Source organism: Pseudoalteromonas sp. SG44-17 (assembly GCF_014164235.1).
GTDB lineage: Bacteria > Pseudomonadota > Gammaproteobacteria > Enterobacterales > Alteromonadaceae > Pseudoalteromonas > Pseudoalteromonas rhizosphaerae.
On the sequence record NZ_JACJEV010000002.1, the window covers coordinates 57,672 to 173,014 of the forward strand.

Annotated in this window: 93 protein-coding genes (2 of these 93 cut by a window edge); 45 read left to right on the forward strand and 48 right to left on the reverse strand. The window is 40.2% G+C overall.

Annotated features, from left to right (window positions below; genetic code table 11):
- Together H5182_RS01765 and H5182_RS01770 are read left to right on the forward strand one after the other, a co-directional pair.
- Nucleotides 1-310, forward strand: partial view of a sugar MFS transporter gene (locus H5182_RS01765; protein ID WP_182730808.1) — the end only. 941 nt of this gene lie to the left of the window's left edge; the window shows 310 of its 1,251 coding nt (coding positions 942-1,251); the start codon falls outside the window, past its left edge; its stop codon occupies nt 308-310.
- Nucleotides 307-1,803: a trehalase family glycosidase gene (locus H5182_RS01770; RefSeq protein WP_182759403.1), complete on the forward strand. Its 1,497-nt coding sequence runs from the start codon at nt 307-309 to the stop codon at nt 1,801-1,803. The genes H5182_RS01765 and H5182_RS01770 overlap by 4 nt, the downstream gene beginning before the upstream one ends.
- Nucleotides 1,804-2,185: 382 nt before the next feature.
- On the opposite strand, the gene H5182_RS01775 is transcribed toward H5182_RS01770, so the two are convergent.
- Nucleotides 2,186-2,989 (reverse strand): hypothetical protein, encoded by an 804-nt coding sequence (locus H5182_RS01775; protein ID WP_145234534.1) that lies wholly within the window; start codon nt 2,987-2,989, stop codon nt 2,186-2,188.
- A gap of 1,134 nt (nt 2,990-4,123) precedes the next feature.
- Here H5182_RS01775 and H5182_RS01780 point away from each other — a divergent pair.
- Nucleotides 4,124-4,816 (forward strand): response regulator transcription factor, encoded by a 693-nt coding sequence (locus H5182_RS01780; RefSeq protein WP_145234532.1) that lies wholly within the window; start codon nt 4,124-4,126, stop codon nt 4,814-4,816.
- Nucleotides 4,817-5,400: 584 nt separating this feature from the next.
- Here H5182_RS01780 and H5182_RS01790 read toward each other — a convergent pair.
- The 4 genes from H5182_RS01790 to H5182_RS01805 are packed head-to-tail and all read right to left on the reverse strand — an operon-like array spanning nt 5,401 to nt 8,554.
- A complete protein-coding gene (locus H5182_RS01790; RefSeq protein ID WP_145234530.1) occupies nt 5,401-6,174 on the reverse strand; it encodes a CsgG/HfaB family protein in 774 nt (257 codons plus the stop codon).
- A complete protein-coding gene (locus H5182_RS01795; protein WP_145234528.1) occupies nt 6,175-6,615 on the reverse strand; it encodes a curli assembly protein CsgF in 441 nt (146 codons plus the stop codon).
- The gene (locus H5182_RS01800) at nt 6,605-7,006 is read right to left on the reverse strand and encodes a curli production assembly/transport protein CsgE (protein ID WP_182759404.1); all 402 of its coding nucleotides are present in this window, start codon (nt 7,004-7,006) and stop codon (nt 6,605-6,607) included. Before H5182_RS01800 ends, H5182_RS01795 begins: the two co-directional genes overlap by 11 nt.
- A gap of 33 nt (nt 7,007-7,039) precedes the next feature.
- Nucleotides 7,040-8,554 (reverse strand): curlin, encoded by a 1,515-nt coding sequence (locus H5182_RS01805; protein ID WP_182759405.1) that lies wholly within the window; start codon nt 8,552-8,554, stop codon nt 7,040-7,042.
- Between the two features lie 591 nt (nt 8,555-9,145).
- On the opposite strand from H5182_RS01805, the gene H5182_RS01810 reads away from it, so the two are divergent.
- Both H5182_RS01810 and H5182_RS01815 read left to right on the forward strand, forming a co-directional pair.
- Nucleotides 9,146-11,647 carry a S8 family serine peptidase gene (locus tag H5182_RS01810; protein WP_182757475.1) on the forward strand — a complete coding sequence of 834 codons (2,502 nt, stop codon included), beginning with the start codon at nt 9,146-9,148 and terminating at the stop codon, nt 11,645-11,647.
- Nucleotides 11,648-11,891: 244 nt separating this feature from the next.
- Nucleotides 11,892-13,355 (forward strand): carbon starvation protein A, encoded by a 1,464-nt coding sequence (locus H5182_RS01815; protein WP_145234518.1) that lies wholly within the window; start codon nt 11,892-11,894, stop codon nt 13,353-13,355.
- Between the two features lie 131 nt (nt 13,356-13,486).
- Here H5182_RS01815 and H5182_RS01820 read toward each other — a convergent pair whose 3' ends face one another.
- Nucleotides 13,487-14,005: a TetR/AcrR family transcriptional regulator gene (locus tag H5182_RS01820; protein ID WP_182730804.1), complete on the reverse strand. Its 519-nt coding sequence runs from the start codon at nt 14,003-14,005 to the stop codon at nt 13,487-13,489.
- A gap of 179 nt (nt 14,006-14,184) precedes the next feature.
- On the opposite strand from H5182_RS01820, the gene H5182_RS01825 reads away from it, so the two are divergent.
- The 3 genes from H5182_RS01825 (at nt 14,185) to H5182_RS01835 (ending at nt 16,048) form a co-directional block, all read left to right on the forward strand.
- Nucleotides 14,185-14,805, forward strand: coding sequence for a glutathione S-transferase (locus H5182_RS01825; RefSeq protein ID WP_145234514.1), 621 nt, complete (start codon nt 14,185-14,187; stop codon nt 14,803-14,805).
- 27 nt (nt 14,806-14,832) lie between these two features.
- A complete protein-coding gene (locus H5182_RS01830; protein ID WP_145234512.1) occupies nt 14,833-15,525 on the forward strand; it encodes a cupin domain-containing protein in 693 nt (230 codons plus the stop codon).
- Nucleotides 15,526-15,646: 121 nt separating this feature from the next.
- The gene (locus tag H5182_RS01835) at nt 15,647-16,048 is read left to right on the forward strand and encodes an STAS/SEC14 domain-containing protein (RefSeq protein WP_182730802.1); all 402 of its coding nucleotides are present in this window, start codon (nt 15,647-15,649) and stop codon (nt 16,046-16,048) included.
- A gap of 198 nt (nt 16,049-16,246) precedes the next feature.
- Here H5182_RS01835 and H5182_RS01840 read toward each other — a convergent pair whose 3' ends face one another.
- The 3 genes from H5182_RS01840 to H5182_RS01850 all read right to left on the reverse strand — a co-directional run bounded on the left by H5182_RS01840 (nt 16,247) and on the right by H5182_RS01850 (nt 21,111).
- The gene (locus H5182_RS01840; RefSeq protein ID WP_182730801.1) at nt 16,247-17,191 is read right to left on the reverse strand and encodes a carbohydrate kinase; all 945 of its coding nucleotides are present in this window, start codon (nt 17,189-17,191) and stop codon (nt 16,247-16,249) included.
- Nucleotides 17,192-17,320: 129 nt separating this feature from the next.
- The gene (locus tag H5182_RS01845; RefSeq protein WP_182759406.1) at nt 17,321-19,714 is read right to left on the reverse strand and encodes a TonB-dependent receptor domain-containing protein; all 2,394 of its coding nucleotides are present in this window, start codon (nt 19,712-19,714) and stop codon (nt 17,321-17,323) included.
- A 167-nt stretch (nt 19,715-19,881) separates the two neighbouring features.
- Nucleotides 19,882-21,111 carry a sugar MFS transporter gene (locus H5182_RS01850; RefSeq protein ID WP_149981806.1) on the reverse strand — a complete coding sequence of 410 codons (1,230 nt, stop codon included), beginning with the start codon at nt 21,109-21,111 and terminating at the stop codon, nt 19,882-19,884.
- Nucleotides 21,112-21,287: 176 nt separating this feature from the next.
- Between H5182_RS01850 and gtfA the strand changes: the two genes are divergently transcribed.
- Nucleotides 21,288-22,760 (forward strand): sucrose phosphorylase, encoded by a 1,473-nt coding sequence (gene gtfA / locus H5182_RS01855; protein WP_145234502.1) that lies wholly within the window; start codon nt 21,288-21,290, stop codon nt 22,758-22,760.
- A 25-nt stretch (nt 22,761-22,785) separates the two neighbouring features.
- Here the strand turns inward: gtfA and H5182_RS01860 are convergent, their stop codons facing one another.
- The gene (locus H5182_RS01860) at nt 22,786-23,817 is read right to left on the reverse strand and encodes a LacI family DNA-binding transcriptional regulator (protein ID WP_145234500.1); all 1,032 of its coding nucleotides are present in this window, start codon (nt 23,815-23,817) and stop codon (nt 22,786-22,788) included.
- Nucleotides 23,818-24,240: 423 nt separating this feature from the next.
- Here H5182_RS01860 and H5182_RS01865 point away from each other — a divergent pair, with 423 nt between their 5' ends.
- Nucleotides 24,241-27,015 carry a collagenase gene (locus tag H5182_RS01865; RefSeq protein WP_182759407.1) on the forward strand — a complete coding sequence of 925 codons (2,775 nt, stop codon included), beginning with the start codon at nt 24,241-24,243 and terminating at the stop codon, nt 27,013-27,015.
- Nucleotides 27,016-27,103: 88 nt separating this feature from the next.
- Here the strand turns inward: H5182_RS01865 and H5182_RS01870 are convergent, their stop codons facing one another.
- The 4 genes from H5182_RS01870 to H5182_RS01885 are packed head-to-tail and all read right to left on the reverse strand — an operon-like array spanning nt 27,104 to nt 31,487.
- On the reverse strand, nt 27,104-28,120 hold the full coding sequence (locus H5182_RS01870) for an ABC transporter ATP-binding protein (protein ID WP_182759408.1): 1,017 nt from the start codon (nt 28,118-28,120) through the stop codon (nt 27,104-27,106).
- A 14-nt stretch (nt 28,121-28,134) separates the two neighbouring features.
- The gene (locus H5182_RS01875; protein WP_182759409.1) at nt 28,135-29,634 is read right to left on the reverse strand and encodes an iron ABC transporter permease; all 1,500 of its coding nucleotides are present in this window, start codon (nt 29,632-29,634) and stop codon (nt 28,135-28,137) included.
- The gene (locus H5182_RS01880) at nt 29,634-30,674 is read right to left on the reverse strand and encodes an extracellular solute-binding protein (RefSeq protein WP_145234493.1); all 1,041 of its coding nucleotides are present in this window, start codon (nt 30,672-30,674) and stop codon (nt 29,634-29,636) included. Before H5182_RS01880 ends, H5182_RS01875 begins: the two co-directional genes overlap by 1 nt.
- Nucleotides 30,675-31,487 (reverse strand): hypothetical protein, encoded by an 813-nt coding sequence (locus tag H5182_RS01885; protein WP_145234491.1) that lies wholly within the window; start codon nt 31,485-31,487, stop codon nt 30,675-30,677. It lies immediately after the preceding gene.
- 823 nt (nt 31,488-32,310) lie between these two features.
- Here H5182_RS01885 and H5182_RS01890 point away from each other — a divergent pair.
- Together H5182_RS01890 and ppiC are read left to right on the forward strand one after the other, a co-directional pair.
- Nucleotides 32,311-32,736: a thiol-disulfide oxidoreductase DCC family protein gene (locus tag H5182_RS01890; protein WP_182730795.1), complete on the forward strand. Its 426-nt coding sequence runs from the start codon at nt 32,311-32,313 to the stop codon at nt 32,734-32,736.
- Nucleotides 32,737-32,789: 53 nt separating this feature from the next.
- Nucleotides 32,790-33,068 (forward strand): peptidylprolyl isomerase PpiC, encoded by a 279-nt coding sequence (gene ppiC / locus H5182_RS01895; RefSeq protein ID WP_182730794.1) that lies wholly within the window; start codon nt 32,790-32,792, stop codon nt 33,066-33,068.
- 94 nt (nt 33,069-33,162) lie between these two features.
- Here the strand turns inward: ppiC and H5182_RS01900 are convergent, their stop codons facing one another.
- On the reverse strand, nt 33,163-34,575 hold the full coding sequence (locus H5182_RS01900) for a YfcC family protein (protein WP_182733956.1): 1,413 nt from the start codon (nt 34,573-34,575) through the stop codon (nt 33,163-33,165).
- A gap of 376 nt (nt 34,576-34,951) precedes the next feature.
- Between H5182_RS01900 and H5182_RS01905 the strand changes: the two genes are divergently transcribed.
- Together H5182_RS01905 and H5182_RS01910 are read left to right on the forward strand one after the other, a co-directional pair.
- Entirely contained in the window at nt 34,952-35,452 is a 501-nt protein-coding gene (locus tag H5182_RS01905; RefSeq protein ID WP_182759410.1) for an ATP-binding protein, read from the forward strand.
- A 47-nt stretch (nt 35,453-35,499) separates the two neighbouring features.
- A complete protein-coding gene (locus H5182_RS01910) occupies nt 35,500-36,240 on the forward strand; it encodes an SIMPL domain-containing protein (protein WP_182759411.1) in 741 nt (246 codons plus the stop codon).
- 80 nt (nt 36,241-36,320) lie between these two features.
- Here H5182_RS01910 and H5182_RS01915 read toward each other — a convergent pair whose 3' ends face one another.
- Both H5182_RS01915 and H5182_RS01920 read right to left on the reverse strand, forming a co-directional pair.
- Nucleotides 36,321-36,968: a DsbA family oxidoreductase gene (locus H5182_RS01915; protein WP_182759412.1), complete on the reverse strand. Its 648-nt coding sequence runs from the start codon at nt 36,966-36,968 to the stop codon at nt 36,321-36,323.
- A 126-nt stretch (nt 36,969-37,094) separates the two neighbouring features.
- Nucleotides 37,095-38,315 carry a Xaa-Pro peptidase family protein gene (locus H5182_RS01920; protein ID WP_182759413.1) on the reverse strand — a complete coding sequence of 407 codons (1,221 nt, stop codon included), beginning with the start codon at nt 38,313-38,315 and terminating at the stop codon, nt 37,095-37,097.
- A gap of 482 nt (nt 38,316-38,797) precedes the next feature.
- Between H5182_RS01920 and H5182_RS22240 the strand changes: the two genes are divergently transcribed.
- A complete protein-coding gene (locus H5182_RS22240; protein WP_257326910.1) occupies nt 38,798-38,989 on the forward strand; it encodes a hypothetical protein in 192 nt (63 codons plus the stop codon).
- 39 nt (nt 38,990-39,028) lie between these two features.
- Here the strand turns inward: H5182_RS22240 and H5182_RS01930 are convergent, their stop codons facing one another.
- Complete coding sequence (locus tag H5182_RS01930) at nt 39,029-39,880, reverse strand: GNAT family N-acetyltransferase (RefSeq protein WP_182759414.1); 852 nt, start codon at nt 39,878-39,880, stop codon at nt 39,029-39,031.
- A gap of 665 nt (nt 39,881-40,545) precedes the next feature.
- Here H5182_RS01930 and H5182_RS01935 point away from each other — a divergent pair.
- Nucleotides 40,546-41,631: a Xaa-Pro peptidase family protein gene (locus tag H5182_RS01935; protein ID WP_182730788.1), complete on the forward strand. Its 1,086-nt coding sequence runs from the start codon at nt 40,546-40,548 to the stop codon at nt 41,629-41,631.
- 249 nt (nt 41,632-41,880) lie between these two features.
- Here the strand turns inward: H5182_RS01935 and H5182_RS01940 are convergent, their stop codons facing one another.
- Nucleotides 41,881-42,855, reverse strand: coding sequence for a transposase (locus tag H5182_RS01940; protein WP_182759415.1), 975 nt, complete (start codon nt 42,853-42,855; stop codon nt 41,881-41,883).
- A 388-nt stretch (nt 42,856-43,243) separates the two neighbouring features.
- Between H5182_RS01940 and H5182_RS01945 the strand changes: the two genes are divergently transcribed.
- Nucleotides 43,244-44,053: a peptidase S8 gene (locus H5182_RS01945; protein WP_145234434.1), complete on the forward strand. Its 810-nt coding sequence runs from the start codon at nt 43,244-43,246 to the stop codon at nt 44,051-44,053.
- Between the two features lie 186 nt (nt 44,054-44,239).
- Here the strand turns inward: H5182_RS01945 and H5182_RS01950 are convergent, their stop codons facing one another.
- The 3 genes from H5182_RS01950 to H5182_RS01960 are packed head-to-tail and all read right to left on the reverse strand — an operon-like array spanning nt 44,240 to nt 45,963.
- Nucleotides 44,240-44,854, reverse strand: a complete 615-nt coding sequence (locus H5182_RS01950) for a flavin reductase family protein (protein ID WP_145234432.1) — start codon at nt 44,852-44,854, stop codon at nt 44,240-44,242.
- A gap of 9 nt (nt 44,855-44,863) precedes the next feature.
- A complete protein-coding gene (locus H5182_RS01955) occupies nt 44,864-45,598 on the reverse strand; it encodes an SDR family NAD(P)-dependent oxidoreductase (RefSeq protein ID WP_182733969.1) in 735 nt (244 codons plus the stop codon).
- Nucleotides 45,598-45,963 (reverse strand): thiol-disulfide oxidoreductase DCC family protein, encoded by a 366-nt coding sequence (locus H5182_RS01960; RefSeq protein ID WP_182730785.1) that lies wholly within the window; start codon nt 45,961-45,963, stop codon nt 45,598-45,600. The genes H5182_RS01955 and H5182_RS01960 overlap by 1 nt, the downstream gene beginning before the upstream one ends.
- 220 nt (nt 45,964-46,183) lie before the next feature.
- On the opposite strand from H5182_RS01960, the gene ppc reads away from it, so the two are divergent.
- The 3 genes from ppc to cdd all read left to right on the forward strand — a co-directional run bounded on the left by ppc (nt 46,184) and on the right by cdd (nt 50,584).
- Nucleotides 46,184-48,829: a phosphoenolpyruvate carboxylase gene (ppc, locus tag H5182_RS01965; protein WP_182717606.1), complete on the forward strand. Its 2,646-nt coding sequence runs from the start codon at nt 46,184-46,186 to the stop codon at nt 48,827-48,829.
- Between the two features lie 396 nt (nt 48,830-49,225).
- A complete protein-coding gene (locus H5182_RS01970) occupies nt 49,226-49,603 on the forward strand; it encodes a hypothetical protein (RefSeq protein ID WP_182759416.1) in 378 nt (125 codons plus the stop codon).
- Between the two features lie 48 nt (nt 49,604-49,651).
- On the forward strand, nt 49,652-50,584 hold the full coding sequence (gene cdd / locus H5182_RS01975; RefSeq protein WP_182730784.1) for a cytidine deaminase: 933 nt from the start codon (nt 49,652-49,654) through the stop codon (nt 50,582-50,584).
- Here cdd and udp read toward each other — a convergent pair.
- A complete protein-coding gene (udp, locus tag H5182_RS01980) occupies nt 50,565-51,320 on the reverse strand; it encodes a uridine phosphorylase (RefSeq protein WP_149979966.1) in 756 nt (251 codons plus the stop codon). The genes cdd and udp overlap by 20 nt on opposite strands.
- Nucleotides 51,321-51,749: 429 nt before the next feature.
- Here udp and H5182_RS01985 point away from each other — a divergent pair, with 429 nt between their 5' ends.
- The 3 genes from H5182_RS01985 (at nt 51,750) to H5182_RS01995 (ending at nt 55,109) form a co-directional block, all read left to right on the forward strand.
- Nucleotides 51,750-52,862, forward strand: a complete 1,113-nt coding sequence (locus H5182_RS01985; RefSeq protein ID WP_182759417.1) for an arginase family protein — start codon at nt 51,750-51,752, stop codon at nt 52,860-52,862.
- A gap of 124 nt (nt 52,863-52,986) precedes the next feature.
- Nucleotides 52,987-53,679: an ABC transporter substrate-binding protein gene (locus H5182_RS01990; protein WP_145234415.1), complete on the forward strand. Its 693-nt coding sequence runs from the start codon at nt 52,987-52,989 to the stop codon at nt 53,677-53,679.
- A gap of 131 nt (nt 53,680-53,810) precedes the next feature.
- Nucleotides 53,811-55,109: a hemolysin family protein gene (locus tag H5182_RS01995; RefSeq protein ID WP_182759418.1), complete on the forward strand. Its 1,299-nt coding sequence runs from the start codon at nt 53,811-53,813 to the stop codon at nt 55,107-55,109.
- A gap of 26 nt (nt 55,110-55,135) precedes the next feature.
- Here the strand turns inward: H5182_RS01995 and iadA are convergent, their stop codons facing one another.
- The 3 genes from iadA to H5182_RS02010 all read right to left on the reverse strand — a co-directional run bounded on the left by iadA (nt 55,136) and on the right by H5182_RS02010 (nt 60,809).
- The gene (iadA, locus tag H5182_RS02000; protein WP_182730782.1) at nt 55,136-56,302 is read right to left on the reverse strand and encodes a beta-aspartyl-peptidase; all 1,167 of its coding nucleotides are present in this window, start codon (nt 56,300-56,302) and stop codon (nt 55,136-55,138) included.
- A 12-nt stretch (nt 56,303-56,314) separates the two neighbouring features.
- Nucleotides 56,315-57,721 carry a putative basic amino acid antiporter YfcC gene (gene yfcC, locus H5182_RS02005; RefSeq protein WP_182759419.1) on the reverse strand — a complete coding sequence of 469 codons (1,407 nt, stop codon included), beginning with the start codon at nt 57,719-57,721 and terminating at the stop codon, nt 56,315-56,317.
- Nucleotides 57,722-57,884: 163 nt separating this feature from the next.
- Complete coding sequence (locus tag H5182_RS02010) at nt 57,885-60,809, reverse strand: TonB-dependent receptor domain-containing protein (RefSeq protein WP_182759420.1); 2,925 nt, start codon at nt 60,807-60,809, stop codon at nt 57,885-57,887.
- 339 nt (nt 60,810-61,148) lie between these two features.
- Between H5182_RS02010 and H5182_RS02015 the strand changes: the two genes are divergently transcribed.
- From H5182_RS02015 to H5182_RS02035, 5 genes are all read left to right on the forward strand, one after another.
- Entirely contained in the window at nt 61,149-62,849 is a 1,701-nt protein-coding gene (locus H5182_RS02015; RefSeq protein WP_182759421.1) for a cyanophycinase, read from the forward strand.
- 409 nt (nt 62,850-63,258) lie between these two features.
- Complete coding sequence (locus tag H5182_RS02020) at nt 63,259-64,416, forward strand: efflux RND transporter periplasmic adaptor subunit (RefSeq protein WP_182730778.1); 1,158 nt, start codon at nt 63,259-63,261, stop codon at nt 64,414-64,416.
- Nucleotides 64,417-64,428: 12 nt separating this feature from the next.
- Nucleotides 64,429-67,560, forward strand: a complete 3,132-nt coding sequence (locus H5182_RS02025) for an efflux RND transporter permease subunit (protein ID WP_182757454.1) — start codon at nt 64,429-64,431, stop codon at nt 67,558-67,560.
- A complete protein-coding gene (locus tag H5182_RS02030; RefSeq protein WP_182759422.1) occupies nt 67,560-68,969 on the forward strand; it encodes an efflux transporter outer membrane subunit in 1,410 nt (469 codons plus the stop codon). The genes H5182_RS02025 and H5182_RS02030 overlap by 1 nt, the downstream gene beginning before the upstream one ends.
- Nucleotides 68,970-69,106: 137 nt before the next feature.
- The gene (locus tag H5182_RS02035) at nt 69,107-69,721 is read left to right on the forward strand and encodes a TetR/AcrR family transcriptional regulator (RefSeq protein ID WP_182730775.1); all 615 of its coding nucleotides are present in this window, start codon (nt 69,107-69,109) and stop codon (nt 69,719-69,721) included.
- Nucleotides 69,722-69,813: 92 nt separating this feature from the next.
- On the opposite strand, the gene H5182_RS02040 is transcribed toward H5182_RS02035, so the two are convergent.
- The 7 genes from H5182_RS02040 to H5182_RS02070 all read right to left on the reverse strand — a co-directional run bounded on the left by H5182_RS02040 (nt 69,814) and on the right by H5182_RS02070 (nt 76,235).
- Nucleotides 69,814-70,401, reverse strand: a complete 588-nt coding sequence (locus tag H5182_RS02040) for a GNAT family N-acetyltransferase (RefSeq protein WP_182733975.1) — start codon at nt 70,399-70,401, stop codon at nt 69,814-69,816.
- Nucleotides 70,402-70,541: 140 nt separating this feature from the next.
- Nucleotides 70,542-71,660 (reverse strand): HupE/UreJ family protein, encoded by a 1,119-nt coding sequence (locus H5182_RS02045; RefSeq protein WP_182730773.1) that lies wholly within the window; start codon nt 71,658-71,660, stop codon nt 70,542-70,544.
- On the reverse strand, nt 71,657-72,664 hold the full coding sequence (locus H5182_RS02050; protein WP_182759423.1) for a hypothetical protein: 1,008 nt from the start codon (nt 72,662-72,664) through the stop codon (nt 71,657-71,659). Before H5182_RS02050 ends, H5182_RS02045 begins: the two co-directional genes overlap by 4 nt.
- Before the next feature lie 51 nt (nt 72,665-72,715).
- Complete coding sequence (locus H5182_RS02055; RefSeq protein ID WP_145234389.1) at nt 72,716-73,231, reverse strand: Ig-like domain-containing protein; 516 nt, start codon at nt 73,229-73,231, stop codon at nt 72,716-72,718.
- 11 nt (nt 73,232-73,242) lie between these two features.
- Nucleotides 73,243-74,835 (reverse strand): DUF4331 domain-containing protein, encoded by a 1,593-nt coding sequence (locus H5182_RS02060; RefSeq protein ID WP_145234387.1) that lies wholly within the window; start codon nt 74,833-74,835, stop codon nt 73,243-73,245.
- A 177-nt stretch (nt 74,836-75,012) separates the two neighbouring features.
- A complete protein-coding gene (locus H5182_RS02065) occupies nt 75,013-75,699 on the reverse strand; it encodes an anti-sigma factor domain-containing protein (RefSeq protein WP_145234383.1) in 687 nt (228 codons plus the stop codon).
- Nucleotides 75,696-76,235: a sigma-70 family RNA polymerase sigma factor gene (locus H5182_RS02070; RefSeq protein ID WP_182730842.1), complete on the reverse strand. Its 540-nt coding sequence runs from the start codon at nt 76,233-76,235 to the stop codon at nt 75,696-75,698. The genes H5182_RS02065 and H5182_RS02070 overlap by 4 nt, the downstream gene beginning before the upstream one ends.
- A 362-nt stretch (nt 76,236-76,597) precedes the next feature.
- Here H5182_RS02070 and H5182_RS02075 point away from each other — a divergent pair, with 362 nt between their 5' ends.
- Nucleotides 76,598-77,599 (forward strand): branched-chain amino acid aminotransferase, encoded by a 1,002-nt coding sequence (locus tag H5182_RS02075; RefSeq protein WP_149979978.1) that lies wholly within the window; start codon nt 76,598-76,600, stop codon nt 77,597-77,599.
- Between the two features lie 274 nt (nt 77,600-77,873).
- Entirely contained in the window at nt 77,874-79,499 is a 1,626-nt protein-coding gene (locus H5182_RS02080) for a diacylglycerol kinase family protein (RefSeq protein WP_145234378.1), read from the forward strand.
- 42 nt (nt 79,500-79,541) lie between these two features.
- Here H5182_RS02080 and H5182_RS02085 read toward each other — a convergent pair whose 3' ends face one another.
- The gene (locus H5182_RS02085; protein ID WP_145234376.1) at nt 79,542-79,808 is read right to left on the reverse strand and encodes a VF530 family DNA-binding protein; all 267 of its coding nucleotides are present in this window, start codon (nt 79,806-79,808) and stop codon (nt 79,542-79,544) included.
- Nucleotides 79,809-79,873: 65 nt separating this feature from the next.
- A complete protein-coding gene (locus H5182_RS02090) occupies nt 79,874-80,176 on the reverse strand; it encodes a DUF1496 domain-containing protein (RefSeq protein WP_182730768.1) in 303 nt (100 codons plus the stop codon).
- A 181-nt stretch (nt 80,177-80,357) separates the two neighbouring features.
- Here H5182_RS02090 and H5182_RS02095 point away from each other — a divergent pair, with 181 nt between their 5' ends.
- Nucleotides 80,358-80,591, forward strand: coding sequence for a TIGR02647 family protein (locus tag H5182_RS02095; RefSeq protein ID WP_145234371.1), 234 nt, complete (start codon nt 80,358-80,360; stop codon nt 80,589-80,591).
- A 6-nt stretch (nt 80,592-80,597) separates the two neighbouring features.
- On the opposite strand, the gene maiA is transcribed toward H5182_RS02095, so the two are convergent.
- Nucleotides 80,598-81,227, reverse strand: coding sequence for a maleylacetoacetate isomerase (gene maiA / locus H5182_RS02100; protein WP_182717586.1), 630 nt, complete (start codon nt 81,225-81,227; stop codon nt 80,598-80,600).
- A 7-nt stretch (nt 81,228-81,234) separates the two neighbouring features.
- A complete protein-coding gene (gene hmgA, locus H5182_RS02105; RefSeq protein ID WP_182733980.1) occupies nt 81,235-82,536 on the reverse strand; it encodes a homogentisate 1,2-dioxygenase in 1,302 nt (433 codons plus the stop codon).
- Nucleotides 82,537-82,665: 129 nt separating this feature from the next.
- On the opposite strand from hmgA, the gene H5182_RS02110 reads away from it, so the two are divergent.
- Complete coding sequence (locus tag H5182_RS02110) at nt 82,666-83,097, forward strand: MarR family winged helix-turn-helix transcriptional regulator (RefSeq protein WP_149979983.1); 432 nt, start codon at nt 82,666-82,668, stop codon at nt 83,095-83,097.
- A gap of 63 nt (nt 83,098-83,160) precedes the next feature.
- On the opposite strand, the gene H5182_RS02115 is transcribed toward H5182_RS02110, so the two are convergent.
- The 3 genes from H5182_RS02115 to H5182_RS02125 form a co-directional block, all read right to left on the reverse strand.
- The gene (locus H5182_RS02115; RefSeq protein WP_145234362.1) at nt 83,161-86,238 is read right to left on the reverse strand and encodes a carboxypeptidase regulatory-like domain-containing protein; all 3,078 of its coding nucleotides are present in this window, start codon (nt 86,236-86,238) and stop codon (nt 83,161-83,163) included.
- Between the two features lie 275 nt (nt 86,239-86,513).
- Nucleotides 86,514-89,690 (reverse strand): TonB-dependent receptor, encoded by a 3,177-nt coding sequence (locus H5182_RS02120; protein ID WP_182733981.1) that lies wholly within the window; start codon nt 89,688-89,690, stop codon nt 86,514-86,516.
- Between the two features lie 31 nt (nt 89,691-89,721).
- The gene (locus H5182_RS02125; RefSeq protein ID WP_182730766.1) at nt 89,722-90,585 is read right to left on the reverse strand and encodes a S1/P1 nuclease; all 864 of its coding nucleotides are present in this window, start codon (nt 90,583-90,585) and stop codon (nt 89,722-89,724) included.
- Nucleotides 90,586-90,806: 221 nt separating this feature from the next.
- On the opposite strand from H5182_RS02125, the gene H5182_RS02130 reads away from it, so the two are divergent.
- Both H5182_RS02130 and H5182_RS02135 read left to right on the forward strand, forming a co-directional pair.
- Nucleotides 90,807-91,703, forward strand: coding sequence for a PhnD/SsuA/transferrin family substrate-binding protein (locus H5182_RS02130; protein WP_182759424.1), 897 nt, complete (start codon nt 90,807-90,809; stop codon nt 91,701-91,703).
- Nucleotides 91,696-92,643, forward strand: a complete 948-nt coding sequence (locus tag H5182_RS02135) for a hypothetical protein (RefSeq protein ID WP_182759484.1) — start codon at nt 91,696-91,698, stop codon at nt 92,641-92,643. Before H5182_RS02130 ends, H5182_RS02135 begins: the two co-directional genes overlap by 8 nt.
- Nucleotides 92,644-92,721: 78 nt before the next feature.
- On the opposite strand, the gene ushA is transcribed toward H5182_RS02135, so the two are convergent.
- Both ushA and H5182_RS02145 read right to left on the reverse strand, forming a co-directional pair.
- Nucleotides 92,722-94,356 (reverse strand): bifunctional UDP-sugar hydrolase/5'-nucleotidase UshA, encoded by a 1,635-nt coding sequence (gene ushA, locus H5182_RS02140; protein WP_182733985.1) that lies wholly within the window; start codon nt 94,354-94,356, stop codon nt 92,722-92,724.
- A 77-nt stretch (nt 94,357-94,433) separates the two neighbouring features.
- Entirely contained in the window at nt 94,434-94,631 is a 198-nt protein-coding gene (locus H5182_RS02145; protein ID WP_145234351.1) for a hypothetical protein, read from the reverse strand.
- 263 nt (nt 94,632-94,894) lie between these two features.
- Here H5182_RS02145 and H5182_RS02150 point away from each other — a divergent pair, with 263 nt between their 5' ends.
- Nucleotides 94,895-95,638 carry a peptidylprolyl isomerase gene (locus H5182_RS02150; protein WP_182730763.1) on the forward strand — a complete coding sequence of 248 codons (744 nt, stop codon included), beginning with the start codon at nt 94,895-94,897 and terminating at the stop codon, nt 95,636-95,638.
- Nucleotides 95,639-95,688: 50 nt separating this feature from the next.
- Here H5182_RS02150 and H5182_RS02155 read toward each other — a convergent pair whose 3' ends face one another.
- On the reverse strand, nt 95,689-96,108 hold the full coding sequence (locus tag H5182_RS02155) for an MAPEG family protein (RefSeq protein WP_149979989.1): 420 nt from the start codon (nt 96,106-96,108) through the stop codon (nt 95,689-95,691).
- Between the two features lie 154 nt (nt 96,109-96,262).
- On the opposite strand from H5182_RS02155, the gene H5182_RS02160 reads away from it, so the two are divergent.
- From H5182_RS02160 to H5182_RS02180, 5 genes are all read left to right on the forward strand, one after another.
- A complete protein-coding gene (locus H5182_RS02160; protein ID WP_182759425.1) occupies nt 96,263-99,142 on the forward strand; it encodes an insulinase family protein in 2,880 nt (959 codons plus the stop codon).
- Between the two features lie 131 nt (nt 99,143-99,273).
- Entirely contained in the window at nt 99,274-99,792 is a 519-nt protein-coding gene (locus H5182_RS02165) for an RNA polymerase sigma factor (RefSeq protein WP_182759426.1), read from the forward strand.
- A 12-nt stretch (nt 99,793-99,804) separates the two neighbouring features.
- Nucleotides 99,805-100,194 carry a DUF6768 family protein gene (locus tag H5182_RS02170; protein WP_182733991.1) on the forward strand — a complete coding sequence of 130 codons (390 nt, stop codon included), beginning with the start codon at nt 99,805-99,807 and terminating at the stop codon, nt 100,192-100,194.
- 30 nt (nt 100,195-100,224) lie between these two features.
- The gene (locus H5182_RS02175; protein WP_182759427.1) at nt 100,225-100,815 is read left to right on the forward strand and encodes a DUF1287 domain-containing protein; all 591 of its coding nucleotides are present in this window, start codon (nt 100,225-100,227) and stop codon (nt 100,813-100,815) included.
- A gap of 25 nt (nt 100,816-100,840) precedes the next feature.
- Nucleotides 100,841-101,245 (forward strand): DUF1801 domain-containing protein, encoded by a 405-nt coding sequence (locus tag H5182_RS02180; protein ID WP_182759428.1) that lies wholly within the window; start codon nt 100,841-100,843, stop codon nt 101,243-101,245.
- Between the two features lie 80 nt (nt 101,246-101,325).
- Here the strand turns inward: H5182_RS02180 and H5182_RS02185 are convergent, their stop codons facing one another.
- Nucleotides 101,326-103,506: an OsmC domain/YcaO domain-containing protein gene (locus H5182_RS02185; protein WP_182730759.1), complete on the reverse strand. Its 2,181-nt coding sequence runs from the start codon at nt 103,504-103,506 to the stop codon at nt 101,326-101,328.
- A 446-nt stretch (nt 103,507-103,952) separates the two neighbouring features.
- On the opposite strand from H5182_RS02185, the gene H5182_RS02190 reads away from it, so the two are divergent.
- Nucleotides 103,953-105,032, forward strand: a complete 1,080-nt coding sequence (locus H5182_RS02190; protein ID WP_392352553.1) for a porin — start codon at nt 103,953-103,955, stop codon at nt 105,030-105,032.
- 10 nt (nt 105,033-105,042) lie between these two features.
- Nucleotides 105,043-105,459 carry a phosphate ABC transporter substrate-binding protein gene (locus H5182_RS02195; protein WP_310736407.1) on the forward strand — a complete coding sequence of 139 codons (417 nt, stop codon included), beginning with the start codon at nt 105,043-105,045 and terminating at the stop codon, nt 105,457-105,459.
- Between the two features lie 78 nt (nt 105,460-105,537).
- On the opposite strand, the gene H5182_RS02200 is transcribed toward H5182_RS02195, so the two are convergent.
- Together H5182_RS02200 and H5182_RS02205 are read right to left on the reverse strand one after the other, a co-directional pair.
- Nucleotides 105,538-106,920 (reverse strand): Na+/H+ antiporter NhaC family protein, encoded by a 1,383-nt coding sequence (locus tag H5182_RS02200; protein WP_145234337.1) that lies wholly within the window; start codon nt 106,918-106,920, stop codon nt 105,538-105,540.
- Between the two features lie 306 nt (nt 106,921-107,226).
- Nucleotides 107,227-108,129, reverse strand: coding sequence for an AraC family transcriptional regulator (locus H5182_RS02205; RefSeq protein ID WP_182733996.1), 903 nt, complete (start codon nt 108,127-108,129; stop codon nt 107,227-107,229).
- 189 nt (nt 108,130-108,318) lie between these two features.
- Between H5182_RS02205 and H5182_RS02210 the strand changes: the two genes are divergently transcribed.
- The 3 genes from H5182_RS02210 to H5182_RS02220 all read left to right on the forward strand — a co-directional run bounded on the left by H5182_RS02210 (nt 108,319) and on the right by H5182_RS02220 (nt 112,009).
- Nucleotides 108,319-109,839: an aldehyde dehydrogenase family protein gene (locus H5182_RS02210; protein ID WP_145234333.1), complete on the forward strand. Its 1,521-nt coding sequence runs from the start codon at nt 108,319-108,321 to the stop codon at nt 109,837-109,839.
- A gap of 697 nt (nt 109,840-110,536) precedes the next feature.
- Nucleotides 110,537-111,271 (forward strand): subclass B1 metallo-beta-lactamase, encoded by a 735-nt coding sequence (gene bla / locus H5182_RS02215; RefSeq protein WP_182730757.1) that lies wholly within the window; start codon nt 110,537-110,539, stop codon nt 111,269-111,271.
- A 540-nt stretch (nt 111,272-111,811) separates the two neighbouring features.
- Nucleotides 111,812-112,009 carry a CPXCG motif-containing cysteine-rich protein gene (locus H5182_RS02220; protein ID WP_145234329.1) on the forward strand — a complete coding sequence of 66 codons (198 nt, stop codon included), beginning with the start codon at nt 111,812-111,814 and terminating at the stop codon, nt 112,007-112,009.
- A gap of 147 nt (nt 112,010-112,156) precedes the next feature.
- Here H5182_RS02220 and katG read toward each other — a convergent pair whose 3' ends face one another.
- A complete protein-coding gene (gene katG / locus H5182_RS02225) occupies nt 112,157-114,424 on the reverse strand; it encodes a catalase/peroxidase HPI (RefSeq protein ID WP_182759429.1) in 2,268 nt (755 codons plus the stop codon).
- 315 nt (nt 114,425-114,739) lie between these two features.
- On the reverse strand, nt 114,740-115,343 hold the 3' end of the coding sequence (locus tag H5182_RS02230; RefSeq protein WP_149979997.1) for an L-cystine transporter. It continues 737 nt past the right edge of the window; 604 of the gene's 1,341 nt are visible here — the last part of the coding sequence; its start codon lies off the right edge, out of view; its stop codon occupies nt 114,740-114,742.

Consider the following 115,343-nt stretch of genomic DNA (forward strand, 5'->3'; position numbering starts at 1 on the left):
GCCTTTTGCAGCATACATGCTGCCGCTCATTGGCTTTTTTATGGCTCCTCTTTACCCATTACTTAACTCTGTGATGCTCAGTGCGTTAGCCGCTCACCAGCAGGCAGCTATGACCGGACTTATCGTGGTTTTTTCAGCATTAGGCGGCACCACTGGTTCAGTAATTACCGGCTTCATCTTTGATAAATTTAGTGGCCAACATGCCTTTTATCTTACCTTGATCCCAATTAGCTTGTTGTTGATCAGTGTAACTTTATTTAAAAAAATGACAGTAAACTTAGGCGCAGTGCCAGAAAAAGGAACGATATGAACTTTGTAAATAGCCAATTATTTTTAGATGTGCAACTGGCGGCTATATTTAGTGACAGTAAAACTTTTGCTGATGCGATTGCTAATGATAGTTGGCAGTTAGCATGCGACCTTTACTTACGCGTTAAACCACTTACTACACCACAGTTAACAGAATTTGTAGCACAGCATTTTACGTTTGAATCAACGGAGCTCCCAACTCAGCAAAGCAACAGCGATAGTGTGCAAAGCTATATTGCCAATTTATGGCCGTATTTGCATCGCAATGCAGACACAGCTAAAGCCAGCTCTTTATTACCACTTAAACACAGCTACATAGTACCGGGTGGGCGCTTTCAAGAAATATATTATTGGGATAGTTATTTTACTGCGTTAGGTTTGCAAGATATTGGCGATATAGACAGTATCGAAGCCATGCTTGCTAATTTTATTGATCTGCAAAATCGTAATGGTTGTATTCCCAATGGCAACCGCAGTTACTATAGTTCTCGCTCGCAGCCTCCTATTCTAGCGCTGATAGTTGATTTAATTTGGCAAGCAAAATACTGTAAAAATAGTGACTTTGCATGGTTAACTGATTGCGTTGTTGCCCTTGAGCAAGAATATACATTTTGGATGCAGGGGGCAGAGCTACTGAGTGAGCAAATATCAAGCCATAAGCGTGTAGTAAAAATGGCAAATGGTGCATTACTTAACCGTTACTGGGATGATCAAGCAACACCACGGCCAGAATCACTGCGTGAAGATTTGCATGATGCCTCATTACTTCCTGAACAGCAAAGAGCTAATTACTATAGAAATATTAGAGCTGCGTGCGAGTCTGGTTGGGATTTTAGTAGTCGCTGGCTGGGTAATAATAAGCTTACCAGTATTCAAACCACGGATATTATTCCTGTGGACCTCAATAGTTTACTTTATTACCTTGAAAAACAGCTGGGTCATTACTTTGCGGTATTAAACAATACAAATAAGCAACAGTATTTTGAGCAACAAGCAGCTCAAAGACGTGCGGCAATTAATCAGTATTTATTCAGTACTGATATGGGGTTTTTTGTTGATTTTAATTATCAAAGCCAGCAACAATCTACAGTGCTGTCGCTTGCCGCCACCGTCCCATTGTTTGTCAATTGTGCTAGCGAAGAGCAGGCGGTGTTGGTTAAAAATAAGCTTATGAGTGACTTTTTAAAACCAGGCGGATTAGTAACAACCCTCAATGAGACTTCCCAGCAATGGGATAGCCCTAATGGCTGGGCACCACTGCAGTGGTTTGCTGTACACGGATTTCACCAGTATGGCTTTGTTGCAGATGCAAACACCATCATGAGCAATTGGTTACAGATGATAGAAAACAGTTTTAAAACCGACCACTGTCTACTCGAAAAATACAATGTTTATGAGCCTGAAAATAGAGCTGGAGGTGGCGAGTACAAAGTGCAGCAAGGCTTTGGTTGGACCAATGGAGTGACTTCTCGATTTTATCATTTAATAAAATAACGTAATAGCCAAGGATTGGCTTTAAAATTGTTTAGTCGTTATGCATCAGACATCTAAATTTTCATTCTTTTGATAAATCAGATGCAATATAGATGCAATATAACCCCCATCTCTGTTATTAGCATTGAAGATAGGTGTCATTATAAGTTTGTTCCTTATACTGAACATGGAATAGCGGTTTAAAGGAGAGAGTAATCGTCTGCTAATACACTCCTACAAAACAGCTAAGAGTGATTGTTATCAGCCAATTAAGCAAAGATATTTAGCGATGTTGCTGCTCTCTTTTTAGCGTGAAATAAAAGCTTTTCATGAGTATATACATGGTTACGGCCAGCTATATTCATACTTTTAAATAGTATAAAAGCATGATATAGCTAAGGTTTTAAAAATTACAGGGGATATTGTCAATAATCGCTTGTGATGCTACCTGGCCAAATAATGCTTGTGTTATTGCATCTCCTGGTAAGGTATCGCTAAACGTTAATAAATCGGCTGACTTCCCTGTTATGGTTTCATACAACACCAATGAGGAAAGCAACTTACCTAACATTGTTGCATGATTCCCGTCAGCCTGATGAATGGTTAACTCAGGCGATATTTCGAAGGCTTGATTCCATGCTAACCCTACAGGGGCCACACAACTATGTTGCTCTTTAGCAATATCTACATGAATACCGTGTACGTAAATTGCATCTTGTGGCTTTCCTGCCAGTGGATGTTCAGGAAAAAGAATTGGCGTGGCACCTATCGCTTTTGCTCGTTGTATCCAAGTTACAGTGGCATCGATAGGATAAAATTCCGACTGGCTTTGAGAGTATTTTTGCCCTTGTAAAATAACATGGGTCCATTGTTTATTTTGTATTGTTTCAATAATGCTTTCGTTATTAACGATCGTGTCGAGAAATGCTCCATTGCGAGTGTCAATATTTACCGTTTTATTGGCGTCACCATGAGAAAATATTTCTGTTAGTAAAGATTCAATACCGGCTACATGGCTATTACCAATAATTAGAATATTATAATTACTTAATTCTCTGTTATTGGGGATTGGTAAATTATCCGTTGATTTTATTGGCTCACTAGTGCCATTTCCAGCAGGGATGGCTGCTTCTGATGTGGAAGTCGACCCCCCACACGCACACAGCATAAGTATTGCAGAATAAATAATTAGGTTTTTTCTCATCATTCCCTCGATAGTTAATAGTTATTTTTTTAGTGTGAAATTTGGCTTGATGTATCCTATTTTTTTGCCACTTTATTTAAATTTATTATAAAACTCGTCAGTTATGGTTGTCATTTTGCAATTCAATGTGGTGTTTTTTCGCTTCATTATAAACAATGCATAAATTTGTACTCATCAAATCAACAGCAAAGATAAAATTATATCGCTGTTAAAATCATTTGATACGGTGTTCCAATTACCTGCAGTGCCTTTAGAAATAGTTTAAAACAATGCGTTAAAGTCTAAATCTTTTTGTTGAACATTTTCATCATTAGCAACACCGTAAAAACGATGGTGCACTGCATATAGTCACATTCCATTTACATTACCACCAAGTTTGAAGCAAATAAAGTAAATATCTACTCCTTGGCTACCGACATTTAATAAACAGATACTGAAACGTCTTGTTGTAGGGCCGTTGGCATGTGGCTCTTACTTTCGCGTTAAACTACTCACAAGAGCGAAATTAACAGAATTAGTAACGTAGCATTTTTACATTCGTATCAACGAAGCTTCCAGCTAAGCAAAGGATCACCGAGGCCAGAATCATTGCGTGAAGATTTAAAGTATGCCTAATTACATCCTGAGCACCAACGAGCTAGTTACTATAGAAATATTAGAACCGCGTGTGATTATGGTTGAGATTTTAGTCGTCGCTGGCTTTGTAATAATAAGCTTATGAGTGACTTTTTAAAACTAGGAAGATTACTTCCCTCAATGAGACTTCCCTGCAATGGGATAGCCACAAATGCTCACTGGTGCTAGAAAGTACTTTTAATACTGACCACTATCTACTCTAAAAAAGTACAGTTTTTATTGGGCTTTAAATAGGCTAGAGCTGGCGAGTACAAAGTGCAGCAAGGCTTTGGTTTATAACCTCACGATTTTATTATTTAATCAAACTATAAGTTAATAATAAAGTATTGATTTAAATCATTTTTATAACTAAAATGGATTAGTTGAAAGGTGCTTGATAGTCAAGCATCTAGACGTCTAAATTTTTTATTCTCTTTATAAATCAATAGATTTGAGTGAAATAGGTTGAACATTGGAGTTGTTTTAGGTATTGTAAACAAAATGTTTCAAGGACGAGATGCAATGATTCAACCAACCTCAGTATTTATCAAAACCGTTTTTAAAATGCCTGTCCGTTCGCAGTGTTATCCATACTTAATTAAAACGTTAGATGCATTTTTTAGTAAAGTAAAAATGGACGACAGTCTACCCCATAATGACAACCGCAATGAGTTTGATCTTTTCTTAATTGATAGCAGCGGCTGCAATTGGCAAAACTTAATACCAGCAGACTTATTAGCCTTAGCCAAAGTGAAACCTGTGATTGTGTTTAATGCGCATTCTGACGCTATTTGTGAAAAAAACTTGTTACTTAATAATTTTAAGGGAGTCTTTTATAACAATGACCTTCCTGAGGACGTATTTACCGGATTAATGCGGATCATTAATGATGAGCTCTGGTTCAGTCGCAAGATTATTTCTTCTACATTTAATGAAGTGCTCGCGATGGTAAGTCATTATGATCATCAACCTAGCAGTGATGCTGGTAGTGAACATCAAGTGTTAAAAAGCCTGACTAAACGAGAAAAATCAGTGGTTTATTTACTTGCGCAAGGTGCGAATAACCATAGTATCGCAGAGCGGTTAAATATCAGTGATCACACCGTAAAAACACACCTTTATAGCGCATTTAAAAAAACAAATTCACGAAATCGTATTGAGCTATCTAATTGGGCACAGCGATATATGGCGGTACGATTACCGTTGCATGACTAACAGATCAACCATAATATGCACCCAATTATAACCAGTAGGATGGAGCATCAGTAACTGCATATTTTGTGATATTGTTTCAGGTAAAGCACCTTGTGACCCTGTTTGGGAGGATGAAAGCATTTAGTATTTCTGACTATCTATCCAAATACAAAAGGAGCAACTGTGGTTATTCCTAAGCAGCACCTTAGTCGTTATGCTTTTGCGCAATCTGATGAAGTACTTGCAAAGCTGATTGTAGCCACTAAAAAGTTGCTCTTATTTTAGACTCTGCGCTAGAGGGAGGGGAGAACAGGTATGTTTTTGAAATTTATATTCTCACTATTGTGAAAGAGCCGACGACAGTGAGCTCGCTGCTTTTGCCAAACAGATCAGAGAGTACGCATAACCTTTGTTTATATAATACTCAATCGGTAATTGCAGCCCTAATACTCTTCATACATTACGTTGGTTTTTGATTGGTGCTATATCGGTGCTGGTACACAGATATAACACCTGTTATTGCTATTTTTGTATCTCATGGTTAGCTATAGAATAAGCTAACCAGAAATCAGAATCGTTATGCCAGCGTTGATAGACGTTAATTATCAACTACGCTTTGTTGCCCATATGCCTTTATCAATGCCTTTGATGACTAGATCACTGAGGGCTTTTTCAATTGCTTGGGTTACGCAAATACTCATCGGTTCGTTATCACTAAAACCCGCTTCGGCTTCGGCTAAACGTTTATAACTAACATAACGGAAAAACCCTGCGCGCATTTCTTGGCTGAGCACTTTTTTGCTGGTGGCTACGGACAATAATACTTGCCCAGTACGAACGTCTACGGCACGTAAGTAAATAGAGATAGCATCTTCGCGGTAGAGTTCTGACGCGCCGATGCCAAAATATTCCATGCCAAAACCACCGGTTTTTACATTGGTGTCGTAGCTAATTATACCGCCTTCTAAAATGATTTTAGCGGTGGTCAGTGGTGGTAATTCAACAGCATTTGGCTGTTCGGCTTGGGCGGCACGAATAATTTTTCTTTCAGTCAGAATATTTTGCAAACCTTCACGTTCAACCGGAATAAACCAATCAGATTCGTGTAGCGCTTGTATTAAGATGGAATTAGCCCCTTGAGTGACGGCGGTTGAAAATGAACTAACATTGCCTTGCGGTTTATATTGGCCCGTTTGATCACGAAAAGAATATACCGATACGGCGATACTGCCAGCAGGTGTTGGTAACTGTTGAAGTGCTTTAAAGGTTTCAGTGGGGGTTAAACTTGCGGCCAACTGTTGCGAAGGTGGGATCAAATTGCCCATGCTACTGCATGCGGATAATGCCAGGGTAAGTACTGCAATAAATAGCGCTTTCATTTAGCTAAACCTCGGTACTTCAATGACCACGACACTGTTGTCAGTGGTGTTGGTTATTCGCACTGTAATTGAATCTACGGTACTGGTGATCACTTGAATTTCGTAATCACCACTTAAAAAAATTGAATCTTGGTTAAAAATACTTTCATCTATATCTTCACCAAAGGCAATATCAGTGATCTCTCTTACCATGCGGTTTAAGTAGGTACGTTCTAGAGAATCTTGAAATTTCTCAGCGTAGCTTTGTTCAATTATTGGTGCTTTATGTTTATTTTGCGCTTGCGCTTTATTTAATAGCATACTGGCATTGAGTGGACTACCTCCGAAACTTGGATTAATGGGGGTATACACAAGCTCTGTTGCAGATACCGATAAGGGGAGTAATATCATTATAGTTGTTGTTATATATTTTCTTGAGTCGGGGGCCATTTTACCATCCATTTTTTGCCATATCGGGCGAAGCTTTATGTAAATTAGAGCGCGCCATCGCATCCATAACACTGTATAAAGCGTGTTCTACACGCTCATCAATAGGCTCCAAGCGACGCCCTAAATAGGTTACATATACAATTTGATTATTCATTACTAAGGTCAGTTTTGTGCCAGCCCGAGGAAGTACGGTCTCTTTTATTTCTATATTAAAACCAGCGGTTGAGGGTAGGTCGCGCCAAAGGTTTGAAAATTCAAAATAAAACTGGTGACCAAAGCGACTAATGCTGCGATCGAGCACTAGGCCATCTATTTCTAATTCGTCAGCGCCTTGAGATAAGTGGCTAAAGGTAGTTAAAAAAAGCAGGCTTAGCGCGGTAATAAGCGTTCTAACTAATATCATGTTTAATATGGGGGGACGTGCCCCCCAATATCCTTATTCTTGGGTCACAGTTGCTGTGTTGTAATCGCCCACTTGGGTGATCACGACTGAAGTGTTAGAAGCGGTAATAGCACCTTCAACTAAGTTGCCATTGCCTACTTGTGTGACTGTGAAGTTGATGTTGTCACCACCAACGATAAATGCACCCGTATCGATACCTGCTACCATATTCATATCGCCTTGCTGCGAAATATCAATAGAATGGTTGCTGCCTTCCATAACTAAATCAATCGCATTCAGATCGCCACTTTGGCTAAAATCAACGCTATTGTTATTACTATTTAGCACACTTGCAAAGGTTAATGTTGCTTCATTTGTGCTGCCTAATTGACTGATATTAATGTCATTATCGTTTGAATTAAGCGATGTGTCAGGGTACGAAGATTGAATTAAAGCGGTATTCATGTCACCGGCTTGAGCTAAATCAACGTCGTTGCCTTGACCATTAAAATTAGCGATGTGAGCGCTGTTTTCGTTACCAATTTGAACGCTTGAGAATTCATTGTCAGCGCCAATTGTGCCCAAGTAGGTCTCGTTCATTGAGCCATTTTGCATAACAGTGAGTTCATTGTTATCACCTAATACATCAGCCCCAACTTGATTATTATCTTGTTGTTGATCAACCGAAACTTGATTGTCATTACCGGCAAATAACTCAGATGTGAAGGTATTGGTATTACCTTCTTGATCGATTGATAGGGTGTTTTCGTTTCCTTCAACACTTGCAAAAGTCGCAGTATTTGAATCACCCGCTTGTTCGATGTCTAAGCTGTTTTCATCGCCGCGAACAGAAGTAACCGTAACGCCGTTGAAATTACCTTCTTGTGCTATTACTACTTCATTCGTATTACCAACGAGTTCAGTAAGTGTAAAAGCGTTAAACAAGCCGTTTTGAGTAACTTCAATGGTGTTTTCGTCACCACTAATAGTTGCCAGCGTTGCTTCATTTAAAAGGCCTGCTTGAGATGCGCTAATTTTGTTGCTATTACCTTGCAAATCCAAATTATAAAACCAATGGCCGCCATCTTGCTGAGTAACTGCAATGTCGTTAGCATCACCTTGAACTACGTTAATCGCTTCGTTATTAATACCAAAAAAGCCCGTGCCAAACTGCGCAACATTGACTGAGTTATCATCGCCTGTTATGTCTGATAGAGCGCCATTAACTTCACCATCTTGGCTGTGACTTAGGGTGTTGTTATCGCCTATTACGTACGTTAAAGACAAGTTTTGAATTTGTTTTTGATCAACATTAATGCTGTTGTTATCGCCTAAACTTGTTATGTTTGCTTCAAGGCCATCACCTTGTTGCGTGACCATTACATCGTTACCCATACCTTGCAATGATGTTTGTTCAATAGTGAGGACATTGCCTACCGCAGTAGTTGACACTTGACTTGCTAATACAGAGGTTGATTGGTTTTTATCGTCGATATTTGCGTGTGCAACAAAGCTTGAACTTAATGCAACTGCGATTGCACATGTCAATAAAGATTTATTTAACTTCATGATTTTTCCTTAACTTATAATTATTAGAGCAGTCATTAATGGGTTGTGGATACCTTAATGTTCTGCATAGTTTGTTCGGCATGCCTTGCCGATTTAAGTTTTGTGATATCAAGAGCAAAAAGCTCACTCATACAAAAGTGAGTGAAGAATTATATTGATATGCAGTGTTGTGTTTTATGCAATTAATGCTTTTTTACTTACGCACTGCTACCAATTGACGGTTAACTTTATTGTGTAAACGTAATATTCGAAATCATCTCTTTTTATGATTTTTAATCTACTTTCTTTTCAATTGCTTACTTGTTTTCCACCGTAATCAGCTTGGAATGTTGAATAATCTGGTAATAAAAGATGAGGCGAGTAAGGCATCTACTGAGCGCTAATTACTCATAAAAACGATTGTGTTGTTAATAAATTGACCGTTAAAAACAGTGTTAAAGACTGGTTTTTTAGTAATTTATTGAATTTTTCTTGTCTGGTTTAGGTTTTCTCTGTCATTTATGGTGCTTGCCAGTGATATTTCAAAAGTAGTGAAGTTAGCGAAACTTAGTAACAAAGCTAAGTTAATATTTCTAACTATGGATACAAAATATGAAAACTAAATTATCTATTTTAAGCTTGGCTATTTTGCCATGTTTAGCTGCAGCACAAGTAACAACCATTGCTGCAGAGCCTTCAGCACGAGCTTCTCAAGACTCATTGCTTGTTATGTATAAAAAAGGCACTTCTGTGGCAATGCGAAGTCAAGCCCGCAGTTTAGTAAAAGCTAAAGTAAGTGATTTAAATAAAGATGGTGTTGATGATAACTATTCGTCGATTTTATCTGGTCGTCTAGCTAAGTTTGAAGTAACTGGCATGAGCACCAAGCAAGCAATTAAATTACTGCAAACACATGCAGCGGTTGAATATGTTGAGCCAGATTATCGCGTGAGCATTGCTACTGCTCCTAATGACCCTGATTTTTCAAAGTTGTGGGGATTACACAATGAAGGCCAATCTGGTGGAACGGCCGATGCGGATATAGATGCACTCGAAGCATGGTCAATTACAACAGGTGGTAAAGATGTCGTTGTGGGCGTTATCGATACTGGTGTAGATCACAGTCATAGTGATTTAACGGCAAATATGTGGATAAATCCGAATGAAATCGCAGGCGATGGCATCGATAATGATGGTAATGGCTACATTGATGACGTGCATGGTATTAATGCCATTACAAATGTTGGCGACCCAATGGATGACCAAGGTCACGGTACGCATGTCTCAGGGACAATCGGCGCTGCAGGTAATAACAATAATGGTGTTGTGGGTGTTAATCATGAAGCGGCGATTGTTGGTTGTAAGTTCTTAGATGCATCAGGCAGTGGCTCTACATCCGACGCTATTAAGTGTATTGACTATATGGTGAGTCTGAAAAATGCGGGTGTAAATGTTCGCGTACTAAATAATAGTTGGGGCGGTGGTGGCTTTAGCCAAGCGCTTGCTGATGCGATAACCGCCAGCGAACAAGCTGACATTTTATTTGTTGCCGCTGCAGGTAATGACGCCGTTGATAATGATCAAAATCCACATTATCCATCCAATTATGAGCATGAAAGCGTGTTGTCAGTGGCCAGCACTGATCGTAACGATAATATGTCAGACTTTTCACAGTGGGGTTTAACCAGTGTTGATTTAGGCGCACCAGGGAGCGCTATTTTATCAACCGTACCGGGTAATGGTTATGCCACTTACTCTGGTACATCAATGGCCACACCGCATGTTGCGGGTGTCGCTGCTTTGGTACTATCACTCAATCCTGACTTATCAACAAGTGAGCTTAAACAGCTGCTTATGGATAGTGGCGATGATAATGCACAACTGGCAGGGAAGACCGTATCGGGCAAACGCTTAAACGCTAATCAAGCTCTTGAGCAGGCAGACCCTACACCAAGCTTTAAACTATCTGTTACACCAACAGCTCAGCAGATCACTGCCGGTGAAACGGCAACATATACATTTGAAATTGGCTCAATTGCCCAGTGGCAAGGGGTTGTAGACCTTGAATTAATTGGCGATTTAGCTGGTGCTAGTTTATCAGCAAACACTGCAACGCCTGGTGATGTGGTGATACTTAGTGTGCCAACTCAAGAGTCAACACAATGGGGGCGCTATGACTTTAGCGTAAATGCATCTTCTGGCGAGTTGGCTAAGCAGAAGTCAGTAAGCTTATTAGTTGATCCTGTTGGCTTAAATGATTTTACCTATACGAATGATACCGCAGTAGCAATCCCCGATAACAATGTTGACGGTGTTGATTCTGTGATCACCGTAAATGATCCACTGACTGTTTTTGCAACTCAAGCGAGTATTGATATTTCACATACTTACATTGGTGATTTAATCGTTACGTTAACCTCGCCTAGAGGAACAAGTTCTACATTGCATAGTCAGTCAGGCGGTAGCGCAGAGGATATAGTACAAAGCTACTCTTTAGCTGATTTTAATGGCGAAGTGGCAACGGGTGATTGGGTATTACATGTTGAAGATACCTATGCGGCAGATACTGGCACACTGAATAATTGGTCACTTACATTTAGTGCAATTGGTGAGGTAACCCCGCAGCCACCACAAGCTGATTTTGACTATGATGCACAAGCTTTAACAGTCTCGTTTACGGATTCAAGCAGCGATGCAAATAACGATATTACACAATGGAGCTGGGACTTTGGTGATGGTGCAACTTCAACAGATGCAAATCCAGTTCACGCTTATGCGCAATCAGGTAACTACCAAGTAACATTAACTGTAACCGATAGTGAAGGTAATACGGATTCGTCAGTACAGACCGTGGTTGTGAGTGATGTTGCAATTGCGTTGAGTTTAACCCGCGCGAATAAAACCCGCTTAAACACTATGCGTGTTGATCTTAGCTGGGAGCAAGTGGGTGCTCAATCACTTAATGTATATCGCAATGGTGAGTTTGTAGGAACAACGACTGATAACGGCCGTCACCGTGACTTCTTACGTAATGCAACTTTGCCAGCCTATGATTACCAAGTTTGTGTTACAGCAGATGTATGTTCAAATATCGTAACAGTGACATTTGAATAAGTGCACTTAACATTTAAATAATTCCCCGTGAAGTTCCAAGCCTTGCTGTTCCCCTGCAAGGCTTTTTTATTGCCTACTATATTGTTCCTGATAGTTAAACTCTGCACTTCAAACATCTAATAATATTATCAGATAGTCGTATTGTGGATTTTAACAGGCTCTGCTAACGTTCAACGATTACCCATAGTTTGAAATTCGGGGCGACTGACAACGCGCTCTATATTACAAAAAGAGAAACGTGCTTATGATCATCTTTTTTATCTGCCTGACTATTTTAATATTAGGTTACAAGTTCTACAGTCCCTTTGTAGAAAAACAAGCTGGTATGGACGCCACCATTGATACACCACAAAAACGTTTTAGCGAAGGTGTTGACTATGTTGCAATTCATCCTGTTCGTGCGTTTTTAATTCAGTTTTTAAATATTGCAGGGGTAGGCCCAATATTTGGCCCTATTCTCGGTGCTCTATATGGACCAATTGCTTTGGTCTGGATCGTACTCGGTAATGTATTAGGTGGAGCTGTACACGACTTTTACTCAGGTGTTATGAGTATCAAAGAGGATGGTAAAAGCCTACCAGAAATTGCAGGTAAATATTACAACGTTGTATTTAAAGGCTTTATGTTAATATTTACGGCGATGTTACTGTTTTTTGTCGGCGTGGTATTCATAATGAGCCCCGCTGGATTATTAAGCAACTTAGACGTATTTAAAGATACTATATTTGCCAATAATACCTTTTGGGTTTTGGCTATTTTGGCTTATTACTTTTTAGCTACTTTACTGCCAATTGATAAAATCATTACTAAATTTTACCCTGTTTTTGGTTTATTAATGATTGTGATGACGGTTGCAATTGCTGTATCACTGTTAATTAATGCGCCGCATTTACCGGTAGCTGGTGATTTTTTAGCGTATTTTGAAGCTGATCATGCCCATGACTTTTTAACTCCAAATCCAGATGGATTACCTACGTGGCCGTTATTGTTTATTACCATAACCTGTGGTGCTATTAGTGGTTTTCATTCTACGCAAGCACCAATTATTGCACGTTGCCTAACTAACGAAAAATACGTTCGTCCAGTTTATTATGGCGCAATGATGTGTGAAGGTATTGTTGGTTGTGTATGGGCATTAGCGGGTATTGCTGCTTTCCCAGAAGGCTATGCAGGTTTGAAAGCAATGCTTGATTTAGGCGGCCCAGGTTTGGTGGTTAACCATATAGCAAACAGTTATTTAGGTGTGTTTGGTGGTATTATGGCGATTATTGCAGTAGCAGTATTCCCAATTACCTCAGGCGATACGGCGTTTCGTTCACTTCGTTTAACAGTGGTTGATGCGTTTAGTATTCCGCAAAGTTTGCGTAATCGTTTATTGCTAGCAATCCCTATTTTAACGATTGCCTACTTTATGACTAAGCTTGATTTCTCTGTGATTTGGCGCTACTTCGCATTCTCAAATATGCTGCTTTCTACGAGTGTGTTATGGCTTGCGACTAAGTACTTATTTGACCGTGGAACATTTCACTGGATTGCCAGTGTACCTGCAGTCATCGCTACAGCAGTGACCTTGTCATACATAATGACTGCGGCAATAGGGTTAAACTTATCAAGTGATTTAGGTAAACCGATTGGTGCAGCAGTGGCGGTAATAGGCTTTATAGTACTAGCGATAGTGCATTCAAAGCATAAAGTGCGTGCAGTTTAATAAATCGTAATCTTAATAATGTAAAAGCGAGCCTTGTGAAGGCTCGCTTTTTTATGTTTAATCGAGTTGTAATTTAGTTAATAGCTTTATCAACTTTTTGATCACTAACCGTTCAGGCAAACTATTAGCCGTTAAAAAGTAGCTTGCTCAAAGTAGCGAATATCATCAAGGGTGTTGCTGATCATCATTGCGCCCTCTAATAAACTCACTGTTTTAATCGCAGCACGTTCAGGATTAAGCTCTCCATTTATTTTATGTGCTTGAGTTAACCAGGCTAAATTTTTAATGAAAAAGCGTTTTACTTCATCGCGCACTTTATCAGGAAGGCTGTCACTTTGTGCGCCAAGTAAGCCACATAAACACATTTTTTTATCCATCACTAACGCATTTCTAAATAATTGCGTGTAAATATCGATTGGATTTTTACCGTTTGCTTTATGTGCCTCCGGTTCGCCAAGCACAGCGATAAAGGCATCAGTGTATTGATGCGCGAGTTCAGCACCTAAATCAGCTTTGGTCGGAAAATGATAATGCACACTCGCACTTTTAATACCAATTTCATTCGCCAACTCTCTAAAGCTAAAATTGCTATAGCCACCAAGTCTAACCTTATTTTCTGCTGCTTTTAACAGGGCTGCTTTTTTTGTCATTTTAAAACTTCCTTCATATCGCTGCAAAAAATTATCAACCAGTAGGTAGTTATTTTCAAGCTCTTTTATTTTTAGTTTGCAAAGATCGAGATCTTAATATAAATTACCTATCAGTAGGTAGGTAATTTAATCTTGCCAATATTAGTTCAAACTGTGGTTAAAAATATAAAGAGATAATTATGAAAATTTATGACGTAGAAAACTTTCCTAATCCATTACGTGTACGTATTGCACTTGCTGAAAAAAATGCGACTGACAAAGTAGAATTTGTTGCTGTTGATTTATTAAATGGTGAGCATCGTACTGAAGCCTTTTTAGCTAAAAACCCCTTAGCAGGCGTGCCTGTTTTAGAGCTAGATGACGGGACATATATAGCAGAATGCACCGCGATTACTGAATACATTGATAGTTCTTTTGCTGGCCCTTCATTAACCGGTGTTGAGGCAAAAGAACGCGCGGTGATTAATATGATGCAAAAGCGTGCGGAGTCAATGGTCCTTGATGCTGTAGCCAGTTACTTTCATCATGCAACGGATGGCTTAGGCCCAGCACTTGAAACCTATCAAAATGTTGCTTGGGGAGAAAAGCAAGGTGAAAAAGCGCGCCAAGGCTTTGTTTATTTTAATACAGTGTTAGCCAATTCTGCTTATGTTGCCGGTGAGAATTTTAGTGTTGCAGATATTACTTTGTACGCCGGTCTGGTGTTTGCAGGCTTTGCGAAAATTGCTATTCCTAGTGAGCTATCACATTTAATTGCATGGCAACAAAAGGTCTCTCAACGTCCAAGCATTGCCGCTTAGTTATCAATTTATAATGTGGAGCTACTTATGAAAATTGCAGCTGATTTTAGCGAACGTGTTGTTGTGCATAGCGAATCGTTAGAATGGATAGCCTCACCGATGGCGGGTGTTGATAGGCGTCCACTTGATAGAGTGGGCGATGAGGTTGCACGCGCAACCAGCATTGTACGTTATGCGCCAAACAGCCATTTTTCTGCCCATACACATACCGGCGGTGAAGAATTTATTGTGCTTGAAGGTGTTTTTCAAGATGAACATGGTGATTTCCCCAAGGGTTCTTATATTCGTAATCCGCCTGAGTCAAAACATACACCAAGCTCTGAAAACGGGTGCGTTATATTTGTAAAATTATGGCAGTTTCAGCCAGAGGACAGAGAGCATGTTCGCTTGCAAACTAATACCATGCACGGTGTTCCTCACCCTGAGTTTAGTGATGTAAATGTAGCTCCTCTTTATAAAGACGCCTTTGAAGAGGTGAGTATTTTAGCATTTGCACCTAACAGTGAAATATCGTTAAACGCCTTGGGTGGGGGCGAGCTTTTAGTTCTTGAAGGCTCGCTTGAAGAGCAGGGCGATACATTAGTAAAACACAGCTGGTTAAGAGTGCCGCCTAACAGCGAAATTAAAGCAATAGCAGGCAGTGAAGGAGCCAGAGTTTGGCTTAAAATCGGTCATTTAACAGATGTTGAAAACCAAATAGCACGGCTTAAAAATGCATAATTAAGCATTTAATTAAAATAGGCACAATAAAAGTATATGTGCCTGTTTTTTGATCTACTTCACTATTGGTTACTAAGCTATCACCTATACTCAATGCTCATTTTATTGCGGAGTTCGGGTTATGGTAAATTTAACACACGGCTTATCTATTGGTATTGAGCGCTCTGGTTGCGAGTTTTTTTTAACCTTAAAAGCCATAGGCACACTCACTCACAAAGATTATGAAGTGATTACGCCGATGATAGACTCTGCGCTTGGCGAAGTTAAACATCCTATTGTTAATGTACTCATAGATGGAACTGAGCTTGATGGCTGGGAACTTAGAGCCGCATGGGATGATTTAAAACTTGGCTTAAAACACAACAAAGAGTTTAAAAAAATAGCCATATACGGCAACAAAGACTGGCAATCAACCATCGCTAAATTAGGCAGTTGGTTTGTATCAGGTGAAATTCAATATTTTGAGAACGCCACTGCGGCTTTAGAATGGTTAAAAAGTAATGATGAAGAAGTAGATGCTTAAATAAAGGCCATAATCGGCCTTTATTTTTAAAGTATTTATACCAATTCGCTTAATTAAGTGATCTATTTTGAGGCTGGAAAAACGTGTTGATAGCTAGGCAAAAAATTTGCTATTTAGTTGTTCTAAATGAGAATTTTTTAACGCAGATAGCGACACGTTTAACCCCGTAAAATTATTAAGTATTATTGCGGATTGGTATTATACCTCTTGAAGTGTAGGTAATGCTGGAAAAGCCCCCTTGGCTAAGCAGGCTTTAGAGCCACAGCGAAGGCCGAAATTTAAAGCGCGTTTTACTATTTGCTGATTGTTGAGTTTATCCGTGAGCAATATATTTTCATCATTATGATTTAAATAATACAAAACCCCGGCAATAAACGCATCGCCCGCACTGGTGGTATCAACCGCCGTAATAATTGGTGCAGCTTCAGTAAATGTAAATACGTTATGGTAAACCGTTGCCGGTGCAGGGCCATCGGTTAAAAATACCAATTTAACACCTGTATCTAAAATAGATTGTAAATAATCATCAGGTGCTTGCTGTGTTTGCTCAGCTAAAAAGTTCAGCTCATCACGCGATAGCTTAACAATATCGCAATAGGCGTAACACGCGTGTACATTTTGCTCAATGTCATTGCTATTTTGCCACAAGCTATAGCGTAAATTCACATCAAAGCTGACTAGCTTATGGTTCTTTTTAGCCAGCTTTAAAGCATTGATCGTGGTGCGCGCAATGGCTAAATTAGTTAACGTGTTGGAACAAAAGTGTAGGGTACTCAATTCATCCCATTTGATATGGTTTAAATGCTCACTCGTTAACAGTAAATCGGCGGTATTGTGGCGATAAAAATTAAAGCTGCGTTCACCGGTTTCATCCAAACTGACAATAACCACGGCCGTTTGAGAGTCTTTAATTGTAAATAAGTACTCTGTACTTACCTTATATTGCGCAAGCGATTTACTTAATTGTTTAGCAAAATAGTCATCGCCCATACCGCCACAAAAAGCCGCTTTGCCGCCCAGTTTGGCATAACCTACCGCTACATTGGCAGGAGCGCCGCCAGCAATGGGCAAATAAGCACTGTTTTGAGAATCTTGCGGCAGCATATCAATAAGCAGCTCGCCAAGGCTAAGTAATTTGGTCATATTGTAAATCCTAAAAAACCTAGCAAGGGCTAGGTCAAAAGTAGTGGGAGAGTCTTTCAAGGTAAATAGATGTTAGGAGATCAAGCGCTGAAAATACATTATTCAGCGCTTAAAAATACTAAAGTTCGGTTAATTAAATAGGTATTTAAGTGTTAGTGACGTTGTACGGCCGTTAATAGTGCGGGCACGAATAATATTATTATCTGGGATAGAACCTTCTTCGGCTTCAGTAATACCGACTGTATCAAATAGGTTATTTACATTAAGCGCGATGCTAAGGTTTTCAGATAAATCGTAGCTTACAAAGCCATTTACTTGGGTGTAACCATCAAATTTAAGGTCGTTGTTGTCTTGAGCGTATGCATCGGTAGTACCAATAAAGCTTACACCAGCTGCACCTTTCTCGTAGCTATAACGCGCCATTAGTGAGTAAATTAAATCTGCTTGGCGTCGAGGCGTATTACCTTCTACTTCCGGTGTTAGTGCATCTTTAACGATTTCAGCATCGGTCCAGGTTAAGTTACCGCGAAAATCCCACGCATCGATGAAGTAAGTTGATTCAATCTCAATCCCTTTGGCTTCGTATTCACGGTCGAAAAAGGTTTGTGATGTAGCTTCAAAATTTTGCTCTTCAGTTTCTGCATAAAAAGCAGTTGCAAATACAGAGAAGGAATCAAAACGTTTTTTAACCCCAAACTCATATTGATTAACTTCATCTACAGCATCTTCTTTCGCAACAGAGCCATCTGCACGTACTTTACCAAATAAAAGTCGGTCAGCATTCGCTCGTCCGCCTTTACTGATACGAGCAAATGTTGCCAGACTTGGGTCAATTTGATAGTTAGCACCAATTGAATAAGATGTGTAGTTCCAGTCGTAGTTAACTGGGCTGGCATTAGTAATATCAATGCCTGCAACATTTTGTTCAGGAACGGATATTTCACCATCACGATTCATATCAACTGTAGAGGTTACTGCACCTGCGTAATTACCGCGAGCTTCGCCACTATCGTAACGGGCACTTGCATCAATACTTACATCGCCAAGTTTTGTAGAAAATGCAACGTACGGGGCGCGAGTGTCGTATTCTGTGTCGTAATCACGCTGACAACAGTTACCCCAAAAAGGTGTTCCGTATGCGTATAAACCATTTTCAGAAAACTCAGTACCATCGGCAGCTGTGACATTTAATAAGGCTGCGTTATCGCCCTTAAGCTCCATTAGATAAGAGTTCCATAACCACGACATGGCAATGTTTTGCGTTGATGCGTAGTAACCAAACGTAATGCTGGTGTCGTCATCGAGCGATTTAGTCAATTTAAAGTCGTTCACAATAGAGTCAAAGTCGTTCATTGTGACGTCAAACGTATGAATACGCATTGCTAAATTGTCTTTAAATGCAGCCCCAGTATTTGCATTGCTGAGTGTTGCACCTGCGCCGCCAATACTTTCTGCAATAGCGGTAGCGCTGCCTACTTCAGCAGGAATAAGTGAATTAAAGTTACCGCTTACAGATGATTTACGAAAACGGTTTTCGATACGCCAATCATTATCTAAGTCAAATACTGCTTCAAAGCCAATTGAGTCAACGTTAGGGTTCATACCGTCGCGAATATCGCCACTGCTAATTTGGTTTTCGCCGTTTAGACGCACTGTTTTTGTAAATAATGCCGAGTGTGGTGTATCCGATTGTGCGTCAAACCCAGGGATAGAATCGCCATTTGCATACATTGGCATCGGTAAGTAACCTACGCTTTTATCATCTAAATGCTTGTAATAAATTCGAACATAGCCGTTTTCAAAATCTTTGGTTAGGTTGGCTTTAATTTGCCCGCCTTTATTTGATGTGTAACCTGTTTCGCGTGGACCTTCACCTTGGCGAACAAAGCCACCGACATGAAAACGTACACTATCGCTTAGGTAAGTACCGTATTCAAAGTCTGTACGAACGCTATCGTAATCGAGGCCCAGAGTAGTTGATACGCTGCCTGATTCGTTTTCACCATTTTTAGAAATAAAGTTAATAATGCCACCAGGTGCATTACTTGCAGCCGTCGATGCTGAGCCGCCACGAATTGATTCGATTGTTTGTACGGTATTATCTAAGCGCATAAAAATATCAGCGTTACCAAAAGCGATATCACCGTATTGCAGTACAGGTAAACCGTCTTCTTGTAATTGTAAAAATTTCGCACCGCCAGATGCCACAGGTAAACCACGCACAGCAATGTTTGCGTTACCTTCACCACCGGTCGATTCTGCGCGAATACCCGGAATGATTCTAAACGCCTCAGCGGTTGAGCGAGGTGTAGACACTTCAACTTGTTCAAGCGACAAGCTACTGACTGATACGCTTGATGCCATAATCGTTGTACGACGTGGTACACCAGTTACAACGATTGTTTCAAGACCTTTGTTAGCTTGTACTTGAGAATTTTGATCTTGTTGTTGCGCATGTACGCCTTGGCTTACGGCAAGTGCTAATGCACTGATTAAATATAAAGGTGTGTTGTGTGTTGTCATGGTTACGCCTCGTTGTGTTGAACCCAATTGGATTTGTATTTTTACTTAATCGATTAAGTAAAAATAACAAATATTTTACAAGAAGCAAATTATTTTGTGCTTAATTTGCTCTTTTTTTATTCATTCATTGATTTATAAAGTATTTTTTATTGTCTTAGAATATAGGTTTACTCAGTTACAGGGTTATCTTGCTGTAAAGCCGTTGCTGATGGATCTTTAAAATAATTAAACAGCATAGCTAAAAATAAAATGACAGCAAAGCCCGTAGCTAAATAAAAACCGTAACGCACATGGCCAAAGTAATCGCTGATCATACCCATGAACAAGGGTGCTAAAGCCGCCGAAAGTGCGGTAAAAAATAATATCACGCCCGCCACAGCACCGTGCTGTTGCACTGCAAAGCAGGATATACCTTTAGAGTTTAAAGTCGGATAAACCATCGACATAAATAACCCCGAAAGCGGCAATAAACCCACAGCCCAATCAACGCCACCGAATAATGTACCGACATAACACAGCGCAATGCCTAAGCTTAAATAGGCCATAACACCTTGCCAGCTATAGCGGTTTAGTAACCATACGGCAATAAATCGCCCTGCGGCACGCAGTACAAAAAATATTGTCAATGCATAGGTTGCAAGTAGTGGCCAAGAGCCAGTGTAATCTTTTAACAGCGTAGGCATCCATACATAAATAGCAACCTCCGTGGCCACATAAAGGGCAATTGCCAGAGAAAAACCTAGCGCATACGGATTTTTGATCATTTTCATGGTGGTGGCAAGCGAAGTGGGCTTTGCTGTGGTTTTTACAACGGCTGGGTAGTCTGCACGCCACGCTAGTAAAGCGAGAATTAAACACATTACACCTGCAATAATGTACAGGTAAGTCCAGCTTACATTTTGCACCAGTAAGACGCCTACTAGAGCTGGCCCTACAATGGCGCCTATGCCAAAAAAGCCTTCTACCTTATTCATCGTTTTAGTGTGATCTTCGTTACTATGTGAAATATCACCAAGTAACGCAAGCGCACCCGTTTTAAATAAACCAATGGCTAAGCCTATGCAGCAAAGTAGCAATAAAAAGAAGGTAAAGCTGGTGCTAAACGCAAACAAGAAACAGCTCGCCGAAAATATTAAAAGGCCTAGCATGATGGTTGTTTTACGCCCTAAACTGTCTGCTAAAAAACCTAAAAACAATCCACTAAAAGCAATTAGCGCCATAGGTGCATAATGGAACGCGCTTGCTTGGGTCATGCTTAAACCAAACTCTTTAATAAGTTCAGGTATGATCATGCCCACCGCATCAGAAGTCATGGCAAACATAAAAAACATCATATATGTAAGCCAGCGTATTTGTTGCAACGGATCGCTGCTTACGTGTGTGTGTGATTTTGTCATGTACTTTTTCCTCGTTAAATGCTCAGTTAACACTTAGTAAGTCAGTTAGTTACTTATTGTAGTATTACGTGAGCCACGATTTTTGTATGTAAAATTATTAAAAATTACTTGTAAATTCTTACTTGCTAGTTAAAGATATATCTTAATCGATTAAGTTTCAACATGGTAATCACACAATGATGAAGAATAAAGTTCAATTGATCACATATGCTGATCGAATCACTGGCCAAGATATCAACGCATTGACCGCACTTTTAAATGGTCCATTACACGGCGTGTTCGGAGGTGTCCACCTATTGCCATTCTACAATCCAATTGATGGTAGTGATGCAGGCTTTGACCCTATTGATCATAGTGCCGTGGATGAACGGATCGGTACTTGGCAAGACATTCAAGTGTTAGGAGCAGACTATGATCTGATGGCCGATTTGATTGTGAACCACGTATCGGCGCAATCCTTTCAGTTTCAGGATGTACTAGCAAAAGGTAAAGCATCACCGTTTTGGGATTTATTTTTAACTAAAGAAGATGTCTTTCCAAATGGTATGAGTGACGCCGAGCAAAAAGCGATTTATCGCCCGCGTCCTGGCAGTTGTTTTACTCCAATGCCATGTGGCGATGGTCAAACGTATGATTTTTGGACCACGTTTACCGATAATCAAATCGACATTAATGTTAAAGTTGCTGCGGGCGTTGCGTATTTAAATAATGTATTAACAAAGTTCTCTGCTAATAACGTTAATATTATTCGTTTAGATGCGGCGGGTTACGCGATTAAGCAAGCTGGCACAAACTGCTTTATGCTAGATGAAACGTTTGATTATTTAGATAAGTTATCGGCGCAAGCTAATGCATTGGGTATGGAAACAATTGCTGAAATTCACAGCCATTATCAAACTCAAGTTGACGTCGCAAAGCGGGTCAATATGGTTTATGACTTCGCATTACCACCATTGATTTTGCACAGCTTATTTACCAATAATAGTGATGCACTTGTAAAGTGGTTAAATATTTCACCACGTAATTGCTTAACAGTACTCGATACCCACGATGGCATTGGTATTATTGATGCGGGTCCAATGGGTGATAAGCCAGGATTATTAAATGCAGCGCAAATTGATAATCTAGTTGAAACTATTCATGCAAATAGCAATAACCAAAGCCGCCAAGCAACTGGGGCTGCTGCCAGTAATGTCGACTTGTACCAAGTAAATTGCACTTATTACAATGCGTTAGGTGCAAATGATTTTGACTATTTAGTTGCGCGCGCGATTCAATTTTTTGCACCCGGCGTACCACAAGTTTACTACGGTGGCTTATTCGCAGCTGAAAATGATATGGCGTTACTAGCAAAATCAAATGTAGGTCGTGATATTAATCGTCCATATTTAGATGCTGATATCATTGCGCAGTCTCTTGCAAAGCCTGTTGTACAGGGATTACTAAAATTAATTGAGATACGTAATACTCACAGTGCCTTTGCAGGTGAGTTTAGTGTTGAAGGTGATGACAATAGTTGTGCTTTAAAGTGGCTATTAAACGACAGTGAAATTGTCCTAAAAGTTAATTTTGCACGTCGCGAAGCGTTAATAATTGAACGCACTGGGAATGAGCAAATACTCACCTCACTAAATGATTTGTTAAACTAAGTTAAACCTTACAATCAGTCACTTATCAGCCACTATGACCTAACTGTAATTGGTAGTTGATAAGTGCTTTTTGCTCTTCTTTGCTAATAAATAAATTAGCTGCTAACGATCCTTTTTCTTCACTATTTTGATGAATTGTTGTTAATGTTGGCATAGAGCGCTGCGCTTCATCAATGCCATCAAATCCAACAATTCGCAATTCTTGGGGTATTTTTATACCTATTTTAACTGCTTCGCGAATTGCCGCGAGGGCAATAAGATCACTCATACAAAGTAATACATTGGGTCTAGGTATGCAGTTGAGCGCCTCTTTTGCTGCGATGCTCGCATAACGTTCGCTACTTTCTGGAATATTCCAAGTTCTATCGTCACCTAAGGTAATGTTAACTTCGCTTAATGCTTTTTGATAACCTCGTAATCTTTGATGTGCAATTGATTGACCGGCTTCGCATTCATGGTGCTCATATACACGACACAATACATTTTCATCTAATAACCGCAGTCCCAATATAGCGACCTGATCAGCACTGCTTTTTAATACGTGTTTAGCCACTTCATAACTAGCTTGTTCGTTATCTATGTTTACTGAGGCATTACGATCAATATCAAAATCAACGGTAACCACATGTTTGGGTACAATTTTTAATTGATCTACAAGTGATTGATTGCGCGGACGACCATAACAAATAAAGCCATCAACAAAATCTAATACGCTGTTAAGGTTTTGACTATTTCCCGAAAATAATAATAAGTTAATATTGTTTTTTTCAAGGATAGAAGCCACACCACGCATAAAACTACTGGCCACAGGATCCGACACCATATACTCAATACTGTCAGGTAATACCAGCGCAACAATATTAAATTTACCACGGCGTAATGATTGCGCTGCTTTATTGGGTCCAAAATAGCCAAGCTCTTTACACGCCAATAAAATAGACTCGCGACGACTTTTTGATAGTTGATCTGGACGATTAAATGCATTTGAAACGGTGGCGTTAGAAACGCCTAATTCTTTGGCGATGCTTTTTAATGTCCAATGTTTTTTTTGGGTCATACGACTTCTCATGATAGTGAACGCGATTCACTAATAAATTACCATATTTCACGCTAAATCAAAGTGTTAATTATATTGTAGCGTGTATAGCAAGTTACGTAATTAGGTATTAGGAACAAGAATGAACTAGAAAGTGGTTGTTATTAATAATAAAGTACTGGCTTTTTTATATCTGCTAGCTTACTAACTCACACGTTACTGTTTGGGTGATTTTTCACAAAGTCGCCTTATCATTTATATCTTTACATATGTACCCTTTTTGATGATAAAGTACTGTTGTTTTCTATTTTGCTACAACTAATGAATTAAAAATTTTTTAGTTTTAGGCAAAGTATATTGTATGTAATGGCGATTATATGTTGCAAATTGCGTCCTCGATAACCCGTTCTGGATTGAAATAATAAAATTTATCAAAGGTAAATTATGAAAATGAATAGATTGATTTTGGCGTTACCGTTATTAGGAGCAAGCTCTATGGCGCTTGCTAATACGACCCATCAGCGCGTATTCAAGCCACAAGCTGCGATTGTTGAACGTGTGCATCATCATGGCGTTGAACACGGCCATAATGAAAAAGCACCAATAGCACAGCTGCAATCACAACCCCAAAAATTTAGTATGTTAATGATGCGTAGCCAAGCTGCAACAGTCAGCTGCGATTTAAATGCACTGGCTAATGCTAGTTCAACGAGCATTATTACTGAGCTTAAAAATCAAGGTAGTGGCTGTGTTAATGAACTATTTAGTGCATCAGCATCAACTCAGAGCCTAGTATTTAGTTCTGATAATATGTATGCGGTTGCTAATCATGCAAAGTCACTCTCACAGACTTATGCTGGCGGTGGTGACATTGAACTCGAGGCATTGTTCCTATATTTACGAGCTGGTTTTTATGCGGAATTTTACAACGACAACGTGAGCTTTAGCTCTTGGGTTACGCCTGCCGTAATTGATGCGATAGATGCTTTTGTAAACAACAGCCATTTTTATGACGATAATGACGGCCATGGTAAAACGCTTTCTGAAGTGATCATTACGATGGACAGCGCTGAACAGCAACATCGTTACTTGTATGTGGTGAAACAGTGGCTAACGCGTTTTAACGAAAGCTATGCTGCAAAATGGAATATACGCAGTGCGGTGAATGGTATTTTTACTTTGCTTTATCGCGGCCAGTGGAATGATGCATTTGTTACAGCTGTAGCTAGCGATACTGATTTAGTTACTAAGCTGAATGCATTTACCCAAAAGCAGTGGATGATTGACTCTGACGCACAATATTTAATTGTTAATGCAGCCAGTGAGCTTGCGCGCCTTAAGCAGTATTCCGACACTGCTATTCAAGCTACTATTGATACTGGCTTAAAAGCGGTTTTTAGTACTTATAACAGCTTTGGCTATGGTGATGCAGTATGGCTTGCGGCGGCAGATTCTGTCAGTTATTACGCTGATTGTAATGACTATGGTATTTGTGGATTTGTTGATGAACTTACTCAGCAAGCGCTTTCGCAAAATTATAGCTGTAGTAGCACTATTAAAATTCGCTCACAAAATATGACTGCAGCACAACATACAGCTGCATGTGCTGCAATGGGCGCAGAAGAAGGTTTATTTCACACTAAACTTGCCACCAATAACACCCCAGTTGCCGATGATAACAATAGTTTTTTACAAGTAAATATATTTGATAGCAGCGATGATTATAGTAAATACGCAGGTGCGATTTTTGGCATTAACACCAATAATGGCGGCATGTATTTAGAAGGTGACCCCGCAGTTGTGGGTAATCAAGCAAATTTTATTGCCTATGAGGCGAGCTACGCCAATGCTGAGCATTACGTGTGGAATCTAGAGCACGAATATGTGCATTACTTAGATGGTCGTTTTGACTTATATGGAAACTTTAATTCACCAACTGAAGATATCGTGTGGTGGTCAGAAGGCGTTGCAGAATATGTTGCTAATCTTGATAACAATGACGCCGCTAAAAATACCATCAGTGATGGTTCGCGTTATACCTTAGCGCAAGTATTTGCCACTAACTATGACGGTTTTGATCAAGACCGTATTTATCGCTGGGGTTACTTAGCTGTGCGCTTTATGTTCGAACGCCATTACAGTGAAATTAATGCCATGCTTGCAGATACACGCATTGGTAATTGGAGTGCTTATAAAGCGAAAACTGTGCAGTGGGCAAATAATTATGAAAACGAGTTTGTACAATGGTGTGATGACTTAGTTGCAGGTACAACCACTAATACGCCACCAATCGCATACATCAATGGACCTTATGCCGGTGTGCAAAACAATGAGATCAATTTTACGAGCAATGGCAGTATTGACAGTGACGGCTCAATTGTTAGTTATCAGTGGAGCTTTGGTGATGGCAGTAGTTCTAATCAAGCAAACCCGGTGCATACTTATACAACATCAGGACAATATAGCGTATCGTTAACGGTTGTTGATAACCAAGGCGCCAGCCAAACCGCATCAACATTGGCTAGTATTGAAGAGGATAGCAGCGTTGGTAACGGCGAGTTGATAAACGCTCAACCAATGACTATTGCTGGCGAGCAAGATGAGCTGTTGTATTTTAGCTTTGATGTACCGCAAGGTGCCAGCGACTTAGTGTTTAGCTTAAGTGGTGGCACGGGCGATGCTGATTTATATGTGAGTTATGCTGCTACACCAACAATGGATAGTTATGATTGTCGTCCTTATGTCGGTGGTAATAGTGAACAATGTGTAATAAATCCTGCGCAAGCAGGTGTTTATCAAGTAATGGTTCGTGGCTATAACATGTTTGATAATGTGCAATTAACCGCTTCATACACAGGAGCAAGCAGTAATGTACCTGATGCATGTGCTACCCAAGGTAGTCGTAGCAATGGCCGTTTAAATGACGGTGAAGTGATTTGTTTGGGTAACAGCGATCCTATGTGGTTTAGTATTGCTGACGTTCAAAGTCAAAGTGGTGTGGCGATAACCACCGCTAATGGCAGTGGCGACATCAGCCTAAGTTATTCAAACAGCAGCTGGCCAAATGGCAGTAATGAACAGGCTCAGTCCAGTAATAGCGGCAATAGCGAATGTATTTATATTAGTGATCAAAGCCAATATTGGGGTTATTTAAAGGTGTCGGGCAATAGTACTGGTGCAAGTCTAGTGGTTGATTTTAATAGCCAAGGGTGTCGTTAAAATTATCATATTAAAAAAGTAAAGCACCTACAGCAAAGCCCATCTAGATGGGCTTTTTTAGTGTTGTAACTTAAGCGTTAAAGTGAGTTTAGATTGCTCGTTTATACACCGCGAGTGGATGCGAAGTACTTAACGATACGTGCACGCTATCGCCAGGGTATACCACGACTTCGTGGCTTACGCGGCTAGTAACCACTGTTTTACAGGCAAGCTCTACTGCACATAAACGACTCCCTCCTTCAAAGCGTACCCATACGACCACACCGTTGTTGCCGATCTCACCTTGTACTAGCATTACATCGTCGGGGCGAAGTAGGACATCCACCTCACCTTGTTGGCAATCTACGCCTAGAGCGGGCACATTGCCGATGGCTGTAGTTGCTTGATTATTCTCAAAAAAACCGTTAATGAAACTTGCTTCACCTAAAAAACGTGCAACAAAGCGATTGTTGGGCACACTAAAACAACGCTCAGGAGTATCAAGTTGCTGGATTTTTCCGGCCTTGAGCACACCCACACGATCGCCTATTGATAAAGCTTCTTCTTGATCATGAGTCACCCAAATTGCAGGCACGCCAGCTTTTTTCAGGGCATTTCGGATATCCCAGCGCAGCATATCTTTTAGTGCCGCATCAAGGTTTGAAAGCGGCTCATCAAGTAACACAAAGTCAGGTTGGTGGGCAAGGGTACGTGCTAGTGCAACTCGTTGTTTTTGACCGCCTGAAAGGGTGGCTGGCTTTTTATGACGAAAATCATCAAGACCCAGAAGGGCTATCCAATGATCAGCAACGGCGGTATCTTTTAAACGAAAGCCAATGTTTTGCTCAACGGTTAAATGAGGGAATAACGCAAAGTCTTGAAATACCATACCTACGCTGCGTTTTTCAGGCGGCACAGTCAATTTGGGGGTAGCCTGCCATTTACCTAAGTTAATTTCACCTTCGCTAATAGGGATTAGTCCGGCGAGCGCTTGTAAAATTGTGCTTTTACCACAGCCCGTAGGGCCTACTAGCATGAGAATTTCACTTTCACCAAGCAACAAATTTAGGTCGCTTACTACACGGTTACTGCCATAATCTATAGACAACTGGCTTACAGATAGCATTTGTATTTAAATCCTCAATGTTCGAGTTGGTTACGTTTTTCGCCAGACATCATAATAGCTAAACCGCACGCAGAAATCAGTACTAACAATAACCCAGGAATAGCAGCACGACCAAAATAGCCCGCCTCATAAACACGCCATAAATAAGTCGATAGTGTTTCAAAACCAGTTGGGCCAAGTAATAAGGTTGCTTCTAATTCACGCATGGATTCTAAAAATACTAAAGCGGCACCGGCTATGATCCCACGCATTGTGAGTGGTAAAGTTATGCGGGTAAATGCTTCGCGCGGACTGGCGCCTAAGACCCGCGCAGATTTAACTAAACTTGGATCAAGGTGCTCAGTGCTAGTGCGCACAGAGCCTACCGCTAAGGGTAAAAAACGCAGCATATAGGCAATGATCAACAGCCCTAATGTTTGATATAAAAACGGCAATTGCAAACCACCGTAAACTAGCGCGGTGCCCATTACAATACCTGGAATACCAAAACCAAAGTAAGTAACACGCTCCATGATACGACCCGCTTTACCGCTAAGTGCAGCATGGGCAACAGGGATAGCTACAATCACCGCAACCACTGCAGCAATGGCTGAGGCATACGCTGAATTCCACGCGATGCTAAAATCAAATGAGCTAAAGCCATCACGTGCTAACCACAGCGAAAATATCGCCAGAGGTAAGCCAATGGCTAATAATAAAATAGGCGCAAAAGTGGTAAACATAGCCGCTAGTTGCCACTTACTAGGAAACAAAATTAATGGCCGGCCATGGCGTTCGCTAGCCGTTTTAATTTGTGACTCAATCAACAGTAAAAAGCCCACAATTACCAACAACTGTAACGATAACATTGCCGCACGACTTAACTCAAAAGCATTGTACTCGACATAAATAACCCGGGTAAAGGTATCAAGGCGCATCATTGCAGGTGTGCCAAAGTCAGACAAAGTATACAGTGCGACCAATAACGAACCTGCGGCAATGCCATTTACTACACGGGGTAAAATGACTTTAAATACACTTTCGGTCATCGACATACCTAAGGTGCGGGCCGCATTAACCATGCTTGCATCAAGACTAAGTAAAGATGAGCGGGTAGTCATCATTACAAATGGAAATGTGTAAAGAGTCATGACAATAGCTGCGCCGCTGAGTCCATCCATCGATGGCAGTTCAATACCAAGTAGATTATGTATCTCTCCGCCGGAGCCAAAAGCCGCATAAAGCGTAAATGCACCTATGTAACTGGGAATGGCTAGAGGCGCGGCAAAAAACACCAGCCATAGTTTTTTAAACGGTAAACGCACATAAGCGCTGATAAATGCTAACGGTACCCCGATTAAAATAGAACCAATGACCGTTAATACCATCAAGGACAAAGTATTGCCGAGAATACTTAAATTATGATTATCAAACAAAGAGCTGGCATCAGTGGCCAGCGTTATTAAAATAAAGATAGGAGATAAAACAATAAGCGCTGCAAGCAGCGCCATTGGGTAAGAAGCTGGTAGTCGCATTACAGTACGCCGCTATTTCGCATCAAAGCTATGGTTGGCCGAAGATCAGCTAACTGTGTTAAGTCCACTTTGGGTGGTGAAATATTGGCTAAAGATGGTAACCCTTCAGGTAGAGGGACACCATTTACCAGCGGAATTTCATAGGCTTCACGAGCCAAGTAACCTTGCACTTCGATGCTTAATAAATAGCGCATAAAGTGAGTGGCAAGAGGGTCGTCGTTCAATGCCAAAATACCTGATGCATTGACTAAACAGCCAGCATCTTGTTGGGTAAATGCTAAATCAAGTTTGGCATCTGGTTTGCCTGATTTTAAACGTAAGGTGTAATAGTGATTAGCAAAACCAATATCCACTTCACCACGTTCAACGGCCATTACTACACCCAACTCACCGGCATAGGTTTTAGCACGCTTCTTAATCTTTTTCAGCCATTTCGCTGTTTTATCGTCACCTTCGAGAATACGCATTGCCGTTACAAATGATTGAAACGATGCATACGCAGGTGCCCAGCCAATGCTTAAGTCACTATCAGCAATGTCCATAATACTGGTTGGAATTTGCTCTTTGGTCAAACGCGAAGTGTTATAGGGTATGGTGCGCACACGACCGGTGACAGGGGCCCAATCTTTATAGCGAAACTGTGGTTGCAACTGCGCTGATAGATCACTCGGAATAGGTTGTGCAAGGCCGGCATCTGAAACCAAGCCAATAGCGCCAGAATCAACAGCCCAAAACAAATCGGCTCTACGCACCCCTGCTTTTGCTTCAGCAACAATTGTATTGGCTAAAGCTGCTGTAGGACCACGACGAATGCCTAGTTTAAAGTTGGGGTTTCTGTCTTGAATTGCTTGTAGCACATTTTCATACAAACCACCTTCACCACGACCTAGGTATAAGGTCAGCTCACCTTCAAGTTTAGGTAAGTCATCAACAGAAACTGGGTTTGCTATGTTGGCAGCTAGTGCGCGAGAAAGAGGCAATGGTAATGCACCGATTGCCCCAAACGCAGCTAGGCCTTGTATAAAGGTCCTACGCTTCACTTAAAATACATCCTTACGTGCTTTTTCGGCTTTTTCGAGTAATACCTTGGCGCGGTCTAATTTAGTGTGCATGCTACTTACCACATCGCGTACTTCATCAACACTTTTGTTATCTGAAATTGCTTTTGGCAGTGTCACGTTAAAATCTTTTTCTAATATTTCAACAAGTTTGGCATCTTGTTCGATAAGTGTGCCTTCAACACCTTCAAATAGGTGAAGGTAAGTATCGTGCACAATGCTGGTTGCTTCATCACTTAAACGCTCTGCATATTTGGCAATGACACGATCAAGTTTATGTTTAATTTCATCGATTGTAGCACTTTGAGTCATGCTTGTGGTTGCAGTTGCTTTAACGTTTGCAAGCAAACCTTTTTGTTGAAATTGCGCCGCTAGTTTAACTGCGCCAAGACCTTGCCACAAGGCAGCATTCATCGCTTGTTGTTCTTTACGAGCTTCAGTCGCCGGCTTGTTATTATCAATGGCCATTTTTACGCCATAAATACCTTGCCAGATTGACGCATATACCGGCACAAAATTTGTTTCAATCGCGCTGTGAAACTTCACTGATTCCCAATACTCGATTAGGTCATCGCTTTTTACTGCTTTTACGCCTTTGCTTTCATAGTCGCTTACCATGGTATCGACTTTGCCGATCATCCATTCAACTTCTTCTGAGTAATCTTTGATATTTGCTTGTAAGTGATTTACATGTTCGCCAATAGGGCCATTAGCAAATGCAGGTTGCGCAACAAATGCTGATACTAAAAGAAGGCTCACACCTAAGGTGGTAGCTGATTTAAATACTGCTTTCATAATAGAGGATCCGAAAGGTAATTGTAAATGATAGCCATTATCATATCCATAAAAATGACTAAAAGCAATATACCTAAATTAGCCTTTGAATGCCCATTTTATCTCTGTTTATAAAGCATTTGTTTGTATTAGGGCGGTTGTAATGATTTGTCGATATAAACCTTAACCGCAGGATCGGTTGGTTTATGAGCGAAAGTAACAAAAAAATACATTTTTCTTTGCTTCAATTGAATTTACAGCAGCACAGAGTCTATCGACAGGTTACTTGCTACTAATTCAAATTTATTTTTTGCACTAGGAAACAATAATTACATGCCTAGGCTAGCAAGTCGTCTTTGGCTGATAAAAAGGATTATGATAAAAAGGATTATGATAAAAAGGATTATGATGAAAAGACAAGTACATTTATGAAGTGATAAAATACGCATGCTTTCTTTAATTAAACTTGCCACACTTTTTAAATGCGTTGACAATACAAAGGCAAAATTTACTAGGTAATTGTAGTAAAATAGCAACTCGGATATGGTTTGTGTTTCACAGCTATAATCTAAAGAAGAGTTAACTATTCTGCTTGCTGTGACTTTTAGCTGTTTAGTAATAGTAATAAATGCTATCTATGCATTCTGTGCTACTTATGCAAAATCAAAGCTATCCTCGCAAAAAAGGGGGACGATACTTAATAAGGTCAGTGGTGGAGTATTCGTCGGATTTGGCGTTGGTCTCTTGCAGCGTCAAGTAAATAATTTCATGCCATAACGTAATCTTTATCACATCTACTTGCGCCTGTTTAGATCATTTTACTTATTCAAGATAAGAGCGGTTTATGCCAACATTGAATGCGCAACAATTAATACAACACAATAAAATCATTTTATTCGACGGGCAGTGTAAGCTATGCAGCGCGTGGTGCAATTTTATTATTAAACACGACAAGCAGTTGCATTTTAAACTATGCAGTGTGCAGTCTTTAAAAGGCCAAGCGATACTAAGTTACTTTAACTATGCAACAGATAATTATAAAACTATGATTTATGTTGAAAATAATCAATGTATTACGCAAAGTGATGCATTTATTAATATTGTTACGCAGCTTGGTTGGCCTTGGCAGATAGCTAAAATATTGCGAATAATTCCCAAATGCCTACGTAACTGGGCGTACGATCGCATTGCGTTTAATCGATATCGCTTATTTGGCAAGTACGATTACTGTCGTATACCAAACAGTGACTATGATCAGCATTACTTATAAGGCATTAAATGTTGTGTTAAAATCGCCGCAGTTAAATTGAGTAGAGACAAATAATGGCCAGCACTGCACACGCATTACATATTTTGGTTAAGCATAAAGAACTTGCTGAAGATATCATCAAGCAATTAAAAAAAGGCGCTAAGTTTCAAGTGCTCGCTAAAAAGCATTCAACCTGCCCATCAGGGAAAAAAGGCGGTGATTTAGGCGAGTTTAAACGCGGCCAAATGGTTCCACAGTTTGATAAAGTCGCTTTTAGTGCTGAGATCTTAGAGCCACATTTAGTTAAAACCAAATTTGGCTGGCATGTTATCAAAGTGCTGTATAGAACGTAAGAGTAAATAAAGTTAGCTAGAAAAACGAGTGACTTTGATTTAAAAGTAAAAACCACCTACAAAGGTGGTTTTTACGTTTAAGCATCCAGTAACTTTAGCTGCCAACGGCACTTGGTTGTACATCTAAGCCGTAACCAAACATTACTGCAAGCACTAATACAATTGATGCGGCTAACATTAACTTAAGTAACAATGGTAAACAAAAGCGGAACCAATGGCCATAAGGGACGCCTGCCATCCCTAAAATTCCCATTAAGACTGCATTAGTTGGGATGATCATATTTGAAAAGCCATCGCCAAATTGATATGCAAGTACAGCCACTTGGCGTGGCACGCCGACTAAATCACCCAGCGGGGCCATCAGCGGCATAGTCACATACGCTTGGCCAGAGCCTGATGGAATAAAGGTATTGAGTATTGTTTGAATGACTAACATTCCAATGGCTGAGATCTCGGCGTTCACATACGAAAGTGGTAGCGACATACCATGCACTAAACTATGCAAAATTTGCCCATCTTCCAGTATCAAGGCAATACCACGGGCCACACCAATTAAAATAGCGGTAGTCACGAGGTCTGAGACCCCTTCAATAAAACGGTTGGCAGTTTCATCTGCTGATAAGCGCCCCAGTACAGCAACAATCGCACCCCAGGCAATAAATACACCGCCTAGCTCGTATAAGTACCAACCTTTAGTGGCAATACCCCACACAGCGACAGCAAGAGTGATGATAAAACTGCCTAAAATTAGTTTATGGCGCAGCGCAAGTACAGGATACTGCGGTGTTGCTTTATCGCCTAAAGGGCAAGGTACATCAAGCATCATGGATTTACTTGGATCGTTTGCGACTTTTTTAGTGTATTGCCACACATGGTGAAAGCCAATTAATACAAACGGCACGAATATCGCCAAACGTAACCATAAGCCAGAATACACTGGAATTTCAGCAATTTGCTGAGCAATTAACACCGTAAACGGGTTAAACGCCGATACCCCATAACCAATCCCGTAACCTGCCACAATCATACCGACAGCAGTCATTGCATCAAGGCGCATGGCTTTACATAAAGCGACTAAAATCAGCACAAACGGAATGTATTCTCCCGCAGTACCAATGCTGCTCGATGCTAAGGCAAAGCAAAATACCACCATAAAAATAAGTCGTTGTGGTTGTCTACCATGGCGTTCAAGTAAACGACCAATCAACGCATCAACCGTGCCGGTAGCACGGGCAATGGCAAGTACGCCGCCAACAATCAATACAAAAAAGATCACATCTTGCGCAGCGGCAAAAGCACGCGGAATAGCGGTTAATAAATCCCATGGGGTCAAATAATGACGTTCTGCAACAGTTTGATAGGTGCCGGCGATCACCATTTCTCGGCCAGAATCAGATAATGTAGTATCAAAAAATCCCTGCGGTACTAGCCACGTAGCAACTAACGCAGTGACCATCATACCCAGCAGTAAAATTAAAGTATGCGGCACTTTAAAAGAATTACTCATACGTTCTCCATTTTTATAATTAGTGCAGCGAAAATATAGACGCTACTTTTTGTGAAGAATACCACGACTTGTAAAATCACAATAAAAATAGGCACGCAAGTCTGTAAAGGAATGTAACAGGGAAGAGCCATGCTTATAGTTAGCTGGTTCAAGAAAAAACAGTCATTAGTTTAAAGTGGGTGTCTTTAAATTGGGTTGTGTAATAACACAATATTTACGCAGACACCCAACTTAAAATTAGCTTATTTTCGCAGACACCCATCTTAAAATTAGCTTAACTTTTAAGACTCATGTGATACTTAATACAGTGCTATATCTTTACAGCTTGTTTTAAGTTATTTGCTTAGAAATCAAAATACAACAAGGAGAACGGTTCATGGTGGTAGCGGGATCTTTACTGTTATTCTGTGGCAAAATGGGGGCAGGTAAATCAACCGAAGCTAAAAAAATAGCTCTTGAACGAAATGCCGTGCTTATCAGTGAAGATGACTGGTTGGCTACACTTTACCCTGACCAAATCAAGTCGTTTGAAGATTATATTAACTACTCTGGTTTATTGAGGTCTTTACTCAAAATTCATGTTCAAAATATTCTGCAAGCTGGCGCGACTGTGGTTATGGACTTCTCTGCTAATACAAAAAAACAGCGAGCATGGTTAAAAATTTTAGCTACTGAAATACAAGCTAATATTGAGTTTACTTACTTAAAAGTATCGAATGAGTCATGCCTTCAGCAAATTGCCCGGCGATGCATTGAACAACCAAATAGAGCTGCATTTGACACTGAAGCTGTGTTTAATCACGTTACTCAATATTTCGAAGAGCCAAGCGATAGTGAGTTTTACAATATTAAAGTAATTAATAAAGAAACGCTGTAAGGTTGCCATGCTCTTACGTATTTACTGGTTTTTTTGAAAGGGAAATTATGAATTACGTTAGTCTTTTTGCGTTCTTAGCTTTTGCCTCATTTGTCAATGCAAATACGGCTTTGCCAGATAACCAACATATTGTAGTCACCGGGGAGGCGCAGTTAAAAGTAAAGCCTGATATTGCTGTGATTAACCTCGAGGTGGAAAGTTTACAAGTCTCTAGTTTAGATGCGAAAAAGGATGTTGATAATCGGATCAATAGTTTTTTAGCTGGCCTCTCTAAGTTTAATATTGATGAGAAAAATGTTTCTGCTTCAAGCATTAACACGCAGCCGAGCTATTCGTATACCGAGAGCGATAAACAGCAATTGGAAGGCTATACAGCTAACCGCAGTATTAAAGTAACATTAACGGATATTAAGCGCTTGAATGCACTCCTGGATTTTGCACTGAGCGTAAAAATTGATGCAATTAAAAGTATAGAGCTAAAATCATCAGCAGCGAAGGCTTTAAAAGCACAAGTCAATGCGATGGCTGTGAATGATGCAAAAGAGAAAGCCAGCTCATTAGCCAAGGCATTTGGTACTAAGCTTGGGAGTATTTATAGTATCAACTCGGCTGCCAATAATAGTTTTAATCGGTATGGCGAAAATCAAGCTATTGAACGGATAGAAGTGACTGGTAATCGGACTCAGCAATTTACAAGCCCTGGTAAGTACTTGCAGGAAAATATTGTTTTTTCGGCATCAGTCAGTGCCGTATTTGATTTAGAACTCACTGATTCAACAGCACCCTAAGATTGGCACATAAGGTAAAAAGCCACGTAACTTAGTTGAAGTGACCCCCAATAGTTGTTACATGGCTTTTTATTTTACTGCTATGCTTCTTGCTCGGCGATTTGTTTAAAGGCTTGCACAAATGCGTCGCTTGGCTGGCCGCCAGTGAGGGCGTATTGCTCGTTAATGATAAAAGTTGGCACTGAGGTAATGCCCATCTGTTGAAGCGCACTTTGCTCGCTACGAACCTCTTGGAAATACTCACCAGAGTCTAAAATTTCTTTTGCGCGGGCTCTATCAAGGCCAACGCCTTGCACTACATCAAGCAGCGTATCTTGCTCATTTAAATAAACTAAATCAGTAAAGTGTGCTTTAAAAAATGCCAGTTTTAATTCAGTTTGCTTGCCTTCAGTGGCAGCCCATGTAAGTAAACGATGTAAATCAAAACTATTGATCATGATCCGTTTGCCGTCAAAATTAAAGTCAAAGCCTGCTTGCTCGCCCATCTCTAAAATACGTTTACGGTTTTCGTCACCTTGCTGTTCAGTGAGACCGTATTTTTGCGCTAAATGCTCATTTAAATCTTGGCCTGCAACGGGCATATCAGGATTTAGTTCGAATGGCTTCCAGCTGATCTCAGCTGTAAATTCGTCACTTAATTGCGCAAGGGCTGTTTCAAGGTTTTTATAACCAATAATGCACCATGGGCACATAACGTCTGAAACTATGTCGATTTTAAGCTTTTTCATCAGTGAGCCTATTTTTTACAAAATGTAACAGGGATATGCAGGCGAGGGGGAGTAAATTCAAGGGGGGCTATTCTTAGTTTTTATAAAGCTACATGGCAGGGGGCTTACCGTGCAGCTTTAGTTAAATTAACCTGCTAAACCAAATGGGTCGTCAATACTGTGAGCTGGCTCGGTAAACCACTTAGGGCCGTTGTCGGTCATGTAAAAATGATCCTCTAAGCGAACGCCAAATTCATCGGGTACAACTAGCATAGGTTCGTTACTAAAACACATGCCTGCTGCGAGCGGGGTTTTGTTACCACCAACTAAATAAGGCCATTCATGAATGTCTAAACCAATACCGTGACCGGTGCGATGCGGACAACCAGGGGTTTGATATTCAGGACCTAAATCTTGTGCGGCCAAATAACTGCGTGCTGCAGCATCAACGGCCTCACAAGGTGCACCGATTTTAGCGGCGTTGAAGGCGGCGATTTGCGCGGCTTTTTCGTAATCCCAAAACTGGCGTTGGCGCTCTGTGGCCTCACCAAACACATAGGTGCGGGTAATATCTGATAAATAATCATGTACTTTACAGCCAGTATCAATCAGTACCATATCGCCTTTTTTAAGAATTTGCGGGTCTTTCACGCCATGTGGGAACGAGGTTGCAACGCCAAATAATACGATGCAAAAATAGTTACCTGGAGCACCTACTTTTTGGTGTGCTTGCTTGATAAACGCTTCAACTTCAGTGGTGCTGATTCCTTCGTGTAACATACTTGCAGTTGCTTGGTGAACCGCTAACGTCATATCCATAGCGCTTTGCATCAGTGCCAGCTCGTTGGCTGATTTATGCATTCGACAATGAGCGGTCACAGGTTGTGCATTGACTAGGTTTAAGCCAGTTTGCGCTTTATTTATACCGTCAAAAATAAAGAATTGTGCGCTTTCGTCAATTCCCACAGTACCATTGGCTGCAATGCCCATTTCGGTGATTATATTTACAAATAATGCATAGGGATTTTCGTGCTCTTGCCAGCCACGAATTGGTCCATCAATTACTTTAAAACCATTAAGTGAGCCAATTTCAAAATACGGGGCAATGTATTGTAAGTCGCCCTTGGCAGGTAAGATAGCACCTACCAGTCGCTCGCTTGCATACCAACGCATGCCTGTAAAATAGGCAAGGTTAGTGCCTGCGTTTAGATAAATCGCATCAATGCCATTCGCTTGCATATAGGTTTGTGCATTAGCGATACGTGCTAAGTGTTCATCAGCTTGAATAGCCGTCAAATCGCCTGTCATATCACTTAGGCTGGCTAATGCCTGCTCTTTAGTTTGGGTACCAATACCAAATATTGTCATGGTGCTCTCCTTTATTTGTATTTGGCTATTGTGCTTGCGCCACTGCTGTACTGCAAGCGAGTTGCGTTGAAAAGCGGCTCATACAATTGGATTGTAAATTAATCTGTGGTGGATGGTTTTAACTCTTTGGGCTATTAGCTCTACTCTCACGGAGTTTTTTGTTTACTCTAAATTATTGTATTAAAATAAAAATACAGATTTTATGTTTGGTTTCGCGGCAAATAACGATGAATATGACCTAAAACTAAGCCGTTTGATAATAGGCAATTTTGTACTCGCATTCGAGTGCGTGAAGCTCAAGGATTGGTTATTTTTGAAGCTCATAAAGGCGTAACTGCCATGTAACTGTCTGTTTCGCAGATTGATGAAATGTTCGACCTGCGCGCATCACTAAAAGCCGAACTGCTAAGCCACTCAATTAAAAGTCTAACCGACTAAGGTTTAATTTATGCTGAACTTATTTAATAGGGCTAGAATTTGCCATGGGTTCAGATAAGACCGGTTTAGATGAGGCAGGTTTAGATGACACCCACCTCGCGACTGACGGTTTAAATAGCCGCTTTTATGGCAAACTCTACAGCCGCGCAAGGGCCCAAAAACCCGTTAGTTGTTTAATATATAGTAAAAATTTAGAATGTTATGTTCGTATGTATATTTTATTAGCTGGCGGCTAAACCAATGCACTGCGCGATAAACTCAAAGCTAAATAGTATTTAGCCTATTTCAAAAGATGTTACACCGAATACTTTGTTTAGAGGTAAATGTGGCTTTTCTTTGGTGTACATTCTTGCAGTTTCAAATGATGGCTTCATGTTATGGTGTTCTGCTAAAGCTAGTGCGGCTTGATTAACTTTGGGTATATCAAGGTATATCGTTTCGTCATAACGTGTTGATGTTTTTAATGCTATAAAAAGAGACTCTGCTAATTTAGCTGTATTTGCGTATAGTGGAGCTATTTTAAAGCCTTCGCGACAAGCTCTGATCACGCCATACCCAGCTAACCGACCATTTTCTAAAATACCTAATGCTTTACTGTTAGGTTGATTTATCCAGTTTTGAGTAAAGCCAGATCTATCCGCGGGAAATAATGTTTTGTCATATTCTTTTATATCTGCAAAGGGCAAGGTTGCCAGTTCTATAGTTTCTAAATTCTCAGGAGCATAACCACCACCAGAACCTTCGAATCTAATATTACGGTAAGCCAGTTTAAATCCTGATTTTTTATAGTTATCCTGCTGTTCAATCACTCCATCAAGACCAATATTGCAGTGTTTAAGGTAGGCAAGACCGGCTTGCCAAATCTGCATGCCGTAACCTTTGCCACGATATTCAGGTTTAACAATATAAAAGCCTAAAAATGCAAAACTGCTATCGTATTTTACAACCGAAATTGTAGCGATCGCTTCATCACCAAGGTAGCCGATTAAAAAACCATTGGGGTCAGCTTTATAATAATTATGAGCGTCGTGCAGGCCTGGATTCCAGCCTTCTTTCGCTGCCCAGTCAATGGCAATGCCCACTTCTTTTTCTGTCATTACTTTGATAGTGAAGGCTTGATCTTGCATGTTAACCCCTATTAGTTATTCTATCGACTTGGTTTTTTAATGTAGCAGCTATAAAGTTAAAATGATGATTATAAATAGAACAACTATTTTGTATCAATAAAGTCCTAAATAATTAACTCTTTTTTAGTCTATTTCTCGTTACACATTTGTTACTATTTATTAGTTTCAAGAAATCAAAGCTATTTGTAACTTATGGGTGCTATTTTCAGCCGATATCTGTTGGATTAAGGTGAAACCGATGGTAGTGATGCATAAAGTTTAATGGCTGATGCTTTACTAATTGGCGTCAATCATGAGCATAAAATATTTAGTAAGCTGCTTTGCAATAATAAGTCATATTCTTGTTAAAAAGTGAACCAGCCTTGAAACTGAGTAGGAGCGGATCGGTATTTTTATCAACGCTATTGCGCCAAAAAACGCAAGGATATACTGTATACAAAAAAATAATCATGACTCAAATGTTATTTATTGATTCCGACAACTAAGTAAAGGTGTTAGATATTTATATTTTTGTTGAGGATAGGAGCGCTCAACGGGTACATCTGTAAGTGCTTGCGCTGCATTAGCTTTTCACCGAAGTAGTTTGCGTAAGTGTATTTGTAATTGCTAAACATATATTGTCTAATTGAGCCAAGCGATCCCTTAAAACTAGGATTTATATTTCGATGAACAGTCAGCTTTTTCAGCGCCAACAGACTTTAAAACAACAATTAACAAGCGAAAATTTAACCGCCATTTTACTATTAGGTCATGAGAATATTCGCTATTTAAGTGGTTTTAGTGGTAATGCCGCGTATGCAATAGTGACGCAAACAAGCTGTGTACTAATTACCGATTATCGCTACTTTGAGCGAGCACAAGCAGAGTGCCATGGTTTTGAAGTGATCAGCCGTGACCGTGATAACGAAAGTTTAGGCGATTGTATTAATCGGTTTTTACCAGCTAACAGCCGTTTAGGTTTTGATGCTGCATTTATTAATGTGGCGCTTTGGCAGCAAGTAGCGAATGATTTGAGTGGTCATACATTATTACCAATTCAAGGACTAGTTGAACGTCAGCGCATGGTCAAAACTGAATGGGAAGTAACGCAAATCAAAGCTGCCGCCGCCATTGCTGATGATGCATTGGCACAAACATTACCGTTTTTTAAAGCTGGTGTAAGTGAGCGAGATTTAGCGCTAGAGCTTGAGTTTAGAATGCAAAAATTAGGCTCTGAGGGGATGTCATTTGCGACCATTTTAATGTTTGCTGAACGTACCTCTTTACCACATGGCAGCCCAAGTGACCGCCAGCTCAAAGAGGGGGATTTTATTACTTTGGATTTTGGTGCGGTTGTTAACGGTTACCGCTCAGACATGACTCGCAGTTATGTGTTAGGGAAAGCATCTACAAAACAAACCCAAATATACAATACTGTTGTAACTGCGCAACAAGCGGCAATTGATTTACTTAGTCCCGGTGTTAATTGTGTTGATTTACAAAACGTATCGCAACAAATGTTAGACGCCTCAGGCTTTGGTAAATATGCAGGACAAGGGCTTGGTCATGGGCTCGGATTATTTTTACATGAACAGCCTTTTATAAATATAAACTGTAAACATCAATTAGAAGTTGGCAATGTGATCACCATCGAGCCTGGTATTTATATTCCTGATTTTGGTGGTGTGCGCCTTGAAGAAGATATTTTAATTACACCAACAGGCTATGAAATATTAACTCATGCTCCCAAACCATTCGAATTGGAGCTGTGATATTGTAAATTGTAGATACAACGTAGGTTAGTTTTAATTTAAAAGATAAGTTAAAAGACATCCACTACTTTTAAAAATTAAAATGACACCCAAGTTCAATACAGTTACATGAGTTTTTATGTGTCTAATGATATTAAAAAACTCTTCTCAGAATAGTAAATGTTCATTTTGGGGCGAGTATAGCAAATAACTGGCAGCACAAGCTTCAGCCTTGAGCTGATAAAAAGTAAAGAGTTGTTTTATATGGTATTACGCTAATAGTTTTTCGCAATTTTTGAGGTTACTTCGTCGTTTAAAGTGTTGGTGTTTACAATACCGGTCAATTGCATCTGGTTTACCAACAGCACCATGAAAGACTTTAGTAAACTTACTGGTGATTTTTAGCCAGTTTTCAGGGCATATGTTTAGTTGCTCTAGTAGCGGTGGCAAAGAATGATCTATATAACCTGTTTTATCTGTTCTTATGCAGCGCCCTGTTTTATCAACAAGGTTTAGGTAAGAGTTCAGTTCAAAAGGCAAACCATTTACAGTGTGTTTTGTCGTTAAACCTGCAAAGCGAAATAAGGACCTAGGTTGTTTGGCATTTTGTGCTGCTGCAATACGTTTTTTAATACTTGTATAATTTGAGTTTTCAGGTGATGAAGCGGTTCCAGCACGGATTGGGTTTAGATCGACATAGGCCATACAAGCCACTAGTGCTGACTCATCAAGTAAAGCTTGAGATTTAAAGCGTCCCTCCCAAAATCTACCTTTACAATTATCTTCTTTATTAGCTTTGCGAGCAATGTACTCATTAAGTGATCGCATAAACCAGCTAATGTCCATTAGCCTTGAACGATATTCTCCAATGCTAGACTTTACTAATTGCAGTTCGACAGTAGAGAGCACCTCATTTTTCACAAAGCGTTGAGTTAATAAAGTACCTTTAAATGCTTTGTGCCAGCGTAAAGCAATGGCTTTATCATTTAGGCGGTTAGCTTTATTATTATCTACATGAAGGATGATATGTGTATGATTACTCATCACAGCATAGGCGCATACATCAATACAAAATATTGAAGCGAGCATTATAATTTTATCTTCAACCCATTCTCTGCGGTGCTCATACGATTGGCCCGTATGCTTGTCTATGCCACATAAATAAGCTTTTCTTACGCAACGAGATATACAGTGATAGTAGCGAGTATCACTTAGGCTAATTTGTCTTTTTCGAGCGATTGCCATAAAACCTCCAATGTTGTGTTTCTATAAAAATACTAGTCACTTTATATAGGACTGCAACTTTATGATGGGTTTGAATTGGAATCAGTTGTTGAATTTAGATTTAAATGGGTGTCATGTAAGTTTATATAGGATTGTAACTTTATGATGGGTTTGAATTGGAATAAGTTGCTGAATTTAGATTTAAGTGGGTGTCATGTAAGTTTATGTATTGAATTTAGATTTAAGTGGGTGTCATGTAAGTTTTTGTTGAATTTAGATTTAAATGGGTGTCATGTAAGTTTTTTATCATTATGCGACTTGTAATAAGGTGTAATGTTTTATTTCATGTCGACGTTTACGCTTATAGGGCTGTTAATCCTAGCAGCGTAAACGTCACAGGAACTCGACAATGATTACTTCAAAACTTTTATTTGTGGTTTTACTTGGTACGGCATCGATTGCGCATGCTGGTACGCAGTACACAACACAACCTGCAAGCAATATTACGACAACATCGGCGCAGTTAAATGGTTATTCGGCATCTACTATTGGCTTAAGTGGTGAAATAATTGATTATGGTGAAACCACAAACTATGGCTTTAGTGTTTTAGTCACACCCGCAGGAGTTAATGGCCCTGTGAGTGCGCAAGTAGCTAATTTAGATTGTGGAACGCAGTATCATTTTCGGTTTCATGGTGATCCAAAACCGCCCAGATCAACACTGCAAGGTGAAGATCTCACTTTTACCACGCTACCATGTAACCCCACTATATTAAACAATATCTCCCTAGAAACAGGTGGCCAATATTACGTTGTGGCTGAGAATAATGGGGGGGATACAGTGAATGCAAATCGTCTTGCAATTGGTCCATGGGAGCAATTTAATTTAATAGATATTAATGGCGGTGATTTGCTAAGTGGTGATGAAATACATATCCAAACAACATCAGGATACTATTTTGTGGCAGAGCAAGGTGGTGGGGCTGCACTTAATGCAAACCGAACTGCGGCATCAATATGGGAAACGTTCACTATAGAATTACCAAATAACCCTGGTGCATTAATTCAAAATGGTGACAACATCGCGCTTAAATCGATTAATGGTTATTACGTACAAGCGGTCAATAATGGTGGTTTTGGAACCAATGTTCTGCCTACAGTTATAGGTTGTAATGCAATGTATCCTTGCTCATTAGAAATGTTTAAAATAATATTTTAAGTGTGGGTCGCAATTACCAAAACAGTCTATTGTAAGGTAGTTGCGACTTTCAATATAATACGTTGCACTTGCTGCTGAGGTTTACTCCATAGCGCAGTGTTAACAACCGTATCAAAGTATGATATTTAATTATTCAAAGTATATATGACACTCTTAACAATCATTTTCAAAGCTCAGCTGCTCTATTTAACGAGGTTTTTTAGCATAGGGTAGACGCGTTATAGCGTGTGTTTTGTGATAACTATCTAAGCCGCTAATGGTGACGGTGTTGATTGACTCTAAATCGATAAAACCATCCTCTAAAATTGCTGAGTCTTCAACATGTAAGTCTATAATCTCACCGATTACTAACTCAGTGCCATTTACGGCAAGGTGTTGATGCTCAACAAATTTAACTGCATACTTTAAACGGCTTTGAGCAACAAACGGAGCCGAAAAATTAGCCAGATACTCGGTTGTAAGGCCTGTAGCATCAAATTCAGATTCATTTTTATCGTAACGGGCAGAAGTCTGGTGAGCTTGTTCCACAATCTCGCTATTCACTTGGTTAATAGTGTAAACACCGGTTGCTAAAATATTCTCGAAAGTATGACGAGGTACACTATGTGGGCGCATAATCATACCTACAAGCGGTGGATGCGCGCCAAGGTGAATAACCGAACTTACAATTGCTAAGTTGGTGTTGCCTGCACTATCTTGAGTACCAATTAAGTTGGCACTTTTAAAACCAGATAGTGAGTTTATTAAATGCGTACGGTAGTGTTTATCTAACTGACTAATGGCGTCTGTTGTAAAGTGCATGGTTTATCCTTACCAGTGTATGTGCTCACCTTGCCAATCAATGTAGGCGGGTTGACCTACCTCAGTGAGCTGTTCAGGTTGTTGTAAAAGAGTATAAAGTTGTGATGCTACAAACTCAGGTGTAAAGAGCTTACCTGCGGGTACATTTTTTTGAAACGGCTTAGATAAATTAGTATCTGTTGTGCCCGGATGAAAAAGAATTAAACGTGTTTGTTTTGCGCGTCGTTGCAGTTCAATAGCTGCTGTTTTGAATAACATATTAAGTGCTGCTTTTGAGGCGCGGTAGCTGTACCAGCCGCCTAAGTTATTGTCTGTAATACTACCTACTCGCGCACTTAAGGCCGTTATGGTACAAGGTATTTTGTGGCTAAGTAGCGGCGCGATTGCTTGCAGGCACAAAATAGGAGTCAATGTATTGGTGTTGAGTAAGGTATTGAAATAATGCTCATCGATATCGTCGAGTTTTTTTTCAGGCATAGATTGCGCATAATGTAGCTGGCCGTTAAAAATAACTACCTGAGTTGGGTATATTGCGCGCTCTTTAAGTAAGTTTGTTAATTCACTTAAGCGTGCTTTGGAATAGTCACAAACAAACTGCTCAACAACAATACCGACAGCGGATGTGTCGATAGAGCTGCGACTTACACAAAAAACCATAGCCTGTGGATCGTGTTTGGCAATTTCTTTTAGATACGCATTTGCAATTTCACTACTTGCACCGAAAATAATATAAGCGTTAGTCATTATTTTATCCCACAACTTGATTGACAGAAAATGCGTGTGATCTGTCTGCGGTACTTAGCAAACAGGCGATAACCTAAATCGGCAATAAAGCGTATTATGGGTAATTGTAGCAGCTTTAGCCATGAATGACGGCCAACCGTTTGCCATGCTTCAAATGTGACATCTAATCCGTAAATCATTTCACCGTTATCACGCTGGCCATGCAAAAACGCCATGGCATCGTGGCGTTTTATGTTTATAAAGCGCTGCTCAAAATCATCTTTATTTATATCTTCGAGTATTATTTTGTTGTGTGTGTCAGCACGCTTAAGTGAATCCATTTCTTTAACACAAAGCGGGCAATTACCATCGTAAAAAATAATCATAGTTACTCAAAATTCATCGATTCATTATGTCTTGTTACGAAATAGAATAAGCCTTGGATCTGTTAAATTATCCATTTGGATGATATTAATAGAGTCTTACAAATATAAAGGTAAGCAAAGTGTCGATTTTTTACCGCATTTTACACTCCACACTTAAAAATTGAACACGGCTTATTATTAGTACCTTTATGGTATAAACATCAACAATGGAGTATCAGGAATGAGTGAACAATATGCCGCCTTGCGTGGGAACGTTAATTTATTGGGGCAATTATTAGGCCAAACAATCAAAGACGCCCAAGGACAAGCGATTTTAGATAAAGTAGAAGAAATTCGAGCTTTAGCTAAGTCATCCCGCACAGGAAACGAGCAAGACCGCCATACCTTAATTAATGTTCTGCATGCTTTAACCGATGAAGAGTTACTGCCAGTGGCACGTGCTTTTAATCACTTTTTGAATCTAGCCAATGTTGCAGAGCAGTTTCATACTATTTCTCGTTTTAATGACGTGGGTTTTTGTCAGCTAAGCCCGTTAACACAAACTTTAAAAGCATTAGCTAGCCACGCACAGCAGGGTAAAATAAATCCCAATGAAATCGCAGAAAGTTTAGCTAAACTGCATATCAATTTAGTTTTAACTGCACACCCAACTGAAGTAACTCGTCGTACAATTATTAACAAACACGTTGAATTAAGTGATTGTTTAGCAGCTCTTGAGCGTACCGATAACCTGCCTTATGAGCGTGAAAATATATTAAACCGTATCGCACAGTTGATCAGCCAAGCATGGCATACAGACGACATCCGTCGTTCACGTCCAACCCCAATTGATGAAGCAAAATGGGGTTTTGCAGTTATCGAAAATAGCCTATGGCATGCCGTTCCGCGTTTTTTACGAGACTTTAATAAAGAAGTAAAAGAGCACCTTGATTTAGAGTTACCAAACGATTACAGCCCCGTTGAATTTACCTCATGGATGGGGGGCGATCGCGATGGCAATCCATTTGTAACAGCATTAGTGACGCAGCAAGTGCTGGATCATGGGCGCTGGATGGCACTGGATTTATACAGTCGCGATATCGACACTTTAAGCACTGAGCTTTCTATGTCACAAGCCAGTGATGAGCTAGTCGAGCTCGCTGGACAAGATTTTGAACCGTATCGTGCGGTATTAAAAGTACTCAAAGCGCAAGTGAGTGAAACCGTTGCTCATCTTGGCGCTAAAATTATGAATAAGCGCACCGATGCACAAGACATCGTCACTGACATTGAGCAGTTAAAGCAGCCGCTTGAGGCATGCTACCGTTCGTTGCTTAAGAGTAACATTGCGGTGGTAGCCAATGGCTTATTATTAGATGTGTTACGTCGTATTAATAGCTTTGGTATTCGTTTAGCTAAACTAGATGTGCGCCAAGACTCATCACGCCACAGTCAGGTATTTTCAGAGCTCACTCGTTATTTAGGTTTAGGTGATTACGACCAATGGCAAGAAGAAGATAAGCAGGCATTTTTATTAGCCGAGCTTAACTCTCGTCGCCCGCTTATTCCTAAACATTGGCAACCAAGCGCTGATGTAAAAGAAGTCCTCGACACCTTTGATGTAATCGCCAAGCAAGATGCGTCGACGTTTGGTTTATATATTATTTCAATGGCACGCACAGCCTCTGATGTATTAGCAGTACAACTGCTATTAAAAGAAAGTGGTTGTAGTTTTAAACTGCCTGTTGCGCCATTATTTGAAACCTTAGATGACTTAAATGCAGGCAGCGATGTTATTACTCAATTGCTAGATAATAACTGGTATCGAGGCCAAGCTGAGGGCATACAGAATGTTATGATAGGTTACTCAGATTCAGCCAAAGATGCTGGGATGATGGCTGCCGGGTGGGCGCAATACGAGGCAATGGATAAGCTTGTACAATTGGCAGAGCAACGTGGTATTGAGCTGATATTATTCCATGGCCGTGGTGGTACTGTTGGCCGTGGTGGCGCACCTGCTGCGCAAGCCTTGCGTTCACAGCCACCAGGTTCACTCAAAGGTGGCCTGCGTGTTACCGAACAAGGGGAGATGATCCGCTTTAAGTTTGGCCTACCTAATGTGGCGCTGGAAAGTCTAAACATCTATGCCGGTGCTGTGCTTGAAAGTAATTTGTTACCACCACCAGAGCCAAAAGATGAATGGCGTGATGTAATGGCGTTGATCAGTGAAAAGTCATGTGAGCATTACCGTAATGTAGTGCGTTTTGATGAAGACTTTGTGCCGTACTTTAGAATGGCAACACCAGAGCAGGAACTATCAAAATTACCGCTTGGTTCGCGTCCAGCAAAGCGTAATCCCAATGGTGGTGTTGAAAGCCTGCGAGCTATTCCGTGGATTTTTGCTTGGAGTCAAAATCGCTTAATGCTACCAGCATGGCTTGGGGCACTAACTGGTTTACAAGCTGCACTTGAAAAACACGGCATAGACACCCTTAATGAGATGAGTCAACGCTGGCCGTTTTTCAGAGCCCGTCTAGAAATGCTTGAAATGGTATTCAGTAAAGCGGACTGTTGGTTAAGTGCGCATTACGACGACGCTTTAGTTGAAGAGCAATACAAACCACTAGGTGAAAAACTGCGTAAAGAGCTCAAGCAGGCTATTTCACTGGTACAATCGTTAAGTCCACAGCAAAGTTTGCTTGCCGATCAACCTTGGATAAAAGAGTCTATTGGTTTGCGCAACCCGTATACGGATCCATTGAATGTGCTTCAAGTTGAGTTGTTAAAACGTTCGCGCGAAGCGGCAGAAGGCAGCTCTGGTGACATTGATAACGCGTTAATGATTACTATGACTGGGATTGCCGCAGGTATGCGTAATACCGGTTGATTATCCAATAATTAAGTGTGGACTTCTTTGCTGTGTTTAGCAGCGAGAGGTCCATTAATTAGTTAATTGAGCACTAACAGTGCGCTGTGCTGGTAAGGTTCGGCGCATATATTACCAAGTAAGTTATATTTATCCGCATTAAACATCTTATTTAATCTTAGTTCAGCTTAGATGTATTGAATACAGTTACTTCCTATCGTTAAGCTGTTTCAGGTTATAACTTAGTTACAACAAGGTATTTTTTGGTATCATTTTAGCAAAAAAAACCATCCTTTATTCTGTATTAACGCTCTGGTCAGACCTGATTTGCTACTAGATATTGACTGTCTGTTTTTTTTATCTAGAATGTCGGCTGTTTTGCCATAATGGTAAGTGTATTAATAATTGAGTAGTAATATGTCAAATGTGTCTACTTGCATCACGTATGATGCATCTACGTCATTAATAATGATGACGCTAAGAGGGACGGCAAGTGCACAGGATGTGATGAACTTTTATCAAATCGCGCAGCAGTACGTATCTATTTACGGCAGTAATAAGTTACTCGTTGATGTGTCTGAATTAACGCATAAATTTCCGGCTAGTGATCTACTGACTATTATGCCAGCAGTATCTCAGTGGTTAGCTAGTTGCTTTATTGCTCGCGTCGTTAGTTTTGATGGTTTTATGCACGATTTGTTTTTGCAAAAAGCACAACGCTTTGATATAAAGGCAGAAAACTTTGATTGTTTTAACAGCGCGAAAAATTGGTTAGTAAATCAACCTAGCATTTAAGCGTTGAACCTTCTAAACTAGTTAGCCATTAAATCATAAAACTAGTCTATGTCTTCATTAACGCCTACAGTAAGTACTCAAACTAGCTGCGTTTTTAGCTTCAGTGAAAAACAACAGCAGCAGTTATATCTTCACGTAAAACAGCACAAGGGTATTTTAAATACCGCTGATATTACAGCTTTGTGCGCGCAATATAAGCAACCTGTCGAGGTTATACTGCGTGCCTGTTTACCTATTGCTGCAAAATTTGCAGTTGTGCCTATTTCACATTTTTTTGTTGGGGCAATTGTAGTTGGCTACGATAAACATGGTGAGCAACATTTTTATTTTGGGGCGAATGTTGAATTTGCACAACAAGCATTAAGCTTAGTGGTTCATGCTGAGCAATCGGCAATTAACAACGCTTGGCTCAATGGCGCGAAAAAAATAGCTAAAATTGCTATCAGTGATGCGCCATGTGGTTATTGTCGTCAATTCATGAATGAGTTGGCTGATGCGCAGAGCTTTGATATTTTATTACCGCAGCAGCAATTCAAGCTGGCTGATTTGCTCCCTCACTCATTTGGCCCGCAAGATTTAGGTAATTCTTATAGTTTGTTTAACCCTGCTCCACAACAGCATGAATTTGTTGTAACTGATGAACTGGATAAAACGTTGCTAAGTTATGCGTTGGCTGCATATGTACCTTACTCTGAAAATTACAGCGCAGTGAAAATTAGTACTTTCGAAAATGGCAATTTTTATGGTTGTTATGCGGAAAATGCCGCGTATAGCCCGAGCTTATCACCACTGCAAAGTGCGGTGAGTCAATTGCATTTAGCCGGTTTGGCAATGACTAAAGATGTTGTCAAAGGGATTGAGTTACTACAAACGCAGGGCAAGGGAAATCAGTTGAGTGTCAGTCAAGCAGTACTGGCAAGTTACACCGAATTGCCAGTACTACAAAGTATAAGTTTAAATATTAAGCCAACAGCAATTTAGCGGCTTCTAGTACCACGGCGACTGATTTTTTCTCAATCTCGCCGTGATCTACATTGGGGATTTCTTGGCGAGTACGATTAACCAACACACCAGCTACACAGGCTGCTTTTAGCCCCAGTGCTGCACACATTGTAAATAAGGTTGCTGATTCCATTTCATAGTTCATCACGCCCAGCTTTTGCCATTCTTCACAGCTACCTTGAAATGCTTTTGGTACATAACCCGAGTAAGTGTCGTAACGTTCTTGACCTGGGTAAAAAGTATCGCTTGATGCAGTAATACCAATATGAAAATCAATGCCTAAATTACCGCACGCATTTACCATCGCTTGAGTGGCGAAAAAGTCAGACACCGCAGGGTAGTTCAATGGCGCAAAATGTTGGCTCGCACCATCTAAACGCACAGATGCTTGGCTGATTAAAATATCACCTTCATTAATATGAGGTTGAATAGCGCCAGTTGTGCCAATTCGTAAGAATGTTTCAACTCCCAATTGCGCCAGCTCTTCTACTGCAATGGAGGTTGAAGGACCACCAATACCGGTTGAGCAAATAACCACAGAGTTACCGTTAAGTTGACCTAAGTAAGCATGAAATTCTCGGGTTTGGACGAGGCAAGTTGGGTTTTCGAGAAAAGTTGAAATACGTGCTGCACGATCTGGATCGCCCGGTACAATTGCAAGTTTTGCACCGTGTAGATCGTCGCGGGTGAGTCCTAAGTGAAATACCTTTTCCATAGCGGGGCCTTATTTATAACTTTTGTTCTAACGTCAGTTAATAACGCTAATTTATAAAGAGTTGTTGTCAATTTAGCATAATTACTACAATGCATTGCCTTGTACAGGACGGATGTCCGTTATCAAATTTATTCATTCTCTTTGAATATTCAAGCAACTGACTTTAATTTGTGTCATCGCCGGTAGTTGACTTGTATTCATAGACACTATATCAATCCTACTAGGCACTCTATTTTAGTTTATACGTTGTTGGACGAATAAGTATAACCAATTGTTATTATAGAGATTTATATAGTTATTTAAAATGTAGCTAAAGCGGCGAGAGTAATAAAATTGCGAGTGAAAATCGGCGCGTGAATCTTTTATTAATTTTATTTTCAACAACGCTCTTTTGCATAACTACGCAAAAGCACACAGTAAGGAATTGCAATGAGCACACAATGGCACACATTTAAAAGTAAAGTTGAGCACTGTTTATGTCCGCCGGGCGATGGCGTTTTTACAGTTAATACTGCAAAAGAACGAAAAGCGGCGCTGCGTATGAAACTGTATGGGCAAGAAGATAATGTCGATACGCTATGGCGTGCATCACTCGATACACTTAGTCAAAGTGAGCATAAAGCGGTGACCTTAGGCATTAGCTCTGACTGTGGTGGTGGCATTTTACGCGGCGCCAACTGGGGGCCGTTGTTTTTACGTTCAGCATTGATTGATCAGCAGCCTCAGGCAAAGTCGTTTGATTTAGGTGATGTAAGGGTTATTCCACATTTATTGCATGATAAATATTTAAACGACGCGACTATCAGTAATTGCCAACAGGCATTATATGATAATCCAAGCAGTGAGTATTATGTCAGCCCGTTGTCTATCACTGAAGATGTATGCGATAGCTTTTATGCAACGTTTACTGATAAAGGCATTTTTGGTATTGGTGGTGATCATTCAATTAGTTACCCGTTAACTAAAGCGTATTTGAAGGCAAAGCATGCGCAAGGTAAACGCACTGCGATTATTCACTTTGATGCGCATACCGATTTACTCGTTGAGCGTTTAGGTATCGATTTATGTTTTGGCTCGTGGTGCACGCATATTTTAGAGTTTTTACCTGCACCACATCATCTGATCCAATTTGGTATTCGTTCAAGCGGTAAGCCAAAAGAACACTGGGAATCTACCTTTGGCGTTAAACAACATTGGGCCCATGAGATCATCGAACGAGGCGCACCGGCAATTGCCGCAGAAGTCATTGCTCAGCTTAAAGCTGATAATGTTGATGAACTCTACGTCAGCTTTGATATTGACGCCCTCGATGAAGAGTTTGCATCAGCAACAGGCACACCCGAAGGGAACGGTTTAACGCCGCAGCATGCTTTGGATATCTTGGTTGCTTTGGCTGATGAATTTCCGATCACTGGCGCTGATATGATGGAAATTGCCCCATTTACTGACAGTTCACTGATTGGTCAATCGAGTTCAGATACAACGCTTAGAGAAGGTGCAAAAATTTCAGCATTTTTAATTAATGCCATGAACCGCGCATAGTCAATAACAGTTAATATAAGCAGCATGCTGAGGCATGCTGCTTTTTTAATTCACAAATCAGCTATTTGCCGTTATATTTAATTTACATCAAGAGAGGCTTAAAATAATAATCGGTGGGGTAAGAGTGGCTAAGTGGTGTTATTTTTTATTAATAATCTTAAGTAGTCAAACTGTAGCTAAATTAAACATAGTTACAGAAAACTTTCCGCCTGCTCAATATATTGATGAAAATGAACAGCTTGTTGGCTATATCGCTGATAAAGTTCAAATGGTGTTAGCTTCTTCAACACTCGATTATACAATTTCAGTGCATAGTTGGAGTACTGCATTTAATATGGTACTGCGCGATCCGCAAACGTGCATTTTTTCTATGGCGCGCTCAACTTCTCGTGAAAAGCAATTTATTTGGATTGCAGAATTAGCACAGTTGAACACTTATCTTTATGCTTTGAATTCGAAAAGCATCGTTATCGATTCCCTAGAGCAAGCAAAGCAATACCGAATTGCGGTATTAAAAGATAATTACAGCCATCACTTTTTATTATCACAGGGCTTTGAAGAAGGTGTAAATCTAATGCTGATGAATAGTTTTGATAATATTTTTAAAATAGTTCAAAGCCGTCAAAGCACTATCGATATCGTCGTATTACCTGAACAACGCGTTAAATTTGAACAGTCTAAAAGGCAGGTTACTGACAAGTTAACACCAATTTTAAGACTCAAGATCACGCAACCAGCACTGTATTTTGCTTGTAACAAAGCGCTAGATAAGCCAACTCAAACCAAACTCAGCAACGCATTCAACGCGTATCAGTAAGCTTTTATTGTTAGTAATGTACTGATATTTAATTACTTTTAATATTAATTAAATTTAAATTGCCCAACCTTTAAAAGGGGTTATAATCCAGCTGCTTTTGCTTATAAAAGCGCTTATTTTTGGAGTTATAAATGGGTGACTTAATCGGGATTGGTTTATTAATCTTGATCAGTGCGTTATTTGCTATGTCGGAAATCGCCATCGCAGCATCACGTAAAATTAAATTAAGAGTCATGGCTGACGAAGGCAATGCTAAAGCGGCTGCAGTATTAAAGCTGCAAGAGCAACCCGGTGCTTTTTTTGCCATGATCCAAATTGCCCTTAATGCAATTGCTATTTTAGGCGGTATAGTGGGCGAACAAGCGCTTTCACCTTATGTTGAAAGTGTACTTGTGTTGTTTTATCAAGGACCGTTACTTGCGCAAATTAGCTTTTTACTGTCGTTTTTGACAATTACTTCATTGTTTATTTTATTTGCTGATTTATTACCAAAACGCTTAGCTATGATCCTGCCAGAGGCTGTTGCGGTTCGCGTAGTCACGATTATGCGTTGGGTAACGTATGCATTAACACCGTTGGTATTGTTTTTTAATGGTGTAACTAATATTGTTTTACGCTTATTCAATGTGCCGGCAGAGCGTGAAGACATTGTAACTACCGAAGACATAGTCGCAATGATGGATGCAGGCGCAGAATATGGTAGCTTACAACAACAAGAATATGATTTAATTGGTAATGTATTTGATTTAGAAGCGCGCTTTTTATCGAGTGTAATGTCACCTAGAGATCAAATAGTCTACTTTGATATTAACGAAGCCAGCGATAGTATTTCGGGTAAAATCATTGATCATCCACATAATCATTTTTTGGTATGCAATGGCAATTTAGATAAATTAATTGGCTCAGTTGAATCAAAAGATATTCTTCGCCAAGTGCTCAAGGGCGATGCAGCGAATATTAACGACGAAATGCTCGAAAAAGAGATTTTTTATCTACCAGAAACACTGAGTTTGTCAGAGGCATTAAATGCCTTTAAAGGCGCAGCAAAACCTTTCGCAGTGGTGGTAAATGAATACGCACTTGTCGTGGGAATTGTGACAGTTAAAGATCTGATGAAAGGCTTTATGGGAGATTTGATCACCCATAATGGTGATGAATTAATTATCGCACGTGATGCAAATTCATGGTTAGTTGATGGTTTAACCCCAGCCGTTGAGTTGGCAAAAGTGCTCGGTGTGGATGAATTTCCAGATCAAATGCATTATGAAACTGTTGCCGGATTTTTAATTTATACCATGAAGCGAATTCCTAAACGAGCAGAATATATTCAATACGCAGGTTTTAAATTTGAAGTTGTGGATGTTGAAGGGATCCGAGTTGAACAGTTATTGGTGTCTAAAATACTACCGGTAGAACCAACCTTACAATAAACGTGAGGCGCTATGCGCCTCATTATTTATTCAAAAGCGCCTTTTATTATTGCAAAGCCGTGCTCAACCATATGAATGCCATTACTCCATACATGTTGTGGCGCTAAAGTGTTGCTATCAAGTAAAACTAAGTCGGCGTCTGAGCCTTTGCTAATAGTGCCTTTTTTAATCCCCAGTACATTAGCGGGATTAGTGGTTATGGCCATTAATGCGTGCTCTATACTCACCTCATATTGACGTATAGCTTGTTGAAAAGCACCTAACAGAGATGCTTCTTTACCAATTTCAAGCCCGAGCAAATTAAATTGCTCGTCAAATATTGGCAGGCTGGCATGGCCATCTGAACTCATAGTCAATTGTGTTGGCTTAACATTGTGTGTTAAACAGTAAGCTAACGCTTGCGCGGCAGCATATTCGCCATGGGCAAGATCATACTCAGTTGTGCTGGTGGTAAAATCAATTGTACCGCCGGCTTCACAAAATAAAATCCCAGCGTCAAGCAGCGCTTTATTTCTATTCATGTGTGTTGGATAAAACTGACTCAATGAAATATCAGTATTTTTATCAACCTCATGCAGAATCGCTAAGTGACTATTAACGGGGCCGACATGAATGCTCACGGTGCCTTTTTTTGCGCTTAGCATGCCGGCGACTTTTGCTTCTGCTGCCAGCTCTGCGAGTTGTTGAACGGTGGGTTGGCTGCTACGGTGATCTGAAATCGCCACTTCGCCTACGCCAATAAACTCGTCAATATACATTAGGTCATTTGTAATACTACCCGTCAGTGTTTTAGCGGGTAAGTGATAAGAGCCAGTATGGCAAAATACATTAAGACCAAGCTCTTTTAAGCCTTTCGCTTTAGCAACTAAGTTGGTTAGTGTGCGACTGCTTGAGTCAGTGCCCAGCGCTGCAATAACGGTTGTAATACCTGCTAAGGTGGCATCAGTTAAGTTCATTTCTGGCGTTCGACTAGTAAAACCTGCTTCGCCGCCACCGCCTGTAATATGGACCAGAGAGTCAACAAAGCCTGGTACTAGAATGTTTCCTCGGCCATCGATAATCTTTACTTCGGTATTACTTTCTAGTTTGATCTCGGTTCGAAAATCAATCACTTTAGAACCAGCGATGAGTACATCCATCTGCCCTTGAGGGCTTGGAGTATAAAGGTTTGCACCTCGAATTAATGTCAACATAGTGAAGTCTTTTTATTGATAATTGATAAAATAAGCAAGAAATATGAAGCCGCTTGCTAAAGTAAATAATGCTAAAGTGAAACGCCAAATAAAGGCTGCCCATTCGCTCCAATCAAGCTTTACAATACCTAAGCAACCGATCAAGCTGGCTGAGGTTGGAATGAATATATTCGTTAAGCCATCGCCAAACTGAAAAGCTAATACCACAATTTGTCGTGAGACATTGAGTAAATCGCCTAATGGAGACATCAGTGGCATAGTGATAGCGGCTTGGCCGGACCCTGAAGAAACAAAAAAGTTAAACACACTTTGAAATAATAACATTCCCCATGCCGCAACAAAGTCTGGTACCGCAGCGATACTACTAGCACTATGATAAAGTAATGTATTTAAGGTTGACGGTGCATTTAAATCACTGCCGCCAAGTAATAATACCACCCCTTTGGCAAGAGCGACTAACATAGCTGCGGGCAACAATTCTTGTGCACCATGTTTAAATGCATCTGCACTTTGGTTGGCTGTTTGTTTATTAAAAATACTGGCTATAAAAGCACTGATCACACCAATACAAAAAAACTGTGCTGCGAGCTCTGGAATATAGTATTGGCGCGCCATCACACCCCACACAACCCAAGTAATACCCGCTATAAAAGTAATCAAGATAAGTTTATCGGCGGTATCTAATTTTATATCAGTATGGGAGTCGCTTTGCGCGGTGTTAATGGTTCTGATCGAGTTGGCATAACGTATAGTAAAAAATAAACCAAATAGTGTAAACACAACCCATGCGATCATTCTAAAGCCAGCACCAGAAAAAACTGGTATTTCAGCAATAGATTGTGCAATTGCAATACTAAAAGGATTCATCCAAGACGTTGCAAAGCCAATTTGTGTGGCAACATACGTAGTTAAAACCGTTACTTTGGCATCATAGCCGAGCTGTTTCATGATCGGTAGTAAGACAATACAAAAAGCAATGGCTTCTTCGCCCATACCAAATACTGCGCCACCTAACGAAAATAACACAAATAATAATGGTAGAAACAGCCATTCAACTCGCTGAGTTTTATTGATAAGCGCCATAATACCGTTATTAATTGCGCCTGTTTTCATAATGATACCGAACGCGCCGCCGGTAATTAATATAAATGCCATGACACCGATGGTTGCGCCGTACTTGTCACCCGATACTAAACCTTCAAACAACACATTTGCCAGGCCAATTTCACCGCCTTCAGCAAACAGCGGCGTTTGCTCGCTTACAGCCACTGTTTGGTATTGAGAAAGTTCAACACTGTGGCTATCTTTTTGGGCGTTAAACATCCCAGGAGTAATAAACAAGGTTGCCAAGTAGGCAATTAATGCAACTGATAACAAGATGATACTTGCATCAGGCATAGTAAATTGTTTGTTTTTCATAATTTCACTTTTCGCAAAGAAATAGGTTGCTTAGACTAAGCCGCACACCTGCTTATTTTAACACGAAGTTTATTTGAATAAGTGACCTTACTCTACAAAGCAAAGCCACTTAGTACAATTTGGATGGTGTTACGCACAGCGACTAGTGCTGCGCGTATAATTTTTAGAAACGATAGCTGACACTAAATGTATAACGCGCGCCATAAGCATTATGGTTTATAGAATCAAAACCACGACTTGAGCCGTATAGCTGTGGCGGCTCTTTGTCAAAAATATTATCAATGCGCGCTCTTAAGGTAAGGGCTTTATTTACGTAGTAACCTGCAGATAAATCCCATACGAGCCAATCGTCAACTTGATGATTACCTTGTGAGTCAAGTTTACCTAAACTTTCCAGTTCATCAATTTCACGGCCTCGAAGTCCTTCAATGTCATCATCATAGCTGCTGGTGTAATTTGCGCCAAGGTTCAGGTAGTAGCTTTGAGCTTCCCAATCGATTGACATGCGACCGATGTTTTCAGGGTAGCGATACGTGCCAACTAACTTTTCAATTGCATCAGACCCTGGTTTACTGCGCTCAAATTCAAGATAGTGCGTGCCATCAAATGCAAAAGTTAAATCGCCACCTGAAAGCCTAAAACGGTGATCAAACTTAATATCAATCCCTGCTAATGTTTGTGTGCCGGTATTTTCAAGTGGGATAACATGGTCACGAAATAATGGTAAAAATAGCTCATCATCACGTGGGTTAAACTCGGTAATATAGTTATCTAAAATTTCATTTAGATTGGCACCATCTTGCTCGATACTTAAACCACTATTGTCATAGACACCACATAACCTATTATCGTAAGAAATACCTTGTTGACCTTCTGGGACAATACCGCAATGGCGTAGTGATGCATCAGTAATAGCACGATCTAGCACCGCAGTCATATTAGTATCAATCACTTCTTCGTGATCAAACTGCCAGTAATCAACGGTTAGGTTAGTATCAGCGCTGGGGCTCCAAGCAAAACCAACACTAATAGCTTCAGATTCTTCTGCTTTAAGGTTTTTATTACCAAGCTCGAGTGAGTTAACACTTACCTCTGTTCCTTGGCCCATACAATAAAGATCAGATACTGCTTGGTTAGCACCGCAATCGAAGGTTGATTGGGTGGTTCTTAATTTAACACCAGCTTGCGTAAGTGAAGGGGCACGGAATGACGTAGACCATGAGCCACGTAACACTAACGAGTCGGTAGGACGATAGCTTAAGCCTATTTTTGGATTAAAGGTGCCGCCAAAATCGTCATAATGATCGTAACGTCCTGCTGCCTGTAGCTCAACTTGATCGGTCAATGATACACTTATTTCTGCGAACGCCGCGTATTGAGTGCGATCAGCCTCTGATAAGCTCGAGCCAAAACCAAATACATCCACTAAGTAGCCGTTTTCAGGGCGTGCTTGCGAGTCAAGTGATGGAATATCAGTTAATTCTTCACGGCGAGCTTCAACTCCAAATGATGCATAAGCGGGTAAATCATTAAAGGTGAATAGCTCACCGTTAAAGTTTGCATCCCAGCCGTATACGGTGCTTTCGCCACTGCGTGTTGGACGTGCCTGTGCCGTTGCTAAAACCGCATCGTTGGCGGCATCGCCTTGCACAAATGGATTATAAAATGGCAGTAAATCGCCAGATACACAGTTAAGGTTCGTGCCGTCGTAGCTTGCTAATGTACCGTCTGAGCATAGCTCACCAGTAATAGCAGCATGAAATTGATAGCGATTGTAAACACCATCAATGGCTTCTTGCTCAGAGCTTGAGCGAGAAAAGGTCACGCCAGACTCCCAGCTCCAGTCACCAACATCACCTGCAAGGCTACTAACTAAGCGGAAGTTTTTAGTTTCTACTTCGACAGTACGTGGGGCATTAAAACGCGCATCAAAGCCAAAGCCATAAACTTCGCGGCCAGCTTGCGTATCAAATGGGTCAATATACAACTGATCCATCAAATCATTACTGCCATCTGCATTATCATAAATGAACAGCGCATCTTCTAAAATGAAAGGGCCATCTTCATCATTTATTTGATTAATCGGTGAGGGTGACGAGTACGCTTTTGCCTTTGTTTGGCTATAGAAAAAGTCAGTATGCCAATCAACACCGCCTAAGCTGCTATTGAACATAAAGCCAGTCGATAGACTCTCAAATGGCGTATCCAGATAATCGTCTTGATTTGGGTAATAGGCACAAATGTCTTCACCAAATTCAGTTGTAACTAATTCAGTCTGGCAATTTGGCGCTGGCAATTCATTCCCATCACGCGAGCTGTAATAATAAATATTTGGCGCGTTTTCAAGTTTTGGTAAGTACGAATAACTATTCACCAGTGGTGATGATGCAGTGAAATCTCGATCGGTTGCTTTAAATGCGTTACGGTCAAAAATATCGGCAAAAACCGTTAAGTTACTCTCACCAATTTTTGTACCGTATACTAGGTTAAGTTGTTTTTTACCTTCATCATGACTGTTAAAGCTGTTTGCGTAGGATGCGTTTACTTCAGCGCCTTCAAAGTCATCTTTTAAAATATAGTTAATTACACCTGCTACGGCATCTGCACCGTAAACCGCTGATGCACCGGTTGCAAGAATATCAATGCGCTCGATAGCTGCAAGTGGAATTGAGTTCACATCGACAAAGTTTTCCGTGCCAGCGGCAAATGAACTGGGCGCAACACGACGACCATTAATCAGTGTTAATGTGGCTGATGGGCCCATGCCACGTAGGCTTGCTGCAGATTGTCCCGCAGGTGTTGAGGTGGATGTGCCACCGCTTTCTGAAGTGGAAAAAGTGCCGCTACCACCTTTGAACACGGATAAATCCTTTAGTAATTCGTGAATCGTGTTGGCGCCAGAGCGTTTGATGGCATCTTGGTCTAATACCGTTAGTGGAATCGTTCCTTCAAGATCGACGCCTTTTAAACGTGATCCGGTGACTTCTACTCGTTCAATGTTTTCAGCTTTAGTGTTTTCTTGCGCATACAAAAAAGTTGGGCAAAGCACTGCGCTTATTGCCGTTGCAATTGTTAATTGACGAAACATATTGGTTTACCTTTGTCTTTATTTTAAGCACAGGTGTACTGTACAGTGCTTATTTTTTGATTATTTAGACAGGGCCGTGATCGATAGACACAGTTAGCCCCTCACAGAGAATGTGAGGCAGTGGCTACTCGTCAAACCACTCCGAAAGGTAGTGAGGAGAGTAGAAATATGTACACAGCGATGTTGCGTTTTTAAACATAATTCCAATCCAAAAGGTTTTTGACAAAGCTAGTATTTGGGTGCTAGCTTACTCGCGATTTAAAAGTTCCTTATTTTTATAGCAAGCATAAAGTTTTACTGCAAGCTATTTTTTATCATTTTTTACATGAGTATAACATTATGGAAAACTTTCGGGAACATCTTGCAAAGAGCCCTAAATGTGGTTTTTTTGCTGCTTTTACACTGGTAATGGCCGCTTTTTCGGCGAATATATCTGCAAATCAAACTGAGCAAACCTTGCTGCTAATTGGTGGCGCATTAACGACTTGTTCAAGTTTAAGTCCTAAAAATTGCATTGAAAAAACATCATTAATAGGAAAAAAAGCGAATCAATTTCAATTGACGGGCAAAGCACTAAAAGAAATAAAAAGCCAATGGCCTGATGATAGTACTAATAACCGCAATGAAACCTTGCGGGTTTTATCAAAAATTGCCAAGCAACAGCCTAATCTTATCGATAAAGGGTCTTTGCTATGGGCTTGGCGGGATTTAGATAGCCGCTCGCTCAATAATTTAACTGATCGAGAATATAACTTTGTCACTGATATGCTGGAAGTGGCGGTTGTTGATGCTAAAGGCCAGCGCATAAAAGAAACGGTGCAAAGTAAACAAAATAATGAGCCGGCTGCTAATGATATAGTTAATTTTATTTCTGCAACAGCTAAAGTAAATAGTAAACAGCCGAGCTTATTAGCTATCACAGCATCGAGTCGCGACCCTTATGAATCGGCTGACTTTTACGAAGGCTTACTGGATTTTGATCGTATTAAAAGTTCATGGCTGGCATTAACTCCGGCATTAGCGCAAGCAATCACAACTGGGCAATGTGAAAAGCTAGCGCAATTTCGCCAGCAAAACATGCAGGTGTTTAATCGCCACAAAATCTATCCTGACCGTATTCAAGCTGAGCAACAACTATGCGACGCGGGTGTTGATAATTTAGTTGCAAAAATCGAATCTGCAACAGGTATTATGCTCAACGGTGGCGATCAAAGTTTAACTCGAAAAGTGTTATTTGATGGTACGGGCAAGCCTTATCCATGGACCGATGCTATACGTTCACGTCCGCTATTGGTAGGTACAAGTGCAGGCACAGCGATTCAAAGTGGTGGCAGTAACCAGTTTGGTAGTGTTGCGATGATCACTAATGGCACTAGTTTAGCTGCATTGCGCGATGGTGCGCACGCAGTTTCTGCACCGAGTGAACGTTGTGAAGATGATTGTAATCAAGGGCTAAGCGCAGATACATTAACCTATCAAACCAATGGTGGGCTGGGCAGCTTTAGTGCAGGTATAGTTGACACCCATTTTAGTGAGCGAAATCGCACTGTGCGTTTAGCGACATTGCTTGCAAAAACAGGGCAACAGTATGGCTTTGGTGTTGATGAAACGACAGCCTTGGTGATCATAAAATCACAACTGAGTACGATTGTGACAGTGTTAGGTAAGCATGGGGTTGTGCATTTAAATAAGGGCAAAGATAAATACAGTTTTGATTATTCATTTTGGCCAGCTGGTGCGATTATAGATGTAACACCCCAAGGGTACCAATTAAGCCATCGTACTATAGACAGTGCTTTGCCTGCAATCAAAATACCACCTTTGCCAATGCAGCGTTTCAATAACATACTCACCGATGCTAAATTGCGCTCGCTTACTCAGGCAATGTGTTTAACTAATGAGCAGTCAGCGGTAGGTCAGCAAGATGAGTTTATAGTGACTTTAAATGCCAGCAAAAATACCCAGTATCAGAGAATAAGTCCAAGCAGTTATGGCTGTGCAATTGAACGACTTAGCGTTAATATTACGACGATTCAATGATGCTTTGATGTAGAGCTACTGTTACTCACAGTAGCTCTTCTTTAAATGACAAAGTAATGTGTTAAATTGTCAACAACACCAATTTGGATATATTAGCTACCCATTTCCCCTCAAATCTCACAACCGATGATTGAACATCTGCTTGCTGTGTCGCTTTTCGTTCCAGACGAACAAAATGACTACTTTTAATCTTTACTGCAGCTGCATTGTTATGCTCATTAAAGATAAAATTAACTCTTTTTGTACCTGCAATTAGCAATCGAGTTGTTCTGTTTTTTAGCTCACCGTCAAGTCTTTTTACATCACTTTACATGCTCTTAGATCTTTTAAAAATAATTCTCAATTAACATTGGAAAATGTAATAATTTAATTTAGAATGATCGTTCATTCTAAATTAAGGGTAGTTAACATGCAGCGTTCTCGCGTCGTTCTTTTTACTGTCACCGCTTTGGCAAGTGCAGTTGCTTTATCCGGTTGCGATCAAACTCAGCAGGCGAATGCGCCTGCTGCGCAGCCAGCTCCTGTTGGCGTAATTACATTAAAAAGCCAACCATTAACACTTACTAAGGAGCTTCCAGGGCGAGTAACTGCGTCTCAAGTGGCGCAAATTCGTCCTCAGGTAAGCGGTATCATTCAATCACGTTTATTCACTCAAGGTGCTGAAGTCAAAAAAGGTCAGGCTTTATATCAAATCGACCCAGCTACATTCGATGCGCAAGTAGCAAGTAGTAAAGCTGCTATTAGTAAGGCACAAGCAAGCATTGCTAATGCAAAAGCTAAATCAGATCGTTATGCTGAGTTACTAGCAATAAAAGCAGTCAGTCAACAAGATTTTGATGAAGCAGACGCAAGTTATAAAGGCGCGCAGGCTGATTTATTAACAGCTCAAGCGCAGCTTAAAACCGCACAGATCAATCTTAACTATAGTAAGGTTTCATCACCTATTAGTGGTCAAATTGGCAAATCGAACGTGACCGTAGGTGCTTTGGTAAGTGCTAATCAAGCAACCGTATTAGCAACCGTCACTCAGCTTGACCCAATTTATATTGACCTTACCCAGTCAAGTAGTGAGTTGACTCGTTTGAAAAAAGCGATTGCTAATGGTGAGCTTGATAAAGATCTTACTGCGCAATCAAAGGTTGAACTCACTATGGAGGATGGCTCTGTGTATCCGCACACTGGCACTTTGCAGTTTTCTGAAGTAACTGTAGATCCAGGTACTGGCTCAGTAACGTTACGCGCCAAATTTCCAAACCCTGAAAAGCTACTATTACCAGGTATGTACGTCAGAGCTGTGGTTGTTGAAGGTGTTAAGTCTAATGCTATTTTAGTGCCGCAACGCGGTGTTAGTCGTAATAGCAAAGGTGAGCCTACAGCGATGGTGGTGAGTAAAGACAATACTGTTGAAGCGCGAGTATTAAAAACTGACCGTACAGTAGGTGCTAACTGGTTAGTGACAAGTGGCTTGAACGACGGCGATCAACTAATTGTTGAAGGTTTACAAAAAATAGCACCGGGCGCACCTGTTAATGCAGTGCCTGCCGAGTCAGCTACTAAAACTCAATAACGGAGTATTTTAATGTCGAGATTTTTTATCGATAGGCCAATTTTTGCATGGGTTCTGGCCATTGTTGTTATGTTGGCTGGAATACTTGCAATAAGGAGCTTGCCTGTAGCGCAGTATCCTTCAATTGCGCCGCCAGCCATTACTATTAGCGCAAGTTATCCTGGTGCGTCAGCACGCACACTTGAAGATTCAGTAACCCAAGTTATTGAACAAAAAATGAAAGGTTTAGATGGCTTGTTGTATATGTCATCAACTTCTGAATCCAGTGGTACAGCAACACTGACACTGACGTTTGATGCAGAAACTGACCCTGATATTGCACAAGTACAAGTACAAAATAAGCTAGCAACAGCTACGCCGTTGTTACCTGAAGAAGTACAACGCCAAGGTGTTGTTGTTGCTAAGTCATCATCTAGCTTTTTACTGGTAGTGGGTTTTGTGTCGCAAGATGGTAGCATGACCAATATTGACATTGGTGATTATGTGTCATCAAACGTGCAAGATATTGTAGCGCGTGTTGATGGGGTGGGCGAAGTACAATTGTTTGGCTCTCAATATGCAATGCGTATTTGGCTCGATCCGGCTAAGTTACAAAGCTATAAACTAACACCAGCGGATATATCTGCGGCGATAAAAGCGCAAAATGCACAGGTATCTGCAGGTCAACTTGGTGGAATGCCGGCGATAGCAGGTCAACAGCTTAATGCGACCGTTACCGCGCAAAGTCGATTACAAACACCTAAGCAGTTTGAAGATATTTTAGTTAAAACCAACAGTGATGGCTCTGTAGTTCGCTTAGTCGATGTCGCAAAAGTAGAGCTTGGTGGTGAAAACTACGGCGTGGTTGCGCGCTTCAACGGCAAACCAGCATCTGGTTTAGGCGTGAAGCTAGCCAGTGGAGCGAACGCCTTGGATACAGCGCAAGGTGTAAAAGATGCACTTGAAGAACTTAAACCATTTTTTCCACAGGGCTTAGAGGCGGTTGTTCCTTATGACACCACTCCTTTTGTTGCATTATCAATCGAAAAAGTAGTGCACACCCTAATAGAAGCGGTTGTTTTGGTATTTGTTGTAATGTACTTATTTTTACAAAACTTCAGAGCAACTATTATCCCAACCATTGCGGTACCTGTCGTATTGTTAGGTACGTTTGGTATTCTATTTACTTTCGGGTATTCAATTAATACCCTCACGATGTTTGCGATGGTATTGGCTATTGGTTTACTCGTAGATGATGCGATTGTTGTTGTAGAAAACGTTGAACGTTTAATGACCGAAGAAAAGCTTTCTGCGGTTGAAGCAACGCGAAAATCGATGGATGAAATTAAAGGGGCACTGGTAGGTATTGCTATGGTTCTGTCGGCTGTATTTATTCCGATGGCATTCTTTAGTGGCTCTACTGGGGTTATTTATCGTCAGTTCTCTATTACCTTAGTGTCGGCGATGGGGCTGTCGGTACTGGTTGCGCTTATTTTAACTCCCGCACTGTGTGCTACGTTATTAAAGCCTAGTCATGTACATACTGATGGTAGCATTATTGGTCGTTTTTTCTCAGGCTTTAATCGTGGTTTTGATAAAACCAATAAAGGTGCGCAAGGTTTTGTTGGTCGTATGATTAAACATTCCAAGCGTTACTTACTAAGCTATGCATTAATTGTAGCTGGCATGGTGGCTATTTTTTCAAGCTTACCAACTGCATTTTTACCTGATGAAGACCAAGGTATTTTGTTTAACCAAGTAATGCTTCCTGCAGGCTCTACTACAGAGCAAACGCTTGAAGTGGTTAAAAAAGTTGAAAACCACTATTTAGAAGATCAATCTGAAGCTGTTAGTTCAATTTTTACGGTAACGGGTTTTAGTTTTGCAGGCTCTGGGCAAAACTCAGCAATTGGTTTTGTTAGCTTAAAGCACTGGGATGAGCGCCAACGTGACGACCTATCAGTGGGAGCCGTTGCAGGAAAAGGCATGGGGTATTTTTCAACGATTAAAGAGGCATTTGTATTTGCTTTTCCACCTCCAGCGATTGTTGAACTCGGTACCGCAAATGGTTTTAATATGTTTTTACAAGACCGTGTTGGTTTAGGCCATGATGAGCTATTAAAAGCGCGTAATCAGTTATTAGGTATGGCGAGTCAAAGTCCAATACTTGCAGGCGTTCGCCCTAATGGGCAAGAAGATATGCCTGAGTTACAGCTGGATATTGACCTTGCAAAAGCAGAAGCGCTGGGTGTGTCGCAAGGTAATATTAATAGTACACTTTCGACGGCGTGGGGTAGTAGTTATGTGAATGACTTTATCGACCGTGGTCGCGTTAAAAAAGTATACCTGCAAGGTCAAGCCGATGCGCGAATGGTGCCTGAGGACTTAAATAAATGGTATGTGCGTAATACAAACGGCGATATGGTGCCATTTTCAGCATTTGCTAGTTCTTACTGGTCTTATGGTTCGCCTCGTTTGGAGCGGTATAACGGCTTTTCAGCAATGGAAATTCAAGGCAGTGCAGCACCAGGCTACAGTACAGGTCAAGCCATGGATGAAATGGAGCGTTTAGTTAAGCAGTTACCACAAGGTATTGCTTCTGAATGGACCGGTATTTCATATCAAGAGCGATCAAGTGGCGGTCAAGCGCCGTTGTTATATGGATTATCACTGTTATTTGTATTTTTATGTTTAGCTGCGCTTTATGAAAGTTGGTCAGTACCATTTGCAGTAATGATGATTGTGCCACTGGGTATTTTTGGTGCGATTATGGCCGCCTTTATGGGTAATTTATCAAACGATATTTACTTACAAGTGGGTTTATTAACCACCATAGGATTAGCGTCAAAAAATGCCATTTTAATCGTTGAGTTTGCGATTCATAAAATGGATGAAGGCTTGAGTGTAGTAGACTCGGCCATTGCGGCTGTGCGACTTCGCTTACGTCCTATTTTAATGACTTCAATGGCATTTGTGTGTGGTGTGCTTCCGTTAGCTATCGCCTCAAGTGCAGGCTCAGGTGCACAAAATGCATTAGGTATTTCAATTATTGGTGGAACACTTGCCGCCTCGTCACTGGTTGTTATTTTTGTACCTTTATTTTTTGTTTTAGTTCGCAGAGCATTCTCAGGCAAAACTAAAACAACGTCACAGGAGCAATCATAATGACATTCAAAACGTTAAGCTTAGCGAGTTTAAGCGTATTTGTGCTCAGTGCTTGCCAAATGGCACCTCCGCGTGAAGATATCGTGTTGCCGGTGCCTGATAGCTACGCAATACAGAGTGAGCAAGGTAATACAGCTGATTTAAGATGGCAGCAGTTTTTTGCGAATGAAAAACTGCAACACTTGATTGAGCAAACATTAGTTCATAATAAAGACCTTAAACTTGCCGCACTTAATGTGCAGCAAGTTCGTGCGCTTTATCAAATAGAAGACTCTGCCTTATATCCGTCAATCGATTTTGCTGCGTCGGGCACGCGTCAGCGCTTACCGGGAGACTTAACGTCAACCGGTAATGCACAAATTAGCGAGAGCTACAAAGCTACCGTGGGAATGACCGCGTATGAGCTCGATATATGGGGCAAAATTCGTAATCAATCTGATCAAGCTCTGCAAACTTTGTACGCGTCAGAGCAAACTCAAACGAGTGTAAAAATTAGCTTAATTTCTGAGTTGGTAAGTGCGTGGCTAAATTACGCTGCTGATAAAGAGCAGTTAGCGCTTGCTACGCAAACCCTAAAAAGTCAGCAGGCATCACTGGCGTTAACCGAAAAAAGCTATGCACTTGGCGCGGCATCAAAGTTAACGTTGGCACAAATTGAGAGCACTGTAGCCACCGCAAAAGTTGATATTGCTAACTATCAGCGCTTGTTAAAGCGTGATAAAAATGCCCTTGATTTATTAGTAGGTCAGCCGGTTTTAGCGCAGTTGTTACCTGTTGAGAGTTTAGATGAAGTACTAAATTTCCCGACCGTGCCTGTAGGCTTACCATCCGAGTTACTTGAACAACGTCCTGATATTAAAGCAGCAGAGTTTCAGTTATTAGCTGCTAACGCTAATATCGGTGTTGCAAAGGCGGCATTTTTTCCAAGTATTAGCTTAACGGCTAATGCCGGGAGTGCGTCGAGTGATCTAGATAATTTGTTTTCAAGTGGCACTGGCACTTGGAGCTTTATGCCATCGATCACGATACCGATATTTAATATGGGTCGTAATCAAGCAAACTTAGATGTTGCGCAAACTCAGCAACAGATTGCGCTAACCACCTATGAACAAACGATTCAACAGGCATTTAAAGAAGTCTCTGATGCGCTTGCCGATAGGGAAGGCTATATGCAGCAGCTAAGTGCGCTTGAAGATCTGTATAATAGTAATCAAGTGTCGTTTACACTCTCTGAAGCTCGCTTCGAAAAAGGCGCCGATAGCTATTTACAAGTGCTGGATGCACAACGTAATTGGTACAGTGCTGGGCAACAACTCATTAGCGGTAAAAAAGCCTATATTACGAGCCAAATTAGTTTGTATAAAGCGGTTGGAGGCGGTTGGCAACGATCGGCTCAACAGAGTGAATAGCCATTAGGCTGCGCCATTGTATAGTTTATCACTAGTTTATTAAGTTCTTTGTGGTAACCGACAAAGTTGATGTCAAAGGGCATATAAGCTAGTGATAATTATTAGGTTAAAGAAAAGCAGTGCTTTTCGGAGTTACTATGAAAGAAAAATCTAAGAGACAAACCGACCCTGCACTTGTGCAAGCACGCCGTGAGCAAGTGCTTAGTGCTGCGGCCGATTGTTTTAGACGAAAAGGCTATCATGGCGCAGGAATGGCCGAGATCTCAAAGACCGCAGGGATGAGCGCAGGACATATTTACAATTACTTTGCCAGTAAAGAAGCGATCATTGAATCGATTATAGAACAGGATATGGAAAAACTGTTCTCTATTTTTCAGGAGTATGAAGATCAACCTGGTGACTTAGTAACGATTTTACTCGATGGTTTAGACCACGCAGTGGATCATCATACTGATGTAAACCAAGGTGCACTGGATTTAGAGATGTTCGCTGAAGCTGCGCGCAACGATAAAGTGGCAGAGCAGTTGCGAAAGTCTGATTGTTACGCCAGAGAGAAAATGCGAAATCTTTTATTGAGTGAACGCAGTTTGATAAAAGACCTTAGTGCAACTGAACTTGAAAGTCGTATCGAAGTGATGTTTGCAATGATAAATGGGATTACCATACGTAAAACCCTGAATCCACATGTTGATAAAGCCACGCTATTATTAGCGCTTCGCCCGGCAATGCGGGTGTTGCTCATACCGTTCTAATTAGAGCCGGGGCCTTAAGCGCAAAGAGGTGTCGTTTAATCCTCTTTGCTGCGTTATTTTGGGGCTTAAAGCGTAATACCTTAAATTATAAGTTAGGTATATTTTAGTTTGTTCAGTAAATGATTCTTCACGGCTGGCCACTCTGATGCAATAATTGAATAAACAACAGTATCGCGAATCGATCCATCTCTTGTTATTTGATGGCTGCGTAAAATACCATCTTGTTTAGCGCCTAGCCTTGCAATTGCCTTTCGCGATTGTTGATTAAAAAAGTGTGTTCTAAACTCAACTGCAATGGCATTGTGAGTATCAAATAAATACTTCAACATCAAAAGTTTACATTCAGTATTTACAGGACTTCTTCGTACAGCCTTGGCATACCATGTGTAGCCTAGTAATGCGCGCTTATGCTGTGCGTCTACGTTATAGAATCGAGTTGTGCCAACTATTTTATGGCTACTATTACACCTTACGGCGAAGGCGCTATTGCCGTTTTTGGCTTCAATAATTGCCCGTTCAACATAACTGTGCATTTGTTCTGGCGAAGGAACATTGGCATACCATAATTTCCAAGACTCTCCATCAAGCACCGCATGTTTTAATTCATCAATATGATGTAAGCTTAACACCTCAAGCGTTATAAAGTGCCCAACCAATGGCATTGGTTTTAACCACTGCATATATTTCCCTTACTCCTAGGGCCATTGTTTAATATCTCAACGTTTTGTACATAGAGATGATCCTATAAGGATTCAATGATAGCAACTTACACATTGAATTTTACAATTAATCTGTTGATTTCAGCTATAAATCAATAACCTCAAATCCGCTCCATTGACCACTGTACCGCGATTATTGCGATGGCGAGTGAGCCTGCAGGCATCACCCATTTTTGATACCAGTGATAGTTTCTTGCCCAAATAAGGACTGGTAATGTAACTGCTAATATAGCCAGTTGGCCTATCTCTACACCTAAATTAAATGCTAGCACGCTGAGTAATTGATAGTCACTGGATAGCCCTAATTCACCTAATACACTCGCAAAGCCCATGCCATGCAATAAACCAAAGGCGAATGTGACCCAACCTAAACGCACAACTAATGGCCAAATATTGTTAAGAGCTGCAAACAACACCGATATAGCGATTCCCAATTCTACCCAGCGACTGTTAGGTGTAACTAATTGCATTGCAGTGGCGGTCAGAGTGATTGAATGCGCCAAAGTAAATGCGGTAACTATCCATGCGGTGTGTTTGAAGATCGTGACTTTTGATTCTACACCTTGCCATTTTGCTGATTTTTTTACTAATACACAGGTAAGCAACAATGCAATTAAAAATAAGATATGGTCAAGTCCGAGCCAAATATGCAGCACTCCTTGGTAAACATATTGATTAAAAGTGGTGAGGTAATTGCTTTTAGTAAAATCAAAAGTTTGAAGGGCATTATTTTTACTCATCACGCGAGTTTGTTCATTGATAGTGACAATTGCTTTATGATTGGCATCAGTATCGAAAAATGCCTGATAATGAAATGCTATGGCGCTGTGGTTCGTGTCCAGAGCTGGGCAGGATAATTGCAATTTAACAACCACATAGGGTTGATTAAAATGACTATCAAGCTGCAACGGAGCGTCGCTGGTAAGCGTACATACTTGCTCGTCCGCTGATGTTACCGTCAGTGAGGTCAGGACAAAATCACTTATGGCGCTATGTTTTGCACTGATCTCATGCCATGCGATAGCCCCATCTTGGTTTAAATCAAACGCCACCTGTTGCTCTAAATCGGCAACGTTGATTTGCCAACTACCTGTAAAATGGCTGTCATCAATTGCGTTTAAATTAATATAGCTGGTACTTAATTGGTGTGCTTGAGCTGTTCCTTGCAACATGAAAAATAAACACAGGTTACAAAAAAACGCAGTTACAAATGCGTTCATAAAGAGGCTCCTTGTGCACGTGTAAGTAGTTGCTGATCGGCATCAAGCTTGGCTTGTTGCCAATTTATTTTTGCCCAGTATAGGGCTTTTTCTGGCTGTTTATTGATGTCTAAATAATAGTGAGCTAAATCACTGGCATGGAAACTGTCTTGGCGTAATTCACGCAGCGCGACTCTTTGCGCCATTAAATTTTGCCATTGCGTCAGCGAGATATCGTTGTAGTGTTGCTCTGCAATTGCTAAGCGCAGCAACAAGGCATCCTCTAAATTTTGTTTTTCATTTACCAGTGCGGGCAAAGTGTTAAGCACTTTTTGATAATTCCCTTGCGCTAAATAAATATCTGCCCATAACACTACAAGGCTGACGGGGGCTGTTTTTAATGGCAATGACTGGATATGAGCGAGCGCTTCATCGGGTTTATTGAGTCTCAGTGCCATTTCAGCCAATACATGGCGGGTATTATCGCTTTGTTTATTACTTGTAATACTGTTTGCTAAACTTTGATAACTTTGTGCTAATTGACCGTCTTGGCTTAGTACATCAAATGTACAGGTATTAATTACATCCATTGCTGTTAGAGCCAAGAGTTTTAAGCATTGTTGTTTGGCGGCTTTAAAGTCACCTTGAACCATTAGCATATTGGCGCGTAATAGATGGGTGTTAACATGGTTAGGATCGCGTTTTAGTACTGCATCGGTGATTGCTAAGGCTGCTGAAAATTGATGTTCACGTTGTAAAACGCGTGCATACATGTAGCCAATTTGTGGTGTGGGAGATTGCGCATAGCGCTGCTGTAACTGGTTTTTTAATAAGCCTTGGCGAAGCTCAGTTTGACCTACTTGTTGGCTATTTATCAGTAACGTCATTAATTCGTCTTGATTAAGGTGTGCGGTATTTATTGTGCGGGCTTTTGCGATGATCTCGTCATCTGCTGGCGTATAAGGTTCAGCCCCTGCATTAACAGAGATCAATAAACAAAGGTAAGTAAAAGCACGGGTGATCATAGCATTCTCCTTAAAAAGGCCATCCATGGCCTGCAAGTTTTATTGTGTGATTTAGTTGTTACCTAACAAATCGTCAAATGTGGCATTTTCATCCGCATTTGTGAATGTACGGCCGTTCACACTCAGTGGCTTATCGGTAGCCGCTTGGTTAAATGCTGCACGGCCTAGTTGTGCAAAATCGACTTCAAGTGCTTCAATAGTGATATCAACCATTGCGGTAACTTGGCTGTTTACCCCATCACTGACTGCAAAGGTAAAGCTATCAGAGCCAGTCGTTTCAAGGTTCGGCGTATAGGTGTAACTACCATCACTATTAACCACTACCATGCCTAGCATTGGCTCAGTAACCAGACTGAAGGTAAGAGTATCTCCTTCAGGATCAGAACCTTGTAGCATGTCTTCAATTACAACTTCTGTTTGTGTGGTTACCATATCAGCTGTTGCTATGGGTGCTTTATTTACCATCGGTGGTATCTCGACGGTGTTATGGTCGTCATCATTGCTACAGCCGCTGAGTGTAAGCGCAGCAAGCAATAACCCAAGATGTGATAATTTAAAATGTTGCATGAGTGTTCTCCTTATTTAGACCCTGCAAGTGGAGTTGCTAGATATGGGAAGCTTGCATCCATCATCGTAGCGTTCACTGGTGCACCATCAGTAAATGGTACGTTACCTACACTGGCATCATCAGATGTGCACAGGCCTAAATCAGTATTTGTACCATTTACTGGAATTGGATAGCATAAGCGACCCATTACCACACGTAGCGCAATATCAACTACATCATCACCAGGACGACGGCCATTTGGGAAACCCGCTAAATCATCGCCAGCAACACCGAATGCTGATTGATCTGCTTGTGCTTTTGCAGCGATATTGGTATTTAGACGCAGCATTTCAGCGCCTGTAACAGTGGCCAATTGATTAACGCCTGGGAAACCAGTTAAAAATGCAGTTACTAAGTCATTACGTGGAAAATTCGTTGGTGCAAGGGTCGCTAGATTTGCCCCTAAGGTGGTGTTAACCGCATCTTTGAACAGAATATTTAATAGCTCTGGTAAAGATGGGTGGGTAACATAATCAATAAATTGACCATCGTCTTTAGGCTGTGAACTTGAGAAGGTATCTTTGTCTTTTAAACCAATTACCAGCTCATTAACAAGTGGATTACCTAAACGAGATACTTGAGTAAGCGCACCACCGTTTACCGCATTGTTAGCAAATTTAGCATTTGGGTTTAAAATACGCGCCTGTGGTAAGCTAGCTGTAGTCCATGTGCCAATAGTGCCATTGCCATTACCAACTACACAGCTTTTAGGTACTTCAATAGCAATTGCGGTCACATTTTTATCTGCTAAGTCATCATTATCTGCCGATTGTGTAATTCCTCCAGGGAAGCCCTCGCCATCACCTGCGCCCGGCGCACTGTCGCCTTCTACCGGCACATAGTTCACTAAGTCAAAGGTTTTGCCTAGGTTCACCACGAATGGATCTTTACGTTGGCCAACAAATACTTTTGCCATACCGTCACAGCCCGGGATCGCTACTTGATATACAAATTGCGCTGCGTAGCTTTTATAGCCATCCATTGATGAAAACGTTTTATCGCCAATATAATCAAGTGGCTTGTGGAATTCATTACTGCTGGTCATGGTATTAGTTAGCATGGTTTTGCTACCTGTACGCTGATCACCTGCGATCATCGTCATAGTGTATGATTCGCTAAAGTTAACTGCGGCATTATTGCCAGCTGCAACACCACCAACATTTTTAAGTGGTACAGCAACAGTACGTTGGTTGCCTTCAGGGCCAACGGTTAATGCAACGCCTTGATTGTCATTAGGCAGCATACTTTTGAAGTTAAAGGCGAAACTAATATCTTCAATCGCATCGCCATCGTTATCAATATGGATGCTGTAGGTTGCATCAGGATCCATGGCAAAATAGTTAGGTCCACCATAGCCATCTTGCAGTGGAATATAGTTTGCAATCAGGGTGACATAATCACCACGGCCTTGTTCATAACTGTTAAATGCATAAAAATCTGTTGAATCTAAAGTCGGGAAACGACTGATATTTGGAGCTTCACGGTGACTTGACGCCTCTGATGGGGCGCTTACTAAGGTACTGCATACTACAACTGCTAATATTGACGGAGTTAAAGCTTTCATGACTTTGTCCTTTAGTTTTAATAAATAGTGGTCATAGTTAATAACGCATGGTGGTCGTAATTAGATGCAAAGAAACGTAAATAAAGTTAATAAAATGTCTTTTTATTTGTATTGTTTTGATTTTAAAACAATAAAAAACCAGCTTGCGCTGGTTTTCAACTATCTTTTATTGTTTTACTACAATAAAATTAATTCAGTAGTGTAAAGTACTTCGCTAGGTAAGCCGTTTGGTGAGCCACCTATTGGCTCTATACTAATTGCTAACAGGGCAATATCTTGCGCGTTAAAACGTGCGTCTTTCAATATTGATTTAACGCCATCTTTAGGAAGTAGCCCTAATGATATTGGTATATCTTGCCCTTTTAAAATCATCCACAGCTCATAATCTTTATCCGTCCTTGCCGTAAGCTGCTCGCTGGCTTTTATTGATAAGCCTTGCTCGTTGATATCAATAAACCATAATGGTTTTTCGCTGGCATCTTTAAACAGTGCAATTTGCTGAGTGTTTTGCCCTACAGGCGTTTGTGGCTGCCAAATAATCAAAGCTAATACTACACAGGCTGCGGTAGCAATTAACGACCACGCTTGCCAAATACCAGTTTTAGGTTGAATAACATTGTTCGATACTACTTGCTGTGGGTCAATACGTTGTGAAATTGCTTCCCAAACATGGCTATCTGGCGGCACAGATTTAATTGAGCTGGCTAAATTATTTAAATGTTGCTCCCACATCCAGGTCGCCTCTCGAACACGATTTGATGAGAGCATCAAACGTTGAAAGCGTTTGCGAGCAGAGCCTTTTAATGTTCCTAACACGTATTCAGCCGCCAACATATCGATGAGTTTTTGATTGTCATAATTCATAACGTTAAGCACCTTTGCAACTGTTGCAGGCCGCGTCTGATCCAGCTTTTTACTGTGCCAAGCGGAGTATCAATATGATCAACTAACTCACGGTGAGTCAAGCCTTTGTAGTAGGCTAAGTGGATCGCCTGTTTTTGCTGTTCATCTAGTTGCTCTATACAATCAACGAGTTTACTTTTATCTTCGTAATCAATAGCTAAAGGTGAGTCAGTTAAATCATCTGAGATTGCTGAGTCGTCATCTAGGGCTTGCTCTTTACGGACTTTATGATAGCGCAAAGAGTCTAAGCTACGATAACGAACAATGCTGATCATCCAGCTGATGACAGTGCCTTTAGTTACTTGATAATCAGATGCATTGTGCCAAATTTTCACAAATGCATCTTGTAGCGCTTCTTCAGCATGTGCACGATTGCTTAACATTTTTAAGCTGATCGCAAACAGCTTTGCACTTGTGGCATTATACAATTTAGCAAATGCCTGTTTATTGCCCTGTGCGGTTGCACTTAGTAGAGGTAATAATTCGTCGGTTTCCATAAAGTTCCTATTTTTATTGTCAGTTGGTAAACGTTTCAGGATGTAAATTGGATGCAAAAAACCAACTAAATGATGGGTGCTTACTATTATTTTCATGCTTTTCCACCAGTTAGCCTAGCAGCAAAATACGGCTTATCAAGTTGAGAAGCTCCGTCGGCTATTTGGTAGCAAGGTTTTACAATCGAAGTTTTGAAGTGATTAATGACTCTTTTAAGTAAAACAATATGGCTGACAAAATTGAAATTTTACCAAATTGCAAAAAAATCCCGTTGCTTACAATAAATGCCTTGTTTTAGTTATGGTTAAACGGTGCATGAATGTCATACAATGGGGTAAAAGTAGACCACATAAGAGAGATTAAAATGGCCGCATTCGGTACCGTATTTATGCCGCAGATGATTCAAGCACGTTTTACTGATAACGCTTGGAGCGAAAGCTCTGTTGTTCCGTCAGATAAAATTGAACTTCATGCTGGTGCACATGTTCTTCACTATTCAAGTACATGTTTTGAGGGGTTAAAAGCATTTCGCCATGAAGACGGCTCAGTTTATATTTTCCGTATGGACGCTAACATTGCCCGCATGAAACAAAGCTCGCATTTATTAAGTTTACCTGAAGTTGATGGAGCCATGCTTGAAAAAATGATCATTGATATTGTTCGCCAATATGCTGATGAAACGCCGTTACCACCGGGCTCTATGTATATTCGTCCAACTCATATCGGTACTGAAGCTGCAATTGGTAAAGCGGCTGTGCCGTCATTAAGTTCATTATTGTATGTGCTATTATCACCTGTTGGTGATTACTTTGCTGGTGGCGCGACTGCGCTGCGAGTATTGTTAGAAGAAGATGGTATGCGCTGTGCCCCACACATGGGTATGATCAAAAGCGGTGGTAACTACGCTAGCGCATTAGCACCCATTACGGCAGCACGCTTGCAACATCAAGCCGACCAAATTCTATTCTGTCCAGGCGGTGATGTACAAGAAACTGGTGCCGCAAACTTTATTTTAATTGATGGTAATGAAATTATTACTAAAGCGCTAGACAGCACCTTTTTACATGGCGTGACGCGCAGCAGTATTTTAACCATCGCTAAAGATTTAGGTATGACAGTATCCGAGCGCAATTTTACAGTCACTGAATTACTTGAGCGTGCTGCAAAACCGGGTACTGAAGCTGCTTTATCTGGCACTGCTGCGGTATTAACCCCAGTGGGTACTTTTATTCATAATGATAAAGAATACAAAGTGGGCAGTGGTGAAGCAGGGCCAACGACAATGCGTTTGCGCCAAGCCCTTAACGATATTCAATGGGGTAAAGCACCAGACACCCATGGCTGGTTAACCAAAATCGACGTGTAAAGTTAAACGATATGTTTTTATAAAAAGCCTAGGTTATTTATAACCTAGGCTTTTTTATGGTCTAAGTTATTTAATAATCTATACTTTCAACTGTGTAAGTTAGCTGCAAAGGTGTGTAAAAATAACGTATGTAAACACAGGAAGTATCACTAAACTAATCAGTTGATATCTTAATGCTATGAAATATATATGAATATTTATTTCTGTGAAATTTTATTAGTGGCGCATAGATTGCATTTCTATTTGGGTATAACTAACGACAAAAGGAGCGTTTATGTGGGCCGCAATAAGTTACTTATTATTGGCAATTGTATTTATCATTATGGGGTGGCAGGTTAGTCCTAGCTATTTTTCGCTGTTATTCTATTGGACGGCTTTATCTTTATTACTGGTAAGCGGTGCCTATTTTTTTAATATTGCAAAAATTTTTCGTAAACGAGAAAACGGTGTTATCCCGTTTTACATTCGTTGGGCTTTCATACCTTTTTTATTGGGGGCACAAGTTTATAACGCGTGGAGCCGAAAGCACGATAAAGTACCGCCATTACAACAAATTAACGAACACTTATTTTTAGCCTGTCGCTTATTCCCTTCAGATATAGATACTTTAAAAGATAACGGTATTACCGCGATTTTAGATGTAACCTGTGAATTTGATGGACTTGAATGGTCATCAACACAAGAAAACATAAACTATTTAAATATCCCTGTGCTTGATCATCGAGTCCCAACACGTTCGCAGCTTAATCAAGCGATTAACTGGATTGCCCATCATATTAAAGATAATCGTCGAGTGGTGGTGCATTGTGCGTTGGGTCGTGGTCGATCGGTGTTTGTGATGGCGGCTTATTTACTCAGTCAAAATAAGGAGGCTGATGTACATCAAGTGCTTGCGCAAATAAAAGAAACACGCGAAACCGCTAATTTAAATAAACACCAACTACGTCAACTAGTTAAACGCCATAGAAAGGGTGAGTTATTAATCAAAAATAAAGCGGTATTAATTGCTAATCCAGTTTCCGGCACTAAGTTATGGCAGCAAAAAGAGCATTTAATTGTTGCGCGTTTATCTGCTTATTATAACTTAAAAGTGATGATCACATCAGTTGAGAAAAATGGGATTGTGTTGGCCAAACAAGCGATAGCTGATAAGCCAGATATGATCATCGCCTGCGGAGGCGATGGCACAGTGGCAGAAGTGGCAAGTGTTTTGGTAAACACAGACTGTAAATTAGGTATTATCCCATTTGGCACGGCCAATGCTCTAGCACATGTTTTAATGGGAATTAAGTCAAAGTTGATCCCTGTGGAAGTAGCATGTGATTTGATTATTGAAGGGCAAACCAAGCAAATGGATACAGCATATTGCAATGGTGAGTTAATGCTGCTGTTAGCAGGGATTGGCTTTGAACAACACATGATTGAAAAAGCCGATCGGGATACTAAAAACGAGCTTGGTCAGTTCGCATATTTACAGGGCTTCTGGCAAGCTTTAGGCGAACAAAAAGCCCAAGATTTCACAGTACAGCTAGATGATAACGAGCCGCAGCAAATACATACCAATAGTTTAATTGTCGCTAATGCTGCACCTTTTACTACTTTACTAGCGCAAGGTGGGGGACAGCCTGATCACTATGATGGCTTGCTCGATGTTAATTGGCTCACTCCAAACCAAGACGCATCAGCCAATGTATTAAGTATTGCTGAGCTGGTATTTAGCAGTATTACCCAAGCACATTTTGCGATTAATTCACATCATACCAATGCGCGCCGCGTTGCAATATCGGCGACTCAGGAAATAAAATATGTACTTGATGGTGAAGTTAAAAGTGCTGATAAATTGATCATTGAAATTACTCCGCAATCACTGGCGGTGATCTGTGCAGAGCAGGTCGAGTAACTGAACTTGTTGCGCGTTATAAGCTATAACGCGCAATTGCTGTTACTTCTTTTTAATACTAGGCCACACAAAGCCACTGTTTTGCGGTTGTGCATCGACACAGTTATCGAGGTATAACTGCTCGACCTTGGTACGAGCCCAAGGTGTTTTACGTAAAAATTTTAGGCTCGATTTTACACTTGGGTCTGATTTAAAACAGCGAATATCAACATGCTCACCCATCGCTTTCCAGCCAAGTGTTTGCTCGAGTTTTACTACTATTTGTTCGAGTGTAATGCCATGTAACGGGTTGTTTGCTTGCTGATTCATAATTCACTATTGCTTGATAAAAGTCGCTGCTATTGTAACGTAACTGTGCGTTGATACCAATTCTATTAATTAACGCGAATTGTTTTAGGAGCGGTTGGGTAAATAATTTCATTTTGCTCGTTGAGCATTAACCAATTTAACGCGCTATTATTGTGATGAGGGTTTTTTGCTGCACAAATCACCCGCACATTAGCCATTATAATAATCGCACCTTCGCTGTAGCGTTGATCTTCAAACCAACAGAGTTGTTGCTCGCTAACTATATTTTTTGCGTCAAGAAACAAGGCTGGTTTTTGATTATTACTGAAACTATTAGCCGAGTAAATTACACTGATAAAACAGATGCCTATAATCGTTATAATTCGCATATTTAGCCTTTGCATTAAAAAATAACTACACTAAGCTTATACCTAAGTTATCCCAAAATACTAGTTTCAGTTGCAATTAAATGCGTTTAAACCAGCCCACTTAGGGTTTTAGGGTGACTTGGCCATAAAATGTGTTAGGGTAAAATCCACAAAAATAATTTTCTAAAGACAAGGTGAGCACATGCAATTTAAACAAACGATGATTGACGAATTTACACTGTTAGCAAAATTTCCATTAACCAGTAAAATGCAAGGTATTAAGTTACATAGCGATGCTGATGAAAGCTTATTAAGCGCAGCACAACGATTGTTTGATAAAGGTATTATAGATAGCCCAGATGGCGGTTACTTAACCGATCTGGGCTTAGATCTGATAGAGCACGTAACCGTGCTACACAGTGCGTTGGGTAATTAAAAAATATCAGGCTGCATCCGGTTGGTTTTGTGGTGCAGCATCAATAAATGCATCAAGCTTGTTACAACGTTCATAAATGGCTGCTATTTTCGGATACGCAGTCATATCAACGTTAAAACGATAAGCATTAAATACTTGCGGCACTAAACACACATCAGCAAGGCTAGGTTTATCACCCACACAATATTCATTTGTATGATCAAGTAGCTGTTCAATTTTTTCAAAACCAACCTCTACCCAATGACGATACCAGGTATTTTTGATTGCATCGTCAGCACCAAGTTCACCGCTTAAATATTTCAGTACCCGTAGGTTATCAATAGGATGAATATCGCAGGCAATGGCATAACATAAATTACGGATCTGGGCTTTTTGCCAGGCATCACCAAATAATAGTGGTGTGTCGGGGTGTGTTTCTTCAAGGTATTCTAAAATTGCCATCGATTGTGCGAGTACACCGTCATTGGTTTCCAGCGCAGGTAATAACCCTTGCGGGTTTTTATCTAGGTATTCAGGTGCTTGTTGCTCAGATTTTAGTAAGTTAACAGTTACTAACTCATGCTGAATATTTTTTAAATTAAGCGCAATACGCACGCGATATGCGGCAGATGAACGAAAATATGTATAAAGTTTCATGGTTCAATTATCCTTGTGGGCCACTGTAGTGTTTTTTAATAGTACGCCAGCAGTCAGTGTAGTTAGGTTGGCGCTCTTTGCCTTCTAATGCGTATTTTGTTGGTGAAATAACGTAACGTGATTCAAACATAAACGCGAGGGTATTTTCGTAGCGTTGCGGTTCAAGCTCTGCGTTAGAGGCCTTTTCAAATACATCAGCTTCTGGGCCATGCGGTGACATACAATTATGTAAACTCATGCCTCCTGGTACAAAACCGTGCTCTTTGGCGTCGTACACGCCTTCAATTAAGCCCATAAATTCACTCATAATATTGCGGTGATAATAGGGTGGGCGAAAAGTGTTTTCTGCCACCATCCAGCGTGGAGGAAAAATTGCAAAATCAATATTAGCAACGCCTTCTGTGCCTGATGGGGATGTCAGTACTGTGAAAATAGACGGATCCGGATGATCAAAGCTCACTGTATTCATTACATTAAAACGTGCTAAATCATATTTATAGGGTGCACTGTTGCCCGTCCAGGCTACAACATCTAAAGGGGAGTGGCCTATATCACAGCGGAACATATTACCGTTGAACTTAGCAACCAACTCAAACTCACCTTCTTTATCTTCAAAGGCAGCAACAGGGTATTGAAAATCACGGTCGTTAGCGTAGCCGTTGGCTCCCACTGGGCCGCGCTCAGCTAACACATAAGCATGACCATAATTTTCACAGATATAACCACGAGCAGTATCAGAGAGCAAAACGACTTGGAATTTAATGCCACGCGGGATCACTGCGATTTCACCCGCTTTAATCGTTAAATTACCACATTCTGTTTTCAGCAGTAACTGACCTTGCTGCGGCACAAATAACATTTCGCCGTCGGCATTATAAAAATAACGATCAGTCATTGATTTATTCGCTACATAAACATGGATGCCAATTCCTGTTTGGCCATTGGCGCTGCCGTTTGCAGCCATAGTGATCAAACCATCAATGAAATCGGTTGGTGTGGTTGGAATATCAATTGGATCCCAACGAAGCATAGTAGGTGGAGTTGGGACTTCGGTAATTGGGGCGGTGCGAATTAAACCGTTATCAATTGCGCTGTAATCACCTTGGACAACCGATGGGCGAATACGGTACATCCAAGTGCGGCGGTTATCAGCACGCGGCGCGGTAAATGCGGTGGTACTAAATTGTTCAGCGTATAAATCGTATTTTACTTTTTGCGGGCTAAACTGCCCAATAGGCAATGCGCCAGGCAGAGCTTCGGTTTCAAACTCATTGCCAAATCCTGTCATATATTTTAATTCGCTGGTCATCACTCGACTCCTTTATGTTTTACTGTAAGATACTCTCAAGTGAGACTAAATTCAAACATCGTGCTTTTTGTCACTGTACATATTTATGGACACTTAAACATGATTGTAAATTAAGAGGACATAGCCGTTATGGCTCTCGATTTAGAGACATTTTTACCTTATCGTCTGGCTAACTTAGCCAGTAAAATGAGTGAACAGTTTGCACCCGTGTATCAACAACAAAGTGATTTAAGCATTCCTCAGTGGCGTATTTTGTTTAATTTAGCCCAGTTTGGACAAAGCAACGCGAAAGCATTGTGCGAGCAAGCAGCAATGGATAAATCCACGGTATCGCGTGCTATTAAGGCATTGATAGATAAACACTATGTAGTGAGTTTAATCGATCCAGCAGATAAACGCGCCAGCTTGTTAGCGTTGAGTGAGCAAGGGTTGGGCTTGTATCAGCAATTAGCCCCAGCTGCTTTAGCGTGGGAGAAGAATCTGTTGGATGTTTTAACTCAAGCCGAGTATCAAACCTTGCTTAGTTGTTTAGATAAGTTAACTAGTAAATTAGATGAATAAAACAAAAAGCCCATCAAAAGATGGGCTTTAAAATTAATTTAATTTGTAAGTTACTTTAGCAAATTAGAATGTGTATTTAACACCTACACGCATTTCCCAAAGTGACGGCTTAGTTTCTACACTTGCACCTGCTGGATCATTAAAGCTGGTGTAAACGTATTGACCATTAACAATTTCAGTCGTTACAGCGTTTTGTAATGCGCTGCCGCTTTTCAGCACGCCCCAATCGTCATTTAGCATGTTACCGATGTTTTTGATAACAAAGTATGCTGAGCCTTTTTGATCATCAGTAAAGCCCATAAATTCTTGCTCAACTTTGAAATCGAACGTAACCCACCAATCACCATCAATGCTGTTACGGTTATTGATTTTACCGCGAGTTAGGCCTTCGCTTTCAACCCACTCATTAAAGGCTGCTTGATCAAAATCTGCACCATAAACAACTTGGCTGTCGTCAAGTGTTGGTACATACAATAATTGACGAGCAGCATCGTTGTATCCCATACCACCTGATCTTGAGTCAAATCCATATGAGTAAGGTGTTGTTTGTTGTGCTTGACCAAATAGGTTGAACTTAGTCTCGTAACCATCAAATAACTCATGGCTATACGCTAAACTCATCGTAAAGCGGTGCGGAATTTCATAGTTAGATGTTGCCACACCTGGGTTTTCAGAATCAGACACCGCAACGTAATGATAGTTAGAAAATGCTACAGAGCTAGTCATCGGGTTAACATCTTTAGACACTGTATATGCATAAGAAAGAGCAAAATCGATGCCATTATCAAATGACTTGTTCATTGCAAGAGACAGAATATGCGAGTAAGCATCATCGCCTTTAACATTGGTTAACAAGAAGTCTGAACCACCATTGTAAATTGGGCGACCATCTGGCGCTACACCAGTTTTTTCATATGCTAAGTTTTTAACAATGGCTGAATCTTGCTTATCGGTATAAAGGTAGTCAACATTAAACACATAATCGCTTTCAGTGATATAAGTACCACCTAGTGAGAATTTCCATTCTGATGGAATTTCAAAGTTAGGATCCGTCACATTTACATCAGCATCAGCACCACCTTGGCCTACTTTATCATATAAGCCTTGTGGAATATCGTAACCAGGTTGACCTGCGCCATTGAATGCTATTGCATCAGGACCAAGGATTTGGATATTTCTTTGATTAACTTGAACATTACGAACACCATCGTTTGAATAGCTGTTAGAAATCCATACGTTAGGGTTACCACCTGAATATAAGCCAATACCGCCGCGCAATTCTAACTGATCATTATATATCCAGTTAACACCTAAGCGTGGTTGAAGTAAGTCAACCCCATCAAGATTTTGGCTATTTGAATAGCCATAACGTTCTTCAAAGTTAGCATTATAAGTTGGTGTATCATCACTGGTATACCAGTCATAACGAAGACCTGCAGTAAATGTTACATCATAATCAATAAGTGCAAACTTATCTTGGAAATACACTGTATTCAGTGCATATTTGAATTCACCCGCGGCATCATCAGGATTTTGGCTTGAAGCGTTACCATAGTAAATTCTGTCTACAAAGCCGCTTTCAAACTCTTCAATAGAACCAAAACGGTATTCACCTTCATTATGCTGTACAAATAAGTTGAAAACATCAAGCTCTTCACGCTCATAGCCAAATGATAGCTCATGGTCTTCAAGGTAATATGTACCACCTAATTTAAGTGATAAATTATCATACTTAAGTTTGTTCGCTTGGCGAGAGTCATCAGGACCCATGTAAATATCAATATCACCAGTATCGATTCTAAACTCACCAAAACCAGATGCTGCATCAAGTGAATTTTGACGATTATCAAGTTTTGAGTAACCTACGCGAACTTCAGTTGAAAAGTTATCAGTCCAATCTGAATATACTGATGCTACGTAAGATTGTAGCTCAGCACCACGCTCATAAAAATGATTAGATAAAGCGATTTCGCTAGAATCTGCGTCTGACTGGGCTAGGCTGAAGCCGTCGTTATAGTTATAAACAAAGCTTGCACGGTGAGCTTCGTTAATATTCCAATCTAGCTTAACTAAGATTTTTTCATCTTCAACTGGCATGCTAGGTACCATAGTACCTGGGTCATAATTATATTTATCGATAGCAATTTGGGTAACGCGATCAATAGTTGCCTGATCAATTCGACCGTTAGCAAATGGCGTATAATTAAAAATTTGTGCGCCTTCAAGCTTCTCATAAGAAGTGAATAAGAATAGCTTATCTTCAATAAGAGGAAGGCCTACGTTAAAGCCGTAACGTTTTTCTGAGTAATCACCAAGCTCTTGTTTCTCGCCTTCAATTGAGTCACCTGACATTGAGTCATTGGTATAATCATAGAAGAAACCACCAGTGATTTCGTTGGTACCTGACTTTGTTACGGCGTTAATGTTACATGAAGTAAAACCACCATATTGAACATCAAATGGTGCAAGTTCTACTGCAACTTGTGCAATTGAATCAAACGAGAAAGGCATTCTTTCAGTAGGGTAACCACTTGAGTTTAAGCCAAAGTTATCGTTCATACGAACGCCGTCAACAGTTAAGCTGTTAAAACGTGGGTTACCGCCGCCACAATTGATAGCACCAGCGTTTGTTTCATCGATATAGATACGTGGATCAGCGCGAATAATATCTTTTAAGTCACGGTTAATAGCTGGTTTGTTTTCTAAATCATCTAAAGTGAAATAAGCAGCTGGACCTGTGCTGCCTGATTGAGCGCTAATTGGCGCGCCACTAACAACGATTTGTTCCATTTGTTGCGAGCGAAGTGCAACAGTTACTGGGTAAGTTTGACCAAGTGTTAAATAAACATCATCAAGTTGAGTATCTTCATATTTATCAGAATCAACAATGATTTTATATGGGCCGCCTACGCGTAAACCTTTTGTAGAGAAGTTACCTTGTTCATTTACTGTTGTTGTTTTTGTTGAACCAGAAGGTAAGTGGATAATAGTAATTTGAGTACCAGTGGCTGGGTTGCCATTTGGACCTGTGATTTGGCCTTTTACAGATGATGCAGTTTCATTTGCAAACGCTGCGCCACTTACGCCAACACAAGCTGCGATAGCAAGTGAAAGTGCTGTTTTGCGTAGTTGAATTTTCATTATTAATTTCCCGTGTAAGGTGTAATATTTTTTAGTTTTGGTATTAATTTGCTCGGATTTTCCAAGCAGCTAAATTGTACCCTATTATTTCATTACAAATAAGTTACATCGCACATAAATTTGTAATAAAAGTAGTTTAGAACAAAATTGCGGTTTTTCGAGCAATTTAGTACCCATGGGTCAATTTACTCATTAAATATGACAAAAGTATGAAACCCAGTGCTTTATGCATAAAAAAACCCGCTAAAAGCGGGTTTTACATAGAGTTTTAAAAATTAGAACTTGTAGCTGATACCAATCTTAGCTTGCCATGTTGATGAGCTCGTTATTTGGCTATAGTTTCTTACATCAGCTCCACCAAAGCTATTATCAATAATATAGCGTCCTTGGTCATCAAGACCACCAAAATCATAAATAGATTGGTCTGAATAGCCCAAGCTTTTTTCTATACCCCAATCGCTATTAAGTAGGTTAGCGAAATTATCAATCATAAGGTATAGCTCGCCACTATGGCCGTTAGCAAAGCCAGGGATTTCTTGTTTAATGCTGATGTCCATGGTGGTAACCCAAGGCTGCGTTCCAGTATTTTTACCGATAATGCCGCCACGTTGAGAGATACCTGCGCGGTCTAAACGCTCTGCTAATTGTGCCCAATTCATTTCAGAATCAGCCCAATTGACATTCGCGTCATCAGCACCCGTTGGAATATAGGCCAAATAAGCACTGTTGGTAAATAAAGAACTTGTGTCGCCTAAGTGAGCATCTTTATACATATTCATTGTATAACTAAATGGACGACCAGAACGGCGTTCAAAATACATATTAAATTTAGTCGCATAACCGGCAATAAATTCAGCATTGTAGCCTAAGTTAATTTTGAAACTATGCTCAACTTCATAAAAGCCACGTGCTGCCACATCTTGGTTACGATTAGCCGTAATATTGTGCTTATAGTTACCTTCGGCTTGCGACGCTGATCCAACAGAAGACTCAGTAACATCTTGATGAGCATAACTTGCAGAAACAAATAAACCGTTATCCCATTCTTTAGCAATACCAGTAGAGATAATGATAGAGCGACCATCGTCGGTTGAATTAGTCATTGCAATATCAACATTATCTTTCAATGCACCACTGTAGATGGTTTCATTAATTACACGCTCGCCGTCAGCAGCTAAACCAATAGGACGGATAGAGGTATTATGCCATACAGCTTCATTTTCTTTTTTGTGGTAAGCAATTTCGGCCTGCCATTTAAAGCCATTACCTAATAGTTCAGAATCAAATTCATATTCAAAGCCAACTTGGGCACGAATACTTGAAGGTAGCTTGAAATCAGGATCAATGTAAGCGGTGCTTCCAGCGCCTTGCACTAACGAATTTTTAATAACATCAGGGACCTGAGTGATATCTGCTGGGTTATTTTGGTAGTAGTCGTTTATTACACTATTTGGTGCAGAAACGAGGGTAATACCATCTTTTTGAAATGAGTTGTTATACCAGACATTTGGAATGCCACCTTGGAAACGACCAATTCCACCGTTGATAGTTAATGCTTCAGTTGCATAATATTTAAAGCCAACGCGAGGTAGAATAATATCTAAACCATCAAGGTTCTCTTGATTACTAAAACCATAGGTGCTTAGAAAGCTTTCATTAAGAGTCGGTTTATCATCAGATGATAAGCGCTCATAGCGAAGCCCAGCTGTCACTTCTAAGTCATCACTTAAGTAAAAAGTATCTTCAACGTATAAAGCAAATTGACTACGTGTAGCATCATAGGCGGTATCTGCTGAATTATTAGTGTACGCATTTTGATATGAGAAGTTGTATGCACTCACTTCGCGGTTAGCAAAATTTTCTAGACTAGTGAATTTCCATGTACCTAATGAGTTTTCAGCAAAGAGGTTATATAAACGAAGTGACTCATATTGAGCCCCAAAGTTTATTTCGTGCTCGTCCATTAGATAAGTTGCATCAAACATCAGTGTTAAGTTTTCAGTTTCAGATTTGTTCGCATGGCGATATCTATCAGTACCAAAATTAAAATTAGGGCCATTTCTGCCATCTTCTTCTACGGTAATGCTGCCTAAGTTAGAGCGAGTAATACTGTCAGAGGTTACATCTTTATAGGCAATACCAATCTCTGTTGAAAAGTCTTCAGTCCAATCAGAGTAAAGTTTAGTGGCAAAATTATTAAACTTAGTAACATATGCATATGTATTTGATTTTAAGACTACTCTATTTCCACCTTTACTCTCATTTTTCTCAGCTTGATCGTCTTGCCACTGGTATGTGAAATCTATGCGATGCTCATCACTGGCATTCCAACTAAGTTTAACCAATAAATTTTTATTGGTGTCTTCAGGAGCCCCGGCTAATGAGTCTGTTAAACCATATTCGTCATTTAAAATAGCAATAAAACGATTGTAACTGTCTTCGGTTATATTAAATTCATTTGCAGCACCAGAATCTTTAAAGCCATACTCTAAATCCTGCTCACTTGACCACTGTGCGTAGTTTACAAAGTAAAACAGTTCATTTTTAACAACTGCGCCACCGACATTAAAACCAAAACGTTGTTCAGTTTGAATCGGTTTTACTTTATTTGTTGAATAAGTTTTATAACCGGCTTCATCAGTACCTCTTTCGTTAATTGTTTGAACATCGCCGGCCATATCTGGTGTAGATGTTTCATAGAAACCTGAAAATTTGAATTCGTTAGTACCAGACTTCGTTACGGCATTTATTGTACCGCCGCCAAAGTTACCTTTAGAAGCTGAAAAAGGTGATACGTCTACTGAAACTTGCTCTATTGCATCAAGTGAAACAGGAGGTTGAGACGTTGGGTAGCCCTTAGGATTCAAACCAAAGTCATCGTTTTGACCAATACCATCAACAGTCAGGCCATTAGTACGAGGGTTGCTACCAGCAAACGTTAACTCGCCATTACCATTGATACTTGCTAAAGGATTTAGACGGGCAATATCTTTAATGTCACGGTTAAAGCTTGGCATATTTCTGATTGTATCTTCGCCAAAGGTACTGCTTGAACCACCAGATTGTTGAATAATTTTATAGCCTGATACTTCAATTTTTTCGATGTTAGCTGCTTGAAGCTGAGAATTAAGACGATATGTATCGCCCAGCTCTAAATATATATTTTCAAGCATGGTATCGGTAAATTGGTCTGAATCAATAAACACAGTGTAAGGGCCGCCAACACGTAAACCATTGGCAATAAAGGTACCGCTTTCATTGGTTGTTAATTCGCTTACAGTGCCAGTTGGTTGGTGAATAACTTTAATTTTCACATTTGCAGCTGCAGTGCCAGAAGGTGTAGTAATTTTACCACGCATAGCGGATGAGGTATCTGCTGCCATTACGCTTGTAGAAACACCTAAGGCTAGGATCACAGCCCCAGTTAATTTCGAAAGGCGAAGCTTATTCATTTTGTTGATTCCCGTGGAAAGTTAAGGTTTATTACTTGTTTGTGTTAGCTGACATCTTAAGTGCCTTTGCTAACGGTTTTGCTGAACTATCAAATAACGTATTTAATAATCCTGCTAATCGAATACCGGCTTGTTGTAAGCGAGTTTTAATAATCGGTGTATTTTCGTAAATGTAGCTAAAGCCAATCTCGTCATTATTTAGCTTGTATAGTTTGTCAGCTAAATTGTGTGACTCTGTTACCCATTGCTCTGGTGAACTGGCTAGGTACTCGGTAATTATTTCTGCATTATCAGTATCAATAAACTGCGCGAATTCAGTGAATGATAGGTTCTCATTTTCGATTAATTTAGTGTCCCACAATGAGTGCAGGTTGGTTGGCTGGCCAAAAAAGGTAACGTTAACACGGTTACCACCTCTGTCTTCTGCACGTCCGGCATGAAACGGCTGATGGCTATCGCCAACTAAATGAACAAGAAAGCGTAAGCTAAAACGTTTGGCATCTATTGAGCTGTTTTTGTTTTGTAGTGTATCGATGGCAAAATACATCCCTTCAAGAATGTTGCTTACATTATCTTTATTTAAGTTTTCATCGTGGTTGTGAGTAAATGTAGATGAGTTGCTTGGCGCGTTAATGTAATGCCAACGAGAAGATTTTTTTTGCCAAAAAGGACTCGGATCAGAGCGCATTTCATCAGCCCAAGTAGCAATTTGCGCTAGGCTTTGCCCTTCTAAAAGTGCTTTAAGCTCTGCTTTAGTTGCGTCTGTTATGTGATTTTCGGCAATTTTACCGACTATTCTGTGGCCATTTTGTCCCCAAGCCAATACATTTTGTGATGATAAAAGTACTGCGCCGACTAAAAGATAACTAAACCCATGTGTAATTTTGCGTAACATTTGTGTTTTCCTCAATGATCTTATTTGGCAAGAGCGGCCTCTTCTATGGCGCGAATTGTCCTGATTTTGAGATAAATAGGAAGGACTCAAAGAAATTCATAATTTCCCATTGATAGTTCTTTTAATTCATAAGCTTAACTGTTTTGGGTAAAATTACTTGTTGTAATAAGTAATTTAAATTGGTCAAATAGAAGGATGAATCGTTTTGGATTGTTGAACTTTTGAAAATTAAACAGCTGCTTTTGCAACACAGCTTCTTTGTTACTGTTTTGTTACTGTTTTTTTTGTTGGTTTGGCTCAGTGGCCAGCTGAGTGTGGTTACATCAACGGGGACCTTGAAGCCTTTAATTGAAACATCTAGTCGTTGTCAGACGAGGGCAACAGAAAACCAAGCGCAATTAATTGTCTATGCCTCGTCGCAAAAGGTCGCTCGTTCTTTAACACAAAACCTGTGTGAAGATCCCGTTGTAGCAAAACAATATGGCGAAGTGATCGCTTTATGGGGTTACCGTACTGCCGATAGCATTGAGTTCATTGGTAAAGGTATTGCTGATTTAATTTTAGCAAAAAACAACATTATGTCAGCCTTCAAAGCTGAATCGACCTATAACTACCAGCCTGTGGTTGGCTTTCCAAGTTATACTGCGTTTTTTATTTCAGCTAAAGAAAAGCCAAAAATTAACAAGCAATACTTTTTGGGGAAACGGATTGGCTTACTTGATTATCCTACAAGCCGATCGGGGCATATACTACCTAAACAAAAGTTTAAAGATTTAGGGATCAACCTTGAAAATTTAAAAATTACTTACGCCAGTTCACATAATGAGCTTAGGGAGTTATTAGCCAATGGACAGGTTGATTTAATAGCCTCTTTTTGGAAGGAAGCAGATCAGGCGCATTTTTCTAAAAATTATATAACTCCAATCAGCGATAATGTAATAGGCACACGTTGGTACTTTAAAATGCAGCATGAGAACACTGATTTGCTGTGCGCTATCCAATCTCAATTAATCCAATTATCTAAGCAGCAAGTGTCGACTTATTTTAATCATGTTGAACCATACTGGCATTGTTCAGCGGGTAAAGCTGAATTCTTAGGAGAGCAACGTGATGAATAATAAGCGCTTGTTTGGCGTGACACTGCTTATTTTTAGTGCGGCGCTATTGACGTTTAAACTCTCTAGTTATCTGCAGCAGGCGCAACATAACGATTTAATAATGGCTGATATTGAAAACCGAATTGCACTAGATTTACCTCGGTTAGACTTATCAAATCGTTTTTTGAAACACTCGGGTAATCATGATGCTATTGTTGGTTATCTAAAACGTTTGAATATGCAATTGATACAACAGCCAATTCAAGTTAATACCATCAATGATGTCTCACTGGCATTAACAAATAATGGCCGCGAAAGTCGGATAGAGTATCTTGAAACAAGTGATCAAAAAGTTGCGATTACATTTTTAATTGAGACGCGTTGGTGGCATACAAGCGATATTTATACCTTTATTGTATTGTTATTATTGGCTTTTTTATTTTCTAAGTGGGCTGAACTTATTAACCGAACATCGCTGAAACACTTAGCATTAAAAGAACAAGTAGAGCAACTTCCACTGATTAATGTGCAAGTGAAACTAGTGATTGATTTGCAAGCCAAAGTTTTGGCTATTAATGATAACGCTGAGATAAAAGCTGGCTTAGCTAACAAACCACTGTGTTTTTACTTGGCTTTAATCGAGTTTTGCGTTGAGAATCCGGACGTGACACTTAATCAAAACAAAGATGTGCCGGATGAGTTAATTGAACTTGCTAATAAGTATTTTTACCGATTAACACAACTTGGCCATACTATTCGTAAACGGCCTAATTTTACTAACAGTCTAGAAAAAACCTTGAGTGAAATTAGGGCTGCATTGGATGAGGTACTTATTGAACACTCACAGCTGAAGGAAATATATTACCCTCCTAAGGCACATGGTGAAGGCTCTCGGTCACGGTTACATAGTTATGGTTTATCGAATATCAAAGCAGATGATATAGAGGTGATAGGCAAATAACCTTAACCTGGTTAGTGAGTTAGTTCAGAATAAAAACCTCACACTGCTAATACTTAAACTGTGTGAGGTAAGCTCTGATTATTTAGGAGCAAATTCAATGGCTTTGACTGGACTATTTTCAATAAAGAAGCGTTTTAATGCCTGTGCATCTGTTTCGTCAGTGCTGACAAATCCTTTATGATTTATCAGTATCGGGTAGCCGTCACCGCCAGATGCATTGTAGCTATTAATGCTCATGCGATAGGTTTTGTTTTTATCCAAAGCTTTGCCGTTGATCATCACTTTAGTCAGCGCATTATCGTTACGCTCGAAGCTTAATTTGTGGTATTGCAAATAAGCACCAGAATCCGGTGGGAAACTAGTTACAGTCTCAAGGTAATCCCAAAGCTCTTGGCCTTGCCAATCAATATACGCGATGCGATTTTTAAAAGGGTGTACTTTTAAAATATCTTTATAACTAACTGCACCTGCAGCAATACTATCACGTACGCCACCGCCACTGATGATACCAAAATCGGCGCCAACAACATTCATTTGTGCTTGCACAATAACGCGCGATAAGTTGGTTTGTTGATAACGAACTTTATTGCGATCGCCCTCAAGCTTTGCATCAACATAACCAATTTCACCTTCAATTTGTTTTGCACCTTTGGCTTGGTAATCAGCTAAAAATGTTTTTAAGGCAGCGTCTGGTTTGATGTATTCGTTGGCAAGCTCAGGCTTAATTGAACCATCAGCTTGCGTTTTATCAACGTATAAGTTAACTGGCAATAATTTATAATCTAATAAGGTTAATACGCCGTTTTCTTGTTTAAACTCGGCTTTGCCGACATATTTACCCCATTCATGAGCTTGCATTATCCACGTACCATTTTGTTGGTCTGGTTTACATGTCATACCGGGTTTAAAGTTATCGTCATTTTTATTTTCGCTTGCCATGCACACAGGTTCTTGTGAGTGACCGCCGATGATCATATCAAGGGTATGAGCCGGTAAAGAGCGGGCAAGGGTAACATCGCCAGGTGCATTTATGCCATAATTCGCATCAACATAATGACCCATATGAGTTACTGCAATCGTGATATCCGGTTGATATTGTGCTTTGATTTTCTCAGCTAAAGCTTGGGTTACTGCAACGGGCTCTTGAAATTCAAGGCCGCCGATATACTGCGGGTTGCCTATTTTAGCGGTATCTGTGGTTGTCAAACCAATAACGGCGATTTTCAGCCCCTGTTTGTTAAAAATCTTATAGGATTCGAAGGCATTTTTACCGGTTTTTTTATCAATTATATTAGCCGAAAGAAGCGGGAAATTTGCCCACTGCTGCTGTTGTTTTAAAACACTCAGTGGATTATCAAATTCATGATTACCAATCGCCATCGCATCGTAACCAATTAATGACATTCCTTTAAAATCAGGCTCTGCAAATTGCAGGTCTGATTCTGGAATGCCTGTATTTATATCACCACCAGATAGAAGTAGCACTGCGTGACCTTGTTGCTGCGCATCAGCACGTAACTGGTCGATTAAGGTTTTACGTGCAGCCATACCGTATTCACCTTTTTCGTTATGCCAAAAGCGGCCATGATTATCATTGGTATGTAAAATGGTGAGATAGTGAATATCTGCTGTGTCAGCTTGTTGAACGGAGGTTTGATGATTACTACATGCAGTAATGCTTAGTAATAGGAAAAATGAAAGTAATATGCGCATAATATGACCCGTGTTGTCAGTGTTGTGCTATTTATTAAGCGCATAGTTTAAACTAGTTTTATTGCAAAATAACGTAATTATTCTATTTTAATGTCATCTTGGAAATTTAACTTTCCAGTTGCCGCTAATTGACGTCGCTGTAACTCTTGTTCTGCTAATGCTGATTTTTCATGGTTATTACCCACCATCCAGTTTAAAAAGCTTGCGGGTAACTTAGTGTACGCCTCTCCTTGGTGTAAGCCAAAATCACATATGTGTTGCTCTTCATACGACATAGTTGTTAATCCTGTTGTGTGTGTTTTATTGTTATAAATAATACTAACAAAATAAACTCGGCTATTAAGACGATTTCGTTTTAAACAAAATTTATTTATAACGTGAGTGAATAACAAGATAATGTAATTACATGTAATTTAAATGTAATCAATTCGGTTTGATTTGTTTAAAGGTACGTTTTGCTATCGTAATCTCCACAAGAGTTCTTTATTATTTGCATTAAATTCACATAACCACAACATTCTTCAGGATAGATATAATAATGAAAAAACTATTACTGTGCGGTTTGTTAACCGCAACCTCATTTGCAAGCCATGCCACTGTAGTTGAAATGCAAACTTCACAAGGCGCTATTAAGGTCGATTTGTTTGATCAACAGACTCCGAAAACGGTCGAGAACTTTTTAAGTTATATACAAAGTGATGCGTACAACCAAACCGTGATCCACCGTTCAATCAAGGACTTTATTATTCAAGGCGGAGGCTTTACTTTTACCGATGATTTTAAAGCGATCACAACGTCACCAGCTGTTGTGAATGAGCCAGAACTATCGAATGTAAAAGGCACGATTGCCATGGCAAAAGTCGGCGGTGATAAAAATAGCGCCACCAGTCAATGGTTTTTTAATCTCAAAGATAATAGTGCAAATTTAGATAAGCAAAATGGCGGTTTTACCGTATTTGGTCAGATTACAGCAGATAGTTATGCAGTGCTTGATAAGATCTCTGCTTTAGTGCATTGCGGTGAAATACCGGTAGTTAATCTAACTAAAGACCAATGTGCAAGTGCAGATACTACGCTGACTATTGCTAATTTAGTGTCGATCAATAGTGTTGTGGTACTGGATAATGATCCAAATTCGTCAGTAAATTTATCTCCAAAAGAAAATACGCTAATTGACGATCCAACTCCAACTCAGCCTGATGATGGGGATAGCTCAAGTGGTAGTATGAGCTGGTTACTACCATTATTATTGCTTGGCTTTAAACGCCGCCGCGCAGCTTAAAGGTATATACTTGCTATCGGGTTATGTGTCCCGATAGCAAACGTAACGCTTTAGAGTGCAAATACCCGCATTACTAATAACACCCACATAGTTAAAACCAGTAAACAGCCAAGCAAAAAGCTATAATAGCGAGGTTTTACGCTATTGCTGCCTAAATGAATAATACTGTGAATGACGCGCGAAATCACAAAACCCCAGGCTAAAGTAATAAATACATAACCCGCTGCATTGAGCTGTAAAGCAGCTAAACAGGCTACAAAAAATAGCACTGGTATTTCAAACTGATTAATAAAGTTTCTACCGGCAATATGTACATCATCACCCGCATTATTTAATTGCATAGTGGCAAAATCTTGCATAGTAATCGTTTTGTTACGCGCCGCACTAAAACGGCGGCGGCCCATGACTACCATTACCGTAAAAGTGAGTAGTACCTGAGAAAACATCGCGAGTAATACATATTTTTCCATTAAGAGTCTCATTTGATAAATAATCTAGCTTTAAGCCTAGCAGTTTGTCTTTATAATTCACAATGTGTTACAAAGTATTTAGAAAAATGATTGCAAGGGTTTTGAATTTTACCGATCATTCAAACAACAAATAAGTATGGATCACATTCTCAATATGAAAAAAATAATTACTTTAAGCGCTATTGCTTTAGCAGTATTAAGTGGCTGCGGCACTACCACCACAGCGGTACAGCAGCAAACGTCATTACTTTCAGATACGCTGGTAATAAGTCCCAACGATACTCGTCAATATAAAACCCTTAAACTTGCGAATGAGATTGAAGTAATTTTAGTGTCGGATCCAACTGCTGAAAAATCAGCCGCTTCATTGAGTGTGGGTGTTGGTTTATTACATGATCCAATCAGCCAGCAGGGAATGGCGCATTATTTAGAGCACATGCTATTTTTAGGCACAGATCGTTACCCAGATACCAAGGGTTACTCTGATTTTATGACTAAAAACGGCGGCGCCCACAATGCTTATACATGGTTAGATATTACTAATTACATGTTTGAAGTAAATAACGATGCTTACGATGAAGCATTGGATCGTTTTGCTGACTTTTTTAAATCCCCTAAGCTTTACCCAGAATACACCGATAAAGAAAAAAACGCAGTAAACGCCGAATGGTCAATGCGTCGCGAGATGGATTTTTTTGGTCAGTTTAAGCTTGCCCGACAAATGATGGGCGATCATCCAGCTAATCGTTTTTTAATCGGTAATCTTGAAACATTAGGTGATAAAGACGGTAGCTCTCTACATAAAGAAACCGTTGATTTTTATAATAAATACTACTCTTCTAACATTATGAAAGTAGCAATGATTTCAAATCTACCACTTGCGGAAATGGAAGCGAAAGCACAAAAATACTTCGCTGATATTGAAGATAAAAAGATCGACAAACCAACTGTTACCACAAAGCTAGATTTTGATAACGTAGGTGGAAAACGCGTTCACTACGCGCCGAATGAAGACGTAAAAGAGTTACAACTTGATTTTACTATTACCGATAACAGCAATGAGTTTGCCGTTAAACCTAACCGTTTTGTAGCATACTTATTAAGCAATGAAATGCAAGGTAGCCCGGCGCAAATTTTGCGTGATAAAGGCTGGGTTTCACAACTTTCAGCCGGGGCAGCACCAACCCAATATGGTAATTACGGTGCGCTGACGGTTAATGTGCAATTAACAGACGAAGGCATGAAAAACCGTGAAACGATCGTTGCAACAATAATGCAATATATTGATTTGATCAAAAAAGAAGGTGTAGATAGTAAATACTTTAATGAAATTCGCACTTCACTTAATAATGAATTTCAATTTTTAGAAAAAGGCGATGAATTTGGCTATGTCAGTAATTTAACTGGTAGCATGCAAGATTATCCACTAAACCACGTTATTAATGCGCCTTTTTATTATGCTAAGTTTGATGCAGCTGCGATCAACAACGTACTTGCGCAACTCAATGCTGATACTCTACGTATTTGGTATACCTCACAGCAAGAAGAAACCGATTCACAATTGCATTTTTACGATGGTAAATACCGCATTGAAGATATCAGTGATGCTGAAATTGCCAGCTGGAGTAAGCCTAGTCAGTTTGCCTTAGCATTACCCACGGTAAACCGTTTATTACCAGAGAGTTTTGCGATTAAAACAGCACAATTTGCAGAGCAAAAACACCCTAAGCTGGTATATGATAAAAATGGCGTAAAAGTATGGCGTCAAGCGAGTCAAAACTTTGCCGAGCAACCGAAAGGTTTGGTCGAAGTTTACTTAAATACCCCAGATGCTTTGACGGATATCAAAGCTAAAGTACTTTATTCAGTATGGTCTGACTTATTTAACTTACAACAAAGCAAGCTAAGTACCGAAGCTGCCGTGGCAGGTATGAGTGTTGGCCTTGAAGCAAGTAACGGACTTATCCTTTCAATGAGTGGTTTTACCGATAAACAAAATGTTTTACTCGCGCAAGCACTGACAAATATTGATGTGCAAGTAACTGAGCAAGGTTTTGCTCAAGCGCTTGATCGTTACCAACGTGATTTATTAAACGCCCAAAAACAATTCCCTTATTATCAAGCGTTTGGTGAGTATTCTAAATTAATACGAACTGGCAGCTTTGACACCGATGCACTGATCAATACGGCAAAAGCATTAACCATTGCAGATTTTGAGCAGCTTAAACAGCATACCTTCGCTAATAACGAAATGCGGGTGTTTACTTATGGTAACTATAACCAAACAGATGTTGAAGCGATAGCTAAAGAGTTAACGGCAGTTTTACCAGCGGCGCATATAAGCACTGAATTTGCGCGCAGTAAAGCGTGGTTACCGCAACCAGGCGAAACGATTGTATTGCAAAAAGATATTGATGTGGCTGATGTAGCTATCATTGATATGACCGTACACCCGATTGCAGGCTATAAGCGAAAAGCGCAAGCGCAAGTCTTACAAGGTCACTTTAGTACCGTCGCGTTTGACAAGTTACGTACTGAAGAGCAATTAGCATATGCGGTTGGTGGCTTAGCACGGCCAATTGAAGATTACTCAGCGATTGGCTTGTTTATTCAAACCCCAGTAAAAGATGTAAAAACCATGCAAGCGCGTTTTGAAGAGTTCAAAATGCAATATGCAGTAGAGCTTGATAACATGAGTGAAGAAACCTTCGAGCAGCTTAAAAATGCCGTATTAGTGTCGCTTAAACAGCAGCCTAAAAATCTTAGCGATGAAATGGGCCCACTGATTGGCGATTGGTATCGTGAAAACTTTGATTTTGATTCAAAGGATAAGTTAATCGCTGAAGTTGAAAAAGTCACGCTTGCAGATATTAAAGACTACTACCAGCAAACTATGTTAAACCCACAAGCTGCGCGTTTAAACGTACAGCTTCGTGGTAGCAAATTTGCCGACAAACCGTTTGCAGATTTACCAAAACAAACATTGGTAACAGACTTACAAGCGCACTTTAATGGCATTAAATTGCAAAAGTAATTTAGCTAATTGAAGCGTTGAAAAAGATTAAAGCCCAAGCGATTTGCTTGGGCTTTTTTATGAAAAAATAAAAATACAGCGAACCTTTTACATTGCTAAACCGTCTTGTAGAAAAGATATTAAGGAGAGGCATGAATTCGACGCAAATAACGCTTGCTGTAATTAGCGCACAGCAAGGGGATGAGCCAGCTTTTAACTCATTATGTACTTATTTGTATAACCCTAGTTTTCTATTTGCGATGAAACTTTGTAAACAGAAAGACTTAGCAAAGGATATAACGCAAGAAGCGTGGACTGTGGTAGCAAAAGACATTCGTAAATTAAAAGAACCAAGCGTGTTTAAAGCGTGGCTATTTAGAGTGGTATACCACAAGTTTGTTGATGTCACCCGTAAAGATAAGTACATAGAAAGTTTTCAGCCGGATAAGCATGAACAATCAATAGATACTACACATTGTAATGAGCAATCTATTGATTTAGCAAAATTAATAAATAACCTGCCAGATAGTGAGCGGCTCAGTGTTTATTTGTTTTATTTAGAGCAAATGTCAATTAGCGACATTGCTTTAATAACAAATGTTGCTGTTGGCACAGTTAAGTCACGTTTACACCGAGCGAGAGCACAGCTGGTAAAATGGTTGAGTGAATAATTGGAGAGAGTGATGAATTTAGATGAGAAAATAAAAGAGAGCTTACAGGCTGAACAACACAATTTGGAGTCTGTTTTAGAGACTGATTCTGGTTTATTCAAACAGTTTACACGTATATATCGCGGAAAAATGCGCAGTTGGACAGTTTTAGGTACGATGTTGGCTTTTATACTCACGGCAATTTTTATACTATCAGTCTATCAATATTTTAATGCTGAGCAGATAGCACAGCAACTGTTTTGGGCTGTGTGTTTTGTAAGTAGTCTAATGATGCAAATTGCCGTTAAACTCTGGCTGTTTATGGAGATGAATAGGCAATCTATTATTAAAGAAATTAAGCGAAGTGAATTTGAAATAAGGCTGATGCTCAGTGAACACTCAATTTCAAAGATTAAAAACTAAGTTTTAATCTGAACGTTAAAAGGAAGTTTCATGAAATACATAACTTGGTCTTTGTTGTTATTGTATTCAGTATGTAGCTACAGCAGCAACTCATTTGCTGATGATTTTGTAAACGCTGCAAATGATAGAACAACACAAAGCGTGCGCTATGACGGCGCTTATCAACGCATTGCCTATCCAAATGGCGATGTACCTGCCAATATTGGCGTATGCACAGATGTGATTATTCGCAGCTACCGAGCACTGGGTATCGATTTACAAAAGTTAGTTCATGAAGATATGCGCGATAATTTTTCAGTCTATCCATCAACAAGAATATGGGGGCTTACTAAACCCGATAGTAATATTGATCATCGTCGCGTGCCTAATTTACAGGCTTTTTTTAAACGCCACGGTACAGTACTGCCCATAACTAATAATGCTCAGACCTATAAAGCAGGCGATATTGTCACGTGGATGCTGCCGGGCAATTTGCCGCATATCGGTATCGTGGTAGATACATACACTGCAGATAACAAAACCCCATTGATAGTGCATAACATAGGCGCAGGGCCGCAGCGTGAAGACGTGCTGTTTCGCTATAAAATTACAGGGCATTATCGGTATCAGCTATCAGAGTAAATGCTTTTTAAGCAAGGATGATCAAATGGATGAGCAAGTACAACAAAAGTTTACGACTTACCCTTCACAGGTTGTAGTTGTCTTAAATGAAGTTCGAGAGATTATATTCCGTGTTGCAAAGCAGGATGGCATCACTGAACTTGAAGAAACACTCAAGTGGGGAGAGCCGAGTTATATTTCAAAAATAGGCACTACCATTCGTTTTGATCACAAACCAAAATCAGCTGAGCAATTTTGTATTTACTTTAACTGTAAAACTAAACTTATTGAAACCTTCAAAGAGCTTTATGGTGATACGTTTAGCTATGAAGGTAACCGTGCTTTGGTGTTTAAGCTTAATCAAACCGTGCCAGTTAAAGAGCTAGTCCATTGCATATCGTTGGCTTTGCGCTATAAAAAAATAAAGCACCTGCCATTGCTAGGTGCTTAAATTTAAGAAGTTATTGTCCGGCAGAAAGAGCAACAGTGCGATATAAACTCCCGCCTACGCAAATCTCGCGCTGACAATAGTTATTTGGCTCTTGCAGCGCGAGCCCCATGCAGTTTTTTATAGCTGTCGATCAAACGCTGATGACGATCTAACCCTTCAAGTTGCATATTGGTTGGAGTTAAACCGTAGAACATCACATCACCATTGATAGAGCCGACGACTGCATCCATTACTTTTTGGCCAAACATGCGGGTGAAGCTGTGAATGTAGTCTTCAATTTCTAAGTCATCATTTAGCGCAACTTCTAAAGTCGCGTGCATTGCTTGGTAGAATAACCCGCGTTCAACAGTGTTATCGTTAAACTGTAAGAAGGTTTCAACCAGTTCCATGGTCGCTTCTAAATCGCCTAATGCTAAGTAAATTAGCAGCTTAAGCTCAAGAATAGTTAACTGACCCCACACGGTGTTTTCGTCAAACTCAACGCCAATTAAGGTGATGATATCGATGTAATTATCAAGCTGGCTGTCTTCTAAGCGCTCAACTAAGTCGGCAAGTTGGTCTTCATCTAAACTGTGCAGATTTAAAATATCTTCACGGTATTTAAGGGCTTTATTGGTGTTATCCCAAATTAAGTCTTCGACAGGGTAAACTTCTGAATAATCAGGCACTAAAATACGGCATGCGATGCCAAGATCTGAAAATTCAGCAATATAAGCTTCTTTACCTAAGGCTTTTAAAATACCAAATAAGCTAGCTGTTTCTTCTTCATTAGTACCTGAAAAATCCCATTCCACAAAGTCATAATCGTGTTTAGCACTGAAAAAGCGCCATGAGATCTTACCGGTTGAATCAATAAAGTGTTCAACAAAGTTTTCAGGTTCAGATACTGCCATGCTGTTGAATGTTGGTTTAGGTACGTCGTTTAAACCTTCAAAGCTGCGACCTTGTAATAGCTCTGTTAAGCTACGTTCAAGGGCGACTTCAAAACTTGGGTGTGCACCAAATGAAGCAAATACGCCACCGGTTTTCGGGTTCATTAACGTTACGCACATGACAGGGAATTGCCCGCCTAGAGATGCGTCTTTTACAACAACCGGAAAGCCTTGCTCTTCTAAGCCTTTAATACCGGCAACAATACTAGGATATTTAGCAAGTATCGCTTCTGGTACGTCTGGCAATACCAGTTCTTGCTCGATGATTTGGCGTTTAACAGCACGTTCAAAAATCTCAGATAAACATTGTACTTTGGCTTCGGCAAAGTTATTACCCGCACTCATGCCGTTACTTAAAAACAAGTTTTCAATCAAGTTTGATGGAAAGTACACAGTTTCGCCGTCAGAGTGACGCACATATGGAATCGAGCAAATACCTCGCTCAACATTACCAGAGTTAGTGTCGATAAGGTGCGAGCCACACAGCTCATCTTCAGGGTTGTAAATGCTCAGGGTATAGTCGTCTAAAATACCTTCTGGTAGTGAGTCATCATCAGTGAGCTGAAACCATTTTTCGTTCGGGTAATGAACAAATTCGCTGTTGGCAATTTCTTCACCAAGGAACTGGTCATTGTAAAAAAAGTTACAGTTTAAACGTTCAATAAACTCGCCAAGGGCTGAACATAATGCGCTTTCTTTGCTGGCGCCTTTACCATTGGTAAAACACATCGGTGATGCAGCATCACGAATATGCAATGACCAGACGTTTGGTACAATATTACGCCATGATGAAATTTCAATCTTCATGCCTAAGTCAGCCAAAATCGCTGTCATATCAGCAATGGTTTGCTCAAGCGGTAAATCTTTACCTAAAATAAAGGTGTTTTCGCTGCCTTCTGATTTTGCCATTAACATGGCTTGCGCGTCGTTATCTAAGCTTTCTACGGCATCAATTTTAAATTCAGGTATGGTTTGAATAACACGCTTTACGGTACAACGATCAATAGAGCGTAAAATGCCGGTGCGGTCTTTTTCTGAAATACTTTCAGGGAGTTCAACCTGGATTTGGAAGATTTGGTTATAACGATCTTCAGGATCAACAATGTTGTTTTGCGCAACACGAATACCGTCAGTCGAGATATCACGGGCATTACAATACACTTTAATAAAGTACGCAGCACATAAAGCCGAAGATGCTAAAAAGTAGTCAAACGGACTTGGCGCAGAGCCATCGCCTTTATAACGGATTGGTTGATCCGCAATGACTGAGAAATCGTCAAACTTAGCTTCTAATCTAAGATTATCGAGAAAATTAACTTTAATTTCCATTGAGTTGTTCCACCTTCGTGCGCACTAATAAGTAAGGCCAATAGGTGTTTGCGCCAGACTTTGTCAGTGTATTTTCATTTAGCTGCAATTATCCGCTTTTTAAGGGAGCACATACAAGTAATAGTCGAGGTTAATTAAAATAAATGCTATTTGCAGCGCATAAATTGGTAAAAGTCACGTGGTTCGCTGGTTTTGAACTATTTATGAGGCTGTAAACTTTATACTCAGAGTAAGCCTAAAGTTTTTACAATAAGAGGTAGAAAAGGTCGTGAACTCCAAATAATTTAGTACTAATTAATTAAATCGATTATCACTGATGTTTTAATTTTGTTTTTATTTTGTAATTAATTTGGGGCGGAAGCTTAGGTATAGTAGGCAAAATTTTCATCTGTGGTCTAACTTTAATAATGCATATTGCAAAAGACTAATATCATAAGGTAACGCAGATGATGAAAAAGCTGTATTGGTTATTAACTGTAAATTGCATCCTGTTTACAGGTGCTTCTTATGGCGAGATCAACTTATCAGGGTTTACTAGTATTAATGCTGGTAAAGTTTTATCTGGAAGTGGGGTCCCGCAGTACGATATACCACCTACTTTTTTGGCCGATTATCCAATAGTATCGTCTTACGACGAAGATGTTTCGTTTAAACCAGAGAGCTTATTTGGGCTACAAATTAGCGCTGATTTAGCTGATGGACTATCGGTGACAGGCCAACTAGTTGCTCGAGGCGCTAATGATTTTGATGCAAAAATTGAATGGGCTTATCTCTCATATGAGATTAATGAAAATTGGACTGTTCAAGCAGGTAAAAAACGATTGCCCCTGTTTTATTATTCGGATTTTTATGATGTAGGTTACGCCTATGTATGGATGCGTCCGCCTGCGGATAATTATACGTGGCAAATATTTAACTACAACGGCGTAAATGCACTATACAGCGGTGAAATTGGTGATTGGTCTGTAATGGGCAATCTTTATTATGGAGAAGAGGATGATACAGAAAATAAGCTCCTTAGTGAGTTTTTTTTCAAAGAGCCAACACGTGAAATTTGGCGTGATATGTTAGGTGGGGTATTGCAATTAAATAAAGAGTGGTTCGAAGTTAGATTAACCCATATGACTTACAAAAATGAGCGCTACCGTAGTGGTGAGCGAGTATTATTTGACGGTGAAACTAGCCGTACAGGTAAGTTTTATGGTGTTGCAGTTAACTTAGACTTTGAAAGTTTATTTATATTAACAGAGTTAAACCGGTTGGATTTGAATGGCAACCTTGACACTTCAATGATTACGCTAGGTTACCGTTTAGACACAATTACTCCTTATGTTTCTTACTCTCAATTTAAAGAAGATGCCGATGATGGTGAACAGCACAATACAACGTCAGTCGGAATACGCTGGGATTTTCATTCTTCAGCGGCTTTTAAAGTCCAGTTTGATAAAGTGAATGATAAATCATTTGATTTAGCTGTTGCAGGTGATAGTGAGTCGATCACACTTGGCATTGACTTGGTATTTTAAGGAATACGCTATGATGTTGTTAAAAAAGATACTTTTACCACTTTTATTGCTTAGTTGTTATTCAGTAAACGCGGAGGTAGTTGTTGTTGTTCATCCTACAAATAATAGTAGTTTTGATCAATCTGAGATTTCAAAGCTCTTTTTAGGCAAGGCCAAATCATTTTCTGATGGCAATCAAGCTGTTCCATTGAATCAAGAGGAAGCCTCTACAGCACGCCAAGAGTTTGATGCGAATGTTTTATCAAAATCAGGTAGCCAGTTAAAAGCATACTGGTCAAAGCTTATTTTTACAGGTAAAGGCTCGCCTCCTAAAGAAGTGACTAATGATGCAGAGGTAATTGATTTAGTAGGTAAAAATCCAAGTATGATTGGTTACATTAATGCTGCATCGCTAACCGATTCAGTGAAATCGGTTGGGAAGTTTTAGTAATAATTTAGATAAAAACGCAAAACGTTAAAATCGATTACAGGAAACTGTAATCGATTTTTTTTAGATTTATGCACCTTAAGCAATCACTAAAAACCCGACAAATGCACAGGCAGCTGCGATGAGTGTATAGGGCAATTGAGTAATTGCGTGACTCATTAAGTTACAGCCTGAACCTTGGGCTGCAAGGACAGTTGAATCTGAGTAAAAACATGCTTGGCTACCAAATGATGAGGCAGATAACAGCGCACCAATCACCAGCGGTATATTTGCATCAACCGCGACTGCCAGAGGCATCACAATAGGAATTGTTACCGCAAAAATACCCCAGCTTGAGCCTGTAGCAAACGCCAAAATTGCCATTGCTAAAAACACCACTGCAGGTAAATAGCCTGCGGTCATGAATGGGCTTAAGGAATCAATTACAAACTGTGGTAATAGTAGTTGGTCGCACACATCTTTAAAAATAAATGCGGCGATCACAGTTCCTATTGCTGGCAACATGCTTTTAAAACCATCGAGCATTTTTTCAATCATTTCGGCAAATGGCATTAGCTTTTGCAGCATATAAAATGGAAGCGTCACGGCGAATGTCGCTAATAACCCTTTGTATACATCAATGTCAAAATACACAGTGAACGCAACGAGCAATAAAATAGGCAGTAAAAAGTTGTACAGTTTGCCGTGGCTGTCTGCGCTTTCAAAGCTTTCTTCAACGGCTTTTACTGCGTATTCATCGGCAGTTTGCACTTCGTTGTACTGTGCAGGATCTACTTGCGGTTGTTCTTGCATTGCCTGTAATTGGGCTTTTTTCATCGGCCCAAATAAAGGGATAACACCAAGTACCACTAATGGCACAAGTAACACGGCAAACCATGCATACAGCATATAGGGGATTGCTTGAATATACACGGCAATACCTTGGCCTTCGACGGCGATGTTGTTATCAACCAATAAGCCACCAAAAAATACTGCCCATGTAGACAGTGGTACTAATACGCAAATTGGCGCTGCGGTAGAGTCAACTACGTAAGCAAGCATCTCACGGCTAATTTTGAATTTATCGGTAATGCGTTTCATGGTTTCACCCACGGTAAGCGCATTGAGGTAGTCATCAATAAAAATAACGATACCAAGTAAAAAGGTCATGAGTAAAGATGAGCGTGGGCCTTTACAAAAACGCAGCGCAAAACTACCAAATGCTGCTGCACCACCGGTTCGCACTAGTAATGCGATTAACGCACCAAAGCCACCACACACTAAAATAAGCCAGCCGATTGTTTCATCTACCATTACTTTTAATGATGCCGCAGCAAAGTTGCTAAGCATTTCAACAGGATTTAGCATAGCAAGGCCAACAAGGGCACCGATCAGCAAAGATAAAATAGGACGACGTAGCACGATCGCCAAAACCACCACTACAACTGGCGGCACAAGACTTAACGCAGAAGGTTCGAGCATTTAAGTATTCACAAAATAAAAAGCATTTGAGTAATTGGCTCAAACTGCTTAACAAAAACAAAGAATGTTAGCCCAACGGCTGATATTCCAAGTCACTGCTTTTGCACGCAGAAGTCACTGTTAGGTTTCGCGGTGGGTTTAGCACAATTGCGACACAGTAAAATGCGTTGGCTTGGCGCCAGACGGTGCAGGGGATGCATGCCGCTATTGTTATGCCGATAAAAACATCAGCGGGAAAATAATCTGCAATTGCGTTCGAGTCAATAAAAACTTTTAATTTAGTTAAAAATTCTTAATAGATGAATATTAATGCTTGCATTGTTTAGGTGAAACACCAAATTTTTGCTTAAACAAACGGCTAAAGTGACTGGGGTTGGTAAAGCCAAGATCGTAGCAAACTTGACTTATTTGTTGTCCTGATTGTAGAAGTTGGCGAGATTTCTTTAATCTTAGCTGTTGTTGCCACATGGCCGGACTTTGCCCAAAGGCGAGCTTGAATTGCTGGTAAAATTTACTACGGCTCATGCAGGCTATTTTACATAAAGTATCGATATCTAAAGTTTGATTAAGATGTTCTTTAATAAAATGCAGGGCATCGGTTAATGGGCATGCAATAGTTTGTTGGCAATTGGCGAGCATTAAATCGCGGCTTTGTTGTTGTAATAATCGAGTGATTAACTCATTTACTGATAGATCAATTAGATAATGACGATCTTGCTCGTTTTCGCTAAATAACCCAATCATCCGTTCAAGTAATTGTTGGGTTTGTTGATTGTGTTGGGTATGCACCAGCTTTGGAATGTAATGAAAAAAATCATCGCTGCTTATTTGCTGCTGCATATTTAGCGCGTCAGCTACTTGGCTGATTTTATCGCGGCTAATTTCGATAGCCAAACAGGTGGTAGGTTGCTTCATTGATGCTTCTGGGAAGTCGATTAAAACCCCTTGTTCGGGTGCTAATACAAATGATTGCTGGGGTAAAAACTCTTCATGGTAGTTACTGTCAGCAACGTGCATCACTTTTTTACCGCTGATCATGCCGCAAAACAGCAGTTCGCTGGAATGCAGTGCTACTTTTTGTGCGTCTTGGTAGGTGTCGTAAATGCTCAGCTCGGCGTTGTCTGAGGCAAAAGTAATTTTATTTTCGATCAGTACATCAACCGCTTGGCGCTTTTTAGTCAGTTTTTCAGTCAATAACGTGGTATTCATTTTATTTCCTTTAAACACGACCAACAGAGTTTGGACGCACAGACATGTTTTTTGGACAGCTAATCAAGTTTTTATGCTTCTTATAAGCTAATGTCAACAGGTGACGGATAAATAAACAACAATCTCCCGTCAAACTTAGTCAATTTGATTAAATTTAAAAAGCAACATTTTGAATAAAGGACACACACAATGATCTATGCAAATCCTGGCAGCGACGGCGCACTTATTAACTTTAAATCCCAGTACGGTAATTACATTGGCGGACAGTGGGTCGAGCCTGTAAATGGTCAGTACTTTGATAATATTAGCCCCGTTAATGGTAAAGTATTTTGTAAAGTACCACGCTCTGATAAAGCGGATATTGAACTTGCCCTTGATAAAGCCCACGCTGCAAAAGCTGCTTGGGGTACAACTTCAGTAACGGCTCGTAGCAATATATTATTAAAAATAGCTGATCGGATAGAGCAAAACCTTGAGCTTCTTGCAGTTGCCGAAACGTGGGATAACGGTAAAGCCATTCGCGAAACATTGGCGGCAGATATCCCACTGGCGGCAGATCATTTTCGTTATTTTGCTGGCTGTATTCGCGCCCAAGAGGGCAGTATTGGCGAGATAGACGAAACCACAGTCGCGTATCATTTTCATGAGCCACTGGGCGTTGTTGGACAAATCATTCCGTGGAACTTCCCAATTCTAATGGCCGCATGGAAACTTGCACCAGCGCTTGCCGCAGGTAACTGTGTGATACTCAAACCGGCTGAACAAACACCAGTATCTATTTTAGTGTTGATGGAAATTATTGGTGATTTATTGCCTGCAGGCGTGCTTAATGTAGTAAATGGCTACGGTAAAGAAGCGGGCGAAGCGCTGGCAACCAGCACGCGTATAGCTAAAATTGCTTTTACCGGCTCAACTCCTGTTGGCTCACACATTTTAAAATGTGCCGCTGATAACATTATTCCATCAACGGTTGAGCTCGGTGGTAAATCACCGAATATTTTCTTTAACGATGTAATGGAAAAAGACGATTCCTTCCTAAGTAAAGCCATTGAAGGCGCAGTACTTGCGTACTTTAACCAAGGTGAAGTGTGTACTTGCCCATCGCGACTATTTATTCAAGAAGATATTTACGAGCAGTTTATTGAGCGTATTTTAGAGCGCACATTAAAAATTAAACGCGGTAACCCGCTTGATAGTGAAACCATGGTAGGCGCACAAGCGTCTAAAGCACAGTTTGATAAGATTCTCAGCTATATTGAAATTGGCAAAAAAGAAGGCGCACAAGTACTTACTGGCGGCAATGTAGAGCAACTAACAGATGAGCTAAATGGCGGTTATTACATTCAGCCAACGCTGTTAAAAGGCACTAACGATATGCGGGTATTCCAAGAAGAAATTTTTGGCCCGGTGATTTCAATGTCGACCTTTAAAGACGAAGCCGAAGCACTCGAACTGGCTAATAGCTCTGAATTTGGTCTAGGCGCAGGGGTATGGAGCCGCAACATGAACCGTGCTTATCACTTTGGCCGCAAAATAGAAGCAGGCCGTGTATGGACCAACTGTTACCATATGTATCCTGCACACGCTGCGTTTGGTGGTTATAAAAAATCAGGCATCGGCCGCGAAACCCACAAGCTTGCGCTTGACCATTACCAACAAACTAAAAATTTATTAGTAAGCTACAGCGAAGATCCGCTCGGCTTCTTTTAAATAAAGCGGTTAAGCTTAAACAAATAATTTTTATGAGTAATGAAAGCGCTGTATTGTTGCAGCGCTTTTTTACTTTTCTAAAGCACTGCGCTTTATATCCTCAAACACCTGTAATACCTTCCAAAATGCCAATTAAAACAACACCAAGTCCTCTTTTTATATTTTTCGTGAAATAGAAGTAACCGATTGAATCAAAATAGGAATTCGACTGTGGTTAGTACATCAATAAAAAATAAATTAAAAACGAATTATTCTTCAGGCTCGTTAGGTTTTTATAGAGGCTGGAGTGCAATCTAAGCTGCTAAAAATTAAATCCCAATTCCTTGAAGTCATTTAGATATTTTGAGCTCTTATATGCGCAAAAATATTGAGTTTGCAAAAAGCTAGGCGGAGCAAAAGGATCCCTTTGGGATGTCATATTTTATGAAAAAGATGATGAATTTGAATATATTTATGCAAACATCTTTTAATGTCCTAAACTTTGTGAGGCTAGATATGCACTGTCTTAGGCAAAGATATTTATGCCTGTTGCTTTTTCGTTTTACCCAACACACTTAAATTTAATGAGTTTAATGAGTTTAATGAGTTTAATATAGCAATGAATTAAGTTGTTTGTTAAAACACTTTGAGTGTAAGTATGTTATCGGCAGTACTATGTGCGATTATTTTACTATTTTTTGAACAGCTGAGGAAAAGTATGAGAAGAATCATACATCTAACTTTAATAATTTTATTTTCTACGATCTCAATGTCGGCGTTTGCAAGTGCTGATGTTGAAATAAAAAAGATCGCTTCAGGAGTGTGGGTTCATACCTCATATTATACATACCCAAATGGAGTAAAATTTCCTTCAAGTGGATTAATAGTTCAAGATGGGGAAGGCGTTGTTTTAGTGGATACTGCTTGGGGAGAGCTTGCTACGTTAGAACTCATGGAGCAAATTAGAACGAAGATTAAACTACCGATTAAAACATCAATAGTAACTCATGCTCATGGTGATCGGATTGCGGGTACGGATGCTTTAAAATCAAAAGGAATTCCAGTTTATTCGCATCCTCTAACGCAAAAATTTGCTACTGAGTATGGCTTGCCAGTACCAGATCAATCTTTAGAAGCAATTATTTCACCTGGAAGCATGGTTAGTTTAGGAAAAATTGATGTTATTTACCCAGGTCCAGGTCATGCAATGGACAACTTGATGATTTGGTTACCACAAGAAAAAATTCTGTTTGGTGGTTGTGCCGTTCGCGCTAAAGGAGCAACCTCTTTAGGCAATACTGCACATAGTGATATTGGTTCATGGCTTCAGGGAATGAAACATATTAGCCAGGAGTATAACTCTGCACAGATAGTAGTCCCAGGTCATGGTGAGCTAGGTGATTTTTCATTAATTTCAAACACATTAATGCTTTTAAGTGAGTCTGCGCAATAAATATACACTAATAATCACATAAAAGATCTCGTCAAGCTCTGATAGAGCGCCTTTTATGTGGGGAGAACGTAGGATTATCCTTTATAGGAACTAATCTTACGCCTCCTAAACTCATTGGTTAACTTTTTTAAAGCCACCAAAACCAACCTCTTACTGTCATCTAAAAAATACTAAACTACGTTTAGAGCTATCAACTTATAAAACTACTAAATAATTTAGCAAAAAAGTAGAAGTTAAAGATTATCAAATTATCGAAAATTGCTGTAAATGAAGATGACCAGGTTGCTGGAGGTTTAAACTTTGCTTAGGAGCTTTATAAAATGAGCAATCATTTTATTACCTAAGGTAGGCTAAGCACTTTGGTTGGATTATTGTTACCAAACCTTTAATCAGGTGAGGTGATGGGGCAGCTAGCAGTGAATATAGTATGCTGATTGCTCCAGCAAAGAAATTCAACAAAGAGCCTGCACAAAGAAATGCACCTTGATACTATATGTCTAATGATAATGGATATAGCAAGTAATATGTGAGGTTATAGCAATGAATCAATTAACTGAAAAAACGATAGCATGTCCTTATTGTGGTGAGAATATTGACGTGCTGCTCGATCCGGCAGATGTTGATCAACAATATATTGAGGACTGCCAAGTCTGTTGTAAGCCTATTAATTTTTTGGTTTTTGAAAATATAGATGAAGAGCTTTCAGTGACGGTTTTTAGTGATGACGAAGCTTATTGACTATCTTTATAGGCACTTACACTCAGCAAGGTTTGAGCAGTATGTTTAGCTGCAAAGCAATGCAGTAATATATAAAAGAGTATGACTAACCAACATAAAAAGCGCTGCAATTAATTGCAGCGCTATGGTTGCATTACTTAATGGTTATTAACGGTCTAAGTTCATTACTTTAGTCCATGTCGCAACAAAGTCTTCTACAAACTTTTGCTTTGATGTATCAAAGGCATATACTTCTGCAACTGCACGCAGCTCTGAATTTGAACCAAAGATAAGGTCAACTGAAGTGGCTGTGTACTTTTGCTCACCTGATTGACGATCAAAGCCTTGATAAATCCCCGCATCTGATGACTTTTTCCAAACCGTAGACATATCCAATAAATTAACAAAGAAATCGTTATTTAGAGTGCCTGGCTTGTCAGTAAATACGCCGTAGTCAGTGCCTTTATAGTTTGCATCAAGCGAACGTAATCCGCCTACTAATACCGTCATTTCAGGCACTGTTAGATCAAGTTGATCTGCTTTATCTATTAGCATTTCAGTTGGCGATTTGTAGCTTTGTTCAGCATCAAAGTAGTTTCTAAAGCCATCGGCAGGCAGCTCTAATAAACTAAATGCATTAACGTCAGTTTGAGCTTGCGTAGCATCGCCACGGCCAGCATTAAACGGTACGTCTATTGTGTAGCCTGCATCTTTCGCTGCTTTTTCAATCGCAGCATTACCAGCTAACACAATCAGGTCGGCCAGTGATACTTGGCTTTTACTAAAGAAACTATCATTAAAGTCGGCTTGAATCGCTTTTAATACTTTAAGTACTTTTGCAGTTTCGGCCGGATTATTTACCGCCCAATCCTTTTGTGGAGCAAGCGCAATGCGTGCACCGTTGGCACCACCGCGCATATCGGAATGACGGTAGCTTGCAGCAGATGCCCATGCAACACGTACTAGCTCTGATACGCTAAGACCTGAATCTAAAATGCTGGCTTTAAGCTCTTTTACTGCGCCAGCATCAATGTTTGATTGAGTCTCTGCTGAAATAGGATCTTGCCAAATTAAGTCTTCTTTAGGAACTTCTTTACCTAAGAAGTTACGTGGTGGCCCCATATCTCGGTGAGTCAATTTGTACCATGCTTTAGCAAATGCCAGTTGATACTCTTTAGGGTCGTTTAAAAAGCGTTCAGCAATTTTGCGGTATTGAGGATCAAATTTTAACGCTAAGTCGGCCGTGGTCATTACTGGTGCGTTAAACTTACCTTTAATATGAGCGTCAGGTACAACGTTATGTAACGATTCATCCGTTGGGATCCACTGAATGGCACCCGCTGGGCTGCGAGTTTGTTTCCACTCAAAGTTAAGTAGATTGCTAAGGTACAGTGATGACCAGCGAGTAGGAGCTTGTGTCCATGCGCCTTCTAAACCACTTGATACGGTATCTTCAGAGTGGCCTTTACCACATTTGTTTTTCCAGCCTAACCCTTGTTCTTCAATGCCTGCTGCTGCGGGCTCTGCACTCACACAATCTTTAGGTTTGTGCGCACCATGCATTTTACCAAAGGTGTGGCCACCTGCGATAAGTGCAAGAGTTTCCTCGTCGTTCATGGCCATGCGAGAAAACGCCACACGAATATTTTTAGCTGAACCGATTGGATCAGGAACCCCTTTAGGGCCTTCAGGATTTACGTAAATTAAACCCATGTGAGTTGCACCCAATGGGCGTTCTAATTTGCCGCTGGCATCTTCACGGTCGCTGGCAAGCATTTCTACTTCTGGACCCCAGTAAACCATGTCTGGTTCCCAGTCGTCAGTTCGGCCGCCGGCAAAACCATAGGTTTCAAATCCCATGTTTTCTAGAGCAACGTTACCGGCTAATACGATTAAGTCTGACCATGAAAGTGCTTCTCCGTATTTTTGTTTAATAGGCCAAAGTAGGCGACGCGCTTTATCTAGGCTTACGTTGTCTGGCCAGCTGTTGAGTGGTTCAAAACGTTGTTGACCGCCACCAGCACCACCGCGGCCATCAAGCGTACGGTAAGTGCCTGCGCTGTGCCATGTCATACGGATAAAAAATGGCCCATAGTTACCAAAATCCGCCGGCCACCAATCTTGAGATTGTGTTAGTAGGGCATCAATATCACTTTTTACTGTGTCTAAATCTAGGCTATTAAATGCCTTGGCATAATTAAAGTCGGCACCGTAAGGGTTTGAGCGTTCATCATGATCACGCAGAGGTGAAAGGTTAAGTTGATCTGGCCACCAAAACTGGTTTGTTCTGGTTGCGCCCATTTTAGCTTCACCCATGCCAACAGCACCTTGTGGCTTTGACATTTGTGGTTTTTCTTGGCTAACAGCGGTGCCAGATATAAGTGCCATACTTATAAATCCAACAAGCGCTTTTTTATTGAATGAACGGTTTTTCATTGTCAGCTTCCTTAAAGTTAACGAATTTCGTTATACAAAGCGTATTACTACTTTAAACAGAGATCTCAATCGCTTTAAAAATTATTGAGTTGTAAATTTGTTTGCTCAAGTGAGGCTTAATCAAGCCTGAATAACAAAGCAATGAAAAGAATATAGCATCGGGCTGAAATGTGTGTGCGAAATAAAGCGATTACTACAATCTATAAATGTGATTGATTTTGTTGTAGTGATTAGATAAATGGATTGTTTTTACTTAAGACGGAGAGAGTAATACAGATAAAAAAGCCCAGCCAAAGCTGGGCGACTACAAAAAATCTAGTGCACTTTAATTAATTTACTCGTTATAACACCTGAGGTCATTGACCCTGATACGTTTAATGCGGTGCGTGCCATGTCTATTAATGGCTCGATTGAGATCAGTAACGCGACTATCTCAACCGGTAAGCCCATGGTTGGTAATACAACCAATGCAGCAAACGTTGCGCCACCACCTACTCCGGCAATACCAAAAGAGCTTATAACAACAATGCCAATTAACGGTAAAATAAATTCGAATGTCAGCGGATCAATTCCTACGCTGGGCGCTACCATCATTGCCAGCATGGCTGGGTAAATACCGGCACAGCCATTTTGGCCAATAGTGGCGCCAAAAGAAGCCGATAAGTTAGCTATAGCAGGCGGCACTTTTAGCTGGTTAATTTGTACATCCACATTCATAGGAATAGAGGCTGCTGAACTACGCGAGCTAAATGCAAAGGTCAGTACTGGCCAAATTTTTTCAAAGTAACTCTTAGGGTTCACACCAACTAGGCTAAGTAATAAACCATGAGCAATAAACATTAATAATATAGCGACATAGGAAGCCACAATAAACGCCAGTAAATTAACAATATCATTGCTACTTGAGTTTGCCACAACG

Bases quoted from the DNA above. Each gene is read 5' to 3' on its own strand.
- H5182_RS01770 (WP_182759403.1), top strand. From the start codon at position 307: ATGAACTTTGTAAATAGCCAATTATTTTTAGATGTGCAACTGGCGGCT.
- H5182_RS01775 (WP_145234534.1), bottom strand. From the start codon at position 2,989: ATGATGAGAAAAAACCTAATTATTTATTCTGCAATACTTATGCTGTGT.
- H5182_RS01780 (WP_145234532.1), top strand. From the start codon at position 4,124: ATGATTCAACCAACCTCAGTATTTATCAAAACCGTTTTTAAAATGCCT.
- H5182_RS01790 (WP_145234530.1), bottom strand. From the start codon at position 6,174: ATGAAAGCGCTATTTATTGCAGTACTTACCCTGGCATTATCCGCATGC.
- H5182_RS01795 (WP_145234528.1), bottom strand. From the start codon at position 6,615: ATGGATGGTAAAATGGCCCCCGACTCAAGAAAATATATAACAACAACT.
- H5182_RS01800 (WP_182759404.1), bottom strand. From the start codon at position 7,006: ATGATATTAGTTAGAACGCTTATTACCGCGCTAAGCCTGCTTTTTTTA.
- H5182_RS01805 (WP_182759405.1), bottom strand. From the start codon at position 8,554: ATGAAGTTAAATAAATCTTTATTGACATGTGCAATCGCAGTTGCATTA.
- H5182_RS01810 (WP_182757475.1), top strand. From the start codon at position 9,146: ATGAAAACTAAATTATCTATTTTAAGCTTGGCTATTTTGCCATGTTTA.
- H5182_RS01815 (WP_145234518.1), top strand. From the start codon at position 11,892: ATGATCATCTTTTTTATCTGCCTGACTATTTTAATATTAGGTTACAAG.
- H5182_RS01820 (WP_182730804.1), bottom strand. From the start codon at position 14,005: ATGACAAAAAAAGCAGCCCTGTTAAAAGCAGCAGAAAATAAGGTTAGA.
- H5182_RS01825 (WP_145234514.1), top strand. From the start codon at position 14,185: ATGAAAATTTATGACGTAGAAAACTTTCCTAATCCATTACGTGTACGT.
- H5182_RS01830 (WP_145234512.1), top strand. From the start codon at position 14,833: ATGAAAATTGCAGCTGATTTTAGCGAACGTGTTGTTGTGCATAGCGAA.
- H5182_RS01835 (WP_182730802.1), top strand. From the start codon at position 15,647: ATGGTAAATTTAACACACGGCTTATCTATTGGTATTGAGCGCTCTGGT.
- H5182_RS01840 (WP_182730801.1), bottom strand. From the start codon at position 17,191: ATGACCAAATTACTTAGCCTTGGCGAGCTGCTTATTGATATGCTGCCG.
- H5182_RS01845 (WP_182759406.1), bottom strand. From the start codon at position 19,714: ATGACAACACACAACACACCTTTATATTTAATCAGTGCATTAGCACTT.
- H5182_RS01850 (WP_149981806.1), bottom strand. From the start codon at position 21,111: ATGACAAAATCACACACACACGTAAGCAGCGATCCGTTGCAACAAATA.
- gtfA (WP_145234502.1), top strand. From the start codon at position 21,288: ATGATGAAGAATAAAGTTCAATTGATCACATATGCTGATCGAATCACT.
- H5182_RS01860 (WP_145234500.1), bottom strand. From the start codon at position 23,817: ATGACCCAAAAAAAACATTGGACATTAAAAAGCATCGCCAAAGAATTA.
- H5182_RS01865 (WP_182759407.1), top strand. From the start codon at position 24,241: ATGAAAATGAATAGATTGATTTTGGCGTTACCGTTATTAGGAGCAAGC.
- H5182_RS01870 (WP_182759408.1), bottom strand. From the start codon at position 28,120: ATGCTATCTGTAAGCCAGTTGTCTATAGATTATGGCAGTAACCGTGTA.
- H5182_RS01875 (WP_182759409.1), bottom strand. From the start codon at position 29,634: ATGCGACTACCAGCTTCTTACCCAATGGCGCTGCTTGCAGCGCTTATT.
- H5182_RS01885 (WP_145234491.1), bottom strand. From the start codon at position 31,487: ATGAAAGCAGTATTTAAATCAGCTACCACCTTAGGTGTGAGCCTTCTT.
- H5182_RS01890 (WP_182730795.1), top strand. From the start codon at position 32,311: ATGCCAACATTGAATGCGCAACAATTAATACAACACAATAAAATCATT.
- ppiC (WP_182730794.1), top strand. From the start codon at position 32,790: ATGGCCAGCACTGCACACGCATTACATATTTTGGTTAAGCATAAAGAA.
- H5182_RS01900 (WP_182733956.1), bottom strand. From the start codon at position 34,575: ATGAGTAATTCTTTTAAAGTGCCGCATACTTTAATTTTACTGCTGGGT.
- H5182_RS01905 (WP_182759410.1), top strand. From the start codon at position 34,952: ATGGTGGTAGCGGGATCTTTACTGTTATTCTGTGGCAAAATGGGGGCA.
- H5182_RS01910 (WP_182759411.1), top strand. From the start codon at position 35,500: ATGAATTACGTTAGTCTTTTTGCGTTCTTAGCTTTTGCCTCATTTGTC.
- H5182_RS01915 (WP_182759412.1), bottom strand. From the start codon at position 36,968: ATGAAAAAGCTTAAAATCGACATAGTTTCAGACGTTATGTGCCCATGG.
- H5182_RS01920 (WP_182759413.1), bottom strand. From the start codon at position 38,315: ATGACAATATTTGGTATTGGTACCCAAACTAAAGAGCAGGCATTAGCC.
- H5182_RS22240 (WP_257326910.1), top strand. From the start codon at position 38,798: ATGGGTTCAGATAAGACCGGTTTAGATGAGGCAGGTTTAGATGACACC.
- H5182_RS01930 (WP_182759414.1), bottom strand. From the start codon at position 39,880: ATGCAAGATCAAGCCTTCACTATCAAAGTAATGACAGAAAAAGAAGTG.
- H5182_RS01935 (WP_182730788.1), top strand. From the start codon at position 40,546: ATGAACAGTCAGCTTTTTCAGCGCCAACAGACTTTAAAACAACAATTA.
- H5182_RS01940 (WP_182759415.1), bottom strand. From the start codon at position 42,855: ATGGCAATCGCTCGAAAAAGACAAATTAGCCTAAGTGATACTCGCTAC.
- H5182_RS01945 (WP_145234434.1), top strand. From the start codon at position 43,244: ATGATTACTTCAAAACTTTTATTTGTGGTTTTACTTGGTACGGCATCG.
- H5182_RS01950 (WP_145234432.1), bottom strand. From the start codon at position 44,854: ATGCACTTTACAACAGACGCCATTAGTCAGTTAGATAAACACTACCGT.
- H5182_RS01955 (WP_182733969.1), bottom strand. From the start codon at position 45,598: ATGACTAACGCTTATATTATTTTCGGTGCAAGTAGTGAAATTGCAAAT.
- H5182_RS01960 (WP_182730785.1), bottom strand. From the start codon at position 45,963: ATGATTATTTTTTACGATGGTAATTGCCCGCTTTGTGTTAAAGAAATG.
- ppc (WP_182717606.1), top strand. From the start codon at position 46,184: ATGAGTGAACAATATGCCGCCTTGCGTGGGAACGTTAATTTATTGGGG.
- H5182_RS01970 (WP_182759416.1), top strand. From the start codon at position 49,226: ATGTCAAATGTGTCTACTTGCATCACGTATGATGCATCTACGTCATTA.
- cdd (WP_182730784.1), top strand. From the start codon at position 49,652: ATGTCTTCATTAACGCCTACAGTAAGTACTCAAACTAGCTGCGTTTTT.
- udp (WP_149979966.1), bottom strand. From the start codon at position 51,320: ATGGAAAAGGTATTTCACTTAGGACTCACCCGCGACGATCTACACGGT.
- H5182_RS01985 (WP_182759417.1), top strand. From the start codon at position 51,750: ATGAGCACACAATGGCACACATTTAAAAGTAAAGTTGAGCACTGTTTA.
- H5182_RS01995 (WP_182759418.1), top strand. From the start codon at position 53,811: ATGGGTGACTTAATCGGGATTGGTTTATTAATCTTGATCAGTGCGTTA.
- iadA (WP_182730782.1), bottom strand. From the start codon at position 56,302: ATGTTGACATTAATTCGAGGTGCAAACCTTTATACTCCAAGCCCTCAA.
- yfcC (WP_182759419.1), bottom strand. From the start codon at position 57,721: ATGAAAAACAAACAATTTACTATGCCTGATGCAAGTATCATCTTGTTA.
- H5182_RS02010 (WP_182759420.1), bottom strand. From the start codon at position 60,809: ATGTTTCGTCAATTAACAATTGCAACGGCAATAAGCGCAGTGCTTTGC.
- H5182_RS02015 (WP_182759421.1), top strand. From the start codon at position 61,149: ATGGAAAACTTTCGGGAACATCTTGCAAAGAGCCCTAAATGTGGTTTT.
- H5182_RS02020 (WP_182730778.1), top strand. From the start codon at position 63,259: ATGCAGCGTTCTCGCGTCGTTCTTTTTACTGTCACCGCTTTGGCAAGT.
- H5182_RS02025 (WP_182757454.1), top strand. From the start codon at position 64,429: ATGTCGAGATTTTTTATCGATAGGCCAATTTTTGCATGGGTTCTGGCC.
- H5182_RS02030 (WP_182759422.1), top strand. From the start codon at position 67,560: ATGACATTCAAAACGTTAAGCTTAGCGAGTTTAAGCGTATTTGTGCTC.
- H5182_RS02035 (WP_182730775.1), top strand. From the start codon at position 69,107: ATGAAAGAAAAATCTAAGAGACAAACCGACCCTGCACTTGTGCAAGCA.
- H5182_RS02040 (WP_182733975.1), bottom strand. From the start codon at position 70,401: ATGCAGTGGTTAAAACCAATGCCATTGGTTGGGCACTTTATAACGCTT.
- H5182_RS02045 (WP_182730773.1), bottom strand. From the start codon at position 71,660: ATGAACGCATTTGTAACTGCGTTTTTTTGTAACCTGTGTTTATTTTTC.
- H5182_RS02050 (WP_182759423.1), bottom strand. From the start codon at position 72,664: ATGATCACCCGTGCTTTTACTTACCTTTGTTTATTGATCTCTGTTAAT.
- H5182_RS02055 (WP_145234389.1), bottom strand. From the start codon at position 73,231: ATGCAACATTTTAAATTATCACATCTTGGGTTATTGCTTGCTGCGCTT.
- H5182_RS02060 (WP_145234387.1), bottom strand. From the start codon at position 74,835: ATGAAAGCTTTAACTCCGTCAATATTAGCAGTTGTAGTATGCAGTACC.
- H5182_RS02065 (WP_145234383.1), bottom strand. From the start codon at position 75,699: ATGAATTATGACAATCAAAAACTCATCGATATGTTGGCGGCTGAATAC.
- H5182_RS02070 (WP_182730842.1), bottom strand. From the start codon at position 76,235: ATGGAAACCGACGAATTATTACCTCTACTAAGTGCAACCGCACAGGGC.
- H5182_RS02075 (WP_149979978.1), top strand. From the start codon at position 76,598: ATGGCCGCATTCGGTACCGTATTTATGCCGCAGATGATTCAAGCACGT.
- H5182_RS02080 (WP_145234378.1), top strand. From the start codon at position 77,874: ATGTGGGCCGCAATAAGTTACTTATTATTGGCAATTGTATTTATCATT.
- H5182_RS02085 (WP_145234376.1), bottom strand. From the start codon at position 79,808: ATGAATCAGCAAGCAAACAACCCGTTACATGGCATTACACTCGAACAA.
- H5182_RS02090 (WP_182730768.1), bottom strand. From the start codon at position 80,176: ATGCGAATTATAACGATTATAGGCATCTGTTTTATCAGTGTAATTTAC.
- H5182_RS02095 (WP_145234371.1), top strand. From the start codon at position 80,358: ATGCAATTTAAACAAACGATGATTGACGAATTTACACTGTTAGCAAAA.
- maiA (WP_182717586.1), bottom strand. From the start codon at position 81,227: ATGAAACTTTATACATATTTTCGTTCATCTGCCGCATATCGCGTGCGT.
- hmgA (WP_182733980.1), bottom strand. From the start codon at position 82,536: ATGACCAGCGAATTAAAATATATGACAGGATTTGGCAATGAGTTTGAA.
- H5182_RS02110 (WP_149979983.1), top strand. From the start codon at position 82,666: ATGGCTCTCGATTTAGAGACATTTTTACCTTATCGTCTGGCTAACTTA.
- H5182_RS02115 (WP_145234362.1), bottom strand. From the start codon at position 86,238: ATGAAAATTCAACTACGCAAAACAGCACTTTCACTTGCTATCGCAGCT.
- H5182_RS02120 (WP_182733981.1), bottom strand. From the start codon at position 89,690: ATGAATAAGCTTCGCCTTTCGAAATTAACTGGGGCTGTGATCCTAGCC.
- H5182_RS02125 (WP_182730766.1), bottom strand. From the start codon at position 90,585: ATGTTACGCAAAATTACACATGGGTTTAGTTATCTTTTAGTCGGCGCA.
- H5182_RS02135 (WP_182759484.1), top strand. From the start codon at position 91,696: ATGAATAATAAGCGCTTGTTTGGCGTGACACTGCTTATTTTTAGTGCG.
- ushA (WP_182733985.1), bottom strand. From the start codon at position 94,356: ATGCGCATATTACTTTCATTTTTCCTATTACTAAGCATTACTGCATGT.
- H5182_RS02145 (WP_145234351.1), bottom strand. From the start codon at position 94,631: ATGTCGTATGAAGAGCAACACATATGTGATTTTGGCTTACACCAAGGA.
- H5182_RS02150 (WP_182730763.1), top strand. From the start codon at position 94,895: ATGAAAAAACTATTACTGTGCGGTTTGTTAACCGCAACCTCATTTGCA.
- H5182_RS02155 (WP_149979989.1), bottom strand. From the start codon at position 96,108: ATGGAAAAATATGTATTACTCGCGATGTTTTCTCAGGTACTACTCACT.
- H5182_RS02160 (WP_182759425.1), top strand. From the start codon at position 96,263: ATGAAAAAAATAATTACTTTAAGCGCTATTGCTTTAGCAGTATTAAGT.
- H5182_RS02165 (WP_182759426.1), top strand. From the start codon at position 99,274: ATGAATTCGACGCAAATAACGCTTGCTGTAATTAGCGCACAGCAAGGG.
- H5182_RS02170 (WP_182733991.1), top strand. From the start codon at position 99,805: ATGAATTTAGATGAGAAAATAAAAGAGAGCTTACAGGCTGAACAACAC.
- H5182_RS02175 (WP_182759427.1), top strand. From the start codon at position 100,225: ATGAAATACATAACTTGGTCTTTGTTGTTATTGTATTCAGTATGTAGC.
- H5182_RS02180 (WP_182759428.1), top strand. From the start codon at position 100,841: ATGGATGAGCAAGTACAACAAAAGTTTACGACTTACCCTTCACAGGTT.
- H5182_RS02185 (WP_182730759.1), bottom strand. From the start codon at position 103,506: ATGGAAATTAAAGTTAATTTTCTCGATAATCTTAGATTAGAAGCTAAG.
- H5182_RS02190 (WP_392352553.1), top strand. From the start codon at position 103,953: ATGATGAAAAAGCTGTATTGGTTATTAACTGTAAATTGCATCCTGTTT.
- H5182_RS02195 (WP_310736407.1), top strand. From the start codon at position 105,043: ATGATGTTGTTAAAAAAGATACTTTTACCACTTTTATTGCTTAGTTGT.
- H5182_RS02200 (WP_145234337.1), bottom strand. From the start codon at position 106,920: ATGCTCGAACCTTCTGCGTTAAGTCTTGTGCCGCCAGTTGTAGTGGTG.
- H5182_RS02205 (WP_182733996.1), bottom strand. From the start codon at position 108,129: ATGAATACCACGTTATTGACTGAAAAACTGACTAAAAAGCGCCAAGCG.
- H5182_RS02210 (WP_145234333.1), top strand. From the start codon at position 108,319: ATGATCTATGCAAATCCTGGCAGCGACGGCGCACTTATTAACTTTAAA.
- bla (WP_182730757.1), top strand. From the start codon at position 110,537: ATGAGAAGAATCATACATCTAACTTTAATAATTTTATTTTCTACGATC.
- H5182_RS02220 (WP_145234329.1), top strand. From the start codon at position 111,812: ATGAATCAATTAACTGAAAAAACGATAGCATGTCCTTATTGTGGTGAG.
- katG (WP_182759429.1), bottom strand. From the start codon at position 114,424: ATGAAAAACCGTTCATTCAATAAAAAAGCGCTTGTTGGATTTATAAGT.